Annotated in this window: 103 protein-coding genes, 1 tRNA gene and 2 pseudogenes (2 of these 106 running past the window's edge); 47 read left to right on the plus strand and 59 right to left on the minus strand. The window is 33.8% G+C overall.

What is annotated here, in order from left to right:
• The 5 genes from ABZP37_RS01785 to ABZP37_RS01805 form a co-directional block, all read right to left on the minus strand.
• A protein-coding gene (locus tag ABZP37_RS01785; RefSeq protein ID WP_366185118.1) for a polysaccharide lyase family 7 protein crosses the window boundary here: on the minus strand, nucleotides 1-318 show its start. 444 nt of this gene lie to the left of the window's left edge; 318 of the gene's 762 nt are visible here — the first part of the coding sequence; the start codon lies at nucleotides 316-318; its stop codon lies beyond the left edge, outside the window.
• Nucleotides 319-524: 206 nt separating this feature from the next.
• Nucleotides 525-3,005, minus strand: a complete 2,481-nt coding sequence (locus ABZP37_RS01790; RefSeq protein WP_366185120.1) for a sodium-translocating pyrophosphatase — start codon at nucleotides 3,003-3,005, stop codon at nucleotides 525-527.
• Nucleotides 3,006-3,115: 110 nt separating this feature from the next.
• On the minus strand, nucleotides 3,116-3,649 hold the full coding sequence (locus ABZP37_RS01795; RefSeq protein WP_366185121.1) for an inorganic diphosphatase: 534 nt from the start codon (nucleotides 3,647-3,649) through the stop codon (nucleotides 3,116-3,118).
• A 155-nt stretch (nucleotides 3,650-3,804) separates the two neighbouring features.
• Nucleotides 3,805-6,291 (minus strand): DUF5686 family protein, encoded by a 2,487-nt coding sequence (locus ABZP37_RS01800; protein ID WP_366185123.1) that lies wholly within the window; start codon nucleotides 6,289-6,291, stop codon nucleotides 3,805-3,807.
• A 70-nt stretch (nucleotides 6,292-6,361) separates the two neighbouring features.
• Complete coding sequence (locus ABZP37_RS01805) at nucleotides 6,362-7,339, minus strand: pyruvate dehydrogenase complex E1 component subunit beta (RefSeq protein WP_366185125.1); 978 nt, start codon at nucleotides 7,337-7,339, stop codon at nucleotides 6,362-6,364.
• Nucleotides 7,340-7,681: 342 nt separating this feature from the next.
• Between ABZP37_RS01805 and ABZP37_RS01810 the strand changes: the two genes are divergently transcribed.
• The 4 genes from ABZP37_RS01810 (at nucleotide 7,682) to ABZP37_RS01825 (ending at nucleotide 11,221) form a co-directional block, all read left to right on the plus strand.
• Nucleotides 7,682-8,428 (plus strand): electron transfer flavoprotein subunit beta/FixA family protein, encoded by a 747-nt coding sequence (locus ABZP37_RS01810; protein WP_366185127.1) that lies wholly within the window; start codon nucleotides 7,682-7,684, stop codon nucleotides 8,426-8,428.
• Nucleotides 8,429-8,504: 76 nt separating this feature from the next.
• The gene (locus ABZP37_RS01815) at nucleotides 8,505-9,467 is read left to right on the plus strand and encodes an electron transfer flavoprotein subunit alpha/FixB family protein (RefSeq protein ID WP_366185129.1); all 963 of its coding nucleotides are present in this window, start codon (nucleotides 8,505-8,507) and stop codon (nucleotides 9,465-9,467) included.
• Nucleotides 9,468-9,711: 244 nt separating this feature from the next.
• Nucleotides 9,712-10,341 carry a bifunctional nuclease family protein gene (locus ABZP37_RS01820; RefSeq protein ID WP_366185131.1) on the plus strand — a complete coding sequence of 210 codons (630 nt, stop codon included), beginning with the start codon at nucleotides 9,712-9,714 and terminating at the stop codon, nucleotides 10,339-10,341.
• A 55-nt stretch (nucleotides 10,342-10,396) separates the two neighbouring features.
• Entirely contained in the window at nucleotides 10,397-11,221 is an 825-nt protein-coding gene (locus tag ABZP37_RS01825; protein WP_366185132.1) for a thymidylate synthase, read from the plus strand.
• Between the two features lies 1 nt (nucleotide 11,222).
• Here the strand turns inward: ABZP37_RS01825 and ABZP37_RS01830 are convergent, their stop codons facing one another.
• Nucleotides 11,223-11,519: an isoamylase early set domain-containing protein gene (locus ABZP37_RS01830; protein ID WP_366185134.1), complete on the minus strand. Its 297-nt coding sequence runs from the start codon at nucleotides 11,517-11,519 to the stop codon at nucleotides 11,223-11,225.
• A 236-nt stretch (nucleotides 11,520-11,755) separates the two neighbouring features.
• On the opposite strand from ABZP37_RS01830, the gene ABZP37_RS01835 reads away from it, so the two are divergent.
• Both ABZP37_RS01835 and ABZP37_RS01840 read left to right on the plus strand, forming a co-directional pair.
• Entirely contained in the window at nucleotides 11,756-12,094 is a 339-nt protein-coding gene (locus tag ABZP37_RS01835; protein WP_366185136.1) for a 2TM domain-containing protein, read from the plus strand.
• Between the two features lie 6 nt (nucleotides 12,095-12,100).
• Nucleotides 12,101-12,583, plus strand: coding sequence for a dihydrofolate reductase (locus ABZP37_RS01840; RefSeq protein WP_366185138.1), 483 nt, complete (start codon nucleotides 12,101-12,103; stop codon nucleotides 12,581-12,583).
• Between the two features lie 55 nt (nucleotides 12,584-12,638).
• On the opposite strand, the gene ABZP37_RS01845 is transcribed toward ABZP37_RS01840, so the two are convergent.
• Nucleotides 12,639-12,956: a hypothetical protein gene (locus ABZP37_RS01845; protein WP_366185140.1), complete on the minus strand. Its 318-nt coding sequence runs from the start codon at nucleotides 12,954-12,956 to the stop codon at nucleotides 12,639-12,641.
• A 358-nt stretch (nucleotides 12,957-13,314) separates the two neighbouring features.
• Between ABZP37_RS01845 and ubiE the strand changes: the two genes are divergently transcribed.
• Nucleotides 13,315-14,046 carry a bifunctional demethylmenaquinone methyltransferase/2-methoxy-6-polyprenyl-1,4-benzoquinol methylase UbiE gene (ubiE, locus tag ABZP37_RS01850; RefSeq protein ID WP_366185142.1) on the plus strand — a complete coding sequence of 244 codons (732 nt, stop codon included), beginning with the start codon at nucleotides 13,315-13,317 and terminating at the stop codon, nucleotides 14,044-14,046.
• Between the two features lie 25 nt (nucleotides 14,047-14,071).
• A complete protein-coding gene (locus ABZP37_RS01855) occupies nucleotides 14,072-14,782 on the plus strand; it encodes a porin family protein (RefSeq protein WP_366185144.1) in 711 nt (236 codons plus the stop codon).
• Nucleotides 14,783-14,788: 6 nt separating this feature from the next.
• Here the strand turns inward: ABZP37_RS01855 and ABZP37_RS01860 are convergent, their stop codons facing one another.
• The gene (locus ABZP37_RS01860) at nucleotides 14,789-15,511 is read right to left on the minus strand and encodes an RNA methyltransferase (RefSeq protein ID WP_366185145.1); all 723 of its coding nucleotides are present in this window, start codon (nucleotides 15,509-15,511) and stop codon (nucleotides 14,789-14,791) included.
• A 38-nt stretch (nucleotides 15,512-15,549) separates the two neighbouring features.
• On the opposite strand from ABZP37_RS01860, the gene ABZP37_RS01865 reads away from it, so the two are divergent.
• The 3 genes from ABZP37_RS01865 (at nucleotide 15,550) to accD (ending at nucleotide 20,177) form a co-directional block, all read left to right on the plus strand.
• A complete protein-coding gene (locus tag ABZP37_RS01865; protein WP_366185147.1) occupies nucleotides 15,550-18,102 on the plus strand; it encodes a BamA/TamA family outer membrane protein in 2,553 nt (850 codons plus the stop codon).
• A 64-nt stretch (nucleotides 18,103-18,166) separates the two neighbouring features.
• A complete protein-coding gene (gene fbaA / locus ABZP37_RS01870; RefSeq protein WP_366185149.1) occupies nucleotides 18,167-19,234 on the plus strand; it encodes a class II fructose-bisphosphate aldolase in 1,068 nt (355 codons plus the stop codon).
• An 88-nt stretch (nucleotides 19,235-19,322) separates the two neighbouring features.
• Nucleotides 19,323-20,177 (plus strand): acetyl-CoA carboxylase, carboxyltransferase subunit beta, encoded by an 855-nt coding sequence (gene accD, locus ABZP37_RS01875; RefSeq protein ID WP_366185151.1) that lies wholly within the window; start codon nucleotides 19,323-19,325, stop codon nucleotides 20,175-20,177.
• A gap of 305 nt (nucleotides 20,178-20,482) precedes the next feature.
• Here the strand turns inward: accD and ABZP37_RS01880 are convergent, their stop codons facing one another.
• Nucleotides 20,483-21,733 carry an ABC transporter permease gene (locus ABZP37_RS01880; RefSeq protein ID WP_366185152.1) on the minus strand — a complete coding sequence of 417 codons (1,251 nt, stop codon included), beginning with the start codon at nucleotides 21,731-21,733 and terminating at the stop codon, nucleotides 20,483-20,485.
• Nucleotides 21,734-21,931: 198 nt separating this feature from the next.
• On the opposite strand from ABZP37_RS01880, the gene purH reads away from it, so the two are divergent.
• From purH to rodA, 6 genes are all read left to right on the plus strand, one after another.
• Complete coding sequence (gene purH, locus ABZP37_RS01885) at nucleotides 21,932-23,458, plus strand: bifunctional phosphoribosylaminoimidazolecarboxamide formyltransferase/IMP cyclohydrolase (RefSeq protein WP_366185153.1); 1,527 nt, start codon at nucleotides 21,932-21,934, stop codon at nucleotides 23,456-23,458.
• A gap of 53 nt (nucleotides 23,459-23,511) precedes the next feature.
• Nucleotides 23,512-24,540, plus strand: a complete 1,029-nt coding sequence (locus ABZP37_RS01890; RefSeq protein WP_366185154.1) for a rod shape-determining protein — start codon at nucleotides 23,512-23,514, stop codon at nucleotides 24,538-24,540.
• A gap of 98 nt (nucleotides 24,541-24,638) precedes the next feature.
• The gene (gene mreC / locus ABZP37_RS01895) at nucleotides 24,639-25,466 is read left to right on the plus strand and encodes a rod shape-determining protein MreC (RefSeq protein WP_366185155.1); all 828 of its coding nucleotides are present in this window, start codon (nucleotides 24,639-24,641) and stop codon (nucleotides 25,464-25,466) included.
• Nucleotides 25,459-25,965, plus strand: a complete 507-nt coding sequence (locus tag ABZP37_RS01900) for a rod shape-determining protein MreD (protein WP_366185156.1) — start codon at nucleotides 25,459-25,461, stop codon at nucleotides 25,963-25,965. Before mreC ends, ABZP37_RS01900 begins: the two co-directional genes overlap by 8 nt.
• The gene (mrdA, locus tag ABZP37_RS01905; RefSeq protein ID WP_366185157.1) at nucleotides 25,962-27,887 is read left to right on the plus strand and encodes a penicillin-binding protein 2; all 1,926 of its coding nucleotides are present in this window, start codon (nucleotides 25,962-25,964) and stop codon (nucleotides 27,885-27,887) included. Before ABZP37_RS01900 ends, mrdA begins: the two co-directional genes overlap by 4 nt.
• Before the next feature lie 15 nt (nucleotides 27,888-27,902).
• Nucleotides 27,903-29,138, plus strand: a complete 1,236-nt coding sequence (rodA, locus tag ABZP37_RS01910; RefSeq protein WP_366185158.1) for a rod shape-determining protein RodA — start codon at nucleotides 27,903-27,905, stop codon at nucleotides 29,136-29,138.
• Between the two features lie 4 nt (nucleotides 29,139-29,142).
• Here the strand turns inward: rodA and ABZP37_RS01915 are convergent, their stop codons facing one another.
• Both ABZP37_RS01915 and ABZP37_RS01920 read right to left on the minus strand, forming a co-directional pair.
• A complete protein-coding gene (locus ABZP37_RS01915; protein WP_366187457.1) occupies nucleotides 29,143-29,838 on the minus strand; it encodes a DNA/RNA non-specific endonuclease in 696 nt (231 codons plus the stop codon).
• A gap of 202 nt (nucleotides 29,839-30,040) precedes the next feature.
• On the minus strand, nucleotides 30,041-32,302 hold the full coding sequence (locus ABZP37_RS01920) for a carboxy terminal-processing peptidase (protein ID WP_366185160.1): 2,262 nt from the start codon (nucleotides 32,300-32,302) through the stop codon (nucleotides 30,041-30,043).
• A 204-nt stretch (nucleotides 32,303-32,506) separates the two neighbouring features.
• Between ABZP37_RS01920 and surE the strand changes: the two genes are divergently transcribed.
• The 5 genes from surE to ABZP37_RS01945 all read left to right on the plus strand — a co-directional run bounded on the left by surE (nucleotide 32,507) and on the right by ABZP37_RS01945 (nucleotide 37,304).
• Nucleotides 32,507-33,286: a 5'/3'-nucleotidase SurE gene (gene surE / locus ABZP37_RS01925; protein WP_366185161.1), complete on the plus strand. Its 780-nt coding sequence runs from the start codon at nucleotides 32,507-32,509 to the stop codon at nucleotides 33,284-33,286.
• Nucleotides 33,279-33,551 carry a hypothetical protein gene (locus tag ABZP37_RS01930; protein ID WP_366185162.1) on the plus strand — a complete coding sequence of 91 codons (273 nt, stop codon included), beginning with the start codon at nucleotides 33,279-33,281 and terminating at the stop codon, nucleotides 33,549-33,551. The genes surE and ABZP37_RS01930 overlap by 8 nt, the downstream gene beginning before the upstream one ends.
• Before the next feature lie 84 nt (nucleotides 33,552-33,635).
• Complete coding sequence (lpxB, locus tag ABZP37_RS01935; RefSeq protein ID WP_366185163.1) at nucleotides 33,636-34,754, plus strand: lipid-A-disaccharide synthase; 1,119 nt, start codon at nucleotides 33,636-33,638, stop codon at nucleotides 34,752-34,754.
• A gap of 9 nt (nucleotides 34,755-34,763) precedes the next feature.
• Nucleotides 34,764-35,243: a C40 family peptidase gene (locus ABZP37_RS01940; RefSeq protein ID WP_366185164.1), complete on the plus strand. Its 480-nt coding sequence runs from the start codon at nucleotides 34,764-34,766 to the stop codon at nucleotides 35,241-35,243.
• A gap of 39 nt (nucleotides 35,244-35,282) precedes the next feature.
• Nucleotides 35,283-37,304, plus strand: coding sequence for a ComEC/Rec2 family competence protein (locus ABZP37_RS01945; RefSeq protein ID WP_366185165.1), 2,022 nt, complete (start codon nucleotides 35,283-35,285; stop codon nucleotides 37,302-37,304).
• Nucleotides 37,305-37,311: 7 nt separating this feature from the next.
• Here ABZP37_RS01945 and ABZP37_RS01950 read toward each other — a convergent pair whose 3' ends face one another.
• From ABZP37_RS01950 to ABZP37_RS01960, 3 genes are all read right to left on the minus strand, one after another.
• A complete protein-coding gene (locus ABZP37_RS01950) occupies nucleotides 37,312-37,773 on the minus strand; it encodes a thioredoxin family protein (RefSeq protein WP_366185166.1) in 462 nt (153 codons plus the stop codon).
• Between the two features lie 48 nt (nucleotides 37,774-37,821).
• On the minus strand, nucleotides 37,822-39,366 hold the full coding sequence (locus tag ABZP37_RS01955) for a peptide MFS transporter (protein ID WP_366185167.1): 1,545 nt from the start codon (nucleotides 39,364-39,366) through the stop codon (nucleotides 37,822-37,824).
• Nucleotides 39,367-39,436: 70 nt separating this feature from the next.
• Entirely contained in the window at nucleotides 39,437-41,611 is a 2,175-nt protein-coding gene (locus tag ABZP37_RS01960) for a S9 family peptidase (RefSeq protein ID WP_366187459.1), read from the minus strand.
• A gap of 183 nt (nucleotides 41,612-41,794) precedes the next feature.
• Between ABZP37_RS01960 and ABZP37_RS01965 the strand changes: the two genes are divergently transcribed.
• Both ABZP37_RS01965 and ABZP37_RS01970 read left to right on the plus strand, forming a co-directional pair.
• Nucleotides 41,795-43,111 (plus strand): hydroxymethylglutaryl-CoA reductase, degradative, encoded by a 1,317-nt coding sequence (locus ABZP37_RS01965; protein WP_366185168.1) that lies wholly within the window; start codon nucleotides 41,795-41,797, stop codon nucleotides 43,109-43,111.
• 15 nt (nucleotides 43,112-43,126) lie between these two features.
• Nucleotides 43,127-44,044: a GYDIA family GHMP kinase gene (locus ABZP37_RS01970; RefSeq protein ID WP_366185169.1), complete on the plus strand. Its 918-nt coding sequence runs from the start codon at nucleotides 43,127-43,129 to the stop codon at nucleotides 44,042-44,044.
• A 67-nt stretch (nucleotides 44,045-44,111) separates the two neighbouring features.
• Here the strand turns inward: ABZP37_RS01970 and ABZP37_RS01975 are convergent, their stop codons facing one another.
• The 9 genes from ABZP37_RS01975 to ABZP37_RS02015 all read right to left on the minus strand — a co-directional run bounded on the left by ABZP37_RS01975 (nucleotide 44,112) and on the right by ABZP37_RS02015 (nucleotide 53,358).
• Nucleotides 44,112-44,651: a hypothetical protein gene (locus tag ABZP37_RS01975; protein WP_366185170.1), complete on the minus strand. Its 540-nt coding sequence runs from the start codon at nucleotides 44,649-44,651 to the stop codon at nucleotides 44,112-44,114.
• 18 nt (nucleotides 44,652-44,669) lie between these two features.
• Nucleotides 44,670-45,227, minus strand: coding sequence for a hypothetical protein (locus ABZP37_RS01980; RefSeq protein ID WP_366185172.1), 558 nt, complete (start codon nucleotides 45,225-45,227; stop codon nucleotides 44,670-44,672).
• Nucleotides 45,228-45,238: 11 nt separating this feature from the next.
• The gene (locus tag ABZP37_RS01985) at nucleotides 45,239-46,978 is read right to left on the minus strand and encodes a hypothetical protein (RefSeq protein ID WP_366185174.1); all 1,740 of its coding nucleotides are present in this window, start codon (nucleotides 46,976-46,978) and stop codon (nucleotides 45,239-45,241) included.
• 136 nt (nucleotides 46,979-47,114) lie between these two features.
• Nucleotides 47,115-49,211, minus strand: a complete 2,097-nt coding sequence (locus ABZP37_RS01990; RefSeq protein WP_366185175.1) for a peptidylprolyl isomerase — start codon at nucleotides 49,209-49,211, stop codon at nucleotides 47,115-47,117.
• A 108-nt stretch (nucleotides 49,212-49,319) separates the two neighbouring features.
• Nucleotides 49,320-50,579, minus strand: a complete 1,260-nt coding sequence (locus ABZP37_RS01995) for a hemolysin family protein (protein ID WP_366185176.1) — start codon at nucleotides 50,577-50,579, stop codon at nucleotides 49,320-49,322.
• Between the two features lie 3 nt (nucleotides 50,580-50,582).
• Nucleotides 50,583-50,777, minus strand: a complete 195-nt coding sequence (locus tag ABZP37_RS02000) for a hypothetical protein (protein ID WP_366185178.1) — start codon at nucleotides 50,775-50,777, stop codon at nucleotides 50,583-50,585.
• Between the two features lie 43 nt (nucleotides 50,778-50,820).
• On the minus strand, nucleotides 50,821-51,375 hold the full coding sequence (gene lptC, locus ABZP37_RS02005) for an LPS export ABC transporter periplasmic protein LptC (RefSeq protein WP_366185180.1): 555 nt from the start codon (nucleotides 51,373-51,375) through the stop codon (nucleotides 50,821-50,823).
• A 35-nt stretch (nucleotides 51,376-51,410) separates the two neighbouring features.
• Nucleotides 51,411-52,631, minus strand: coding sequence for a hypothetical protein (locus ABZP37_RS02010; protein WP_366185181.1), 1,221 nt, complete (start codon nucleotides 52,629-52,631; stop codon nucleotides 51,411-51,413).
• Nucleotides 52,624-53,358 (minus strand): type III pantothenate kinase, encoded by a 735-nt coding sequence (locus ABZP37_RS02015; RefSeq protein WP_366185182.1) that lies wholly within the window; start codon nucleotides 53,356-53,358, stop codon nucleotides 52,624-52,626. The genes ABZP37_RS02010 and ABZP37_RS02015 overlap by 8 nt, the downstream gene beginning before the upstream one ends.
• 99 nt (nucleotides 53,359-53,457) lie before the next feature.
• Here ABZP37_RS02015 and ABZP37_RS02020 point away from each other — a divergent pair.
• Both ABZP37_RS02020 and ABZP37_RS02025 read left to right on the plus strand, forming a co-directional pair.
• Nucleotides 53,458-53,530, plus strand: a tRNA-Phe gene (locus ABZP37_RS02020).
• A 91-nt stretch (nucleotides 53,531-53,621) separates the two neighbouring features.
• Nucleotides 53,622-53,861, plus strand: coding sequence for a GIY-YIG nuclease family protein (locus ABZP37_RS02025; RefSeq protein ID WP_366185184.1), 240 nt, complete (start codon nucleotides 53,622-53,624; stop codon nucleotides 53,859-53,861).
• A 389-nt stretch (nucleotides 53,862-54,250) separates the two neighbouring features.
• Here the strand turns inward: ABZP37_RS02025 and ABZP37_RS02030 are convergent, their stop codons facing one another.
• Both ABZP37_RS02030 and ABZP37_RS02035 read right to left on the minus strand, forming a co-directional pair.
• On the minus strand, nucleotides 54,251-56,158 hold the full coding sequence (locus ABZP37_RS02030; protein ID WP_366185185.1) for a T9SS type A sorting domain-containing protein: 1,908 nt from the start codon (nucleotides 56,156-56,158) through the stop codon (nucleotides 54,251-54,253).
• 326 nt (nucleotides 56,159-56,484) lie between these two features.
• On the minus strand, nucleotides 56,485-57,393 hold the full coding sequence (locus tag ABZP37_RS02035; protein WP_366185186.1) for a pseudouridine synthase: 909 nt from the start codon (nucleotides 57,391-57,393) through the stop codon (nucleotides 56,485-56,487).
• Nucleotides 57,394-57,719: 326 nt separating this feature from the next.
• On the opposite strand from ABZP37_RS02035, the gene ABZP37_RS02040 reads away from it, so the two are divergent.
• Entirely contained in the window at nucleotides 57,720-59,381 is a 1,662-nt protein-coding gene (locus tag ABZP37_RS02040) for a LamG-like jellyroll fold domain-containing protein (protein WP_366185188.1), read from the plus strand.
• A 267-nt stretch (nucleotides 59,382-59,648) separates the two neighbouring features.
• On the opposite strand, the gene ABZP37_RS02045 is transcribed toward ABZP37_RS02040, so the two are convergent.
• The 7 genes from ABZP37_RS02045 to ABZP37_RS02075 all read right to left on the minus strand — a co-directional run bounded on the left by ABZP37_RS02045 (nucleotide 59,649) and on the right by ABZP37_RS02075 (nucleotide 66,667).
• Nucleotides 59,649-61,940: an FdhF/YdeP family oxidoreductase gene (locus ABZP37_RS02045; RefSeq protein WP_366185190.1), complete on the minus strand. Its 2,292-nt coding sequence runs from the start codon at nucleotides 61,938-61,940 to the stop codon at nucleotides 59,649-59,651.
• 44 nt (nucleotides 61,941-61,984) lie between these two features.
• Nucleotides 61,985-62,764, minus strand: a complete 780-nt coding sequence (fdhD, locus tag ABZP37_RS02050; RefSeq protein WP_366185191.1) for a formate dehydrogenase accessory sulfurtransferase FdhD — start codon at nucleotides 62,762-62,764, stop codon at nucleotides 61,985-61,987.
• Nucleotides 62,765-62,901: 137 nt separating this feature from the next.
• Nucleotides 62,902-63,858 carry a geranylgeranylglycerol-phosphate geranylgeranyltransferase gene (locus ABZP37_RS02055; protein ID WP_366185193.1) on the minus strand — a complete coding sequence of 319 codons (957 nt, stop codon included), beginning with the start codon at nucleotides 63,856-63,858 and terminating at the stop codon, nucleotides 62,902-62,904.
• 76 nt (nucleotides 63,859-63,934) lie between these two features.
• Nucleotides 63,935-64,873: a mevalonate kinase gene (locus ABZP37_RS02060; RefSeq protein ID WP_366185195.1), complete on the minus strand. Its 939-nt coding sequence runs from the start codon at nucleotides 64,871-64,873 to the stop codon at nucleotides 63,935-63,937.
• Between the two features lie 33 nt (nucleotides 64,874-64,906).
• Complete coding sequence (locus ABZP37_RS02065) at nucleotides 64,907-65,194, minus strand: type II toxin-antitoxin system RelE/ParE family toxin (protein WP_366187461.1); 288 nt, start codon at nucleotides 65,192-65,194, stop codon at nucleotides 64,907-64,909.
• Nucleotides 65,195-65,309: 115 nt separating this feature from the next.
• Nucleotides 65,310-65,531 (minus strand): hypothetical protein, encoded by a 222-nt coding sequence (locus ABZP37_RS02070; RefSeq protein ID WP_366185197.1) that lies wholly within the window; start codon nucleotides 65,529-65,531, stop codon nucleotides 65,310-65,312.
• A gap of 32 nt (nucleotides 65,532-65,563) precedes the next feature.
• The gene (locus tag ABZP37_RS02075; RefSeq protein ID WP_366185198.1) at nucleotides 65,564-66,667 is read right to left on the minus strand and encodes a diphosphomevalonate decarboxylase; all 1,104 of its coding nucleotides are present in this window, start codon (nucleotides 66,665-66,667) and stop codon (nucleotides 65,564-65,566) included.
• Nucleotides 66,668-66,779: 112 nt separating this feature from the next.
• Here ABZP37_RS02075 and ABZP37_RS02080 point away from each other — a divergent pair, with 112 nt between their 5' ends.
• Nucleotides 66,780-67,256 (plus strand): TspO/MBR family protein, encoded by a 477-nt coding sequence (locus ABZP37_RS02080; protein ID WP_366185199.1) that lies wholly within the window; start codon nucleotides 66,780-66,782, stop codon nucleotides 67,254-67,256.
• A gap of 251 nt (nucleotides 67,257-67,507) precedes the next feature.
• On the opposite strand, the gene ABZP37_RS02085 is transcribed toward ABZP37_RS02080, so the two are convergent.
• On the minus strand, nucleotides 67,508-68,767 hold the full coding sequence (locus tag ABZP37_RS02085; protein WP_366185200.1) for an outer membrane protein assembly factor: 1,260 nt from the start codon (nucleotides 68,765-68,767) through the stop codon (nucleotides 67,508-67,510).
• A 206-nt stretch (nucleotides 68,768-68,973) separates the two neighbouring features.
• Here ABZP37_RS02085 and ABZP37_RS02090 point away from each other — a divergent pair, with 206 nt between their 5' ends.
• Nucleotides 68,974-69,879: a hypothetical protein gene (locus ABZP37_RS02090; RefSeq protein ID WP_366185202.1), complete on the plus strand. Its 906-nt coding sequence runs from the start codon at nucleotides 68,974-68,976 to the stop codon at nucleotides 69,877-69,879.
• A gap of 7 nt (nucleotides 69,880-69,886) precedes the next feature.
• On the opposite strand, the gene ABZP37_RS02095 is transcribed toward ABZP37_RS02090, so the two are convergent.
• From ABZP37_RS02095 to ABZP37_RS02110, 4 genes are all read right to left on the minus strand, one after another.
• On the minus strand, nucleotides 69,887-71,095 hold the full coding sequence (locus tag ABZP37_RS02095) for an NAD(P)/FAD-dependent oxidoreductase (RefSeq protein WP_366185203.1): 1,209 nt from the start codon (nucleotides 71,093-71,095) through the stop codon (nucleotides 69,887-69,889).
• Nucleotides 71,096-71,098: 3 nt separating this feature from the next.
• Nucleotides 71,099-71,779, minus strand: a complete 681-nt coding sequence (locus tag ABZP37_RS02100) for a glycerophosphodiester phosphodiesterase family protein (protein ID WP_366185205.1) — start codon at nucleotides 71,777-71,779, stop codon at nucleotides 71,099-71,101.
• 217 nt (nucleotides 71,780-71,996) lie between these two features.
• Nucleotides 71,997-73,817, minus strand: a complete 1,821-nt coding sequence (locus tag ABZP37_RS02105) for a glycoside hydrolase family 13 protein (RefSeq protein ID WP_366185207.1) — start codon at nucleotides 73,815-73,817, stop codon at nucleotides 71,997-71,999.
• A 204-nt stretch (nucleotides 73,818-74,021) separates the two neighbouring features.
• Nucleotides 74,022-74,849, minus strand: coding sequence for a helix-turn-helix domain-containing protein (locus ABZP37_RS02110; protein WP_366185209.1), 828 nt, complete (start codon nucleotides 74,847-74,849; stop codon nucleotides 74,022-74,024).
• Between the two features lie 134 nt (nucleotides 74,850-74,983).
• On the opposite strand from ABZP37_RS02110, the gene ABZP37_RS02115 reads away from it, so the two are divergent.
• A complete protein-coding gene (locus ABZP37_RS02115) occupies nucleotides 74,984-76,330 on the plus strand; it encodes a deoxyguanosinetriphosphate triphosphohydrolase (protein ID WP_366185211.1) in 1,347 nt (448 codons plus the stop codon).
• 159 nt (nucleotides 76,331-76,489) lie between these two features.
• On the opposite strand, the gene ABZP37_RS02120 is transcribed toward ABZP37_RS02115, so the two are convergent.
• Nucleotides 76,490-77,449, minus strand: coding sequence for a DUF3078 domain-containing protein (locus ABZP37_RS02120; RefSeq protein WP_366185213.1), 960 nt, complete (start codon nucleotides 77,447-77,449; stop codon nucleotides 76,490-76,492).
• 31 nt (nucleotides 77,450-77,480) lie between these two features.
• Nucleotides 77,481-79,268 (minus strand): 1-deoxy-D-xylulose-5-phosphate synthase, encoded by a 1,788-nt coding sequence (locus ABZP37_RS02125; RefSeq protein ID WP_366185214.1) that lies wholly within the window; start codon nucleotides 79,266-79,268, stop codon nucleotides 77,481-77,483.
• A gap of 135 nt (nucleotides 79,269-79,403) precedes the next feature.
• On the opposite strand from ABZP37_RS02125, the gene ABZP37_RS02130 reads away from it, so the two are divergent.
• The 8 genes from ABZP37_RS02130 (at nucleotide 79,404) to ABZP37_RS02165 (ending at nucleotide 83,695) form a co-directional block, all read left to right on the plus strand.
• Entirely contained in the window at nucleotides 79,404-79,700 is a 297-nt protein-coding gene (locus tag ABZP37_RS02130; protein WP_366185216.1) for a hypothetical protein, read from the plus strand.
• A 161-nt stretch (nucleotides 79,701-79,861) separates the two neighbouring features.
• Entirely contained in the window at nucleotides 79,862-80,308 is a 447-nt protein-coding gene (locus ABZP37_RS02135; RefSeq protein WP_366185218.1) for a nucleoside deaminase, read from the plus strand.
• Between the two features lie 487 nt (nucleotides 80,309-80,795).
• Nucleotides 80,796-80,954 (plus strand): hypothetical protein, encoded by a 159-nt coding sequence (locus tag ABZP37_RS02140; protein WP_366185219.1) that lies wholly within the window; start codon nucleotides 80,796-80,798, stop codon nucleotides 80,952-80,954.
• A 28-nt stretch (nucleotides 80,955-80,982) separates the two neighbouring features.
• Nucleotides 80,983-81,516 carry a carboxymuconolactone decarboxylase family protein gene (locus ABZP37_RS02145; protein WP_366185221.1) on the plus strand — a complete coding sequence of 178 codons (534 nt, stop codon included), beginning with the start codon at nucleotides 80,983-80,985 and terminating at the stop codon, nucleotides 81,514-81,516.
• A 31-nt stretch (nucleotides 81,517-81,547) separates the two neighbouring features.
• Entirely contained in the window at nucleotides 81,548-81,868 is a 321-nt protein-coding gene (trxA, locus tag ABZP37_RS02150; RefSeq protein ID WP_366185222.1) for a thioredoxin, read from the plus strand.
• 4 nt (nucleotides 81,869-81,872) lie between these two features.
• Nucleotides 81,873-82,301: an OsmC family protein gene (locus ABZP37_RS02155; protein WP_366185224.1), complete on the plus strand. Its 429-nt coding sequence runs from the start codon at nucleotides 81,873-81,875 to the stop codon at nucleotides 82,299-82,301.
• Between the two features lie 50 nt (nucleotides 82,302-82,351).
• The gene (locus ABZP37_RS02160; protein WP_366185226.1) at nucleotides 82,352-82,813 is read left to right on the plus strand and encodes a YHS domain-containing (seleno)protein; all 462 of its coding nucleotides are present in this window, start codon (nucleotides 82,352-82,354) and stop codon (nucleotides 82,811-82,813) included.
• A gap of 147 nt (nucleotides 82,814-82,960) precedes the next feature.
• Nucleotides 82,961-83,695, plus strand: coding sequence for a hypothetical protein (locus ABZP37_RS02165; RefSeq protein WP_366185228.1), 735 nt, complete (start codon nucleotides 82,961-82,963; stop codon nucleotides 83,693-83,695).
• A gap of 135 nt (nucleotides 83,696-83,830) precedes the next feature.
• On the opposite strand, the gene ABZP37_RS02170 is transcribed toward ABZP37_RS02165, so the two are convergent.
• The gene (locus ABZP37_RS02170) at nucleotides 83,831-84,094 is read right to left on the minus strand and encodes an Lrp/AsnC family transcriptional regulator (RefSeq protein ID WP_366185229.1); all 264 of its coding nucleotides are present in this window, start codon (nucleotides 84,092-84,094) and stop codon (nucleotides 83,831-83,833) included.
• A 14-nt stretch (nucleotides 84,095-84,108) separates the two neighbouring features.
• On the opposite strand from ABZP37_RS02170, the pseudogene ABZP37_RS02175 reads away from it, so the two are divergent.
• Nucleotides 84,109-84,820 (plus strand): annotated as a pseudogene (locus ABZP37_RS02175) (5-methyltetrahydropteroyltriglutamate--homocysteine S-methyltransferase); the annotation flags it as partial.
• Nucleotides 84,821-84,852: 32 nt separating this feature from the next.
• Here the strand turns inward: ABZP37_RS02175 and ABZP37_RS02180 are convergent.
• The 3 genes and pseudogenes from ABZP37_RS02180 to ABZP37_RS02190 all read right to left on the minus strand — a co-directional run.
• Nucleotides 84,853-85,251: a hypothetical protein gene (locus ABZP37_RS02180; RefSeq protein WP_366185231.1), complete on the minus strand. Its 399-nt coding sequence runs from the start codon at nucleotides 85,249-85,251 to the stop codon at nucleotides 84,853-84,855.
• A 284-nt stretch (nucleotides 85,252-85,535) separates the two neighbouring features.
• Nucleotides 85,536-86,888 carry a hypothetical protein gene (locus tag ABZP37_RS02185; RefSeq protein ID WP_366185233.1) on the minus strand — a complete coding sequence of 451 codons (1,353 nt, stop codon included), beginning with the start codon at nucleotides 86,886-86,888 and terminating at the stop codon, nucleotides 85,536-85,538.
• A gap of 219 nt (nucleotides 86,889-87,107) precedes the next feature.
• Nucleotides 87,108-87,289 (minus strand): annotated as a pseudogene (locus ABZP37_RS02190) (IS1595 family transposase); the annotation flags it as partial.
• 296 nt (nucleotides 87,290-87,585) lie between these two features.
• On the opposite strand from ABZP37_RS02190, the gene ABZP37_RS02195 reads away from it, so the two are divergent.
• Complete coding sequence (locus ABZP37_RS02195) at nucleotides 87,586-88,074, plus strand: PAS domain-containing protein (RefSeq protein WP_366185234.1); 489 nt, start codon at nucleotides 87,586-87,588, stop codon at nucleotides 88,072-88,074.
• Nucleotides 88,075-88,272: 198 nt separating this feature from the next.
• Here the strand turns inward: ABZP37_RS02195 and ABZP37_RS02200 are convergent, their stop codons facing one another.
• The 3 genes from ABZP37_RS02200 to ABZP37_RS02210 all read right to left on the minus strand — a co-directional run bounded on the left by ABZP37_RS02200 (nucleotide 88,273) and on the right by ABZP37_RS02210 (nucleotide 92,725).
• Nucleotides 88,273-90,660 (minus strand): ribonucleoside-diphosphate reductase subunit alpha, encoded by a 2,388-nt coding sequence (locus ABZP37_RS02200; RefSeq protein WP_366185236.1) that lies wholly within the window; start codon nucleotides 90,658-90,660, stop codon nucleotides 88,273-88,275.
• Nucleotides 90,661-90,925: 265 nt separating this feature from the next.
• A complete protein-coding gene (locus ABZP37_RS02205) occupies nucleotides 90,926-91,903 on the minus strand; it encodes a ribonucleotide-diphosphate reductase subunit beta (RefSeq protein ID WP_366185238.1) in 978 nt (325 codons plus the stop codon).
• Between the two features lie 237 nt (nucleotides 91,904-92,140).
• Nucleotides 92,141-92,725 (minus strand): DUF3109 family protein, encoded by a 585-nt coding sequence (locus ABZP37_RS02210; RefSeq protein ID WP_366185240.1) that lies wholly within the window; start codon nucleotides 92,723-92,725, stop codon nucleotides 92,141-92,143.
• Between the two features lie 566 nt (nucleotides 92,726-93,291).
• Between ABZP37_RS02210 and ABZP37_RS02215 the strand changes: the two genes are divergently transcribed.
• On the plus strand, nucleotides 93,292-93,495 hold the full coding sequence (locus ABZP37_RS02215; protein ID WP_366185242.1) for a hypothetical protein: 204 nt from the start codon (nucleotides 93,292-93,294) through the stop codon (nucleotides 93,493-93,495).
• Nucleotides 93,495-94,109 (plus strand): FAD-dependent oxidoreductase, encoded by a 615-nt coding sequence (locus tag ABZP37_RS02220; RefSeq protein WP_366185243.1) that lies wholly within the window; start codon nucleotides 93,495-93,497, stop codon nucleotides 94,107-94,109. The genes ABZP37_RS02215 and ABZP37_RS02220 overlap by 1 nt, the downstream gene beginning before the upstream one ends.
• Before the next feature lie 4 nt (nucleotides 94,110-94,113).
• Here ABZP37_RS02220 and ABZP37_RS02225 read toward each other — a convergent pair whose 3' ends face one another.
• Genes ABZP37_RS02225 through ABZP37_RS02235 form a run of 3 tightly spaced genes read right to left on the minus strand, consistent with a single transcriptional unit; the run spans nucleotide 94,114 to nucleotide 96,710 of the window.
• Nucleotides 94,114-95,682, minus strand: a complete 1,569-nt coding sequence (locus ABZP37_RS02225) for a S41 family peptidase (RefSeq protein ID WP_366185245.1) — start codon at nucleotides 95,680-95,682, stop codon at nucleotides 94,114-94,116.
• Entirely contained in the window at nucleotides 95,683-96,114 is a 432-nt protein-coding gene (locus ABZP37_RS02230; RefSeq protein WP_366185247.1) for a dCMP deaminase family protein, read from the minus strand.
• 2 nt (nucleotides 96,115-96,116) lie between these two features.
• A complete protein-coding gene (locus ABZP37_RS02235; RefSeq protein WP_366185249.1) occupies nucleotides 96,117-96,710 on the minus strand; it encodes a HupE/UreJ family protein in 594 nt (197 codons plus the stop codon).
• A gap of 765 nt (nucleotides 96,711-97,475) precedes the next feature.
• On the opposite strand from ABZP37_RS02235, the gene ABZP37_RS02240 reads away from it, so the two are divergent.
• Complete coding sequence (locus ABZP37_RS02240) at nucleotides 97,476-97,907, plus strand: TerB family tellurite resistance protein (protein ID WP_366185251.1); 432 nt, start codon at nucleotides 97,476-97,478, stop codon at nucleotides 97,905-97,907.
• A 69-nt stretch (nucleotides 97,908-97,976) separates the two neighbouring features.
• On the opposite strand, the gene fbp is transcribed toward ABZP37_RS02240, so the two are convergent.
• Nucleotides 97,977-98,990, minus strand: coding sequence for a class 1 fructose-bisphosphatase (fbp, locus tag ABZP37_RS02245; RefSeq protein ID WP_366185252.1), 1,014 nt, complete (start codon nucleotides 98,988-98,990; stop codon nucleotides 97,977-97,979).
• Between the two features lie 148 nt (nucleotides 98,991-99,138).
• Here fbp and ABZP37_RS02250 point away from each other — a divergent pair, with 148 nt between their 5' ends.
• The 4 genes from ABZP37_RS02250 (at nucleotide 99,139) to ABZP37_RS02265 (ending at nucleotide 105,642) form a co-directional block, all read left to right on the plus strand.
• Nucleotides 99,139-99,612 carry a GNAT family N-acetyltransferase gene (locus ABZP37_RS02250; protein WP_366185253.1) on the plus strand — a complete coding sequence of 158 codons (474 nt, stop codon included), beginning with the start codon at nucleotides 99,139-99,141 and terminating at the stop codon, nucleotides 99,610-99,612.
• A gap of 27 nt (nucleotides 99,613-99,639) precedes the next feature.
• Entirely contained in the window at nucleotides 99,640-100,899 is a 1,260-nt protein-coding gene (locus ABZP37_RS02255; protein ID WP_366185255.1) for an aspartate kinase, read from the plus strand.
• 150 nt (nucleotides 100,900-101,049) lie between these two features.
• On the plus strand, nucleotides 101,050-104,484 hold the full coding sequence (locus ABZP37_RS02260; protein WP_366185256.1) for a hypothetical protein: 3,435 nt from the start codon (nucleotides 101,050-101,052) through the stop codon (nucleotides 104,482-104,484).
• 60 nt (nucleotides 104,485-104,544) lie between these two features.
• Nucleotides 104,545-105,642: a glycosyltransferase gene (locus ABZP37_RS02265; protein ID WP_366185258.1), complete on the plus strand. Its 1,098-nt coding sequence runs from the start codon at nucleotides 104,545-104,547 to the stop codon at nucleotides 105,640-105,642.
• Nucleotides 105,643-105,678: 36 nt separating this feature from the next.
• Here ABZP37_RS02265 and phoU read toward each other — a convergent pair whose 3' ends face one another.
• The 9 genes from phoU to ABZP37_RS02310 all read right to left on the minus strand — a co-directional run.
• A complete protein-coding gene (phoU, locus tag ABZP37_RS02270) occupies nucleotides 105,679-106,347 on the minus strand; it encodes a phosphate signaling complex protein PhoU (RefSeq protein WP_366185260.1) in 669 nt (222 codons plus the stop codon).
• An 89-nt stretch (nucleotides 106,348-106,436) separates the two neighbouring features.
• On the minus strand, nucleotides 106,437-107,189 hold the full coding sequence (gene pstB, locus ABZP37_RS02275) for a phosphate ABC transporter ATP-binding protein PstB (RefSeq protein ID WP_366185262.1): 753 nt from the start codon (nucleotides 107,187-107,189) through the stop codon (nucleotides 106,437-106,439).
• 99 nt (nucleotides 107,190-107,288) lie between these two features.
• A complete protein-coding gene (gene pstA / locus ABZP37_RS02280; RefSeq protein ID WP_366185264.1) occupies nucleotides 107,289-108,167 on the minus strand; it encodes a phosphate ABC transporter permease PstA in 879 nt (292 codons plus the stop codon).
• Nucleotide 108,168: 1 nt separating this feature from the next.
• On the minus strand, nucleotides 108,169-109,377 hold the full coding sequence (gene pstC / locus ABZP37_RS02285) for a phosphate ABC transporter permease subunit PstC (protein WP_366185266.1): 1,209 nt from the start codon (nucleotides 109,375-109,377) through the stop codon (nucleotides 108,169-108,171).
• Nucleotides 109,378-109,559: 182 nt separating this feature from the next.
• Entirely contained in the window at nucleotides 109,560-110,414 is an 855-nt protein-coding gene (locus tag ABZP37_RS02290; protein ID WP_366185267.1) for a phosphate ABC transporter substrate-binding protein, read from the minus strand.
• A gap of 109 nt (nucleotides 110,415-110,523) precedes the next feature.
• The gene (locus ABZP37_RS02295; RefSeq protein ID WP_366185269.1) at nucleotides 110,524-111,732 is read right to left on the minus strand and encodes a porin; all 1,209 of its coding nucleotides are present in this window, start codon (nucleotides 111,730-111,732) and stop codon (nucleotides 110,524-110,526) included.
• Nucleotides 111,733-112,111: 379 nt separating this feature from the next.
• On the minus strand, nucleotides 112,112-113,329 hold the full coding sequence (locus ABZP37_RS02300; RefSeq protein WP_366185271.1) for a porin: 1,218 nt from the start codon (nucleotides 113,327-113,329) through the stop codon (nucleotides 112,112-112,114).
• 200 nt (nucleotides 113,330-113,529) lie between these two features.
• Nucleotides 113,530-114,603, minus strand: a complete 1,074-nt coding sequence (locus ABZP37_RS02305; protein WP_366185273.1) for an ATP-binding protein — start codon at nucleotides 114,601-114,603, stop codon at nucleotides 113,530-113,532.
• Nucleotides 114,604-114,693: 90 nt separating this feature from the next.
• Nucleotides 114,694-115,343, minus strand: the 3' portion of a protein-coding gene (locus ABZP37_RS02310; protein WP_366185275.1) for a response regulator transcription factor. Its footprint extends 34 nt past the window's final position; only the last 650 of its 684 coding nucleotides appear in the window; its start codon lies beyond the right edge, outside the window; it ends in the stop codon at nucleotides 114,694-114,696.

Here is a 115,343-nt window from a genome sequence, read left to right on the forward strand (position 1 = left end):
TCGTGTTGAAGAGCCACCGTTATTATAAAGAGTCATTTTATCACTACTTAAATAAAAAAAGTACGAGGAATAAGTAGATAAATTGGTAACATCAGCACTTAGGTAATCGCTTTGTAATTTGCATTTTGCCAAAGCACTTTTAAATAAGCTACTAGAACTTGGAGCACTATAGATGATACCACCGTCATCAATTTTAACTCCAGCACTTGATATCACTGTGTCTTTTTCGTTATCATTCGTACATGAAAAAGCACAAAACAACATAGAAAAATTCAAGACTACTGATGCTATTTTTAAAATTCGAAAGTATTTAATCATTTTTAAGTTATGGGTTGGTTGGCTTTATTGTCGGTTTTTTGGTTAACCAATTTACAATACAAACATAAATATAATTTCAAAACTACTAGCATTAAAACATAACAAACACACTATTAACCCACTAAAACAATAGATCACTTACAAAAAAGGAAGGTCTCGAATTATCAAGACCTTCCTTTTTAAAAATTAAAATATTATTTACTTTATTATTTTGTAGAGGAACAGCAGGACTTTTTACCATCCATTGCCATGAACTTCCCTTCGGCATCATAATGTGACATGCACATATCTTTTCCTTCTTTGGAACATCCTAAAGAATCGCACATTTGCGCACATTCCTCTTTAGTCATTTTTGCACATTTACTCATATCACATTTTCCTGTCATAGCAACGACCTTATCTTTAGCGCAGCATTTCATGGTACAGCCTTTTTCGGCACATTCGTGTTTAGACATCGATATACATTTGCCCGAAGCATCACAACAAGAAGCGATATCAGATGAAATGGTATGGGAACCATTACCTAAAATTGGTGCCATTACCAGTCCAATCAAGCAAGTCAGTTTAATCAAAATATTCATCGAAGGTCCAGAAGTATCTTTAAAAGGATCCCCAACAGTATCACCAGTAACAGCCGCTTTGTGCGCATCGGAACCTTTATAGGTCATTTCGCCATTAATCATTACTCCAGCTTCAAAAGATTTTTTGGCGTTGTCCCAAGCACCTCCAGCATTATTTTGAAACACCGCCCATAGCACACCCGAAACGGTTACTCCAGCCATATAACCACCAAGCATTTCGGCAATTAATTGATTATTATCTCCATAAATTATTTTCCCTAAAAGTAAAATAGCTATTGGAAAACCAATCGTTAATGCACCCGGCAACATCATTTCTTTCAATGCGGCTTTAGTCGAAATATCCACGCATTTTGCATATTCAGGTTTTCCAGTTCCTTCCATAATACCTGGAATTTCTTTAAACTGGCGACGTACTTCATACACCATTTCCATTGCTGCCTTTCCAACAGAGTTCATCGCCAATGCCGAAAACACCACCGGAATCATTCCTCCCACAAACAACATGGCTAAAACAGGTGCTTTAAAAATATTAATTCCATCAATTCCTGTAAAAGTTACGTAAGCAGCAAACAACGCCAAGGAAGTTAAAGCAGCCGAAGCAATAGCAAAACCTTTTCCAGTCGCTGCTGTTGTATTCCCAACTGAGTCTAATATATCAGTTCTAGTACGCACTTCTTTAGGTAATTCACTCATTTCTGCAATTCCACCTGCATTATCAGAGATTGGACCAAAAGCATCAATAGCTAATTGCATGGCTGTAGTCGCCATCATTGCAGATGCTGCCAAAGCAACACCGTAAAATCCTGCTAAGGCATAAGTAGACCAAATAGCAGCAGCAAAAAGTAAAATAGTTGGAAAAGTCGAAATCATTCCCGTAGCCAAACCTGCAATTACATTAGTTCCAGCCCCTGTACTTGATTTTTGTACAATAGCCATAACGGGTTTAGTCCCTAAACCAGTATAATATTCAGTAACCGAAGAAATTGCACCACCGACAAAAAGACCTATCAAAGTAGCATAAAATACTCTCATTGAAGAAATATCTTGAATACCCTCACCAAAAAACTCCATTTTCATCGTTGTTGGCAACATATATTGAACTAAGAAATAACAAGAAATAGCCGTTAATAAAATTGAAACCCAATTCCCAATGTTTAATGCTTTTTGTACTTGTGCTTCTTTAGCATTATCATCTGTTATTTTAACTAACAACGTTCCAATGATCGAAAACAGTATTCCAAAACCTGCAATTGACATTGGTAATAATACTGGACCAATACCTCCAAAGGCATCTTGAATAGCACCTCCCATATCTTTGATAACATAGTTACCTAATACCATTGCCGCCAAAACAGTCGCCACATACGAGCCAAATAAATCAGCTCCCATTCCTGCTACATCACCCACATTATCGCCTACATTATCTGCAATAGTAGCAGGATTACGAGGGTCATCCTCAGGAATACCTGCTTCAATTTTACCTACTAAATCAGCTCCTACATCAGCAGCTTTAGTATAAATACCCCCACCGACACGAGCAAATAAAGCGATTGACTCAGCTCCTAAAGAAAAGCCCGCTAAAGTTTCTAAAACAATAGTCATGTCTTCTGTTGAAGTCCAAGTCCCATTCATAAAATAGTGGAAGAAGAAAATAAAGAATCCTGTTAATCCTAAAACTGCAAGTCCTGCGACACCCAATCCCATCACAGTACCACCACTAAAAGAAACTTTTAAAGCTTGAGGTAAACTAGTACGTGCCGCTTGAGTAGTTCTTACATTTGTTTTGGTGGCAATTTTCATTCCCATGTTCCCTGCAAGTGCAGAAAAGAAAGCTCCAAAAATAAAGGCAACCACAATTAAAATATGAGTGGTTGGTATAAAAAAAGAAATTCCAGCCAAAACAAGACTGGCTCCAATTACAAAAAAAGTTAACAACCTATATTCAGCTTTAAGAAAAGCTAATGCCCCTTCATATATATAATCCGAAATGGCAACCATTTTTCCATCACCAGCATCTTGTTTTAATACCCACGCTCTTTTGACTCCCATAAACAGAAGTCCTATTATTGCCATTACTATTGGCAAATAAATCATAAATGCATTCATAAATCGGTTCGGTTATTTGTTAATACTAAATTGTGTTCCGAACGAATTTAACGAAAAAAGCAATACTCTATTAAGAATATTGCTTTTTTATTTATTGTTTAAAGAGAAATTTACAATTTTATAGTAAATAGCCCTTCTGGTTTGTTTGGTATATCGTTGAAACGATCTTGACATTCCTTGATGATTGCAAATGCTTCTGTTACATCTCCCCATCCACCAACATCAACTTTTTTGTTTTCTAAATCTTTATACACTTGAAAGAAATGCTCAATTTCTTTTACTAAGTGTGGATTCATATCAGATAGGTTTTCAAGTGAATTCCAAATTGGATCTGAAACGGGTACACAGATTACTTTTTCATCTGGTCCTTTATCATCTGCCATATGGAAAACTCCAATTGGCTTAACTTCCATTACACATCCAGGGAATGTAGGCTCGTTTACCAAAACCAATACATCTAATGGATCTCCATCAAGTGCTAAAGTTTGAGGAATAAAACCATAATCTGCTGGATACATCATTGAAGAAAAAAGCATTCTATCAAAACGCATTCTTTTCAACTCGAAATCATATTCGTACTTATTTCTACTTCCTCTTGGAATTTCGATTAATACATCGAAAGTGGTTATTTTGTCTTGAGTCATTTTTTATTTATTTCTAAGGTTTTTTTATGCTGTTGCAAAAGTAATTAAAAACATTTTTAATCCAAGAATTATCGCATTTTAAAACACTCAATCCTATAGAGTTTAGCTACATAGTTAAAACGACGAGTAGTTACAGTAGAAAAAAATCATTTTTATTAGAAATAAAACCCTAATGATCCTTTTACAGAGAATTTCTGAGCATCTGGCGTATTTAGATAATTCCCTCTCCAAGCAAAATCAATTCGAAACACTTTAAAAATATTTCCAATACCAGCGCTATATTCCCAGTACCCATTTTCAGGAGCTACATATACTAACCCCGAAGCATTGATTGCCTTGTTTTCATCTGTAATAGAACCATATACTGTTTTGACGCCTATTATTTCACGCCAATTTAATTTTCTCATAAACGGAATTCGACCAAATAATCGTCCGCCAAAATTATGATTCCACTGAATGGTTGCGTATTGATCCGTTACGAATTCGTAAAAATTCAAGTTACTAAAGGTGTTTTCAATTGTAAAATAACTTTGATTTCCGGGAATAACATTCATTAATCCAAGTGGAATTTGTCCAAAAGTCTTCCCTAATTCAACTATAATATTACTTCGTCCTAAAGGCCCTATAATAATTGGTTGCTTGTAATATAGTTGCACCTTATCATAATCAAAATCACTGTTCAGCATTCCTTTTAAACCATGATTATAATTAACATAAAAACGACTATACGGACTGTCAACCTGACTCCTTTCAACACCATAACCAATTGATTTTCTATTAGGTGCAAATTCAACTTGCAAACTAACTTCAGATTGTCTCACCTCACTTTTTGTAGTGGTATGACTAGCATCTATATAATAATCTAAACTAAATGTATTGGAAGCCGATTCTAAAGTACGGTAGGAGAATCCTGTTTGAAAAGTCAAATTCTTAATAGGTTCAATCTCAACTGCAACATTAGTCAAATTGATATTCGTTAACTTACCATTTGAGCTTGTATTAAATAAAGATGAAGAAGCAAAACTCCTACCTAAAACATCACTTGTACTGGTCAAACTCGCGCCAATTTGCTCTACATCGCGCCTGTTCCCTCCTGATATAATAATTCTTTTTTTCTTATCTACCATCCATTTTCCCGAAACACCATATTTGAACTTATCATCACCCAGTCCATAGGCAGTATAACCTTGTAACCTCCAGGCATCATTACGCCCAAAATAAGTTCGCCCACCTACTCGTAAACGAACACCTTCAACTGAATTATATCCAAAAGTAGAAAATATAGGGCCGTAGTCTATATTCCCAAACCGAATATAACCACTTCCTAAAATAGTAACTAAGTCATAAATTCGCTGAAACTTCTTTACGGTTTGCAAGGTATCTAGCATTTTATAAATCCCTTTTTCGTCTTTGTTTAAGTTTTCAAATCGATTTTCTTTCCAGTAGGTTTCGGATTTATTATAGACCTCATTATCAATATAATTAACCTCTTCTTTATATAAACTATTTGGTTTTTCAATATTAAATTGATGGTTTTGATACAAAGTCGTACGCTTTCCATACATTCCTTTAGATTCTTCTTTTTTATTTAAAGCAAAATCAGACATCATATAGTCACGCGTCAATAAAAAGACAGAATCATTTTGAACCTCAAATTCTTGTTCTATATAAATATCTTTTATCCAGTTAATATTAGCACTTTTAGTAACTGCCATACTAATTTTATTTATGGCAAAAGTGGTATCACTCACCCAAAAATCTCCTTTAAAAGTCAATTCATTCTTTCGACGTGGATAAAACAATACATTATAACACCATTTTTTATTTATAAAAGCACTATCTCGAAGCACGTAATTGTAAACATCAATACCTGTCTTTGATAATGGACTAGTAAAACTTTTATCAAAAAAAGTTAAATGATTACTGTAAATATCATAATCTGAATACAAATCATTTACAAATGATAAAATTTGTTGGTTATCATTAAATCCAGAACTTTTATTCCCTTTTAGTTTTTCCTTTACTTTACCAATTTTGTTATTTCCATAAACATCATAAAGTGATTCATTTATAAAAATAGGCAAATAGGTTTTACCTGTGACTCTTGAAGTATCAACATGATTAAAGATAAATTCCATTCCCTTGAAGAATTTTCTTTTCATAAAAGCGCTATCAATGGTATTCATGTCAAACTCTATTTTCTCATATTTTTCCATTTGATAATAATCAAATTGAGCCAGTCCATTTTTGCGCTTTCTTTCCCAAATTTTTCTAAGAATATCTAGTGCTGGATTGTTCTTTTTAGAAGTTTTCCCAGCATATATCAGCACTTCTTTGAGGTTTTCAGCCGATTTAACAATTACTTTAAAATTATAATTAATAGCCTTAGGAAGCACAACAACTCTATCTGAGTACCCTACAGAAGTTATAATAATCGCATTATAAACATTTGCAGATTCAATATAAAATCGGCCGTCTTCATTAGACATAGTTCCTACATTGGAATTTTTGAAAACAATATTTGCAAAAGGAACAGGTTGATTGGAATCATCATATACCACTCCACTTACTTTTGTTTGGGATAAAATAAAATTAGTAATCCCAAAGAAAACTAATAAAGTAACCCATATCTTATTTCTCATAATTTTCATTTAAAAAAAAAACTTCACCATACAAACGCATGATGAAGCCTTAATAGTATTTGTATTAAAATTATTTATTCAATACTTTCTTAACCGCTTTTACAACATCACCTGCATTTGGCAACCATTCTGCCAACAAAACTGGAGAATATGGCGCTGGTGTATCAGCTGTAGTAATTCTTTGGATTGGAGCATCTAAATGATCAAATGCACGCTCTTGAACTAAATAAGTAATTTCAGAAGAAACACTTGCAAAAGGCCAAGCTTCTTCAAGAATCACTAATCTATTTGTTTTTTTAACCGAAGCTAAAATAGCATCAATATCTAATGGACGAACAGTTCTTAAATCAATAATTTCACAAGAAATACCTGCTGCAGCTAATTCATCAGCTGCAATAAAAGCTTCTTTGATGATTTTTCCAAAAGAAACGATAGTTACATCTGTTCCTTCACGTTTGATATCAGCAACTCCAATTGGAATTACATACTCTCCCTCAGGAACCTCACCTTTATCACCATACATTTGCTCAGATTCCATGAAAATAACTGGATCATTATCACGAATAGCTGCTTTCAACAAACCTTTTGCATCATAAGGCGTAGATGGAACTACCACCTTTAGACCTGGAGTATTAGCAAACCAGTTTTCTAAAGCTTGTGAGTGAGTTGCTCCTAATTGCCCTGCAGAAGCAGTTGGGCCACGAAAAACGATTGGCACATTGAATTGCCCACCTGTCATTTGACGCATTTTAGCAGCATTATTTATAATTTGGTCAATACCTACTAAACAAAAGTTGAAAGTCATATACTCTACAATTGGACGACATCCGTTCATTGCTGAACCTACTGCAATACCTGTAAAACCTAACTCTGCAATTGGAGTATCAATTACTCTTTTTTCTCCAAATTCTGCAAGCATACCTTTAGAAGCTTTGTAAGCACCATTGTATTCGGCAACTTCCTCTCCCATTAAGTACACAGACTCATCATGACGCATTTCTTCACTCATTGCTTCACAAATAGCCTCTCTAAATTGTATCGTTCTCATATTATATCTTGTATATGTATATTTTCGAAAAGCAAAAATAAATATTTAAAATCACTTAACACATCATTTCCATTAAAATAATGATGCATAAATTCTAGTTATTTGTTATATCTTGATATAATTCTTTCCCAGGAATTAACTTTGCTTCATTTTTTCAATCACATTTCGAAAAAATTTATTATGCATGCATAACAAATTATTTCATTTTTTATTCTAAATTTGTATTTAAGAACAAGAAATACAAACAGCCGTCAATACAAATAAACAAGTCTAAAATTCAAATTAAACACGAATTAAACCTTGAAAATGACGCACCGCCATAAAAACAATAAATATCAACATATGAAAATATTAGTTTGCATCAGTCACGTTCCTGATACTACCTCAAAGATTAACTTCACCAATAATGATTCAGAATTTGACACTAATGGAGTACAATTTGTTATCAATCCAAATGACGAGTTCGGACTTACTCGTGCTATTTGGTTCCAAGAGAAGCAAGGAGCAACCGTTACTGTCGTAAGTGTTGGTGGCCCTGAAACAGAACCAACACTTAGAAAAGCATTAGCAATAGGTGCAAATGATGCTATTCGTGTTAACGCAACACCTACTGACGGCTTTTTTGTGGCTAAACAATTGACTGAGATAGTAAAAAACGGAGGCTACGACTTGGTTATTGCTGGAAAAGAATCTTTAGATTATAACGGCGGGATGGTTCCTGGAATGATTGCCGCACTAACCAATTCAAACTTCATCAATTCCTGTACTGAAATCAACATTGAAGGAACAAACGTAAAAGCAGTTCGCGAAATCGACGGCGGAAAAGAAACCGTTTCTACTACTTTACCATTAATAATTGGTGGTCAAAAAGGACTAGTAGAAGAAAAAGATTTACGCATCCCAAACATGAGAGGGATTATGACCGCAAGATCTAAACCACTTACTATTGTAGAGCCTACTGATGCTCCTACGAATACAAAGGCCGTTAAATTTGAAAAACCAGCTCCAAAATCAGCAGTAAGACTAGTTGCAGCAGACAACCTAGACGAATTAATCAATTTACTACACAACGAAGCAAAGGTAATCTAGTCGTCAGTATACAATCGCAGTTTTCGATTTTAAAAATCTGAGATCTGAATTCGTTAATCTAAAATCTAAAATCATCATGTCAATATTAATATACGCAGAATCAGCAGAAGGTAAATTCAAAAAAGTAGCTTTTGAATTAGCTTCATACGCAAAAAAAATAGCCGAATCATTAGGAACAACAGTTACTGCTTTAGCTTTTAACACAACTGACGCCTCTGAACTATCTAAATACGGAGTGGATAAAGTATTAAAAGTAAACGACAGCAAACTAGCCAACTTTACAGCTAAAGCTTATGCAGATGTAATACAACAAGCTGCCAAAAAAGAAAACACGAAAGTAGTTTTGCTTTCTTCAAGCACCAACAGCACTTACCTTGCCTCACTTGTAACCGTTTCACTGGAAGCAGGATACGCATCTAACGTAGTTGGACTCCCCTTGAGTACATCACCTTTCCAAGTAAAAAGAAACGCTTTTTCAAACAAAGCATTCAATATTACAGAAATTAGTACTGAAGTAAAAGTACTTGGATTAGCCAAAAATTCCTTTGGAATCATAGAATCTAGCTCTTCACTAACGGAAGAAGATTTTACTCCTACGCTTTCTGATAATGATTTCAATATCAAAATTGAATCTACAGAAAAAGTATCTGGAAAAGTATCTATTGCTGATGCTGATATTGTAGTTTCTGGAGGAAGAGGATTAAAAGGACCTGAAAATTGGGGATTAATAGAAGATTTGGCTACAGTTCTAGGGGCAGCAACTGCTTGTTCAAAACCCGTTTCCGACTTAGGATGGAGACCTCATGGAGAACATGTAGGCCAAACAGGAAAACCAGTTGCGGCAAATTTATACATTGCTATTGGAATCTCTGGAGCAATACAACATATTGCAGGGATCAACTCATCTAAAGTAAAAGTAGTTATCAATACAGATCCTGAAGCACCTTTCTTCAAAGTTGCAGATTATGGTGTAGTAGGAGATGCATTTGAAGTAGTCCCTCAATTAATTGAAAAACTTAAAGCATTTAAAGGTCAATAAACCTATAAATCTTTAGCAAACACAACAATAAAGAGCTATTATAATTCAATTTATAGTAGCTCTTTATTTATTTTACATTCCTATTATTTTTAATTTAATACGCTAGTTTACTTTTGAAGCTAACAAAAGATTTTGTTTCTTTGTAAGCTAATCATTCCCTTTATTTGTACTTTGCAAATAAGGGAAACTGGTTCCAAAATAATTCTTTGATTTTAGCATCTAAAATCTAAAACCTAAAATTAACATGAGTTTAGTTAAACTATCCATAAAAGGAATTTCATACAGCCAAACTCAAAACGGAGCATATGCTTTGATTTTGAATGAAGTTGACGGAGAGAGAAAACTACCTATTGTCATAGGTGCGTTTGAAGCACAATCTATTGCCATTGCTTTAGAAAAAGAAATCAAACCTCCACGCCCATTAACACACGACTTATTTAAAAATTTTGCAGAACGTTTTGATATTACAGTAAAACAGGTCATCATACATAAATTAGTCGATGGCGTATTTTACTCAAGTATCATTTGTGAAAGAGATAAAATTGAAGAAATTATTGACGCTAGAACATCTGATGCTATAGCGCTTGCACTGCGTTTCAACGCACCTATTTTTACTTACAAAAATATTCTTGACAAGGCTGGTATTTATTTAAAAGCCAACCCACAGGACACTGATAAAGACTCACAAGAAATTGACGATATTCTTTCTAATCCTGAAACTTTTGGAAACATAGACGAAAGTGAAACCTCAGGACGCCCTTATATCAAGCATAGTCTTCAAGAATTAACAGAACTTCTTGAGCAAGCCGTTAGTCATGAAGATTATGAAAAGGCAGCAAAAATCAGAGACGAAATTTCAAAAAGAGAGTCCTAAAAACAAACTTGTTTTTAACGTTATTTGAAAATTAATTCACAAATTACCATTCCAGATGAAACAATATTTAGATTTAGTACAACACGTAATGGAAAACGGTTGCCAGAAAGGAGACCGAACAGGAACAGGAACCAAGAGTGTATTTGGCCACCAAATGCGTTTTGATTTGAACGAAGGTTTTCCGATGGTTACCACCAAGAAATTACACCTTAAATCTATAATTTATGAATTATTATGGTTTTTAAAAGGGGACACAAATATTGAATACCTTCAAAAAAATGGAGTAAAAATATGGGATGCTTGGGCAGATGAAAATGGAGATTTAGGCCCAGTTTACGGCCATCAATGGCGCAATTGGAACAGCGAAGAAATAGATCAAATAAAAGATCTAATCAACGAGTTAAAAACAAATCCAAATAGCCGAAGAATGATCGTTTCAGCATGGAATCCATCCGTACTTCCTGACACTAGTAAATCGTTTTCAGAAAATGTAGCAAATAACAAAGCAGCTTTACCTCCTTGTCACGCTTTTTTCCAGTTTTATGTAGCTGACGGAAAATTATCTTGTCAATTATACCAACGTAGTGCTGATATTTTCTTGGGAGTACCCTTTAACATTGCGTCATACGCATTATTAACCATGATGATTGCACAAGTATGTAACCTAGGCTTAGGCGAGTTCATACATACGTTTGGAGATGCACACATCTACAACAACCATTTTGAACAGCTTGAATTACAATTATCACGGGAACCAAGAGCATTACCTAAAATGATATTGAATCCCGAGATAAAGGATATTTTTGATTTCGATTATGAAGACTTCACCTTAGTAGACTATGAACCACACGCTGGAATCAAAGGAAATGTAGCGGTATAAATTAAACTGCTACAACTCCGTTTTGCGTTCCTGAAAATTCATTCCATTTGAAAGAATCAGCTTCAGTATCGTTTACATACTCACCATCAATCACATATTTGAACTCATAAGAAGCATCCTTTGCTAATTCAACAACCCCTTTAAAAGTTCCGTTTTTTAACTTATTCAAAACTCCCTCTTCGATACTCCAATTGTTAAAATCACCCACTACAGACGCATTAACTGCATCTTTAGCCTCGATAGAAAAAGTAACTTTACAAACTGGTTTTGACTTTATAAATTGTTTCTTAATTGACATAACTATTTCATTTTTAATATTATGTGACAAAGAAAATAAAATATATTGAACTTTAAACAAAAAAAAAAAGTTTTACCATAATAGCACTTAACTTGTTAATTTTTAACAAATTCAACAATATTAACAGCATTAAATTTAACATGTAAAAAAAGAAAACGTTTTCTAATTAATTATTAAACACTCAAAACAATAATTTTACAAATTAAATTTTATCTTTATCTTTTAAATTTTAACTTATGGAAAGAGAACAACACGAATTATATGAATATGCACGAAGAAGAATCAAACAAAAAAAAAGACTCTACTTTCATTTTGTCCTACTAATTTCCATAACTCTTTTTATCTTTTTGTCAACCAAAATAATGACGCTTGACATTAATCCAAACTGGCTCATTTTAGGGGTTACAATTTGGGCATTTATTTTCATCCTTCACTTTATAAAAGTTTACATAACAGACCGTTTTATGAATAAAGATTGGGAAAGAGAACAAATTAATCGATTAGTTTCTTTGCAAGAAAAAAAAATAGCCGAATTAAAAACTAAAACAAGCGAAGATCCTACTTCAATAAAATAAAAACAAATGATTATAATGATTGCTGCCACCGCAGAAAACAACGAGTTAGGAAAAAACAATGAACTGATATGGCATTTACCAGATGACTTTAAGAGATTTAAGGCTATCACAACAGGTCATCATATCATCATGGGACGAAAAACATTTGAAAGTTTTCCTAAACCACTACCTAATAGAACACATATTGTAATAAGTCGCCAAAAAGATTATGCTTCCCAAGGATGTACGGTAGTCAATAGCTTAGAAGAAGCATTATCTGCTTGTCCAAAAGACGAAGATGTATTTATAATAGGAGGTGGAGAAATATACCAATTAGCTCTTCCACATTCAGATAAGATAGAATTAACCAGGGTACACCATACCTTTGAAGCTGATGCTTTCTTCCCAGAAATCAAACCAGAAGAATGGGAGCTTACAGAATCCGAATTTCACTCAAAAGATGAAAAACACCTTTTTGATTACTCCTTTCTAACTTATTCTAAAAAATAAAAACACCTCAGTAAACCTGAGGTGTTCTTTTTTACAATGATTAGGAAAAAACCGCCTATTCCTGAAGTAGAATTTGACAACTTAATATAAAAATTACAAACGTCAACATAGCTCCAGTAATGAAGATAATGACATTTGATGTCTTTTGAGAATACATCTCAAAATAGCCTTTAATACCAAATACCACGAAGGCACTAAAGACATAGAAAATTAAAATTTCCAAAAACAAATTTAATCCTAAGAACGTATTTTGCGTTAATAACAAACTACTGTTTAATAAAACAGCACCGTCAAAACTAACAACAAGTACAAACGATATAATTAGCGCAAAAATTAACCATTTGAATTGGCTTGTTAATTCCTTTATAATCATTGACGATAAATATTTAATATTTATAATGTAAATTTCGACATTATATCCAGAACATACAATACCCACTTTTAGTGATATTTCAATTTTAACACAAACCGCTAAACACTTGATTGACAATACACTAATAGAAACTCCCGTTTCGATAAAGAAAACTCAACTACATTTCAAAAGCAATAGTTACCCTATTTTAAAAAACCTTGCATCAAACCTAAGCGTCTAAAAATAATCGCTCGTGAAATTGTAATTGCCTTTTTAAACCAAAGTATTCCAAACAAAATCAACTATTTTATTTCAATTTACTATTCTGGATTAAAGTTCGAATGAGATTGTATTATATTTGTGCAAAATTAAAAACAAAATGTCAAAAAACATCACCCCATATAAAGACTCCACATTAAGTAAAAAAGAACAGGTAGCAAAAATGTTCGATACCATATCAGGAAATTATGATAATTTGAATCGTGTTATTTCCTTTGGAATCGATGTAAAATGGCGTAAGAAAGTTTTAGACATCGTTAAAAAATCAAATCCTACTAACATTCTTGATATCGCTACCGGTACAGGAGACTTAGCAATCTTATTAGCACAAACGAAAGCTGAAAAAATAATAGGTCTAGATATTTCAGCTGGGATGCTTGAAGTAGGCAAAACTAAAATTGCCGCCAAGAACCTTTCAAAAACCATCGAAATGGTTTTAGCCGACTCAGAAAACATGCCATTTGAAGATAATTTCTTTGACGCAATAACTGTCGCTTTTGGAGTACGTAATTTTGAACATCTGGAGAAAGGGTTATCCGAAATTTTAAGAGTACTAAAGCCCAACGGTATATTTGTAATTTTAGAAACATCAATCCCTGAAAAAACTCCATATAAACAAGGATACAACTTTTACAGCAAAAATATTTTACCCATAATTGGGAAATTATTTTCAAAAGATGATGCCGCCTACGGATACTTATCTGAATCGGCTTCACAATTCCCTTATGGTGAAGCGCTAAACAATATTTTAAGAAAAATTGGGTTTATAGAGGTAAAGGCAATGCCGCAAACATTTGGAGTAGCAACTATTTATTCAGCTTCTAAAAAATAACATTGAACACTCACTAAGCATTCTTATGAAAAAAATTGCTCCATTTCTGATTTTACTCATGCTATCGTTTACGGGAATGGCTCAATCTGGAACAAATATATTTGGAAAAGATCCTATTATTCATTTGGAAAATTTCCAAAAACAGAGAGTTCATTTTGGCTATTATTTAGGCTTCAATAGTTTTGATTTCAAAATTGACTACAAAGATTTACAAGCTACTGATATTGTAGTTAAAAAAACAACTGGTTTTAATGTGGGTATCGTTGCCGATTTAAAACTGCAAGAACACATTGATTTACGTTTTGAACCAGGCTTGTATTATGCAAAAAGGGATTTATCTTTTCCTGGCTTTACCAATCAAGTAGATATCCTTAGAGAAGTTAGCAGTACTTATATTCATTTTCCTTTACTTTTAAAATTCTCATCTCTTAGAACTGGAAATATTCGTCCTTATTTAGTGGGTGGTATTTCTTCGACATTGAATTTATCAGGAAATTCAAAGACAAAAGATGATAATTATGAACAAAAATTCAGAGTTAAGCCTTGGTCTTCGAGTTATGAGATTGGATTTGGAATTGACATATTCTCTGAATATTTTATTTTTTCCCCTTCTATAAGAGGTCTTTTTGGAATAACGGACGAATTAATAAGAGACAATAACCCTAATAGCCCATGGACAGGAAATATTGATTCCATGAAAAGTAGAGCCATTTTAATCAACTTTACTTTTCATTAAAACAAATCACCTCCTGAATTCACTCAAAATAATCGCTGTAGCCGTTGCTACATTTAAACTTTCAGTAATTTGTAAAGCTCCAAAACGAGGAATTGAAAGCCTTTGAGTAATTATTTTTTCTAAATCTTCAGAAATTCCGTTAGCTTCATTACCCATGATGATAATTCCTTCTTGAGGTAAAGAATACTTATAAATATTTTCCCCATCCATAAAAGTCCCAAAAATAGTTTTATTAGTTTGACTCAAGTAAGTATTCAAACTCACATAATTCACATTCACTCTCGCAATTGAACCCATAGTAGCTTGAACTACTTTTGAATTGTAAATATCTACCGTCTCATTGCTACACAACAACTGCTTTATACCAAACCAATCACACAAACGGAGAATTGTCCCCATATTTCCTGGATCTCGAATAGAATCCAATGCTAAGATTAATCCTGAATCAATAATAGGTTTTTCTTCTGGAATTTTAAAAACCGCCAAACAACTATTAGGAGTCGCGAGAGCTGTTATTTTTTTTAAATCAGCTTCTTGCGTAATCGTTTTGCTTGCTACAGCAACGTCTGGAAAATCATTTTTTGTAGTAAACAAATGAACCAATTCAAAATTAGAGTTTAGCAATTCTTGAATACCTTTTACGCCTTCGGCAAAAAACATTTGATGCGCAACCCTATACTTTTTTTGCTGTAAACTAGTTATAAGTTTTATTTGGTTTTTACTAACCATAAAAATATGTACTTTTGAATTAAATATTATTAGAACACTTGAAAAAAATTTCTACAAAAATATCAATTATTATTCTAATAGGAATAATTATATCTGCTTGTAACGCTGAAAAAAGAGTTCCAGAGGGGAAACACCTACTTACAAAGAACAAAATCACAGTAAACGGAAAACGCACTAATGAAGAAAATGTAACCAATCAACTGTACCAAAAACCAAATAGTACCTTACTAGGATTCCGATTACGTTTGAATTTATACAATTTAGCCAACCTAAATCCTGACTCGACTTATCAAGCAAAATTCATTGCTGACCCGAAAAAATACGAACGTAAATCAAAATGGCTATCCGCAAAACAAGTAAACCGATTAGGTAAATCTTTTTGGTACCATGGCATTCATGATTTTTTAAAAAAAACAGGCGAACCACCGGTTATTATTGACACTTCTAAATCAAAAAAATCTGTTTCAAGACTCAAATCCTATTATTTTAACGACGGATATTTTAATATAAAAGCAGACTATCAATTTGACACCCTTAAAAAGAAAAGAGCACAAATTCGTTACAAAATAGTCACAGGAAAACCATATTTACTAGACACCATAAGAACTACTATTGCTACACCTGTACTCGATTCGCTGTATGAAGCAACTAAAAACCTAAGTGTTTTAAAATCGGGCAAGCAATTTAAAACTGAAAATTTTGAAGAAGAGAAAAACCGTATCAACACAAATTTCAGAAATAATGGTATTTACCATTTTCAACCTACATACATCAACTTTGACATCGATACCATTCAAAAAGTAAACAAGGCTAATGTAAATCTTATTATCAATAATTATTCGTATCAAGACAAAGATTCTACCAGAACAAAACCGTTTAAAAGATTTACAATCAGCGAAGTAAACGTCTATACTGATTACACAGCAACCAATAGTAACACTCCTATAAAAGACAGCACGACCTATAAAAACTTTAATCTATACAGCCACGAAAAATTAAAATATAAACCATACGCTATCACAGATGCTATCTTTATTAATAAAGGCGGTTATTTTGCAGACAATAAAACGGTATTAACAACACGTTATTTAAGTAACTTAAAAGTTTTCAACTACCCTATTATTCAATACGAAATAGATAAAAGAGACACTACCTATAGTTCATTGATCACTAAAATATATTTAACTCCACGAAAAAAATATAGTTTTGGAGCATCATTTGACGTCACACATTCTAACATCCAAGACATTGGTATCGCTTTTAGCCCAGCAATAACGATACGAAATATATTTAAAGGGGCTGAGACGCTTGAAATTTCAGCGAGAGGAAATATTGGGTCTTCTAAAGATTTAGCCAATCCTAACAATCAGTTTTTCAATGTATCTGAATACGGTTTAGATTTAAAATTAAATTTCCCGAGAATATCTTTCCCCTTTGATACTGAAAAAATCATTCCTAAAAGCATGATTCCATCCACATTGATCACCACTGGTTTTTCGAGACAAACCAATATTGGTCTTGACAAAGAGAATTTCACAGGGGCATTCTCCTATAATTGGACCCCAAAGAAAAATAACAGTGTAAAATTTGACTTACTCAACGCTCAATTTATCAGGAATTTGAATATTGAAAATTATTTTAATGTTTACAGCTCTTCCTACGATGCTTTGAATAAAATTGGACAAACATATAGCACTAATTCATCTTATTTTAATTCTGGCGATCTGAAAATTGAAGAAGGCACTAAAGGGTTTACCTCTGATGTACTTTCAGGAAACACTGCATTAATCGAAACTGACACGGATTACAAATCCGTAAAGAGCATCGAGGAAAGAAGGGTAAGGCTCACGGAAAATGATTTCATACTGTCTACCAGTTTTACTTTTTCAAAAACAACAAAAACTGACCTTCAAGACAATACTTTTTACCTTTTTAAAACAAAATTAGAATCGGCAGGTTCTTTATTATCATTGTTTTCAAGAGCTACGAAATTACCAACCAATTCAAATGGAAACTACGAATTATTCAACCTAGAATATTCTGAATATGTAAAAACTGAATTTGACTATATTAAACATTGGGATTTAACCAAGGAAAAAGTATTAGCCGTACGTTCCTTTTTTGGCATAGCCTTACCATTTGGCAATGCAGATTATATTCCGTTTTCTCGAAGTTATTTTGCTGGAGGTTCCAATGACAACAGAGCATGGCAAGCCTATAGTTTAGGACCTGGAAGCAGTGACTCGACCAATGACTTTAATGAAGCGAATATGAAAATTGCCTTGAGTGCCGAATTTCGATTCAAAATTCTTGGAGATCTAAAAGGAGCTTTATTTGCTGATGCTGGAAATATTTGGAATGTCTTAGACAGAGAAACAGACGATAAATATATTTTCAAAAACTTCAATAGTTTACAAGACATGGCTTTGGGAACTGGATTTGGATTAAGATACGATTTAAGCTTCTTTATTGTTCGATTTGATTTTGGGTTCAAAACCTACAATCCTGCCAATGAAATAGGCGAAAAATGGTTTAAAGAACTTAATATTTCCAAGTCTGTATTAAATTTTGGTATAAATTACCCTTTCTAATCCTATTTAATTCTTATTTTTGCAATCTTAAACTAAGAACTAAGAATAACTAAAAACAATTAAAATGGCACACAACATCAAACCGGGCGTAGCTACAGGAGATCAAGTTCAAGAAATTTTCAACTATGCAAAAGAAAAAGGATTTGCTCTTCCCGCAGTAAACGTAACGGGTTCAAGTACTATCAACGGAGTTCTTGAAACTGCAGCTAAATTAAACGCTCCAGTAATTATTCAGTTCTCAAACGGTGGAGCTCAATTCAACGCTGGTAAAGGATTATCTAATGCAGGTGAAAAATCAGCTATCGCAGGTGGTATCGCAGGTGCAAAACATGTTCATGCTCTTGCAGCAGCTTACGGAGCAACTGTAATTTTACATACTGACCACTGTGCAAAAAAATTATTGCCTTGGATTGACGGTTTATTAGATGCATCAGAAGAACATTTTGCTGCAACTGGAAAACCATTATTTAGTTCTCATATGATTGATTTATCTGAAGAACCAATCGAAGAAAACATCGAAATCTGTAAAGGATACCTAGCTCGTATGAGTAAAATGGGAATGACTTTAGAGATTGAATTAGGAATCACTGGTGGTGAAGAAGATGGTGTTGACAACTCTGACGTTGATAGCTCTAAATTATACACACAACCAGAAGAAGTAGCTTTTGCTTACGAAGAATTATCTAAAGTAAGTCCTAAGTTCACTATTGCTGCAGCTTTTGGAAACGTTCACGGTGTTTACAAGCCAGGGAACGTAAAATTAACTCCAAAAATTCTTAAAAATTCTCAAGAATTTGTACAAAAGAAATTCAACACGGGAGACAATCCAGTTGATTTCGTTTTCCACGGTGGATCTGGATCTACAGTTGAAGAAATCAGAGAAGGAATTAGCTACGGTGTTATCAAAATGAATATTGATACTGACTTACAATTTGCTTACACAGAAGGTATCCGTGACTATATGGTTAAAAACATCGACTATTTGAAAACTCAAATTGGAAACCCAGAAGGTGGAGATGTTCCTAACAAAAAATACTACGACCCAAGAAAATGGATTCGTGAAAGTGAAGTAACATTCAACACAAGATTAGAGCAAGCATTTGCTGACTTGAACAACGTGAACACACTATAAAAATTATGAATTATGAGTTGTGAATAATTAGTTTACTCACTAATTTCACAACTCATAACTTATAACTCATAACTCATAACTTATAGATATGGCTTGGTTTAAACGACAAGAAAAGGGAATCACTACTGCTACCGAAGACAAAATGGATGTCCCAAAAGGACTTTGGTACAAATCTCCTACTGGAAAAATCATTGATGCTGAAGAATTAGAACGCAATCTTTTCGTAAGCCCTGAAGATGGTTTCCACGTAAGAATTGGTAGTGCAACGTATTTTGAAATTTTGTTTGACAACAATGAATTTGTTGAATTGGACAAAAACTTAACTTCTAAAGACCCTTTGAACTTTGTTGACACAAAGAAATATTCAGACCGTCTGAAACAAGTTATGGAAAAAACTCAACTAAAAGACGCAGTACGTACTGGTGTTGGAAAATCAAAAGGTAAAGAATTAGTCATTTGTTGCATGGATTTTGCCTTTATCGGTGGATCTATGGGAGCTGTTGTGGGCGAAAAAATCTCTAGAGGAATTGACCACGCTATCAAAAACAAATTACCATTCGTGATGATATCCAAATCAGGAGGTGCTCGTATGATGGAAGCCGCTTATTCTTTAATGCAATTAGCTAAAACATCAGTAAAGTTAGCGCAATTAGCAGAAGCCAAATTGCCTTACATCTCTTTATGTACAGATCCTACAACCGGAGGAACCACTGCTTCATACGCCATGCTAGGAGATATCAATATCGGTGAGCCTGGTGCATTAATTGGTTTCGCAGGACCTCGTGTGGTGCGTGACACCACTGGTAAAGACTTACCAGAAGGTTTCCAAACAGCAGAGTTTCTATTAGAACACGGTTTCTTAGACTTTATAACCGCCAGAAAAGATTTAAAAGACAAGATTAACTTGTACATCGATTTAATTCAAAACATCGATATTAGATAAATGAAAATCCCGAGCAATCGGGATTTTTTTTGCATTATACTCTCCCACAAACAGCATCTATTTATTTTTCATTAGGAGCAGAACGATTCCGTTTTTCAAGAACACCCCTCCTGCTCTACGCTATCTCTCTTGCATTGGCTATCGCCATACAAGAGGATGCCGCTACGATCAGGGCTATTAATTACATCCATTTTCCAGAAGATATTTTGTAAAAATATCTTATTATATATGAGTAACTCTGAAATAAACATTCGTAAACACACCCAATCTCACGGATGTTGTCACGTCCCAAAATAGATTTACAATTACATTCCCGTTCTAATCGCTTCTACAGGGTCTAATCTGGAAGCGGTTATTGCTGGGACAATTCCAGCAATTAAACCAATGATCGCTGCTAAAAATGTCCCCAGAAAAACATTCCCATAACTCAATACAAATTCAAAATCGGCCATATTGGTCGCTACGATAGACATTATAAAAACCAATACTAAACCAATAATTCCCCCAATCACAGAAAGAATCACGGATTCAAACAAAAACTGAAATAAAATAAACCGATTTTTTGCGCCCAGTGATTTTTGAATTCCAATTAAATTGGTTCTTTCTTTTACAGAAACAAACATGATATTGGCAATTCCAAAACCACCCACTAGCAATGAAAACCCACTGATAATCCAACCCATCACATTCATTTGACTAATAATCCCATCAATAAGATTGGTGAATCCTGAGAAAATATTGATAAAAAAATTATCAATTTGCCCATCTTTCATCCCTCTAAAATCTCTTAATTTCCCTTTGAGTTCGGCTTGGTAAGCATCCATATCTACTCCGTTTTTAGGTTTTAGAATAATTACAGGAGTCATGGCATCATTATTATCGCCGTACATTCTTCGTAAAAAATTAACTGGCAAAAAAACCGAAGTATCATTACTGTCCCCGAACAAACCTGCTCCTTTTTTTTTCAAAACACCAATCACGGTAAATCGTTGACCATATAACCGAATGTTTTCACCTATTGGATCTTGGCTATCAAAAAGAGTGTTTGCTATTTCATAACCCAAAACAATTACCGCTTTACCTGAATTGGATTCGGACTCATTATAAAAACGTCCTTTTTCAAACTCTAATCCTTGGATATTGATAAACTCACCTGAAACAGGTACAATATTCACATCACTAACCGTCTTATCTTCATGTTTGAGCATTTCTCTATTGACAAACAATTGATACCCTACTTCTTCCGTATTGTTTAAGGAACTTTTTAAATAAATATACTCATCATATTTCACATTAGGAAACTGCTCTCTTTTCCATTGTGGAATTTCCGACGGACCAAAAGAAAATCGCATCAAATAAATAGTGTTTTTATCTAAATTACTCAAATCACTGGTGATTTTTCGATCCAAAGAATCCACAGCAGCCAAAACTGCAATAATAGAAAAAATACCAATAGTCACGCCCAACAATGACAACAAAGTTCGCAACTTATTATTGGTCAACGCATGTAAGGCAAAAGCAAAGCTCTCTTTTAATAATCTGAGATATAAACGCATTATTTCATGAATTTTGAATCAAGTAAAATTCCTAAATTTATTTTCAAAAACCTAACAATTTTAAACAACTGCTTCATTCTGAAAGGCTTTTTTAATAAAATAACGTCAAATATTGCCTATTTCCAAATTATCTCTTTTTGAAATAGCTTAATTTTCAGTTTAAAAAACTATTTTTGCACTTTCAAATTATAACACAAGATGAGCACAACAAAAACAATACAATCGGCATTAATTTCAGTTTTTTCTAAAGAAGGTCTAGAGCCTATCGTAAGACAACTACACAGTCAAAACGTAACCTTATATTCTACAGGAGGCACAGAAGACTTTATTAAAAACTTAGGGATTCCTGTTGTACCAGTTGAAGATGTGACTTCTTATCCATCTATTTTAGGAGGAAGAGTAAAAACATTACACCCTAAAGTTTTTGGAGGTATTTTGAACCGTCAAGACCATGAAGGAGACGTTCAACAAATGGTAGAATACAATATCCCGCAACTTGACTTGGTAATTGTAGACTTATATCCTTTTGAAAAAACTGTAGCCTCAGGAGCTAGTGAAGCAGATATCATTGAGAAAATTGATATTGGTGGAATCTCATTGATTCGTGCCGCTGCAAAAAACTTCAAAGACACTGTAATCGTTGCTTCTGTTGATGATTATAGTTCGTTTTTAGATTTAATCACTAAACAAGACGGAGCGACAACTATTGAAGATAGAAAATTATTGGCTTCAAAAGCATTTCACGTATCTTCTCACTATGATGGCGCCATCTTTAACTATTTCAACACTGACGAAACTTTCTACAAAGAAAGCATTTCAAATGGTCAAATATTGCGTTATGGAGAAAACCCACACCAAAAAGGATTCTTTTTTGGAGATTTCGAAGCAATGTTTACCAAATTACACGGTAAAGAATTATCATACAACAACTTATTAGACGTAGATGCTGCAGTGAATTTGATTACCGAATTCAAAAATGATGGACCTACATTTGCAATATTAAAACACAATAACGCTTGTGGCCTAGCTTCGAGAGATACTATTGAAGAAGCATACAATGCGGCTTTAGCATGTGACCCAACTTCAGCATTTGGTGGTGTATTAATTGCCAACAAAACAATTGACGTGGCTACCGCTATTGAAATCAACAAATTATTCTGTGAAGTAGTAATAGCTCCATTATATGATTATGAAGCTTTAGCCATTTTACAAGAAAAGAAAAACAGAATTATCTTAATCCAAAACGAGGTAGAATTACCAAACCGTCAAGTAAGAACTTGCTTAAACGGATTATTAATTCAAGATAGAAACGACATCACAGACAATAAAGAAGACTTAAAGACCGTTACTGTTACAGCCCCAACAGAAAAAGAGGTTGAAGATTTAATCTTTGCTTCTAAGATTTGTAAAAACACTAAGTCGAATACGATTGTTTTTGCTAAAAACGGTACATTGATTTCATCAGGAACAGGTCAAACTTCAAGAGTCGATGCTCTGCTTCAAGCAATTGAAAAAGCAAAACATTTTGGATTTGATTTGACAGGAGCTTCAATGGCTAGTGATGCCTTTTTTCCATTCCCTGACTGTGTAGCTCTTGCAAAAGAGGTTGGAATTACAGCCGTTATTCAGCCTGGAGGATCCATAAAAGACGGATTGAGTATCAACTATTGCAATGAAAATAATTTGGCAATGGTATTTACAGGAACACGTCATTTCAAACATTAATTTGTTTAACTTTGTGCGCAATTATATTTATAACTTTTAACCCAAAATAATTTATGGGATTTTTTGATTTCATGACTGAGGATATCGCGATAGACCTTGGTACCGCTAATACCTTAATTATTCATAATGACAAAGTCGTTATTGATAGCCCATCCATAGTTGCTCGCGATAGAATTTCAGGCAAAATTATTGCTGTTGGGAAAGAAGCCAACTTGATGCAAGGTAAGACGCATGAAAACATTAAAACAATTAGACCTCTAAAAGACGGTGTAATTGCTGATTTTGATGCTTCAGAAAAAATGATCAGTATGTTCATCAGAAGCATTCCCGCTTTAAAGAAGAGAATGTTTACTCCTGCCTTACGTATGGTAGTATGTATTCCATCTGGAATTACTGAGGTGGAAATGAGAGCTGTAAAAGAATCTTGCGAAAGAGTAAACGGAAAAGAAGTTTACTTAATCCACGAACCTATGGCCGCTGCAATTGGTATTGGAATTGATATTATGCAACCAAAAGGAAATATGATTGTTGATATCGGTGGAGGAACTACTGAAATTGCAGTTATTGCTTTAGGAGGAATTGTATGTGATAAATCTGTAAAAATTGCAGGTGACGTTTTTACAAACGATATCGTTTATTATATGCGCACCCAACATAATCTATTTGTAGGTGAAAGCACTGCTGAAAAAATAAAAATTCAAATAGGAGCTGCTATCGAAGACTTAGAAACTCCTCCTGAAGATATGTCTGTTCAAGGTAGAGATTTACTTACCGGAAAACCTAAGCAAGTAGAAGTATCTTATAGAGAAATTGCTAAAGCACTAGACAAATCAATCCAACGTATAGAGGATGCTGTAATGGAAACATTATCTCAAACACCTCCAGAATTAGCAGCAGATATCTATAATACTGGCATCTACTTAGCAGGTGGGGGATCTATGTTGAGAGGATTAGACAAAAGAATCTCTCAAAAAACAGATTTACCTGTTTATATTGCTGAAGATCCATTAAGAGCTGTTGTTCGTGGAACTGGAATGGCACTTAAAAATTTAGCTAGATTTAAAAGCATCTTAATCAAATAAGATTTCCTTATATGTATCTGAATTTTTATTTAACTTATCTAAGCTATCAATAATTCAGATACTTACGCCAATTTTGAAACACATAATCAAATAAGAGAATGCAGCAAATATTTAATTTTATATTCAAAAACAGTAATCGACTACTGTTTTTGCTGTTATTATGCATTTCGTTATTGCTTACAATACAATCGCATTCATTCCACAAGAGCAGAATCATTAGCTCCGCTAATTACGTAAGTGGTGGTGTGTATGAAAAAATAAATAATATAAGTGAATATTTGAATTTAAAAACTCAAAATGAAGCTTTGGCACTTGAAAATGCTCGACTGAAAAGCATTTTATTTAAAACCAAAGACACTTCTGAAATTAGAAAGATAGAAAGTCTTAAAGGGGTTGCTCCTGATGACATTCTTGTTTCAAAAGTGATTCACAACTCGTACAACGCTCATGAAAACTTCATCACTTTAAATTCAGGCTCCCTAGAAGGAATTGAATCTGATATGGGAGTAATCAACAATTTAGGAATTATTGGAATCGTTGACAAAACTTCACCTAACTACGCAACTGTTGTTAGTCTTTTAAATATCAAATCTCAAATTAATGCTAAGATTAAGAAGTCTAACCATTTTGGCTCACTAGTTTGGAATGGGAAAAGCACTGGATTCGTTCAACTTATTGACGTACCTAGATTGGCATCAGTTAGAAAAGGAGACACTATCGTAACAGGTGGACAATCTGTAATCTTTCCAGAAAACATTAATATTGGTACTATTGACAAAATCTACATTGACAATAAAACCAATTATTACACTTTGAATATCAAACTTTTTAATGATATGACTAATTTAGGTCATGTATATATTATAAAAAGCAAGTATAGAGACGAATTGAATAATCTAGAAAAACAAAATAAAAAAGATGAATAGCACTTTGTTAGTCAATGTTTTTCGGTTTATACTATTATTAACCGTTCAAATAGTCATTTTCAATAATATGACTTTTTTGGGGTTCATTTTGCCACTTCCATATATATTGTTTATATTACTATATCCAGTAAATGGAAATAAATCAGGTCTATTAATTTCTAGTTTCCTATTAGGATTAACCATGGATTTTTTCTCAAACTCTGGCGGAATACACGCTACAGCTTGTTTAGTTTTAGCCAATTTTAGACCATCAATTTTTAAATTCTCATTTGGTATCAGTTATGAATATCAAACTATTAAAATAAATGACTCCTTAACGCCTGAAAGATTTTCATTTATATTGCTTGCTGTATTAATACATCATATAACAATGTTTATACTAGAAGCTTTTCAGGTAAATTTTTTCTGGGATATCTTGATTCGAACACTGTTAAGTTCTGTATTCACTGTACTCAGTTGTATTATTATAATCTATCTTATTAAGCCAAACAAAAGATGAGAAAACTCCTGCTGCCTACTTTAATTATCATTGCAGCATCATTGCTACTAATTCGAATATTTTATTTGCAAGTCATCAACGATACTTTCAAATTAAAATCAGACAATAACGCAATAAAAATTAAATACGACTACCCAGAACGAGGATATATTTTTGATCGAAATGGTAAATTACTAGTTGCGAACCAAGCTTCTTATGATATCATGGTAATTCCTAGAGAATTAAAAAACATTGATACCTTAGAATTCTGTCAACTTCTTAATATTACAAAAGAAGATTATATAAAGAAAATTGAAAAAGCTAAAGTCTATAGCCCAAGGCTTCCGTCTGTTTTTTTACCACAGTTAAACAAAAGTGAATTTGCCGCCTTTCAGGAAAAAATACGAAAATTTGAAGGTTTCTATTTTCAAAAACGATCTTTACGCGACTATGAAGTCGATTTTGGAGCCAACATTTTTGGCTTTATCACACAAGTAAACGAAAGACTTATTGAAAAAAATCCTTATTACAACAGTGGAGATTTAATAGGTCGACAAGGGGTTGAAGAAAGTTATGAAGAAATTTTACGAGGAATTAAAGGTATAAAATACATTCAAAAAGACAAATACAACCGAGAAATTGGATCATATAAAGAAGGCAAATACGATACTATTGCAGTTCAAGGCGAAGATATTAACCTAACAATTGATGCCGAGATCCAAAGGTACGGCGAACAATTAATGGCCAATAAACGAGGGGGAATCGTAGCTATAGAACCTAAAACGGGTGAAATTTTGGCATTGGTTACCGCGCCATCCTACGACCCATCCATTCTAGTAGGAAGACAACGTTCTAAAAACTACACTTTACTGTATCATGATTCGATAGCAAAACCACTATACGACAGAGGATTACTAGCAGAATATCCTCCTGGCTCTCCTTTTAAAATTTTAACAGGACTAGTTGCACTGCAAGAAGAAGTTATTGACGAGCAAACTACATTTGTTTGCCACCATGGATTTAGTTATGCCCCTGGAAGATTTATGAAATGTCATGGATCAGGACCACACCAACTGAATAATGGGATATATAATTCATGTAATACTTATTTTGCGAATGTTTATTTACGCATAATCGGAAAATACAAAAGTACACCTTATGCTGTAGATGCTTGGAGTAATCACCTTAAAAGTTTTGGACTTGGACAATTTATGGGCTATGATTTACCTACTGGTAAAAGAGGAAAAATCCCAGACTCTAAAACGTACAAGAAAATTTACCCTGATTGGAACTATAGTGGAAAAACTATTATTTCTAACTCTATAGGACAAGGTGAAGTTCTAATGACTCCAATACAGTTAGCTAATATGATTGCAACAGTAGCTAATGAAGGTTATTATTACACACCTCATATTATAAAAAAAATAAAGGGATCGTCAATTGACAAAAAATTCACTACTAAGCATGTTACAACAGTTGATAAAAAATACTTCAAGCCTATGATTCAAGGATTATTTGATGTTTACAACTTTGGAACTGCAAGCTCTTTAAGAGTAGAAGGAATAGATATATGTGGAAAAACCGGAACTGCGGAAAACTTTGCTAAGATTGGCGGAAAAAGAGTTCAGTTAAAAGATCACTCTATATTTGTTGCGTTTGCTCCAAAAGACAATCCAAAAATTGCTATCGCTATTCTGGTAGAAAATGGTGGATTCGGATCAACTATTGCAGGGCCAATTGCCAGTTTAATGATTGAAAAATACCTTAGAAAAAAAATTACTAGGGTCGATCTAGAGAAAAGAGTTCTTGGAATTAGCTTAAAAGATCAATATGCCAAGTTAGGCGGAATGAAGGAATCCGAGGCTATTGAATCTTCCCCAAGTGATTCTATAGCCAAAAAAGAGACAATAAAAGTAAAAGTCGATTCGACTAAAGAAAATTAACTAGAGATTATTACAATGAAAAATCAAAGTATAAAGAAAAATCTCGATTGGAGCTGTGTTATCATTTATGGTGCTTTAGTAATACTAGGATGGCTAAATATCTATTCATCATCACTTTCATCTCCCGACAACACTTATCAAAAACAATTGATATTCATCATACTGACTATTCCATTGATTTTCATCATACTTGCCATAGACGGAAAGATGTATGAAAAATATGCGAGTATTATCTTTATGATTTCCTTATTGTCACTTGCCGGATTATTTGTCGCAGGTAAAACCATTGCAGGACAGCGCTGCTGGTATGCGATTGGAAGTTTCACACTACAACCTTCAGAGTTTGCCAAAGCAGCAACCTCATTAGCCATCGCAAAATATTTGAGCGATTCACAAATTAACCTGAAAGAAATCAATAGACAAATACAAGTATTGGCAATTGTCTTCTTACCCGTACTTCTTATCTTACCACAACCTGACCCAGGAAGTGCACTTATTTATAGTATTTTCTTTATTGTATTATACAGAGAAGGATTGCCTGCTTGGTATGTTTGGACAGGGTTTATTACAATTGTATTATTCGTTTTAACTTTGGTTATCGAACCACAATATGTCATTTTAGGAGCATTAGCTACTCTAATTTTAATCTATTTTAAATCGCGACTAGGAGACAGAAACATTATCGTAAGCAGCTTATTATTTGTAGCCATGTCTGGGTTTGTTCTATCGGTTAACTATGTTTTTAACAATGTTTTCAAACAGCATCACCGCGATCGATTTAATATCTTATTAGGAAAAACTGTCGATTTAAAAGGCGTCGGATATAACACCAATCAATCTGAAATTGCGATAGGTTCTGGCGGATGGTTTGGAAAAGGTTTTTTGGAAGGTACGCAAACTAAAGGTGGATTTGTACCGGAACAACATACTGATTACATTTTCACTACTGTTGGAGAGGAATGGGGGTTTCTAGGCTCTCTTACTGTGATTGCTTTATTCGTTGGCTTATTCCTTAGAGTTATTTATTTGGCCGAAAGGCAAAAAACTAAATTCAGTAGGGTTTACGGCTATTGTGTTGCGGGTATATTATTCATTCACTTCTTTGTGAATCTTGCGATGGTCATTGGTATATTCCCAACCATCGGAGTTCCTTTGCCCTTCTTTTCATATGGAGGTTCTGGACTTTGGGGATTCACTATTTTACTTTTTATTTTCTTAAAAATGGATGCCAATAAAGTTAATGAATGGTAGGCTTTTAATTAGAAATCCAAAACTTATAATCTGTATTTTTTTCTAAAGTATTTTCGAGTTTATCTTCAAGTTTTGGGAAAAAGTCAATTCCAGTAATCTTTTCTATAGAATCAACCGAAACAACGTATTCGTACAGCGCTTTGTTACTTTTTTCATTAGGTAATAGAAAAGCAATCATTTTAGGTTGACTATTTTTATCACTTTTAAAGATGATTTTATAGAAATAATTAGGAACGACTACCTTTTCACTACCAATTGTTCGGTTACTATTATCCAACACTCCTCCAGTAATTATGATAATCCTATTGTATCTACTAGCCCAATAGCGTACTTTTTGTTCTAATCTATTCCAAATCCCTCCGTTAAACTCATGCAATTGTGGTGATATATTCGAGGTATAAAAAGTATCATTATAAGCATCTTGATTAAAATCCATATCACCAGCAGGACACAAATGACCTTTATCATAGCCCGATTTTTTATAATTCCTCCAACTAGCAGAACCAGTTATAACCAATGGATCTTCAATGAAATAAGGTCTTTTAAAGTCATTGTTTTTTAAATATTCTTTCTTTAATTGATAAGCTAACCATTCCGCTTGCTCTGCTTTTTCATCGTAAGACAATGTATAATACTCATGCTTAACGATTTGGTTTTTAGAAGGTTTTGGAAGATAATAATTCCATCCTTCTTTATCGATGGAGTTAGCTGAAACATCCTGCTCTAACCCCGTATTATCCAAAGTTGTTTCCTCGATATTCAAAACTGTATTTCCGTTCGATTTTGAATCAATTTTACAAGAGTAACTTATTAAACAAATAAAAACGCTCCAAAAAAACAAGAAGAGTTTTTGGAGCGTTTTAAAAATTATAGACTTATTGGTATTCTGCATTCAAATTGAATTACGATTTTACTAATTTATCTTTTTTTTGAGATGTATTTTGTTTTGAAACAGGCTTTGTTTGTAAATCATCCAACACATTTAATGCTTCTTCCACATAAATGTCCTTAGACAATGATTCATGCCATCTGTCTCTTTTCTCTTTTAATATATTATCCTTCTTGGTTTCATCCAACTCATAAGGCAAAGAGGTAAATTGTAAATTATTTTTATACTGAGAAATCGGTTTGTATTTTTTAGCCTTCTCCTCAATATCTTTCTGGGCTAGTCTGAATTTATCTAGATTCAAACTATACGTATTCTCTACGCTTCTACTATCTATCCATTTAGCATTTTCATCAATTAATTTAAATTGCTCACTAGAATCAATACGTTTTTTACTATTTAAGATTGCTTTATTGAAATTCTCGTTTTTGTTCCAAACGGTGTATTCAGCAGCATCAATTTTATCCCATGGCATTGCATTTTCTACATCACGCTCCCCCATTTTCAAATAAGAATATCGATCTGGCATTACAACATCGCTACTAACTCCTTCCAATTGTGTAGAACCTCCATTGATTCTATAAAACTTTTGAGTAGTCGTCTTAAGCGCTCCTAAATCCCCAACAGCACTATTGCGTACAAATTGGTTTAAGTCAATCACATTTTGAACAGTTCCTTTACCATAGGTTTGTTTACTACCAATGATAACTCCTCTTTTATAGTCTTGAATGGCTGCAGCCAAAATTTCAGATGCCGAAGCCGAAAAGCTATTAACCATAATAACTAATGGTCCATCCCATTCTATTTTTTTATCACGATCAAACAGCACTTCTTTTTTCCTACCAGCAGATTTAATTTGGACAATTGGGCCTTCATTAATAAATAAACCCGCAATATCCACTACCGTTGACAATGACCCACCACCATCATCACGAACATCAAGAACAATTCCATCGACTCCAACTTTCTTTAAACGTTCAACCTCTAGTGCAATATCTTTTCCAGCGTCTCTTCCGTTTTTATCTTCAAAGTCAATATAGAATTTAGGTAAATAAATAACTCCGTAATTCAGACCATTTTTATTTACAATGCTTGATTTCACATAGGTCTCTTCAATTTCAACAATATCTCTAATAATTGAAATTACAGTAATTGTTCCGTCAACTTTTTTTACCGTTAAACGTACCTCAGTGCCTTTAGGACCTTTAATTTTCTTCACCACATCATCTAGACGCATCCCTACCACATCTACAGGATCAGCAGTTCCTTGTGCCACTTTCATCACTACATCACCGGCTTCTAACTGTTTACCTCTCCATGCTGGCCCACCTGATATCAATTCAGAAATTTCAGTGAAATCATTTTTCTTTTGAAGACGAGCACCTATCCCTTCTAACTTTCCACTCATACTAACGTCAAAACGTTCTTTTTCATCAGGAGCAAAATAATTAGTATGGGGATCAAAACGAGCAGTAATCGAATTAATATAAACTGAAAACCAGTCATTTCTATTCAAATCTCCCATAAAACTAAAGTACTCATCTAGTGATTTTTTAGAACTTTCTCTTGTTTCTTTTTCTAGTTCTTGAACTGATTTAGGTTCATCATTGTCTTTAACTTCTGTTTTTTTGATTTTTGGAGTTACTTCAATAGTAACAGGATTCCCTTCTTCAATATCATCAGTAGAAGAAACATCTTCTACAATTCCTTTGGCTTTGTTTTCTTGTACCTTCAGTCGATCTGTCAATGAAGAAAGCGCTGACAACTTAATTTGTTTGCGCCATTTTTCATTTAATTCTGCACTATTTTTTGCGTATGGAGCTTTTTCATAATCTGTATTAAAGCTTTCGTCAATAGTAAAATCGAATGGTTTTGCTAAAATCGATTTGTAGATATCTTTACTTTCACCCATTCTTTTCATCAATCTTTCATAGGTCAATGTAAAAAACGTCAAATCTTTGTTTAAAATTTGATTGTCAATTTCAGTCTCATATTTTGAAAATTCATCAATATCAGATTGCAAGAAAAAACGCTTAGAAGGGTCTAGCGCCTGAACATAATCCTTATAAACACCTTTTGAAAAAGTATCATCAATAGCGGCTGGACTATAATGTCCTTTTTCTATTACAAATGTTAATAATTCCAAAAGAAGCTTGTCCTTATCAGGGTCTGATTCGTTTTTATAGTTGCTATTAAAGGCAAACAATGTTATTGAAAGAACAACAATTGTAAGAAGTATTTTATAATGTCTTTTCATAAAGTTAATTATAGCATTCATTCAAATTTTTAAACTAAGTTAAATTAAAAACCATGCCATCACCTGTAAAGCTTGCATAATTTTTTGTTAAAGATATAAAAATATTTTTTTTATTTCTCCCTTAATCCTTGAAGTTAATATTTTTTGTTTCCTTTGTTCTCTATTAAATTTCAACGTCTTAAAATCTATTTTTAGACAAAAATAATTATTAAAAAAAAAACAATCATGGATACCCCAAGACCTCTAATCTTAATTACTAATGATGACGGTGTATCTGCACCAGGGATTCGCGCTTTAATTGCTGTAATGGCAGAAATAGGCGAAGTAGTTGTAGTAGCTCCAGACAAACCACAGAGTGCAATGGGGCACGCTATAACCATTAATAACACTTTATTTATAGATAAAATATCAAAAGAAAATGCAGCCATTTTGGAATACAGCTGTTCAGGGACACCTGTTGACTGCGTTAAACTAGGGGTAAATGAAATTTTGAAAAGAAAACCAGACTTATGCGTTTCTGGAATTAATCATGGCTCTAATTCTTCCATAAATGTCATTTATTCTGGAACAATGAGTGCCGCTGTTGAAGCAGGAATCGAAGGCATTCCAGCTATTGGTTTTTCATTATTGGATTACAATTGGGATGCTAATTTTGAAGAAATCAAACCTTATATCAAAAAAATAACTTTGGAAGTTTTAGAAAAAAAACTACCTAAAGATGTGGTATTAAATGTCAATTTACCAAAATTGAAAAAAGAAGAAATCAAAGGAATTAAAATTTGTCGTCAAGCTAAAGCGCTTTGGGTAGAGAAATTCGACAAAAGAACTTCTCCTTTTGGTAAAGAATATTATTGGCTTACGGGCGATTTTGTAAATCAAGACAAAGGCGAAGACACTGATGAATGGGCTTTAGCCAATGGTTACATTTCTATCGTGCCTGTTCAATTTGATTTAACGGCACATCACGCTACACAACAACTCAATACTTGGAATTGGAATGAATAAAATAGATTTACTCTACGGTTTTTTAATTGGCTTTATCACTACCGCGATTGGTTGCTTTGTTTTTATTCAACTTTTTACAGAATGGAATTTTGCAGTTGGGATACAAATCATGCGTTCACAAGGTTATCTTGGAAAAATAATCACCTTGGGCTCCATACTAAATCTAATTGCATTCACTATTTTATTGAAATTCAACAGAGATTTAATAGCAAAAGGAGTTATTTTAGCTGTAATCCTAATGACAATTTTGACTTTATTCCTGTAAAAAAAACAATCTTATTGTTTGATTGCCAATTCAGCAATGACTAATTTTGATTATTGAAATTTCTAAACTTTTCATACTCTACCGATGAAATATTATATTATAGCAGGAGAAGCTTCTGGGGACTTGCACGGTTCTAACTTAATGAAAGCTTTGTACCAAGAAGATGTCCATGCTGACATTCGTTTTTGGGGAGGAGATTTGATGGAGCAAGTAGGTGGGACACTGGTCAAACATTACCGTGAATTGGCTTTCATGGGATTTGCAGAAGTTATCTTTAACCTAAAAACAATTTTAGGCAATATCAAAATATGCAAAAAAGATATTTTAGAATTCAAACCTGATGTTATTATTTTTATTGACTATCCCGGATTCAATATGAGAATCGCTCAATGGGCAAAGGAATTAGGAATCAAAACTCACTATTATATTTCGCCTCAAATTTGGGCTTGGAAAGAAAGCCGCATCAAAGCCATCAAGCGCGATGTAGATAAGATGTATGTGATTTTACCTTTCGAAAAAACATTTTACGAAGACAAACATCAATTTCCAGTTAAATTTGTGGGACATCCTTTGATTGATGCTATTCATAGCCAAAAAGATAATTCTGCAACAAATTTCAGAACTGAAAATCAATTATCAGACAAACCGATTATTGCCTTATTACCAGGAAGTAGAAAACAAGAAATCACCAAAATGCTTTCGGGCATGTTGAGTATTGTTGATGATTTTCCAGACTATCAATTTGTAATTGCTGGAGCTCCAAGCCAAGATTTCTCTTTTTATGAACCTTTTATTACCAAGAAAAACATTCAATTTGTCTCCAATAAAACCTATGTTTTGTTGCAAAATGCCACAGCCGCATTGGTAACTTCGGGAACAGCCACTTTAGAAACTGCACTTTTTAAAGTTCCAGAAGTAGTTTGCTACAAAGGAAATTGGGCTTCGTACCAAATTGCTAAACGAATCATTACTCTAAAATATATCTCACTTGTCAATTTGATAATGGATGAAGAAGTCGTTACCGAATTGATTCAAGATGATTTTAATACAAAAAATATTAAACGAGAATTAACTAAAATTCTGGAACCAAATCACCGCAAGATAGTACTTGAAAAATATGAGGAATTAGAGCAAAAACTAGGCGGAATAGGAGCTAGTGAAAAAACGGCACGTTTAATTGTATCTGATTTAAAACATTCTTAATTTTTTACTTTGAAATATTTTTTACCCCTTTTAGCCTTCATTGTATTATTTACATCTTGTAAATCAACTTCAACTATTTCTAATAAAACTAGTACCAATACAATAGCCGATAAAATTGTAAATAGTGCTGTGCAACATATTGGCACACCCTATAAAATGGCTGGTAAAACGCCTTCTGGCTATGATTGTTCAGGATTAGTTTACAGCACTTTTGGTGAATTTGAAATTAAACTCCCTAGAACTTCTTACGACCAAGCTACCGCAGGTAAATCACTAGGTCAAAACACCAAGAAAGCAGAGAAAGGTGATCTTATTTTCTTTAAAACCAATAACAGTTCCCGTATCAATCATGTAGGTATCGTTACTGAAGTAAGTGAAGAAGAAGTAAAATTCATCCATTCTTCAACTTCTAGAGGCGTTATCATTTCTTCTACCAAAGAATCTTACTACGAAAAAAGTTTTTCACAACTCAATAGAATTTTAGAATAAATACAATTCTTGTTTTAAGAAAATTAGTACTTTAGAGTCATGAAAGTACTTTATTTCCCTCTTTCCAGAATTACGATTGGATTCCTAATAGGTATCCTATTTTCCTATTACGCAAAATTTTCTCTCACGGAAAGCATTCTAACCTTGTGTATCAGTTTGATCCTATTTATCATTAGTTATTTTTATCAAAAAAAAGATACCCAATCCATCTTTTATTTTGGAATATCAACTCTTTTAATCAGCTTTTCAATAGGTGCTACTACTTTAATTTTGAACACTGACTCCAGTCAGACACAACATTACACACACCAAGAATCTTTTTTTGAAAGCGACAACCTCATTGTTGTCCACATCCAAGAAAAAATAAAAAGCACCCTCACCAATGAACGTTATATTGCAAATATTACCGAAATTAACGGAAAAAAAACAACAGGAAAAACACTTTTGAATATTAAAAAAGATTCTTTAAAATCTAAAATAACCAGTGGAAACCAATTAATCATCAAGGGACAACTTTATAAAAACAAAGCAGCATACAACCCAAATGCATTTGATTACGGCAAGTATCTGGAAAACAAACAAATCTACAGCCAACTCTATACCACCCATGAAGGATATCTTATAAGTCCTGAAATAAAAAAAGAAATCTTTTATTATGCTTCAAGACTAAGAACTACTATAATATCTAATTTAGAAAAAGCACATTTTAAGCCCAAAGCACTACATGTTGCTGTAGCCTTAATACTAGGTCAAAAACAAGATGTTTCTCCTGAAGTTATGCAAGACTATCAATTTGCGGGAGCAATACATATTTTATCAGTTTCTGGACTTCATATTGGTTTTATCTTGATATTCTTGAATTTCATTTTAAAACCTATTCCCAATACTCCAAAAGGCTCGTTTATTAAATTAGTAATCAGCCTTGGATTACTTTCTTCGTTCGCAATAATTGCTGGTTTAGCTCCGTCCGTAGTTCGGTCCGTAACTATGTTTTCATTTGTCGCAATTGGATATTATCTCAGAAGAAGCACCAATATTTACCACACTATTATTGTGTCCATCTTATTGATATTACTTGTTCAACCTTATTTTCTATTTGATGTTGGATTCCAATTAAGTTATATCGCTTTATTTTTTATTATCTGGGCTCAACCTTTAATTTCGAGTGTTTGGAATCCAAAGAATAAAATACTGAAATCGATTTGGAAAATTCTCTCAGTTTCTATTGCTGCTCAAATAGGAACTTTACCCATAAGCTTATTTTACTTTCATCAATTTCCTGGTTTATTTTTCCTGACGAATCTAATTATCATTCCTTGTTTGAGCTTTATCATGATTTTAGGGATTGTAGTGATGCTCCTGGCTTCAATAAATTGTACGCCACTATTTTTAATCAAACCTTTTGAATGGAGTATTTATGGGATGAACCAAATTATTAGTTGGATTGCCTCCTTTCGTTCCTTTATCATTCAAGATATCCCTTTCAATAGCTATTTATTAATCAGTTCCTATTTATGCATTATTACCCTAATTATTTGGTTTCAAAAACCAAAATTCTACAAATTACTTGGTGTATTAATTGCCCTGATTTGCTTGCAACTATCCTATATAAAAACGCAATATGAAAGTACTAATGGAAACGAATGGATTATTTTTCATCAAAAAAATAACAGTCTAATCACTGAAAGAAAAGGAGAAGCAGTTTTAGTTTACACCAATGAACCAACAGTTAAAAACAGCAACCTAAATGCTTATCTCACCGGGAACTTCTGTACTTTAAAAAACACTTCCAAGCTTAAAAACCTGTACTTTTTTAACAACCAAAAAATTCTGATTGTAGACAGCTCCGGAGTTTATCCTAAAAACAGTTCGCCAGATATATTGTTACTAACACAATCCCCACGCATAAATTTAGACCGAATATTAAAAACCATCCATCCTAAAATGATAATTGCCGATGGATCAAATTACAAGAACGTGCAAAAAGCTTGGAAAGAAAGTTGCGAAAAACAAAAAATCCCTTTTCACGCTACTGCCGAAAAGGGATTCTATAAATTATAATATTATTTTATTTTTGTTGCAAAAAACCATTAGCTTCAGCTAACCAAGCTTGTGGTCCTCCAGCAACATAACCTGTTTTTCCTAAAGCTTTGAAATTTAATCTACCGTCTTTTTCTTTGACTACATTCGTAAAAAAGACTGTTGGATATCCTTGAATTCCAAAAACTTGTTGCAATTCGGCGTTTTGTTGTTTTATTTCTGGCAACTGTTCCGTTCTTCTTGGATAATCTAATTCCACTAAAACCACATTACTTTTGGCCCATTTTTTAAATTCAGGAGTTAGTAATACTTCTTTTTGCAAACGAATACACCATCCACACCAATCACTTCCCGTAAAAAACAACATCAAAGGTTTATTTTCTTTACTACTTACAGTAATAGCTTCTTTGATATTGGTATGCCATTTCAAGTCTTGTGCCTGACTACTCACTGAAACAATGATCAGTAATACTAGTATTAATTTCTTCATCTTCTTTGGTTTTCTTTTTTATAGTCTAACAAATATAATGCCTTAATTTTATTTCACACCATGCATTAACTTTTTCATAAGAGGTGACAAAACAATCATTATCAGCCCCAAACCTATTGGAATGATGGTAAATATCAAGAAAAAAGTGGATAAACTATATTGTTCGCTTATCGTTTCTATCAATCCCCCCATAGAACCTGCTAATTTATTTCCTGCTCCAAGGAATAGATAAAAGACTCCAAACATAATACCAATATAACTTGCTGGCACCAACTTACTAATATACGACAAACTTACAGGAGAAATACACAACTCCCCTAACGTATGAAATAAATAGGCCATAATAAGCCAAATCATACTCACACGTACCACTGAATTAGCCGTGATTCCCATACTCCCATAAGCTAAAAAACCAAAACCTAATCCTAATAAAGCTAGTCCTAATCCAAATTTCATAGGTCCTGAAATGTTGTAGCTGCTCTCCCACCACTTTGAGAAAAACGGAGCAAAACATATAATAAATAATGAATTTAAAATCCCAAACCAAGATGCAGGAACTTCCGTTTCAGTTGTTGAGAAATCTCTATTAATTTTCCAAATTACTATTCCCCAAATAATGACAAAACTAAGGGCCAATATACTATTTCCTAATGCATAGTCTTTTATCGTTTTTGAAAATAATTTTACCAAAACATAGGTAATTACAATCAAAGGAATAATAGTCAATAAAGCATCTGTAATTTTAAAAATCCAAGCGGTGTTCCCAAACAACTCTCTTTGAGTGAATTTTTCAGCAAAAATAGTCATAGAACCTCCTGCTTGCTCGAAAGCTGCCCAGAAGAAAACAGAAAAAATAGAAAAAATCACCACTGCAATAATTCGGTCACGAATAATATGTGGAGCTGTATTTTCTTTTGCTTCTTTTTCTTTGATTGCTAATTTGGATGCAGCTGTAGGGGGTAATCCTAGGTCCCCAAAAATATTTTGAGTAAAATAAAATTGTAACATCCCAAAGAACATAAAGACACCTGCCAACCCAAAACCTAAACTCCATGAAACTTTTTCTCCAATATAACCACAAAGCATAATCCCTAAAAAAGCACCTGCATTCACTCCCATATAAAATAAGGAATAAGCTCCGTCTTTCTTTTCAGGATGTTTTTCATAAGCATTTGAAATAATTGATGTCATATTAGGTTTAAACAAACCATTTCCTATCATCAAACAACCAATTCCTATATACAAAAACAAGGGGGTTTCCACTGCCATCGATGCGTGTCCTAAAGTCATAATGAAGGCACCAATAACCACGGCCCAGCGATAACCTATATACCTATCGGCTAAGAAACCACCTATAATAGGAGTAAAATAAACTACCATTGTATACGTTCCATATAATGCCATTGCATCTTCTATATTCCATTCCCAGCCTCCTTTTGCAATTGAGGTGGTCAAGAATAAAACTAATAAAGCTCGCATCCCATAGTATGAAAAACGCTCCCACATTTCAGTAAAAAACAAAACGAATAATCCTGCTGGGTGCCCTAAAACAGGGTTTTTAAAAAAATTGTCGTCTGATATATTTTGGTTCATAGGTAGATTTTATGTGCTAATTTAAAATAAATAGTTACTGTTCATTTGTAAAAATAATCTAAAAAACAGATTACAGACTCTCTTTGATAAAATTTGTCATCTTATGATACAATTGAATTCTGGTCATTCCTCCAAAAATACCGTGATTTTTGTCTGGATAAATCTGTGAATCAAATTGTTTATTTGCTTGAATTAATGCTTCCATCATTAGCATTGAATTTTGTACATGTACGTTATCATCAGCGCTACCATGGATCAACAAAAACTTTCCTTTTAATTGACTCGCAAAATTAATTGGAGAATTATCATCATACCCACTTGGATTTTCCTGTGGCGTTTGCATATATCTTTCTGTATAAACCGAATCATAAAAACGCCAATTGGTCACCGGAGCTACTGCAATTGCCATTTTAAAAACATCACCTCCCTTTAAAATACAATTGGCAGCCATAAACCCTCCAAAGGACCAACCAAAAATCCCAATTCTACTTGCATCAACATAATTATAAGACCCGAATATTTTAGCGGCTTCGATTTGATCTTCAAGCTCATATTTACCTAATTGTTTATAGGTTACTTTTTTGAATGATTCTCCTTTATATCCCGTTCCTCTACCGTCAACACAGGCTACAATATAACCTTGTTGTGCCAACATCATAAACCAATAATCATCATAACTATTCCAATCATTTTTAACTTTTTGATAACCTGGTCCAGAATATTGATACATAAAAACTGGATATTTCTTAGAAGCATTAAAATTTTTAGGCTTAATCATCCACGCATTTAATTCATTTCCACCTTTAGTTTTTAGAGTAAAAAACTCCTTTACCGGTAAATCATACCCCCTTAAACGGACTACTAAATCCTCGTTATTTTCTATAAGTTGTAATTCTCTACCAGTTTTAGAATCATTTAAGGTGTAAATAGTAGGTTGAGTAGCTGATGAAAAAATATTGACATAATATCTATAATCAGGACTAAAAGTAGCGGTATTTGTCCCTGACCTTTTGGATAACCGCGTATTATTTGTTCCGTCCAAACCAATACTATATACATCTCGATTAGTCGAACCGTTTTCAACTGATTCGTAGTAAACTTTCTTGTTTTTTTCATCCAAACCGTAAAGACTCGTCACCTCCCAATTCCCTCTGGTAATCTGGCTGATCAACTTCCCTGTTTTGTCATACAAATAAATATGGTTAAAACCGTCTTTTTCAGTTGTCCAAATAAAGCGATTATCGGATAAAAAATAAAGGTTATCTGTATCAACAAAGTCTATATATTTTTTGTTCTTCTCATTCAAAACAACTTTTGTCGTTCCTGTCGTAACATCTACAAATAGTAAATCTAAATTATTTTGATGACGGTTCAGAATCTTAACTGACAACAGCTTTGCGTCATTCGTCCATTTAATTCTTGGAATATAAAAATCATTATAGTTCTCTAAGTTTACTTTTTGTGTTTCTTTAGAAACTACATCATAAATATGTAAAGAAACCATTGAATTATGCTCACCTGCTTTTGGATACTTTATCGTTTCAATAGATGGATATAAATTCGCACCATAAACAGTCATTGAAAATTCAGGCACTTGGTTTTCGTCAAAACGAATATAGGCTAGTTTTTTACTATCCGCACTCCAGTCGAAAGCTCTAACAAATGAAAATTCTTCTTCATACACCCAATCACAAATTCCGTTTATGATTTCATTTTTCTTTCCATCCGTTGTTATGGTAGTTATTGTTTTAGTGCCCAGATCATATACATAAAGATTATTGTCTTTTGCAAATGCAATTTTCTTTCCGTCTGGAGAAAAAGTAGGTTCTTGAACAGGTGAATTAAACACTTTTGTCAATTCCTTTTTATCAATATCATATAAAAAATAATCCGCTGTAAAAGAGTGTCGATAAATGGAATTTTCATTACATGCCAATAAAATCAGACGCTCCGAAGGATCAAAAGAATATCTTTCCACGCGGGGCAACCTGCTGTAATTTTTAGTATCAAATAAAGTCGCTACTTTTTTTAAACTAGCAAAATCATACAAATCAATCTGAATTTTGGAACTGGAATTATCGTGATTTAAGACCGTATATTGGCTAGTTTTCTTCAAAGATTGGAATTCCTCCATTCCTTGCTGCTGAAAAGCACCACTATAAATATCTTCGATAGTTATCTTTTGTTGGGCAAAAAAAGTCCCACTCAATAGTAGAAACAGAAGCGAAAAACAACGAATATTCATGTATGGTAATTTAATGTAAATATGAAACATCAATTTTAGTAAAAATTTTACACTTATTTCCTATTGAATACGTTAAATCCCTTAAAATAATTCTCTAACCTTAGCCTTAGCTTTTTAAATTGTACCGAATAAAAGTCCTAAAAATGTATCTTTGCAGCTAATTATGTTTTAATCTATCATAGAATGAATCAACCCTTTTCCGGATTTTCAAAATTATCCAAAGAAGAAAAAATAAACTGGATTGCCGAAGCGTATTTTTCTACACCTGAGCAAGCTGTTTCCCTCCTAAAAAAATACTGGAACTCAGACCCTAAAATTCAGAAACTCCATGATGAATTCATTGAAAATACGATTACTAACTTCTACATTCCACTAGGTGTAGCGCCTAATTTTTTAATCAACGGAAAGTACAGTACCATTCCTATGGCGATCGAAGAGAGCTCAGTTGTTGCCGCTGCATCCAAAGCTGCTAAATTCTGGTCCACTCGTGGCGGATTTAAAACAACTGTAATTAACACCGAGAAAATTGGACAAGTCCATTTTATATACCAAGGAGATGTTTCAAAATTAGAATTATTTTTTGCTCAAACTAAATCCAAGTTTTTTGCCGATACCGAAAACATTACTACCAATATGCAAAAACGTGGTGGTGGAATTCTAGATATCGAATTGAGAGACAAAACTAATTTGATTGACAATTATTACCAACTACATGCAACTTTTGAAACCAAAGACAGCATGGGTGCTAATTTCATCAATTCTTGTTTGGAACAATTTGCAAACACTTTAAAAAGGGAATCTCAAAACTTTGAATTGTTCTCAGAAACAGAAAAAGACATCCAAGTAATCATGAGCATTCTTTCCAATTATGTGCCTAATTGTATCGTAAGAGCGGAAGTTTCCTGCCCAGTCGACGAATTAGAGGAAAAACACATTCAAAATCCTCATGATTTTGCGGAACGGTTTGTACAAGCTGTTCAAATTGCTGAAGTAGAACCTTATCGTGCGGTAACACACAACAAAGGAATCATGAACGGAATTGACGCAGTTATTATCGCTACTGGAAATGATTTCCGCGCTGTTGAAGCAGGCGTACATGCTTATGCGGCAAGGTCTGGACAATATTCCAGTTTATCGCATGCTAAAATAGAAAACGGAATTTTTTCATTTTGGTTAGAAGTACCATTGGCGTTAGGAACCGTTGGCGGATTGACTAGTTTGCATCCTTTAGTTAAACTATCGTTAGAAATGCTTGAAAACCCTTCAGCGGGAGAATTAATGCAATTTGTAGCCGTAGCAGGTCTAGCCCAAAACTTTGCCGCATTGCGCTCTTTAACGACTTCTGGCATTCAAGAAGGACATATGAAAATGCACTTGAACAATATGCTCAATCAATTGGAAGCAACAGATGATGAAAGCCTTCAAGTTCGAAAACATTTTAAACATCATGTGGTTTCTCATAGTGGCGTTGTCAATTTTGTTGAAAACCTTAGAAAATAATTAGACAAAATTTACATGAAAAAAACATTTTACAGCAACGGTAAACTTTTAATTACAGGTGAATATCTAGTTTTAGATGGCGCTAAAGCCTTTGCTCTTCCAACACAATTAGGTCAAAATTTGATTATTGAAGATGGCGAAAACCAAAAAATTCAATGGAAAAGTTATGATTCCGATGGAAGTGTATGGTTTGAAGATACCATTTTATTTACAGACATTACCAATTATATTCCCACAGAAACAGAAACTGTAAAAAACACTTTGACGACAATATTGTATCAAGCCTATTTACAGAATCCGGAATTCATAAATTTGAACCAAGGATATAACATTCAAACAGAACTTACTTTTTCCAGAAAATGGGGACTAGGTACATCATCAACTTTAATCAATAATATTGCGCAATGGCTTAGTATCGACGCATTCGAACTATTAAATACAAGTTTTGGGGGTAGTGGTTACGATATTGCTTGTGCTCAAAATGATAGTCCTATTCTCTATCAACTAGAGAATGGAAAGCCAATTGTCGAAAAAATTACATTTGATCCAGAATATACTAACGAAATCTACTTTGTTTACTTAAACAGAAAACAAAGTAGTAAAACAGCGATTGCTAACTATAACGTCAATAAAAATCAAAACTTAGATAGTAGTATCGCCAAAAACAACTTAATTACTCAAGAGGTAATTCATGCCAGCACAGTAGAATCTTTTCGTCATGCCATTGAAAGACACGAAGCTAAAATGAGCCATCTACTAGAAACCTGTACCGTAAAAGAATTACTTTTTCCTGATTTCAAAGGAACGATAAAAAGTCTTGGTGCTTGGGGAGGAGATTTCGTTATGGTAATTTCTCCTAAAAATCCAGCAGATTACTTTTTTGAAAAAGGGTTTTCTATTATGTTTACTTTCGACCAGTTGATATTAGAGTAAACAAAAACTTTAATCCACAAAAAAAATCCGATGTTCTCACATCGGATTTTATGAAACATCATTTTTATTATAATGTATATCCTATTCTTAAATGTAAATCTCCTGTTGAATCCCAAGATTTATTGTCAAAAAAATATCTTCTCCCGATGCCTATCCCAACTTCATAATTAAAATTACTTTTTGAAATCGTTCTTCGAATCCCCCACTTTGGAATTATAGTTACTTGGTTAGCTGCGGTTACATTCTTTTGATTTGCAATTGCAAACCAATCTGAAATATAGCTAACTCCTACCGTAATAAAGTTAGCACTATTGTTATTTGTAAACTTACCATTAGTTATTCTTTTATCCATGTTATAATACCATCTTGGTTCTATCGCTATTTTTGGAGCTAAACCATAAATAGTTTTGTTTCCAACAGAAATTCCTCCATCTAAACCAATTTCTGTACGCAAACTAATCTCGTTAGTGATTTTACATTCATGATTCAACCAAATTCCTAGAACACCAGTTTGTATTGTGTACATAGACTTTTCTACACCTTCATTTTGAGCATTTACAGAAATGTAAATACCTATTAAAAAAATCATCTTAATTATTGATTTCATTTATCTTGTTTCAAATTGTTAAAAAATTACCCCCATAGAAAGTCCAAAACCATTTATTCTATAAGTACCTTTGTTTTCAAATTCGTCAGTCTCAATTTGCTTTGATTTTTTAAACAAATCTAAGTAAATACTGCTTTTGTCACTTTGCCTAACGATTATGCCTATTCCTAATTTAGATGTACCTCCATTTTCATCAAACGAACTTGACCATTTAATATTTTTTCCAGTTTGTAAATAAGCAAAAAATCCATCTTCCATACTTCGATTTGAAAAAACACGAAAGTCTATAATATAAGGTGTAGATAAAAAAGTTCGGTTTATATTCCAATCTAAAGAAAGACCAGCAGATACTGACATTCGCTCAAAAAATTTTATTCCATGAATAGTATTTAAATCAAATCCAAAACTATTACCATTACTTTTATCTTTATCTGTTTTAAAGTAATAATTTTCAAAGTTTTTTGAAATAGAAAAAGAAGTCATATTTAAATATTCGGTAACATGTCTTTTATCCCTATTTTGTGAAAGAATAAAAATTGAGTTCATTAAAACTACAAGTACTATTAATAGCTTCATAAAATCATTATCTAATCAATTCCATCAGTGAATTTACTACCATGCCATTGTGATCCGTTTCGAACAGCACCAATTATTTTAACTCTAAAATTGGTAGGCTTAACTAAAATATTACACCCTAAATTAGGCTTAATATTCCAACCATCCGAACCACTTCCAGAAAAACAAATATTAGCACCCCAATCAAAAGTTTTCTCCCTTACTCCAATGTTGAAACCTTGATCCAAAACAGATTTCTGTATAATCATTTTTCCGTTTTCTGGGAACTTAGCAACAAATGTTCTATTTGAAGGTACTACTGCATTATTACCAATTGCACTTTTAATTTGTGAAGTAACTGTAGAATACAATCCATTATAAAACCACTCATTAAATTTACTTGCTTTTGTATTACTATCAATTCCGTTTTTCACTGCACCATCTAACCAATCCCAACCAGTACTAAAGAATTCGATGGTTAAGTTATCTTGAAATAGTTGAGGTAAACTTGTTAAATTTGTATAACTAACAATAGGCACTCCCCATTCGTTTAAAAAATTAATATTGTTGGGGCCAGAATAAAATATTTTTTGATTGTTCATAAAATAACTACGTTCCTTTGTTTGATTATTTATAATTGTATTACCTGAAAGCACATCTAAATCATATTGAAATTGAGCTGCTTCGACTATTAGTTTAATCTCATCTGTTGCTTCAACTCTCCAAAGACCTGTCCAACCTCTATACTGATGAACACACTTTACTCCCAAATGATAAACTAATAAATAATTATAATTGAAAGCTTTAGTTTTTACTCTCCTTCTAGATTCATATTTATCTATACAAACATCATTATCACCAAACAAATTCCCAAAAATACCACTATGAGGATCACAAGAACTTAAATTAGACAAAAAAGAATTATAACCAGGGTCAACTTCAGTTCTTGCTGTAACTGATGTATTCTTTCCTATTCTAGTGGTGTTGCCAGTGGTGGGAATCTCCTCCTTAATTTTAAAATAAGATATATCACTGTCTATAGCAGAAACTCCCTCATTTGGAAACAAATTATTGATTCTTAATTTATTAACATCCGAAGTTGGAAATATTAAATCTGTTGAAATATTTTGAGAATTCAAATAGTCAATTAAAACCTGATATTTTGTCTCATTAACAATAAACAACCCCACATCAGTATATTTATAGATTTCGCTAGAAACTTGAATCTCTCCATCTGCATTTAAAAATGCGGCAAATGTATCATCACCAACAACTTCTTCAATATAATCTAAATAATCCAAGGGATCAGCGTCATTACCAACTTTAAGATTTGCTTTTTTTAATTGGGTAGAATCAAATTTATTTTTATAAAATAAATAAACAAGTGACTCATTACTTTCATTAACAATTGGTCGTAAAGAACGAAAATCATTTCTATAATAGCCGTTAAGAAATCCTACAATGCTGTCTTCGGAAGCATTTACATATTTTTGAAAAACCTTCGATATAGACTCTTTACTACTAAATGACAATCTACCATTTTTCAAAACAACATCATCGTTATAACTTTCGATATTTTTTTCTGCTTTTAACGAATTTTCTTTTTCTAAATTTACATTTTCACAAGAAAATGTAAAAAAACATAGCAAGATTAGAGCTATAAAAATTTTGTTTTGTTTTGTTTTGTTTTGTTTTGTTTTGTTTTGTTTTGTTTTGTTTTGTTTTGTTTTGTTTTCATATTTCTTTTTAAGATTAAACTGATTATTTTTCATTTCAAATGTAGATAAAAAATCAATGCAAAAATAAATCAACAAAAATAAAATAAGATTTAACATATTATTAAACTCACAAAAAAATCCGATGCTCTCGCATCGGATTTTTTTTGAATATAATAATTATTAGGTAAGATTAGAAATTAAATTGTCTTCTATTATCTTCTATTTTAGCTTTATCTTTCAATACAGGCAAAATTCTATTTGCATCACCTGCAGACTGTGCTTTTAACTTAGCTACATAAGGAGTGTAATCTTGAATCGCTGGTGCTTTTACAGTATTTGTGTTTTTTACAACATAAACTCCAGTAGTACCTTCAATTGGAGCTGAAAGTTTATTTGCTGCTAAAGCAAATGCATTACCAACTACTTTAGGTTCTTGACCAACATTCTCTAACATTGGATTATCCAAAGTAACCTCTGTAGCTTGTTGAACAGTTGCTCCAACAGCTTTAGCGATAGTCTCTATAGAGTTACCAGCCATTTTAGCTTTGATCAATTCCGCTTTTTTCTTATTTTTCAAGATAGATTCAACGTAAGGTCTTACTTGACTTAATGGAGCTAATCCTGAATCGTCAACTGATTTTAATCTTGCAATTACGTGTCCTACATTAGCCACTTCAAAACGTTTTATTGAACCTACTTCAGTATCACCATCAAATCCCCATCTTACGATTGCTCTTTGATTGCCTAAAGAACTAAAATTCTCATCCATTGCCGATACAGATACTGCAGGACTAACAGTCAAGCCCATTGTTTTGGCAACTTGATTAAAATCTTTGTCAGCAGCTCCCATTTCAAATTGAGTAGCTTGTGTAAATATTCTATCAGAAGTAGCTTCTGATGGTTGGATTTTTTGTGCTACAGTAGCCAAACGAACTCCGTCTTGTTTATCAGTAATTTTGATGATATGGTATCCAAAATCAGTTTCAACTAAACCGATTTTCCCAATTGGGTTATTAAATACAAAATCATTAAATGGTTTAACCATTTGACCAGGTCCAAAGTTTCCTAAATCTCCACCTTGTTGCGCTGAAGAATCATCTGAACTTGTGTAAGCCAACATTAAGAAGCTTTCTGGATTAGCATTTACTTGAGCAAACAATCCTTCTGCTTTAGCACGAGCTTGATCCTTACTTCTTTTTTCTTTTTGGTTGGGAACTTGAGTTCCTTCATAACTAATTAAGATATGACTAGCTTTTGCATTTACACCACTCTTTTTACCTAATGATTTAGAAATGCAATAGTAACCTCCATTTACATAAGGTCCATAAATCTCACCTGGAGCTAAATTGTATAATTTATCTGCATCTACAGCAGGCAAACGGTTTTTAGCAATATAAGTAGAATCGTAAGGGATATCAGAATTTGAATTTACAAACTCAGCAATATTCTTAGCAGATCTAAACCCTGACAAAGTATCGTTTTTACCAGTAGCTTGGTTGTATACTACACTTCCAGCTAATAATCCTGTTACTTTTGCTTTTACATCAGCTACATCTTCAGCAGACGGCTTATCTTCAACTAATACATATTCAATCTCACGAGATTCTTCAGATTTGAATTTTTTCTCGTTTTTCTTCATGTAGTCCAAGATGTCACTATCAGATACTTTTACATCACTATCTTTAATAGTCGAATACAAACCTGCAACGTAAGCAAAACTCACTTTGTTAGCTTCCATTTCATATTTCAATTTTCCTTCACTTTTAGTAGTATAGCTACCTGCTTTTACTAAAGTATTATAGATTTGAAATTTCGCATTCAATTCTGCACTAACTTCTCTTTCTTTTAAGCTTGCCGCTAAATCAGGATTAGATTTGAAAAAATCTTTAAATTTAGCTAAATCAAAAATTCCAGCACCGTTTAAAAACTGTGGATTTTGACCAATGTTTGGATCTGCTTTCAAAACTTCGATTAAGTGTTTTTCTCCAACTCTTAAACCAAGTTTGTCAAATTCAGAAGTCAATAGAGCTACTGAAACTTCTTCGTCCCAAACTCTATTAGCCGCAGCAGTACCAGTAATACCTTGACCACTTTTTTCGACATTACTTACTTTTACTCTAAAATCTTCAAATGAAATATCTTTTCCATTCACACTTCCTACATCTTTAGAGGTACTGCTAAAGCTACCGCTTTTGAACAAATCACCAATGATAAATGCAAATAAAGCCAATGCGATAACTGCAATCATTAAAGCGGAACGTTGTCTAATTTTTGATAAAACTGCCATTTTATATTGTTGTTTATTTTATATTCAGTTTGCGAAAATACAATTATATGATTAATATTTACAATTGTACCCTTTTATTTTGCAAAAAAATTGCTAGAATAAAAAAAATTACTCTTTTAAGGTCATTTTGACCAATTCTATTTTTTTATTTGTGGCCTCTTCTATAACAAAATGATACTCTCCAATAATGATTACTTCTCCAATTTGAGGGATATCTTTTGTGAAATCTACAATAAAACCTCCCAATGTTCCATAAGAACCACTCTCCGGAATATTTAATTTATACGTTTGATTCAAATACTCCACATCAAAACGAGCAGAAAATAAATATGTGTTTTCATCAATCTCTTTTTCAATCAATTCTTCATCTGAATCGTGTTCATCTTCAATTTCACCAAAAAGCTCCTCTACAATATCTTCGATTGTAATAATCCCAGAAGTCCCACCGTATTCATCAAGTACAACGGCTACACTTTTTCTTTTTTTGGTCAACAAATTCATTACATCTTTAATGAAAATAGTTTCAGGAACAAATTCAACTGGAATAACAACAGATTTTATATTCTTAGGTTTCTTGAATAAATCGAATGAATGCACATAACCAACAATATCATCCAGTGAATTTTGATAAACTAGAATTTTGGAATAACCTGTTTCAATAAATAAATCCTTCAATTCTTTGACTGAATCAAACAAATCTATCGCTTCAATCTCTGTACGCGGACTCATAATATCCCGGGCCTTAACACTCGAAAAATCCAAAGCATTTTGAAACATTTGAATTTCAGAATCCATCTCTTGATCATCTTCTACCGTGCTCATTTGTTCCGTAATATAATCTCCTAATTCAACCTTACTAAAATACATTTGAACTTGATCTCCTTCGGTTCTGAAAAATTTTTTCAGGATAAAATCTGATACCCAAATAAAAAACGAAGACAAATAATAAAAAAGTCTGTAAAAAAAATAGGCCGGAATAGCAAAAACTTTAATTAATGAGTTGGCATAAATTTGAAAAAAAACTTTTGGGAAAAACTCCGCAGTAATCAACACAATCAAAGTTGATAAAACAGTCTGCAAAAACAGATTCGAAACATTAGATAATTCAAAAGACAAAGAATCTATCCACCGCATCAACAAATCTCCCATAAAAAAACCATAAACAACTAAGGCTATATTGTTACCAATAAGCATTGCTGCAATAAACTTAGAAGGTTTCTCCGTGAGTTTGGTTAAAATCTTAGAAAGAAAATTGTTTTGTTTTTTTTCAATTTCTAGATATATTTTATTGGATGAAATAAATGCAATTTCCATCCCTGAAAAAAAAGCACTTAGTATTAAACACAATATTATAATACTAATTTCCATGTATTATGATTTTTTATTTTGATCATTAATCTTCTTGGCGAATTTTCTACGGAAGAAAAACATGAATATAGCCATTCCTGCAATCACAAAATGCAACCAAGGCTTATTTTCAGATTCATTCCATTTCATCACCCCCTCATAAATAAAGTAGATAGCAAAAACAAGATAAATGTATGGGGTATATTTTAAGTAATTCATTCGACTGCAATTTCAATTATAAGTTATATACATTAAGTACAATTTATTCTTCGGATTCTAATTCTCCAGTAATTTTTTGTGAATTGATGATTTTAAAATCTTTACTAAAATCAATTCCTTGACCATTTGAAGTCCCTTTGAGGTCTGTAAATTTAAACTTTTTTTCAGTAAAAAACCATTCATTCTTTTGATCATAGAACAATTGTTCTGTTTCAAGAGTTTGCCCTTGTTGCGAAACGATCTTGACTTTCCCTTGCAAATCTATTATATTTGTCAAACCATAGGAAACGGCATATTTAGCAGTGATGCGAGTTGTTTTTGCTTGCGCGTCATATAAAGTCAAATCAATCCCTTTAGGAAATTCTGTAAAAGGAAAATTTACATTTGAATAATCTAGCATTTTAGGGCTCAACAAAATCATTTTGATCAAGCCTGAATCTGTATATTTCAAATTCACATTATCCGCATCACCTCCTGGGGTAAACTCTGAATAATTTATCTTTTGAATCTCCTTAAAATTGCTTTCACACCCAAAAAAGAGAATCACAGCAAAAGCTGTGACTATATAAACCATCTTGTTTTCTTTTCTAAAATTCATTGATTAAATATACTAGATGAAAGCTTAAACCGTTTTTAATTAAATTTACGCTTTTCAAACCATTTATCATTTAGCGACAACCCAACACTAATATTAGCATAGTTTTCTTGAATCAGCCCAGACGAAGTTGTCCCTCTTTTACCCATTTCAAATCCGATATTAATATTCGAAAAAGATCCCGTAATTGGCAAACCTAAACCTAATGTAAACCCAACATTATCTATGGATTCTGAATTAATCACTAAACCAGTTTTTTCATATTTAAGACCTCCACGATATACAATACGTTTTGGATAACTAGTAAATGAGCTGTAATCTGGGATAAAGTAACCTCCTAGACTTGCACTTCCAGACGTTCCATAAGTCACATTAGAAGTCCTATTGTAACCATTAGACAAATCAGAAGCATCTTGATAAACTAACCTTCCTCCTATTAACCATTTTTTCACTTGACCTATACCAGCACTTACACTAATTTTAGACGAAAATGAAATGGCCTCATTAGGCTGCACTACATTATTAGTTTCAGAGCTTGTTTCAATCACTCTAGTGTTTTTTGAATTCAAATCATTCGCTATTGTATAATTCAAACTACTATATATACTTAATGTTTTATTTAACTTAGTTTGATACATTGTCCCAAGATTAAAATTCACGCCAGACAATTTAGCGGTATTTGTTTCACGTGTTCCTGATTCTACATCACTATTGGTTTCAGAATTTATGACTTTTATAGTTCCAAAATTATAATTAAAATCAGCACCCACACTTAACTTAGGCGTGATTTTATACCCCACTCCAAGAAAAGCTTTACTCACTCCTCCTGTACTACTCAATGTTTTACTATTGGTTGAGCTGTCATCAGCAATAGTTTTTACTTTATAGCCCACAGAAGAATATGGAATTAAACCAAAACCAACTCCAAATTTACCTAACGGCAATCCTACCGCCATATAATCCAATGTAGATCTTCTTGCTTTTTCAGATACTGAATCCGTTTTTAAAGTCGTTGTATTAGAACTTCCACCCACTGCAAATGAAGTCAATTTCAAATTCGAAAAACTAGCTGGATTCTCTAAGTTAATATGAATACTATCTTGCTCAACTGCAACACCACCCATAGAACGAACATCAGCAGTCCCTTTAAATCGAACTTCTCCAATACCATAAAAAGAATAAGGCGAAGACGAACCTTCTTGAGCAAAAGTCAGTAGCCCTACGAGCAAACAAAGACTTAGTATAATTTTTTTAATCATATTTGATTTTATATTGAAAAGTTTGACTCAAACTCTCTAAAAGGAAATTTGAATTGGCAAATATGGTATTTTTTAATCGTTTAGCCAAAAAATCTGTATCACCACCCGTTAAAATTATGATAAAGTTTGAGGCAATCCCTTGATATTCCTCTACAAAACCATTTATTTCATAGACCAATCCATTTACAACTCCAGAGTGAATTGAATCCTTTGTTGAGCCACCAATAAACGATTGAGGACAATAAGCATCAAGTAAAGGCAATTTAGCCGTATAATCATGTAATGCTTTATATCGCAATTGTATCCCCGGACTTATAGCACCTCCCAAATAATTATCCTGCTCATCGATAAAGTCGTAGGTCACACAAGTCCCTGCATCAATTACCAATCGATTTTGTTTGGGGTATTTCAAAACCGCTCCTGCAGCAAGTACGATGCGGTCAATTCCTAAAGTTTTAGGTGTTTCGTATTTATTGACAAATGGAAAAATGTCATTATGAGACATAAAATACACTTTTAGATCTTTTTCGAAAGTTAGAAAAGCTTGTTTTTCTACATCTCCTACCGAAGCAACGACCAAATAAGTACAATTTTCATATTTTTTTAAAATATTTTCAATTTTTTTTTCAAGTTCATTTTTATCAAAAATAAACTGCTCCAAAAGAGTATCTCCTTCAAAAACAGCACCTTTAATCCGAGTATTACCAACATCAATCGTTAGAATCATAATTCAAAATTTGATGATGCGAAGATACGAATACATTTTTTTAAAAAAATGTTTTGGAGAAACCAAAAAACATCCTATATTTGCACTCGCAATAAGCACGGTACCTTAGCTCAGTTGGTAGAGCAATGGACTGAAAATCCATGTGTCCCTGGTTCGAACCCTGGAGGTACCACAAAACCCACTAAGAAATTAGTGGGTTTTTTGTTTGTAAATATGTCCCGTCCTGAAATAGCGATACACAAAAAGTATCCTTATGGAAAAACATGAAGAAACACGCTATGTTAAGCGAACGTATAGAAAAACATAATCATCACAGCTATGATAACTCCTATACAAAAATAGCTTCTGACTGGAATTTAGTTCTTGAATTTAATTGTACGAATAGACACGAGGCTCTCTTCTTAGAAAGATTCATTAAAAAAATGAAAAGTAAAAAATTCATTGAAAAAATTATTCTTAACCCCAATATATTAGCAGCTATTTTAAATAAAGAAAACCAATAAAAAATCCATGTACACCTGGTTCTCCCGAAGCATCGGGACTGGAGGTACCACAAAATCCACTAAGAAATTAGTGGATTTTGTGTTTTACGACCTAATTGGATTGAATAAATCTCACCCCTTAACTAAAAGCAAACCCCTGATTATCGAGATAATCAGGGGTTTTTTATTTTATAGTCTTCTTCCATTAATAACTGTCACACTAAGGACAATTATACCAAATTATTAATTAATTCAAGACAGTGTACTATAATACCGTTTTTGACAGCAACAAAGCGTTGCTAACGAACTTCGTTTGCATTTCTTTATAGTATTTCAACCTTTTCAATTAAGAACCAAAAAAAGGCCATCTTTTCAGACAGCCTCTAGAGTAAGATTTAAAATAATTTAAATTATTTTTTCAATATTTTAGAAGTAGACACTCCTTTTGCAGAAGTCAATCGTAACATGTAAATTCCTTTGCTCAATGAAGCTACATTAATAGCATCTGAAGGATTGTTTTGAGACAAAACTACTTTACCAGAAGCATCAATAATTTGCGCTTTTGTCAAAGACTCTTGCGTTTGAATATTCAACGTTTCTCTTACTGGGTTAGGATAAACTGCAAAATCGAAAGCGTTTTGTTTTTTAACTCCTAGTGATGGATCAGTATATACCAACTTAACCACACCTGAAGTAGCATAATTCAAAGCCCAATTTGTAGGTAATGCTGGAACAGCTGTAAAAGTACCTGTAATCGTACCAGTACCATTAGCTTTTACAATATCAATTGAAGTACTTGCTCCTGGAGTGTAAATACCAGTAAAATCTAATTTAGCTCCAGAAATATTAAATCCAGCATCTGTTGTACTGGCATTGATTTGGTCATAATCTGTACCTGCAGTTGCACCTCCAGACACATTCATTCTTAATGTAGTAGTACCTAAGACCACAGTAGCACCTGAAATATTCATAACTGATTTCCCTGCATTACCACCTGGAGATAAAGTTCCAGATGTAAACGTATTACTACCAGCTAACAAATCTGTTAAGAAACCTGATCCAGTATTTGTTTCTATTGTACCAGTATTTACAAATTTAGAAAGAGTACTACCAATTGCATTAGAGTTAGGACTAGCATTAGCTGATGTTGTAACTGGGAATCTTAAAATTCCATTATTAGTCACCTCTGCAGAACCTCCAGAGCTAACAGAACCAATTACTCCAGCACTAGCACCTAAATCACCGTTCATGATAATTGTCCCATTATTTACCAACGATGCAGCTGAAGTAGCAGAAGTTACAGAGATAGGAGAAGTACCATCTGTTAGAGAATTCATAGTAATTACAGTACCGGAAAGAACTTCTATCGAAGATGTCCCACCTGTACCAGCACTAATGTTAAAAAGTCTATTACCAGTTGAAGAAGCAGTAAAAGTAACTCCAGTACCTCCTATTTTTCCATTACCAGCTGCAGTATTACCAGATGTATTGAAAACATTTCCATTTCCTAAAATAGTTATTGTTGTAGTTGTAGCATTTAAATTAATTACAGGTAATTTTGAAGCACCAAGATTATTAAAAGTTACAAATCCTCCTGTTCCAGAAGTAGTTGCTGTTAAAATCCCAGTTCCATCATATCCATAATCTGGAGTAGTGGTATTATTAACTGGAAGCTGACAGTTTATAGCTGCATTATTTGACTGTGGTGCTAAATTCAAGGTACCATTATTGGTTAATTTACCACCTCTTATAAATAATGCGGAAGAGTTATTTGCTATATTCAATGTTCTTCCAGAAGGAATTGTCAAAACTCCCTGAGCTGGAGTAGCGGCTGTATTCAAACTTAATTGTGAAATTGAAATATCAGCATCCAAAGTAACAGATCCAGCAGCAATTATAGCTGAATCTGGATTACCACCATCACCAGGATAGGATACAGTTGCTCTTGTAAACCTAACATTATTAGTAGCTCCTGTTAATGCTGCAGTTGTAGCTAGACTAAGTGTAACTGTATTTGTAGCTTCATTAACTGCATTTACTACTGTACCTGCCGCAATTTGACCAGCTGTAGTACCAGTAACCAAATCTCCAATCTTAATTTGGTTTGTATTATTTACAACAATATCCGTAACACCACTACTAGCTGTAACAGTTTTTCCCGCATTTGCATTTGTCCAGTTTCCCGAATTTGCCCAATTATTATCTACACCACCAGTTGCTTTCCAAGTGTACGTTTGAGCAAATGCTGACCCACAAACCAAAACCATAAGAACTAGAAACCCGTTTCTAGTTGCATTAAAAAAGTAATTTTTTTTCATAATTTTTTAAAATTTTAAGTTTAATAACTCTCCGTCAATTCTCGCTTCCTTTCTAGAATAGAAGCTTAAAAAAACAACGATTTATTTCAACCAAAATTCAGTAAAAAACCAACACACAAGTACAACATAAGTGTTTTAAGATAAAACATATGAGTTATTTTCAACACCAAAAACAGCCGCAAATCCCAACAAAACAGTGAGTTAAATTAAAAAAATGAGCAAATCAGCCAAAAAAATAAAACAAAGCACACTTAAATGCTGTCCAAAAAAAAATCCCTTCTGTTCTCACAAAAGGGATTCTCTAATTTTATTTTAAAACTAAAAAACTACACGTTCTTTAAGTTAATAATTTCTTGATCTGTCAACAACCTCCAGTTTCCTCTTGGTAAATTTTTCTTGGTCAAACCTGCAAAAGATACACGGTCTACACGCAACACATCATATTTGAAGTTTTCGAATATAGCACGAACTACTTTGATATTAGAAGAACGTAGTTTTAATCCGATTTCACTTTTTGCTTCTCCTTCAATATAACTAATATCCTCTACAAAAACACGGTGACCTTCAAGAGTCAATCCTTTATTTATTTTTTCTAAATCTTCAAATTTTAAGTTTTTATCTAAGGATACTTGGTAGATTTTTGATGATTTTTGACTCGGTAAACTAAATTTACGAATCATATCAGTATCATTGGTAAACAACAATAATCCTGTAGTATTCTTGTCCATACGTCCTACTGATGCAATTTTTGCAGTTGTAGAACCTTTTACTAATTCTAATACATTACGAAATTCTTGCCCTTCGTCAAATGCTGTTGTAAAGTTTTTAGGCTTATTCAACAAGATGTATACCTTTTTCTCTGGCGTCAAAGTCATTCCGTCAAAATTCACAGTATCCCCTGGTTTTACCATGTACCCCATTTCGGTAACTGGAATTCCATTTACTTTCACATTCCCAGACTGGATGTAAATATCTGCATCACGACGAGAACACGCTCCCGAATTAGAGATGTATTTATTCAAACGGATTTCGTCTTTAACTTTAGGTCTTTTTGGCGCTTGATTCGGTTTTTTCTCCACTTTATTTGGATCCACCTCGGCTACCTTGGTATTTACTTTAGCTTTTTTAGGTCCTTGCGCCCTTTTTTGCATAGCGGGTTTTGGCTTGTTCGAATTTGTTCTTGAACCTCCTGGTCTAGAACCTCCTCCTCTATTACTGCCTTGCTTGTCATTCATAATAAACTGTAATTTTTGCAAAGATAGTATTTATATTTTTGCAAATGGCTACTTCCAAGTCATTAAGTCACAACTATTAAAGAGCAATAATGAAGGAGTTAGCTAATAATTCCTACCAACATCATTTTTAAGGAGCTATTCCTGCCTTCCATTTCAAGCATTTAGCACAAAAAGCTTTTGTTACTGCAAGGCTTTCCATTTCAGTCAGGGCTAGGAGTTCTGTACATTTTTACAAATTCTAAAATTTTTCTAATTTTTTCGCATTTACAACTCAATTGATACCTTTTTTTACATACTTTGGTTATCGAATAAAAAACATATTAAATATGACAACTGTATTTTCAAGAATCAACCTAATACTTCTTGTGTTTTTAATAGCGAACAATTCCATTGGCATCGCTAAAACAAACTCAACATCATTTTCAGACAAAATACATGAATATAAAATAAACCCAAGTGATCCTGAAGTTGTGTTTACAGAACACAATTCCCCTTACGATTTTGTTTATGCAGATGGAGTTTACGACAATGGAAAAGCCATAAACAAATACGAACAGACTAATTACAACCGCTTTGATTGGGAGAGTTTTTCTTTAGATTTTGATTTTTATACTTCCGAAACAAGAGAACAGTGGCCTTTAATCATGGGGACTTCTACTAGATCTTTAGGTTTTTTACTTAAAGAAAATAGGACAATAGAGATAACAGTAAATAACCAAAAACAAATTTATCTTACACAAGGAATATATGAATCTAACAAATGGTATCATGCCAAAATAATAAAAAATGGAAGTAAAACGGAAATATACCTCAACGATATCAAAATAGGGGAATTACAGGTCTTTTTCGATATTGACACAAAGAACTACAACCAAAAATGCCTCTCCACTATTAACAGTTCTAACGGAATTGCTTTTGATGGTCTACTAAGAAATATAATTTACACCAAAAAAGGAGACCTAGAATTTTCTAAAAAAATGTATGAAAAATACGCGTCAAAATACAGTAACGAAAATCTAATACTTGATATACCTGAAAATGCATTTCAAAGAAGCTACAAGTACAATTTATACAGTTTAAACTGGAAATCATTCACAATTCAATTTGACTATACACATAGCAATGATGAAACACAATTAGTACTAGGTAGTAAATGGAAAGTTATTGATTTCCATACTATAAACGACACCGCATCTATTTCAATCAACAATAACAGAATCAATTTTTTGAGTGGTTTAAAATTAGAACCAAATCAGGAATACAAAGTTGAAATTATAATCAACAACAATGTATTGCAAATGCTGATTGACAACACCATCGTTTTACATACATCATTTGAATATTACAACAAAAATATTTTAGAATACGAAAAAGAAATTTTGGTGTTTTCTAAAAAGGAAATGCCACCAACTCTTTTTAAGAACTTAACAATTGAAAACAATGTCCCGATAAAAAACATTGAAAAACCCATCTTGTTAGCCACAAAACACAACAAATTAATAGACACCAAAAACGAAGGAGTAATAATGACTCTCTTCACCCCTCCTTTTGAATTAAGCATTAAAGAGAATAATTCTGAGAATGAATTTGCATTCACAAAAATGATTACAGGCTTTAATGCTAGTTCATTTGAAATGAACTTTGATTTTACAACTAATAAAAAAGGAGAACTAGATCTTGTAGAGTTGGGCGTTTACACTAAATATGCCGAAATTGGCTTATCTATTAACAACAATAATCTTGTCTTTAAAACTAAAAACAAAACTATAATCATTCCACCTATCAATACTACTGCGTTAAAAGAAGACTGGAATAATTGTAAAATAGTATCTAATAATGGCTTGATTAAAATATATCTCAACAACATCAAAACCTATGAGATGAAGTTCAGGTTTTCGAATCAATATTACAAATCTAAATTACTCATGATAAGAAATAATTTCATAGGTAGTTATAGAAATCTTTACATATACGAATCGCCGAAATAAATAGGAAATTGGATTGCTGATACATTCTATCCATCCGAAATCCCACCCCAGATTACTTCACTTTACTTTTATTTTAATAGGAGTTCAGTGAATTTCATTTGCAGCGGCAGCCCCGACTGAAAAACGCCTTTTTTTACGGGTGCAGCAGAGCGACTGTCCCGAAGTTTCGGGATAAACTCCTGCTGTGACCTAGTAAAAAAAGCGTTTTGAAAGAGGGCGATAGCGTCCCGAAGCGTCGGGAGCCGGATTAGGCGCATAAAAATAACGTTACTCCCTTTTATGAATCGTAATAATAACGGTTTTGGACGTTGGCGTATTACTGATTCGGGCTTTACTGTGCAACGGTACCAGAACGTTGGTTTCTGGAAAATAAGTCGCCGTACATTTCCTTGGAATGCTATAGGGAATGACCATGAATTTTTCGGCTAAACGCTCTTGTCCTTCAAAATGACTTACTAAATCGACTAAATCACCCTTCTCTAAGCCAGCTTCGGATACATCTTGTTGGTTCATAAATACCACTCGACGTTCATTTAAAATCCCACGATACCGATCGTCTAATCCATAAATAGTGGTATTGTATTGGTCGTGCGTGCGTATGGTCATCATCAAATATTGTTCTTTTTCTAGTACAATATCGGAAGGTTCATTTATCGTAAAATTGGCTTTTCCTGTGTAAGTAACACTAAAATCATTTTCCCGAGCATTGTTTGGCAAATAAAATCCGCCTGGAATACGAACGCGCTCGTTAAAATCATCAAAGCCAGGAATCGTCGCTTCAATCGCGTCGCGAATCAAATCGTAATTGCCTGCCATAGCTTCCCAATTCACCTTGGAATTGGATAAAGTAGCGGTTGCGATTCCAGCTACGATAGCTGTTTCGCTTTTCAAAAATTCTGATAAAGGATCTAAGTGTCCAACCGATTTAGAAACAACTCCCATCGAGTTTTCAACCGAAACAAATTGTTCGCCACTGGACTGTAAATCTTTCTCTGTACGTCCAAGGCAAGGCAAAATCAAAGCCTCTTTCCCATGAATTAAATGCGAACGGTTGATTTTTGTCGAAATATGCACAGTCAAATCACAATTACGCAAAGCTTCGGCAGTAATCTCGGTATCTGGAGTGGCTGAGATGAAATTTCCACCCATACCTAGAAAGAATTTAGCCTTTTTTTCGTGCATGGCTTGAATGGCATCAATAACATCGTGACCGTGCTCTCGAGGAGATTTAAAATCAAAATGAGCATCCAAAGCATCTAAAAATTGTTCGGACGGTTTTTCATAAATACCCATCGTACGATCACCCTGTACATTGGAGTGCCCACGTACAGGACAAGTTCCAGCGCCTTGTTTACCAATACTACCTTTGAGTAGCAATAAATTCACTACTTCGCGAATGTTATCGACTCCGTTTTTATGCTGTGTCAATCCCATCGCCCAACAGACTATGATTTTTTTGTTATCGGCAACCATTTCGGCAGCTTCAATAACTTCTTTTTGGGTTAATCCAGTTTGAGCTATCAGCTCTGCTAGTTTATATTTTTCTAAATCGGCTATCAAAGCTTCGTATCCCAGAGTTTGTTTTGCAATAAATTCTTGATCGAATACTGTCCCTGGATTGGCTTTTTCTTTTTCGAGAAGCAATAACAAAATCGCTTTCAATAGTGCAACGTCTCCGTTGATTTGTACTTGTAAAAACAAATCAGATAAATCCATACCGCTTCCTAACCATTTCAGGGGATTTTGTGGATCGATGAAGTTTTTCAATCCAACTTCTGGCAACGGATTCACACTTATTATTTTTCCGCCATGCTGTTTGGTTTCGCCTAAAGCAGTTAACATTCTCGGATGATTGGTTCCTGGATTTTGCCCCATGACAATCACCAGATCAGCATGTTTAAAATCATCCAAAGTCACAGAACCTTTTCCGATTCCCAAGGTTTCACCTAAAGCTGAACCACTGGATTCGTGGCACATATTAGAACAATCCGGTAAGTTATTCGTCCCATATTGGCGTACAAACAATTGGTACAAATAGGCAGCCTCATTACTAGTTCTTCCAGAAGTGTAAAAGACAGCTTCGTCAGGTGAACGCAAACCCTTGAGCGTTTTTCCAATTAGATTAAAAGCATCATTCCAACTAATTTCTTCATAATGCGTAGCGCCTTCTCGCAGATACATTGGATTGGTCACACGTCCTTTTTTACCCAATTCATAATCCGATAATTTACCCAATTCATCAATACTATGAACCGAAAAAAACACTGGAGATACACGGTTTTTGGTTGCTTCTTCGGCCACTGCCTTTGCTCCATTTTCACAATATTCAGCTAGAAAAGCCCGTTTTTCATCAGGATCCGGCCATGCACAACCGGGACAGTCAAAACCGTCTTTTTGGTTTAGTTTTGCCAGCAAACCAATTCCTTTCATGATCCCAACCTCATCCTTAATGTGTGTCAATGCAGATAACACAGCTTTAAAACCCACAGCAGAATGTGGGATTTCAGTTTCTTTAATTCCGGTGAGATTTTCTGGTGGTTGTGCGATTGTTTTTTTCATCATCAGATGTTTTAATTGTATTTTAAAATTGATTCGGACTATCGCTATGGGTTAGAATATATGGTTGCTTTGTTTTCTCTAGAGAACCCAATTAAGCAAATCCCGAATTCCTTTGCATAATCTACTGCTAGTGATGAACAGGCAGAAACCGCGACAATTGTTCCAATTTTGGCAAAAAAAGCCTTTGTTATAATTTCATAAGAAACCCTACCACTTACTAAGAGGAAAGCTCCATTTTTTAATTGTTGGGATCGAATCAAAGCTCCTACGCATTTATCTACTGCGTTGTGACGCCCAATATCTTCTTTGAGAGTCATCATTTGATAATTAGCATCGAATACCGTGGCTGCATGAGAACCACCAGTCAAACTAAATGTTTTTTGGTTGGCAGTCATCAATGCAAACATTTCGGGTAATTTGTCTAAATGGAGTGCTGGTTGTTTTGTGAGTTTGGTTTTTGGACTATCAAAATCTTCTAGTTGTTGTTTGCCGCAAATTCCACAAGATGAAACAGATAACAAAGACCGTTTGTTAAGATAGCCTTTCCCTAGCTGATTTTCGGGAATGGAAACTTCTATTTTAGTGAATCCGTTTGGAGTTTCAGAGACAACTTCCATTACTAGTTCATCGGTTGTTCTGTAGATGTCTTCGACATAAAGCAAACCTCGAATCAATTCAAAATCACTCCCTGGCGTGCGCATGACAACGGTAAACGGACTTTGGTTTATACTAATTTCCAAAGGCGCTTCTACCACTAAAAAATCAGTAATCAATTCGGTCGAATCGGCACTTTTTTTAATCCCTTCATAAGTGAGGGTTTGCATTTCATTCCTTATCATATTGTAAAAGTACAGAAAATGACAATCAATGCATTCACTTATAAAGTTAAAACAATAACCGATTATGTCAAGTCTAGTTTTACAGCTGTATAATAGAAGAAACTACCTTTTTTGAAGAAGAATTAATTAGATAAAATCCATCTTTTACCATTATACAAAACTGAAGGATCTATCAATACTATGCAAAAAACACCTGAAACAATCAAGAACTTCAATACATTATGCAGTTTTACATACTGCTCTTTGGTACTGGATTTCCATAAATAAACCAAGAAAAACAGCAACACCAAAAAGGATAAATAAAAGTAAATATCCATATATCCTACATCGTAAACATCAATCAAAAGGTAAACAGGTAGCACCGTCAAAATGGTTAAAATCGTAATAATTTGTTTTGAAACAGACTCTCCAAAACGAACAGGGATCGTTCTATAATCATTGACTAAATCTCCTTTTATATTTTCCAAATCTTTGATCATTTCCCGAATTAACAGCAACAATGATAAAAAAGCAGCATGGGCAAAAATTACAGCAAAATGAGATTTATAACTTATAAGTTCTTCAAAAGTCAAGCTATAGTAAAAATGTAATGTAATAGCAAAAAAAGGAATTACAGCCATTAAAGTAGCGGTAAGATTTCCAAGAACGGCGTATTTTTTTATTTTATGCGAATAAAACCAAATCAAAAAGATATAAGTCGAAAAAAACAAAAAAACTTTCCACGATACCATTAAAGCCATGGCAGCGGCAAGAAAATTGAGTACAAAATACACTTTCAATTTAGTAGCTTGACTCACCAAACGATCTAACATTGATTTATGAGGGCGATTGATCAAATCTTTCTGACTATCGTAAAAATTATTAATGATGTATCCTGATGCAATCGTAATGGCAGAAGCAAAAACAAGTAGAAACAAATTAATATCAAACAAGATATCTAAGGCTCGTTTCTCAGGAGCCAAAATAAAAATTGCCGAAAGGTATTGTGCTAAAATGATAATCGGGATGTTATATCCCCTGACTACAGAGAACAAACTCACGATTTTCTTCAATAAAAGCCTTTGTTTTCTACTTAGCATTTTTTAAACAGGCATATCATTTGTATTCAGAACAATACAAAAAACGGAATTACATAAATTTATTTAAAATACAATCTTAAAACTGATAAACTACTTCTAGTTTGTAGTCTTTCAAGGAAGCTTTGGCGCGTTCTAAATCCTCAGTAAAACCAAGAATATAACCACCTCCTCCAGAACCACACAATTTCAAGTAATAATCATTGGTATCAATTCCTTGTTGCCAAAGGGCATGAAATTGCTCTGGAATCATTGGTTTGAAATGATTCAATACTACTTTTGAAAGTTTTTTGGTGTTGGCAAACAAAGATTTCATATCGCCACCAAGGAAATTTTCTACACAAGCATCAGTGTGTTTGACAAACTGGTTTTTCAACATCGCACGAAATCCTTTGTCTTTTAGGTTTTCCATAAAAATATTGACCATAGGAGCCGTTTCACCCACAATACCTGAATCTAACAAAAACACAGCCCCTTTCCCATCAAAACTTTGAGTAGGAATTCCGGTTGCTTCGATATTGTCTTTGGAATTAATAAGAATTGGAATACTCAAATAACTATTTAAAGGATCCAATCCAGAACTCTTACCATGGAAAAAGCTTTCCATTTGAGAGAATATATTTTTTAATTGCAATAATTTTTCACGGGTCAAGTTTTCTAAAACCGTGATTTTATCTTGCGCATATTTATCATAAATAGCGGCTACCAAAGCTCCACTACTTCCTACTCCATATCCTTGCGGAATACTAGAATCGAAATACATTCCTGTAGCTACATCATTTTGCAAAGTTTCCAAGTCGAAAGTCACCAATTCAGGTTGCTCTACATTTAATTTTTCTAGATAAGTTGCAAAACGCAACAAACTCTGATTTGAAGCAATAGCTTCTGCAGAGGGATTTTCATCTCTCTTCAAAGCACCATTGTAAAAGTTATAAGGAATTGAAAGCCCTTTTGAGTCGCGAATGATTCCGTATTCTCCAAAGAGTAATATTTTTGAGTAAAATAAAGGTCCTTTCATATATGTCTTAAATTAACAATCTGGGGTTGGTAATTATTTTATTTTATTAATTTTATTTGGGTCTTGTCTGGTGTTAAAAAGAGCTAATATTATAATTTTATCGTTCGAAAAATTATAAAACAAAGTACTTTGTTTCGACAAAACACATCTCCTTATTTTTTTATTAAATGCTGAAACAGGAAACAAATCCGGATTAACAGCAATCAATTTGATTGTTTCATTTAATTTTGTTGCGAACTTCACCCGAATATTCTTGTTCCAAATCCCTTCAATATATTCCAAAGTCGCTGCAATATTTCTTTTTGCTCTATATACATCTATTTTATCCCCTTATTAAAGCAAGCATAAGCGTATATTCCAAATACTATTAAATATAAAATAATTCCTCCCATTTAATTTACTTTTTTAGCCAATCAGTAATTACAACTTTTCTCATTTACTTAATAAAAGGCGTAATGAATTCATTAAAATCAGAATACTTACCTTCCTCTGCCTCTTGTAAAGAAAATTGAATCTCTTCTTTTTGATTTTCATTTAATTCCTCCCAAAAGTCTTTCTTTTCTCTTTTAAAGACTTTCTTGATAGATTCAATAATTGTTTCATCATTGGTCTCCAATAACTGCTTAATTATTTCTAATTTTTCTAATTGAATATCCATAACACAAAGCTTTATTGATAAAGATACAAAAATTATACTTGGATTGCTCCATTTCCAATTTGGTCGCAAAGGTACTGTGCATTTTGACAATAGCCAACTAATTCGTCCTTAATAAATTGCAACACATTCTCTTTCACAACATTTGGATACAAAACATGGACATTTGCCCCTGCATCCAGCGTGAAACAAACGGGTATTTTAGTCGCTTCTCTAAATTTCCAAATGGCATTAATGATTTGCAACGTATTTGGTTTCATCAATATAAAATAAGGCATGGAAGTCATCATCATAGCATGTAAAGTCAAAGCTTCGCTCTCCACTACTTTGATGAATTCTTCTAAATCTCCATTTTCGAAAATAGAAATTAATTTATCTAAATTTTCATGTGCTTGCGCAAAACGTCTTTCGGCATAGGGATGATCGTGCATTAAGTCATGACCCAAAGTGCTCGAAACTTGTTTTTCGCCTTTATCTACTAATAAAATCGTGTCCTGAAAATCTTTGAAAGTATCATGAATCACATACGGATATTCGACTCCGTATAAATCGGAGCTTCCTTTTATATTGGCTTGACTTCCCCAAACTACTACTTGACCTTTCACACTTCTACAAGCACTACCCGAGCCCAAACGAGCCAATAAGGATGCTTTTTGATAAAAATAATCATCCGTCATAGATGGATTCAACGCTTTTTCCAAACTCATTAAATTCATCGCCAAAGCTGCCATACCCGAAGCCGAAGAAGCAATTCCAGAACTGTGCGGAAAAGTATTCTCTGTATCAATGGTAAAATGGTAATCCTTTAAAAACGGCAAATAAACAGCAATTCTCTCGAAGAATTTATTGATTTTTGGTTTAAAATCTTCTTTAGGTTTTCCTTCGAAAAGTAAATCGAACGAGAATTCACTCCCTGTCTCATTGAGCTGAGTCGAAATGTTTTTCTTTTCGAAAGCCAGTTTGGTAATCGTTTTACAATTATTCAATGTAAAACTTACTGAAGGATTGGCTGGAATCTGGTTTTCTTTTTTACCCCAATATTTCACTAAGGCAATATTGCTTGGAGCTGTCCACAGGAAATTTCCATTTTCAACAGTTTGTGTATATTTCGACGGAATAAAATCAGTATCTAAAAACATGGAAGTCAATTTTTTGGCAAAGATACTTTTTTTGAGGCATCTCTATATTACAAGGATAGATTTTCTAGTACAATAAATTTGAGTAAATTTGGCTTTCGAAAAATAAAATCACATGAATAAAATCACTAAAATCCTTTGCATCGTTGTTACTTGTTTGGCAGTAGGATATTTTTCTGGAATTGTAACCCAATCTGCCATTACTACTTGGTACCCAACATTGATTAAACCAAGCTTCAATCCTCCCAATTGGATATTTGCTCCAGTTTGGAGTATGCTGTACGTTATGATGGGTATTGCAGCTGGATTGGTCTGGGATCGAATTGAGTTTGAACAAGAAATAGTTAAAAAAGCATTAGTGGTTTTCGCCATCCAATTAGGATTAAATGCACTTTGGTCGTATTTGTTCTTCGGGCTTCACAATCCGTTATTGGCAGGAGTTGAAATTATCATCTTGTGGTTATTCATTTATGAAACCTATATGCAATTTGCCAAAATCAATAAAATTGCTGGTTACTTATTCTTACCGTATTTGACTTGGGTGAGTTTCGCTATGGTACTAAACGGTAGTATTTGGTGGCTGAATAGATAATTATTTACTCGAACTACGGTAAAACTAGACTAAATAAAACACAACCATTCCAACTATCAAGCTAAAAGTAAACAGTATTTGAAGATGACTCATAATCTAGTACTCCTCTTGCAAAATAAAGATTTTGATTTTGGCTTATATATTTCTAATTAGTAAAAGACACAAAAGGGTAAGTTGTATGTTTTTTTTGACACAGTAACGCTAGAACATATTTTGCAGTTTTATCACATGCATTACAGTTCAAGCGGCCTTTAAAAATATTGACCAACACCAAAAACAATTCCATTATTAGCATTTTTGGTAATTCCATAACCGTAATCAATCCTAAAAACTGCATTAAAAATAGCTTTATGAATTATCCGTAAACCAACTCCTGGATACACTTTGATGTTTTCGTTAGTAATAAAGTCGGTAAAACTCCCTCCTGGATTTCGCCAAGTACCGCTATCTATAAAAGCATTTCCTTGCAAGACAAACCATTTTTTTTCGTATAGTGTTTTACGATACTCTGTGTTGATTACGATCACGCCTGTCCCTCGATCTACAATATTCCCCACTCCTCTTATATTCATATTATTATCCAAAGCAAATGGAGCAAATGGACTATTACTATTGGTAGACAAACCAAGCTGTAGTCGAGTTCCCCAGTTACCATTTTTGCCTATTCGACTGAAAAATAAGAGGTCATTTCTAAAAACCACGAACTTGTCTTGGAGCTTATTGTCATTGATTACAACTTGACTAAAAAGCTGATTTTTGAACCCTTTCACCAAGTAAAAATCATATTTCAAATTATTAAAGTCATAGGTTGATTTGACCGAAGCTTTATCAATCTCAAAAAACTGCGGAACCTCTGGTGATTGTTCTCCACTTATATACTCATACTTCTCATTAAATACTGTGAATCCAAGCTTAAAAGAATTTCTAAAATTCAGTCGGTACACTACTGAAAAATCAATCCCTTTATTTGAATACTGATACTGAGAAGGTATTTTATTAATAAAAATTGGTTCTATACTCGATATTTTACGAAAATTAGTCTCAATCCCCAAATTCGAGCTAAACAAAAAAGGAGCCGAAAAACTAATCCCATAAGAAGAAACACCATTATATTGATAGAAACCACCAATAGAATTGTTTTTACCTAAAAAATTATAATCGTAAAGCCCTAAACGATAAGCCGCAGCCGCAGCATCAGTGGTCCACAGTTCTACATTGGGAAGAATACTATAATTTTCTATAACCTTAAAAGTAACGGCACATTCCTCTTGGTCGATTGGGCTAATTGCAAAGGTGACATTAGAAATTCCGTTTAACCTTGTGAGCGCAGCAACATCATTTTCGACTTTCAAACTATCCAAAGGTAAACCTACCTTAGTCTCTATAAAAGCAGCTAAGAATTTCAAATTCATTCTCTTATTCCCTTGCCAATTAACAGAGGTAACCATCCTATTTTGAGAAAAAACAGTAACAGTCAATAATAAAATAAGATAGTAGCTTTTGAGCATCATTTTTTTTACAAATATCATCAAAATAAAAAAGATATAAAAAATCTGACTCCTATTAATAACCAAATCAACACTGATTATAGATGATAATCAACAAACCAATTTTTTATTTTATTCAGTCAAAATTTTTTCGTACTTACTTTTTTTATTAAATTACTGTCAGTAATCCAGTATTTTTCGACTACTTCTAAAACTAAACTTAGTTAATCATGACAAAAACAGTACTTTATTTATTATGCCTATTTGTTTGTACAGCTACCTTCGCGCAAGAAGAAACAGTAGTAGAAACTTCCAACATTCAAAAATACACTCCTTCCAAACTACTTGAAAAAGGGAAATGGGATATTAAATGGTTCAACAATCTTTACACCCAAACCAAAGCGGAGGACCAAGGAGAAACAGTAGATGTAGCTCGTTCTAATTTTTTCACAAGTTCATTGGCTGTATTCACAGGAGTTTCGAATAACAAAAAACTTAACGCAGGGATTATCCTCGAATTTAGATCTAATAGTTTTAATGATCAAAACACCACAAGTGTCTTTTCATTTAACAATGAAACTGGAACCGCTAGAACTGGATTATCACATATTGCACCTGCAATCAAATTAGCTCCTTTTAGTTCCTTGCCACGCTTTTCTATCCAAAGCGCTATCTTCATTCCACTGTTAGCAGAAGAAAGCAACAGTAATGGCTATCTAGCCAACAAGAGTTATATAGTACAAAATCAGTTTTTTTATGACTATAGTTTTCCTGGCGGAAAATTTCAATTATTCACAGAGTTAGGGACACGCTTGTTTCTAGGTGAGAAAAAAACAAACTCAAATGGCACTACAAATCCAAAAGGAGGTTTTGCCAACACTAGTTTCGAACTAGCCCCTGGTGTGTTTTTAAGTTACTTTCCAAGTTCAAAATTCACAACACTCGTTTTTGTACAACATGCTCAATTAATAGAAATTACCAATGAATTTTCACAAAACTATAGTGCCGTTGGACTTGGTGCAAAGTACCAATTGTCCTCTACTTTAAATATCGAAACACTATACAGTAAATTTGTACGAGGCAATGATACAGGATTAGGACAATCCTTTAACTTGGGACTTAGAGCCATATTCTAAAGTAAATCTAAATCCCGTTAGCCAAAATAAACCCACTAGTCCAAGCATTTTGAAAATTAAAACCACCAGTAATCGCATCAATATTCACGATTTCACCAGCAAAATAGAGATTGGAGTGTAATTTACTTTCCATCGTTTTGAAGTTGATTTCTTTGAGATTGATTCCGCCTGCTGTAACAAATTCTTCTTTGAAGGTGCTTTTTCCGTTTACTTGGAAAGTTCCTTTGGTCAATTGACTGATGAGTTGTTGCATTTGAATTTTGGACAAATCAGCCCATTTGGTTTCGGGCTGAATTCCAGAAGCCAGCACCAAGCTTTCCCACAAACGATTGGTGAGTTCAAAAGGCGACTTTTTGGATACCATTTTCTTGGCGTTTTCTAGCTTGAGGCCTTTTAGTATTTTCTCGACATCATCAGAATCCAAATCATTTAACCAATTGACAAAAATGGTAAACTGATAGTTTTTATCATACAAAATACGAGCTCCCCAAGCAGAAAGCTTCAAAATCGCTGGTCCGCTCATTCCCCAATGTGTAATCAATAATGGACCTGTAGAAGTCAATTTGGTATCTTTGACAGTTACCGTAGCTAGAGCTGAAACTCCCGGTAAATCCTTGATGCGAGCATCTTTGATATTAAAGGTAAATAACGACGGAACTGGCGCAACAATGACGTGACCAAAATTCTGGAGCATTTCCCAGACTTTGGGGTTACTACCCGTTGCTAAGATTAGTTTTTCTGTTAAATATTTTTCGCTTTGGGTTTCTATTTGCCAAAAGCCTTCTTTTTTATAAATGGATTGTACACTTTGACCGGTAAGCACACTAATTCCAAGTTTTTGAGTGGCTTGCAGGAAACAATCAATAATGGTTTGAGACGAATTGGAAACGGGAAACATTCTGCCATCATCTTCAATTTTCAATTCCACTCCGTGTTTTTCAAACCATTCAATAGTATCTCCAGAACAAAACTGATGGAACGGACCACGCAATTCTTTTTCACCACGAGGGTAAAACTTAACTAATTCATTGGGTTCAAAACAAGCGTGAGTAACATTACAACGACCACCACCCGAAACACGCACTTTGGACAAGACTTCCTTACCTCGTTCTAAAATGGCGATTTTCAATTTTTTATTTTTCTCGGCGATATTAATAGCGGTAAAAAAACCCGCTGCTCCACCACCTACTATTATAATGTCAAAATTCTGGTTCATAGTTTATTGTATTCGGTCTGGGAAATCAGAAATGATTCCGTCCACACCGTAATTTTGTATTGTTTTTATGTCTTCAACTTCATTTACTGTCCAAGGAAAAACTTGAAAACCTGCTTTTTGCAATTTACTGGTTGTATCCGTTTTCAGTAATTGAAAATCAGGATTTATTGCCTTAGCTTTTATCTTTTTGGCGAAAGCCAAAGCATCCTCAATAGTGGTTTCGGTCAAAACAGCGATAGGAATTTTCGGATTTAATTCTGCCGTTTCCGATAGCATTTCCCATCCAAAACTAGAAACGATAAAATCAGAATAACTCCAGTTTTTATTTGTAATATAATCCTGAATCATTTCGACTGCAGGTTTTGTAGTGCCTTTTCCTTTGAGTTCGATATTAACAAAACACCGTCTATTAACTAAATCCAAAACTTCTTTTAAATTTGGAATAATTTGGTTTTTATTAGTTCGAAAATGTTGTAATTGTTCTAGAGTCAAATCGGCAACCAAACCTTTACCATCTGTAGTTCTATCCACGGTTTCGTCATGAATCACTACCAAAACTCCGTCCGCTGATAAATGCACATCGAGTTCGATGCCATCAACACCCAAATCGAGGGCTTTTTGAAAACTCAGCAACGTATTTTCGGGTTCGTATCCACGAGCTCCTCTGTGACCTATTTTTAACATAAGGTTGGTTTTGCGACAAAGGTAAGGAAACTATATTGAGAATTTCTATTTCGCAGAGACACACTCAAGGCAAACGCACCAGTTAATTTTGGACACGAATTTCACGAATTTGCACAAATTACTGAGACTTTAAAAAATTAATTACACTAATTTTTCAGTAACTTGGTGATTATGGTAATTACACAAAATCCAAATTGGTGTAATTGTTTCGCCTGTTTTATTTTAAAATACCATCCTTTAACTCCAAAATCAAAAACGATTTTCCATCAACCGACAAATCATCTTTCAGTTCGATTGATTGATCTGTAAAAACACATGAACCTGTTTTGTACAATTCTAAATTTTCATTAAAACGAGCGGTTGGAAAAGTTCTTGGCTCTGTATTGTTGTTAATAACAATCATTATAGATTCATTTTCATTGTACCTAAAGTAGACATAAATATTATCTTCTGGAATATAATGAGTCGTTTTACCGTAATGAATAACGGATTTGGTTTTGCGCCATTGGAACAATTTGGAAGTGAAATCAAAATAGGCTTTTTGGCTTTCATCACGGCCTTCGTCTGTAAATGCATTATTAACATCTTCTTTCCAACCGCCAGGAAAATCTTGACGAATATCGGCATCGCCTAAGTATTGATCACCTGCCATGCCAATTTCTGATCCGTAGTACAATTGTGGAATTCCACGCACGGTGGCTAAAATGACCATCGCCATTTTGTACTTTTGTAAATCTTGGTCGTAGCAATAATTTAATCTTTTAGAATCGTGATTTTCTGCAAAAATCATGAGATTGTTTGCATTAGGATACAAAAAATCAAACGTCAAAGAATCATAAATCCGCGTCACTCCTCTATCCCAACTACCGTCATCTTCATTGAAAACCATTTGCAAAATATCACAAAGCGAGAAGTCCATAACAGAGGGCAAATTGGAGTTGAAATTATGAATTTCTCCTGTCTTACTGTCCTTTTGCCAATAGGCGAGAATCCCATGATTGCGTTGTGTAATTTCACCTACTATATTAAGGTTCGGGTATTCATCCATTATTGATTTTGTCCATTGTGCCATTTGTAGTGGCTCGGCATAATTAAAAGTATCGACCCTTAACCCATCTAAATCTGCATATTCAATCCACCAAATGGCATTTTGACATAGATAACTCAACACCAATGGATTGGTAATATTCAAATCGGGCATTGTAGGAACAAACCAGCCTTCAATACATTGCTGACGGTCAATTTTGGCGGCATTAACATCAATAACCGTAGTTCGTTTGTGATTTGTTTGTGTATAGGTTTCGAAAGTGTTAATCCAGTTTTTGGTTGGAGCATCTTGCACCATCCAGTGTTGCAACCCCCAGTGATTGGTCACATAATCATGAATTAATTTCATGCCTCGTTTGTGCAATTCGGATGCCAAACGTACATACTCTTTATTGGTTCCAAAACGAGGGTCGACCTTATACACGTCTGATTGGGCATAAGTATGATACGAAAACTCTTCTTCGTCATCTTCGCAAACTGGTGTGTTCCATAAAGTAGTTACCCCAATGGACTCTATGTAATCCAGATGCTGAATAATTCCGTTGATGTCACCACCATGACGGCCTCCTGGTAATTCTCGATTGTATTTTTCAGTGGTGGTTTTATCGTTGTCATTTACTCCATTTCCGTTGGCAAAACGATCGGGCATTACTAAATAAATAACATCCGAAGAATCAAAACCTTTTCGATTAGCCGAATTTTCTCTTCGTTGTTTGATCCTGTATTTTTGAGTAAAAACTGTTTTGTTATTTCGTTTAAAGACAAAAACGATTTCTTTGGCATGATCCCATTTCACATTAATAGTGACAAACAAATAATTGGGGTTTTCTGTCTTAGTAACTTTTGTAATGATTCCCTTTTCTGTCGTTTCTACAAAATTCTGAGCAATATTTTCTCCGTAAAATAGAATTTGCAATTCTTTGTTATACATACCAGCATACCAAAACGGTGGCTCAATTCTTTGGATGGGTAATTGCTTTTTTGACTTCATGGTTATGACTGCTGTTGATTGGGATACAAAATCAAAAATACAATATTAAAAAAGAAGTAGAACTGCTAAAGAATATTTTTCTTACTAAGTGAAAAATCTCTATTGCTAATTCAATTGTTAATTTCTCACCAAATCGCGTGTGTGTATGTGTGTTGCGCGAAGGATAGTCCCGATAGCTATCGGGAGCCCAAAATAAGTACATTTTTAAGTGAGCAACGACTTCTTGAAATCGGAGGGCGAAACTCCTTCAGTCTTTTTAAAAAACTTACTAAAAGCCTGAATATCCTCATAACCTATCTCATAAGCGATTTCCTTGATACTTAGGTCTGAATAATGTAAAAGTCGACGCGCTTCAAGCACAATTCGGGCCTGAATAATTTGCAACGGTGACTTTTCATTGTATTTCTTAAATAGATTCGAAAGCGTTTTGGGGCTTTTATGCAGCATCTCGGCGTAGTCTGCTACTTGATGCTTGGTTTTGAAATGGCTTTCGACCAAGTAATTATATTCTCTAACGATATCCAATTGGTTTTTATCGAAAGTTGTAAGCTCGGTTTGTTCCTTATAAATTCTTGTGCTCAAAATCAGTAAACGTTTGAGCATCATTTGCAGCATATCATTTTGCAAATTGTCCTTGGATTCCATTTCGATGGTAAACATTTTCCAAAGGACTTCAAATTTTTCCATATCAATTTCGGGTATTACTATTTTTGGAAATTGCGAAGCACCAAAAAATAAAATCCCTTTACAACCTACCTCACCGTCATTATGGGATATACAGTAAAAAGCACGATTAAAGCGTACCAAACGTGCCTTAGTAACCGAAATAATATCGACCTTATGATACTCCGTCAGGAACAAAACTGTGTCTTTTGCAAAAACATAATCGCTGCCATCAACGTTTACTTTCATATCCTCTTGACACCAAATCACGCTCAAACTTTCGCTGACTTTTTCTTTGAGCAATTCGCAATTGGCGGCGTCAATTTCGGCTAATCGTACAAATTCATTAAGCTGACCTGTGTAAAGCATTTTTTTGAGAATTTATGAATCCAATTTAGTTCAAATTTTCCAAATAGACGTCGCTTTTAGAAATCCTTACAAAATTATTGGTATTAACCGCTTTTAAGTATCTTTGAAAACAAACCAAATTTATCAATACAACCATGAACTGGGAACAACTTTTATCATTGAGACGTCAGGGCGACAAAGGAAAACGACTGCGCATAGAACAAGACGACACTAGATTGGGATTTGAAGTCGATTATGACCGTATCATTTTCTCGGCGGCTTTCCGTAGTTTACAGGATAAAACCCAGGTGATTCCGCTTTCTAAAACTGATTTTGTGCACACAAGGTTGACCCATAGTTTGGAAGTTTCAGTTGTGGGACGTTCTTTGGGGCGATTGGTTGGTAAAAAAGTAATTGAAAAACACCCGCATCTCAAAGAAGTTCACGGGTATCACATGAATGATTTTGGTGCTATTGTCGCTGCGGCTTCGTTGGCGCATGACATTGGGAATCCTCCTTTTGGACATTCGGGAGAAAAAGCTATTGGAGAATATTTTTCTATTGGAAATGGTCAACAATATAAAGAACAATTGAATCCAAAACAATGGCAAGATTTAATTGATTTTGAAGGGAATGCCAATGGATTTTCGGTACTTACGGCCAGCCGTCCTGGTATTGAAGGCGGTCTTCGTATTTCGTTTGCTACTCTTGGTGCTTTTACCAAATACCCAAAAGAAAGTTTACCAAAAAAACCAACTCAGAATATCGCCGACAAAAAATATGGTTTCTTTCAAACCGACAAAGCTTTCTTCAATGAAGTAGCGACCGATTTGGGTATGATTCCCAATAAATCTGGTGATGATTTGGGATTTGAAAGACATCCGCTCGCCTACTTGGTAGAAGCCGCAGATGATATTTGCTACACCATAATTGACTTTGAAGACGGAATTAATTTAGGTCTTGTTTCAGAAGATTTCGCCTTAGAATACCTTATCAAATTGGTCAAAGACAGTATTGACAGCTCAAAATATAAGACACTGGAGACCAAAGAAGACCGCATCAGTTATTTGCGCGCTTTGGCCATTGGTAGTTTGATTAATGACGCTGTGAAAGTTTTTATCGAAAACGAAGAAGCAATTCTTGCTGGGCAATTCCCCTATTCTATCATGGATAAAAGCAAGTACAAAGCCCAGATGAAAGACATCATCAATTTGAGTATCGACAAGATTTACCAAAGCCGCGAAGTAATCGAAAAAGAAATCGTAGGATATCAAATTATCCAGACTTTATTGGATAAATTCATCACTGCATTCAACAACCATTTCAATGGAAACGCATCCAATTATGATGCTTTGCTCCTGAAATTACTACCCGAAAAACACCATCTAGACAAAGACAATCTCTACGAACGTCTCTTACACATTTGCCATTATATTTCGATGCTAACCGACGGTAATGCACTAGAATTATTCAACACCATCAACGGTAAAAAAGGAATTTAATTCATTTTTAGGAGCAGAAAAATAGCGTTTCAATTCAAGAGTTGTCCCGCTCTGCGCAGTATCTTTTTTCTTGTGGTTCCCTTCGTCACCACAAGAAAAAAGGATACTTTGCTGCGATCGGGGCTCACTAAGGACGTTTTTGGGTTATAAAAAAATCCTCTAAAAAGTATACGTCATCCCTACTCCCAAAACTTGTTTCAATTGCATTTTTGGACCAACCGTAACTTGACTTCCGTTGATATCTTCTTTGGCTTTGATATCATCATCATATACAATATGTACTCCAATATTGGTACGTACATATTGATTTACCACTAAGTCCAAAACCAAATCGTAGTCAATATCTACATTTCCATACTTATTGATGTAATCTGAATACAAACTCAAGCGGTTTTCAAACATGATGTTTTTGGCAATTTGTTTTTTATAATAGGCCGTAATCAAAGTCCCTAACTCTGATTTCAACTTTTTTCCATGACTTACTACATTCCCATCTGCATCATAAGTCGCTTTTGGCACACCAAAAGCACCATTATCAGCCAATCGTTGATTGCCAACATAAGTAAGCTTGGAAGTAAAAGGTGAAAAGTAAAACAAACGGTCTTTTTTCTCAGAAGCATATTCAGCACCTACACCTAAAAAAGAATAGGCAGGAGCAAAAGGCCCCGAAACAGCAATTTCTTTATTAGGATATTTATAACCCTCGGTAAATTGTGTATTCAAATTAAATTTTGCACTGTGATACCAATTGGACTTTTCGTTTTCACGATAGCCAAAAGTAGAACTAAACTGAAAAGCATCTTCTGTTTTACGAAGCTCAATTCCGTCTTGTTTGTTCAACCCATAGCGCATAATAAGCTCATTTGCCCATCGGGTATTTTCATTGGAATAATTCCTATTGAACTGTGTTTTCATTAATCCCGAAATAGAACTGACCCCACCTGCGTTCCAATTGACAAATAAAATTTCTGAAATAGCGAACCCTATTTTATTTTTGTTTTCCCAATGAGAAATACTGTCATTAACTCCTGGAGGTGGCTGTAAAGTAGTGATGATTTTCTGTGAAAAACTAGCAGTGCTTATAATTAAACATAGAAAGGTAAAATGGAATAATTTCATTAACGAGCTTTATAATTTTTTAATTTATTTACTATTTTGAAAGTATCGAAAGACGATTAGTCAAACTTATAACGTCAATTTTACACATTTGTTGTAATTCATCAACTGTACCTTGTTCTACAAATACATCTGGAATTCCTAATTTTTCAATCGGAACTACATACTGATTTCGTGATCCAAAGTCTAAAATAGCCGCTCCAAAACCACCAATTATTGTGCCATCTTCTATGGTTATTATATTTTTAAAGGTTTTAAAAATATAATGTAAGGCTTTTTCATCCAAAGGCTTTACAAAAGAAAAATCATAATGTGCTATTGTATCTGGATTCTCTAAATTATCCAAAGCTGCCGAAACATTCTTTCCAATTGTTCCATTTGACAATACCGCAATTGTAGTTCCTTCCTGTAAACAACTAGCTTTCCCAATTTCGATAATTGAATATTTTCCGAAATAATCTGCTTTCCAATTTGGAGTCACTCCACGACCACGTGGATACCGAATTGCAATAGGAAAATCGATTCCTAATTGAACGGTATATAAAATGTTTTGCAAATCAATTTCATTCAAGGGTGAAAAAATCACCATATTAGGAATACATATCAAATACGCCAAATCAAATACACCATGATGCGTTGCTCCATCTTCGCCCACTAGTCCAGCTCTGTCCAAACAGAAGATAACGGGTAAATTCTGCAAAGCTACATCATGAATCAATTGGTCGTAAGCCCGTTGTAAAAAAGTGGAGTAAATATTGCAATACACAATCATTCCTTGCGTCGCCATTCCAGCAGCAAGCGTGACAGCGTGTTGTTCTGCAATCCCCACATCAAAGGCACGTTCAGGCAAAGCTTCCATCATGAATTTCAACGAACTTCCTGATGGCATTGCTGGTGTGATTCCGATAATATTTTTATTTTTTAGTGCTAAATCCAAAACCGTTAATCCAAAAACATCTTGGTACTTGTGTGGTAAATTTTCTTCCGATTTCAAATGAATTTCACCTGACGAAGCATCAAACTTACCTGGCGCATGATATTTCACTTGGTCTTCCTCAGCTTGTTTAAGTCCTTTACCTTTGGTGGTGATAATATGTAGAAATTTAGGTCCCTTTATTTTTTGTAAACGCTTCAATTCTTTGACGACAGCAAAAATATCATTTCCATCAATGGGTCCCGAATAATCAAAATTTAAAGATTTGATCATGTTATTCTGACGGTGATTTTTTCCTGTTTTTACGGCAGTCAAATAATTTTTCAACGCTCCTACGCTTGGATCAATTCCGATAGCATTGTCGTTAAGAATAACTAACAAATTGGCATCGGTAACTCCTGCATGATTCAGCCCTTCAAACGCCATTCCTGATGCGATAGACGCATCACCAATAACGGCTATGTGTTGTTTTTCGAACTCGCCTTTAATATTGGAGGCAATCGCCATTCCCAACGCTGCCGAAATGGAAGTTGAAGAATGCCCTACTCCAAAGGCATCGTATATGCTTTCGCTTCGTTTGGGAAAGCCCGAGATTCCGCCCAATTGTCGGTTGGTATCGAATAACTCTCTTCTTTCAGTTAGGATTTTATGACCGTAAGCTTGGTGACCAACATCCCAAATCAATAAATCTTCGGGTGTATTGAAAACGTAATGCAAAGCCACCGTTAATTCTACCACTCCCAAACTCGCTCCCAAATGCCCTTCTTTGACAGCAACGACACCTATAATAAAATCACGGACTTCCTGTGCCAATTGCGGCAATTGTGATTCGTCAAGAAGACGTAAATCGGTTGGGTTGTGGATATGTTGGAGGAGATTCTTGATCATTCCACAAATGTACAAATTGAATTCCTATTTTTCGAACATTGAAAAATCCTTTCCTTACCGAAAATTTCATAACTTTGAAATAATAGAATTTGGGTAAAAACAGAACAAAGCTGAACCGAATTTGCTATCGAAAAAATGCACTTAAATCAGATTTTCAATTGTAATCTAATCGTTATGAACATAGAAGAAAAACGTAAAAACATCGTCCATAGAATATTAAATACCAAAAATGAAACTTTGCTTAATCAAATAGAGGTATTACTAAATAATGACGTCTTAACTTATACTACAGATGGAAAACCATTGACCGTGAAAGAATACAAAGACCATTTACAAGAGATAATAAATGTTTCATATGCAGGAGAACCTGGCAATACTACTGATGAGGCTAGAAAAAAAATCATAAAAACTCTCGACTTCGCAAAATCATAAAAATTTTAAATTATAGCTTTTCATTCGAATAGAGTCTAAAACAAACTAAGATCTGAATCAAATGAGGCGATTAAGTATTTCTTTTTTTCTACTATGTCTTTTACTGCAATTTGAATCTATTTGAAGTATCAAAAATAATTTCAAAACCCTACTTTTGCATTATGATAAACCCTTTCACCGACGAATACTTTATGAAACGTGCTTTGCAAGAAGCAGAAGCCGCTTTTGAAAAAGGTGAAATCCCTGTAGGTGCTATCATTGTTGTGGACAATCGCATTATTGCCCGTTCGCACAACCTTACCGAATTACTACACGATGTTACAGCCCATGCCGAAATGCAAGCCATTACTGCTGCTGCCAATTTCTTGGGTGGCAAATACTTAAAAGATTGTACCTTATATGTAACACTCGAGCCTTGCCAAATGTGCGCAGGGGCTTTGTATTGGAGTCAGATTTCGAAAATTGTTTTTGGCGCTAGTGATGCGCACCGTGGTTTTGAAAAAATGGGCGGACAATTGCATCCTAAAACGACCGTGGTTCGAGGCGTTCTTGCCGATGAAGCTGCCGACTTAATGAAACGCTTCTTTGCTGACAGACGCAAAAAATAATTCACTTTGTCTAAAGGGACACGGATGAAACGGATTCGCTATCGCGAAGGCGCAGATAAAAACGGATTTTTCACTCTTCCTTATTATTAAATACAGAAACAACTTCTTTTACCTCAAATTACTCGCTCTAGTTTGTCTCGCTGAAAGCGTCTCAACAAAGTTACTCACCTACCCTTACGCAAATATAGTGCCCAAATCTAGCCATCAGTTGGGACGCAGATTTTAAAAGATTTACGCAGATTTTCTTTTCTTGCCTTTCTACTTCCTCTATTACTACACATCTATATCGTTTACGGGTTTTGCGTGAAGGATAGCCCCGAAGCTTCGGGATTACGAAGTTCCGATAGCTATCGAGAGCCCAAATAATGACAAAAACACCTCAAAAAAACCCCAAAAGGAAGAATGGGCAACTCGTCGGGAAATGTGACCTAACTTCTAGGTCTACTTTCGTCGCACCTTTGTACCAACAAATTGAAACACATAAAATATGAAAACAATAACGCAACTTTTGGCTTTCCTAAAAAATAATTTTGGAGCTAAAAACACAGAAGTTCAACCGCAATTGATTACTGTAAATCAAGCTCATTTTTGTGACACGATGGGACTGTCTGATTATTACTGCGACGAAAACAATCTATTTATATAATTATTAATTCAATAAAAAATAAAACATTATGTCAACATTTAACGTACCTACAAGAGAAGAAGTATCTGCAAACAACCAAGCAATTTTTGACAACCTACAAAAAGGACTAGGATTTGTTCCTAATTTATACGCTTACTACGCCAAAAGCGAAACGGCATTGGGAGATTACCTGACTTTGCAGAATAGAAAAAGTAGCCTTAAAGCTAAAGAAAGAGAAGTTGTAAACTTAATTACTAGCCAAATAAATGGTTGTGAGTATTGCCAATCGGCACACACGGTACTAGGAAAAATGAATGGTTTCACAGACGAACAAGTTCTGGATTTGAGAAGAGGTTCGGCAGCATTTGATACAAAATTAGATGCCTTGGTAAAATTTACAGCATCGGTTGTTGAAAACAGAGGAAAAGCAACCGCTGATGTAAAAATAGCCTTTTTTGAAGCGGGTTATACAGAAGAAAACATGATCGATGTAGTGATCGTAGTCGGCGACAAAGTGATTAGCAATTACATTCACAACCTTGCTGGTTTTGCAATTGATTTTCCAATCGCACCAGAACTGTAATTTACACTTTCAATTTTAAAATTAAAAAAAAATGATACAACATTTAGATAAAACCAATTTCGAAAAAACGATTACTGAAAACCAAGTCGTACTCGTTGACTTTTTTGCAGACTGGTGTGGGCCTTGTAAAGCGTTACACCCTGCACTAGAGGAATTGGCTGCCGATTTTGATGGCAAAGCTATAATCTCCAAAATCAACGTAGATACCAATCCAGAACTAGCAGCACAATTTAAAGTACGTAGTATTCCTGCTTTATTTTACTTTAAAAATGGTGAAATCGTAGGAACTCAAAACGGACTGCACAGCAAATCGGTACTGGCCAGTCATTTGAATAACTTATTAAAAAACTAACAACATGGGCAAGAAAATAAACATCAAGAATTTACCAACGGGCTACCAATCTTTTATTACAAACGGAAGACATTCAATCACTGGTGACGAGCCATTGACGAGCAAAGGAACCGATTTGGGTTTCTCTCCAGAAGACCTCATCTTGTCGAGTTTGGCAATGTGCAAAGTAGCAACCGTACGCTACATTGCTCGAAAAAACAATTGGACTATTGACGATGTGGATGGTGAATTTGAACTCAACGTAAAACGCGGCCCTGACGGATCCTTGTCTACAACCATTACCGGAAAAATCAAAATCGAAGGTGACCTGACCGAGGAACAAAAAGCTGAATTGATCAAGCAAGCCGATGCTTGTTATGTTCACCGCATGATCGAAGGCGAATGGAATATTCAACCCATTCAAGCAACAAATGAGTTAGCTGTTTCAGCTTAAAAAAAATCAAATTTCAAATTTCAACTTCAAAAATCAATCAAAAAATCAATATGAAAAATTTAAAAATCACAATCGTAGTCGCTATTCTCTCTTTCTTTTCTAATACATTAATAGCTCAGGTAGATCCAATTGATAAAAACGGTTTAGGCCTTGGTGGGTATGATGTAGTGGCTTATCACACGGCAAACAAAGCAGTAAAAGGAAGTGCAACTATTACTGAAAAAATAGGCAAAACAGAATATCGTTTTGAGTCGAAAGCAAATGCCAAAGCGTTTAAAGCAAATCCTAAAAAATATTTACCCGAATGTGCTGGATACTGCGCTTGGGGTGTCGCGGAAAAAGATGCCAAATTTTCAATCAATCCAGAGACCTTTAAAATCGTAGACAACAAATTATATCTATTTTTTAATGGCGATTTCAATGGAAGCCAAGTAAACACCTTGGACATCTGGAACAAAGACGAATCCAAATATTTGAAAACCATTGACACCAAATGGTCTAAAATTCAATAATAAATACCACGATTACTTTTATATTTAATTTGATTCTGAAAGGGTTTTGTCGTAAAAAGCAAAACCCTTTCTTGTATAAAAACTACCTATTACTGCTCGTATTTACTTAAATTTGTACTGCATTTGAATATTCTAAAAATTTAAATAATGAAAAAAGTTAGTAAGATAGTTGGCTTAGTTCTATTGGTTCTTATTCTCTGTACTATTGGATATGGCTACTTTATTTCGAAACCGCTACCGGTAGGAGTTGCTGGTCAGGAAGCAGAACTTTTTACTGATAAAATACAAACAGCCATTAACCAAAAAGCTTGGGACAGCACCGCTGCGGTATCTTTTGAATTTGCAGGAGATCACAAATACCTTTGGGACAAGAAAAACGACTTGATACAAGTAAAATGGAGTAAAAACAAAGTCCTCTTTAACACCAAAACCCTTGAAGGAATTGCATTTGAAAATGATATAAAAATATTAGGGAACGAAAAAGCCGAACTGATCAGTAAAGCAAATAATTATTTCAATAACGATTCTTTTTGGCTTATTGCGCCTTTCAAGTTAAGAGACCCTGGCACCACACGAAGCATTGTAGTTCAAGACAATCAAAAAGCCTTGATGGTTACTTATGCCTCTGGCGGTAGTACTCCTGGTGATTCATACGTTTGGTTGGTCGATGCAAATTTTGTGCCTACCGCATGGCGCATGTGGGTGAGCATCATCCCTGTGGGCGGAATCGAAACCTCATGGGAAGATTGGAATACCTATAACAATACGATTAAAATTGCCTCCACCCACAAAGGACTAATTAATTTGACTTTAAAAAATATTAAAACGGGCCAAAGCATTGAAGAAATAAATAATGGCCAAAATCCTTTTTCGGCTCTGTAGTATTATTTTATTCGAAAATGAATCTGTCCTGTATTTTATGAAATATTCCCATTTAACAATGGACTTTGTAAAATACGTAGCCTTTTTTTCGAAAAAATTAAAAATGTAAAGCGGTGCTATTTTTAATTCCACCCATCACAAAAATGGTTTGCTCATTCCCAATTGTAGAGAGTTTGTCATAACAACGTTTTGATAGCTCGCCACATCTTCAACCAGGATTTTGAGCATAAAATCATAATCACCTGCAATTTTGCAGCATTCGATAATCTCTGGTAAGGCTACAATATCTTTCACAAAATTGGCTCCTACATTCTTGGCGTGTTCCTTAAAGCGGACTTTACAAAAAACGGTCATCCCAAGTTTTAGTGTCTTTTTATCCAATAAAGCAACATATTTCATAATTGTGTGAAACCCCACCCGTTATCTACGGTGATGTTTCGCATCCTAATCCAATGACTATAAAATGGGCAAAATATGCACAATCGCTTACACCAAAATGGGTAAAAGGAAGGCTAACTGGACCCGTTACTATCTTACAATGGTCATTTGTACATGACGATCAACCGCGCTCGACTACCTGTACACAAATTGCACTTGCGATACGTGATGAAGTGGTGGATTTGGAAAAAGCAGGAATCAAAATCATTCAAATTGATGAACCCGCTATTCGTGAAGGATTGCCATTGCGAAAAGAAGAATGGGCAAATTATTTGGATTGGGCGATTAAAGCGTTTAGAATTTCGGCTAGCGGTGTGCAGGATGATACTCAAATACACACGCATATGTGCTACAGTGAGTTTAACGATATCATTCAAAATATCGCCGACATGGATCCAGATGTCATCACAATTGAATGTTCTAGATCGCAAATGGAATTGCTAGATACTTTTGCTGATTTTAAATATCCAAACGAAATTGGACTTGGAGTATATGATATTTACTCGCCCTGTGTGCCTGCCAACGAAGAAATGGTTCATTTGTTAGAAAAAGCTGCCGCTGTAATTCCAGTAAAGCAATTATGGTTTGAAAACCCGTCATTGGGAGGAAGCTAAAAAGGCTTTGATCGAAATGGTGAAAGCTGCTCAAAAAATGAGAGTTGCAGTTGAGAATACTGTTGTACTTTAATACTATTTATTCAGAGCTTAGCGTATTATGCGCTAGGCTTTGTAATTGTATTCATTTACCAAAAACCTAGAGAAGGAATAATTTACCTTATTCTCTAATTCAAACATTTTATTGCAGTTTACACTTCCATAAATGTTGTTATAAGACATAAACTGGTTTTCTTCAGCTATTTTTTCTATCAAAATTGAATTGTAAACATTTCGCTTGGCATTTACAAATAATTTATATTTATCCAAAATCTGTTTTTGTATTGCGTTTACCAACATGCTGTCCGCAATAAAAAGTCGATGATATTCAACAAAAAAGGCCAAGATAAAAATCTCAATATTGCTCGCTTGTTTAGAATTTACGATCATATCATTGGTACAAATGGAATACGTTAATCGTAAAATGTTTCCAATTATTTTCTCTATAAGTTCAATCGCTACCATAACTGTTTCATTTTAATAATTCAAAGATAAACCGTAAGTACCTGATAAAGATTACACTATTTTAAGATAGTTTTATGAAATTCTAATACACAGTAAAATACTAGTACGCAGATGAAGTTGATGTTAGCGCATAAAAACATAATTGGTAAGACTAAAAAAAGCCCCTTTCAAAATGAATTGAGAGGGGCGTTTACAATTGTTTAGTTTTTAAAAAGGCTAATATAGTAGCTACAAAAAGCTAATGGAAACGAAATGGCTAACGTACTATCCGCATGAAAATTATGTTAATAAGCCTTATCTCCGCATTGTTTATCGGCATCATTTCCGCGATACGCATCTTTGGTGACAATTAGCGCTCTTGCTGCAACCGTATTATCTGGAGCTGTATTTTTAGGCACCGAAGCCGAAACGGTTGTTTTATCAATTTTTATTTGCCCAACATAATCGCCAATAACAGCTATTGACGGCCCTTGACGAACTCCTTTGTTATCTGCATCGGCCATTATATCTTCTTTAAAATACGTCAGTAAACATTTTGGAATACTACTTCTTCCCGAAAAATGTACTGGCGCATCTAGTGTATAAACCGCCGTTACATTTTTAATCCAAGAATCAACTCCAAAGCGTCCGCCTTCTCTTCCATCTCTAATTTCGATGGTTAGTTGCGACCCTATCGAATGAGCGCCATCAACGGTAACATTACCACTCACTAAATTATGAGGTTTGAAATAAACCGCACATTTCCCTTTAATGCTCGTTACATTTTCGATTCGGATATTATCCACACCTACTTTAATTTGCTCTTCGCGACCACGATTGTCAGTTTCAATTCGGGCGGCTACCCCTCCACTGCAAACCAAATTACACAATAACATATTGGCTCCTGTATTGGCTTGAATCAAGCCATAACCGTAAGAGGCGTTGTTTTGTTGTACATTATCAACTGTTACATCAATGGCTCTTCCATTGGCACTTTCATCTCCTTTTTGAAACGCAAATGCGACACCCGAAAAGCGAGTTTGATCGTCCTCAATCACAAGGTTTTGTATAAATAAATTGGATACTCTCCCGATAGAAAAAGCTCGAGAACCTCCTTTTTTTGGTGCACTATTTTCACGTACATATTTGATCGATGGTCTGTTTTCATCTTTCCCTTCTCCAATGATCGAAACATTCTCAACGGCACTTTCAGAACCAATAGAAAAAACTATTTTGGTTTGATTCACTCGTTTTGGATCTGTTTGATCGGCTACCAAACGTACTCCTGCTCTCAATACAATATGCACATTGGATTGCAAGGTGATTTCGTCCACCAAATACGTTCCTGCACTGATGATTACCTTACCGCCGTTTTTGCTATGACTAGCGTCTTTAATAGCTTTATTGATTTCTTTGGTGGAATTGGAACTTGGATTGACCGTAAAGACAGGTAATGTATCAATTTCTTTTTGACTCGGACCTTGGTAACCCACACCAACAACTTTGAAAACTCCTGGGGTAAGGTTCTTTTGAATTCCAATACTATTTTCAGTAGTCGATTTTCCTGTATTTTTAAGCGATTGACAACTAACTGGTGTTATCACAAAAGAAGCTCCTATTAATAATAGAGCAGCAATAGGTTTTATTTTAAATATCATAATTAAAAGTTCAGCTAATGAACTTCAATTTTACACCAAAATTCAATTATGCACTACTCTAAAATTACCTAGAAATAGATGGAGATTATCTTTTTTTTAGTTTCTACTTGCAACAAAACATCTAAATTAACTTACACATGATTGTTTTATAAATTTCTATCACATAAACCTAATTGTAAAACCCAAATCCTTTAATCCTGACAGTCCTCAAGATAAACCATAATGACATAAGTTACAATCTCTAGCAAAATTTAATTTTCGAATAGTAAACTTGTTATGATTACATTTTGAAAATTTAAAAGTTCCACTGCATCTTATAGTTGCTAAATATTCTAAACAATCTAAATCAGTTTTGAATGTATCGAAAAATCAACAATACTTTTTCCTTTAAATGATTCCATAAATATTTTTGTTTTAAGAAAGATAAGAAAAACATCTTTACAACTCTATAATCATAAACCCTTTGTAAAACTTCTGTTTATCAAAGGGTTTTTCTATTTGTATATAATTGTAAAATTGCTTAATTTGAAGTCCGTTTGAAATTTTAAAAAACGGGCTACCTTTTATTTCTATTAAACACTTAAATTAGCAATTCAATATTAGATTCCTTTTCAAATAAGAAAAATATTTGAATTCATTTTCTAAAATCGTGAGATTGCAATCAAAGCATACTAATTTAATTTTAAAATGTTTGACCATGACACCCGAATATGATAAAGCTTTAGTCAAATATAGCAACACTTTACGAATCGTTTCCTTACCTCTACTTTCTTGGGATTTTTTTGCTAGTCATACATTTGAGATCAACAAATTTGTTGCTATTCAAAAACACTGGAAGTCCAAAGTTGATTTCAGTGCAATCAATTCTAATGCGAAAACACAAATTTTAATTACCAATTCAAAACAAGAAATTGTTTTTGCCAGTCAGGGTATTCATCAAATGAATGGTTATCAAGCGCGTGAAATTATAGGCAAAACACCCAAAATATTCCAAGGCGAATTGACTTCGTCAGCCAGTAGAGAAAAAATTAAGGTAGCTATTCAAAACAACCTTCCTTTTAAAGAAGTACTCATCAATTACAAAAAAGACGGAAGCACTTACTTATGTGAGATAGAAGCGTTTCCAAAATTTAACAAAAAAGGAGAACTCGTCAATTACATCGCTTTTGAGAGAATTGCATCTTAATTATACTGTTTTTTATATTTGAAAATATGCAGCTAGAGCAGGAATGCATTCTACCCTATTTATAAAAATTAATTACTAAAAGTAACTTGCTTTTTTCCTTAAATATTCCTGAAGGTTGGGAGCAGGATTAGCTCCAAAAAAAACAGCTACCCAAAATTGGATAGCTGTCTCTCTACTCTTTATTCTATTTCCTAAAAATTAAGACCCACACATTTCACAATCTTCTGGTCCACCTGCTTGGGCTTGTAGAATCATCTTTTTGTATTCGTCAATATTAATTGGTTCTGTGCTTACTTCTTCAGCAACTGGTTGTTCTTTTTTGTCGTTGTTCAATGTAAACTTGATCGCATCTACTGCTGCTTTTGTTCTCAAATAGTACATTCCTGTTTTCAATCCTGATTGCCAAGCATAAAAGTGCATTGACGTCAATTTTGAATAGTTGGCGTTTTGCATAAACAAGTTCAATGACTGCGATTGATCTACAAAATAACCACGTTGACGTGACATATCTATGATATCTTTCATAGACATTTCCCATACTGTTTTGTACAATTCTTTCAAGTCTTGCGGAATATCCAAATCTTGAACTGATCCGTTGTTACGCATCAATTCTTGTTTTAATGTCTCGTTCCACAATCCACGATCAACTAAATCATGCAATAAATGTTTGTTTACCACGATGAATTCTCCAGACAATACACGTCGTGTGTAAATATTAGAAGTATAAGGTTCGAATGCTTCGTTGTTTCCTAAAATTTGAGAAGTAGAAGCGGTAGGCATAGGCGCAACTAATAATGAGTTACGAACTCCGTGCTCCATTACTTCTTTCCTTAAAGCTGCCCAATCCCAACGACCAGACAATTCTTCGTCTTTTATCCCCCATAAGTTGTGTTGGAAATCTCCTTGTGAAATTGGAGAACCTTGGAACGTTGAATAAGGTCCTTCCTCTTTTGCTTCCTCCATCGAAGCAGTTACTGCAGCGAAGTATAAAGTTTCGAAAATTTCTTGATTCAATTTTTTAGCTTCATCCGATGTAAAAGGCAAACGCAACATGATAAAGGCATCAGCCAAACCTTGAACACCAAGACCAATCGGACGGTGGCGTAAGTTGGAATTCTCTGCTTCTTTTACAGGATAGTAATTTCTATCAATTACTTTATTTAAGTTTCTTGTTACTCGTTTCGTTACATTGTACAATGCTTCGTGGTCAAACTTACCGTTTTCTACAAACATTGGTAATGATAATGAGGCCAAGTTACATACCGCTACCTCATCAGCAGACGTATATTCCATAATCTCCGTACACAAGTTAGACGAACGAATCGTACCTAAATTCTTTTGGTTTGATTTACGGTTGGCTGCATCTTTGTACAACATATAAGGCGTTCCAGTTTCGATTTGCGATTCTAGAATTTTCTCCCACAATTCATGTGCTTTGATGGTTTTTCTACCTTTACCTGCTTTTTCGTAATCAGTGTACATTTTTTCAAATTCTTCACCGTATACGTCGTACAATCCAGGGCATTCATTAGGACACATCAAAGTCCAAATTCCATCTTCTTGAACCCGTTTCATGAATAAATCAGAAGTCCACATGGCAAAGAACAAATCTCTAGCACGCATTTCTTCTTTTCCGGTATTCTTTTTAAGGTCTAGGAAATCAAAGATATCCGCATGCCAAGTTTCGATGTAAATCGCAAAGCTCCCTTTACGTTTTCCACCACCTTGATCTACGTAACGAGCCGTATCATTAAAGACACGCAACATAGGAACAATTCCGTTTGAAGTTCCGTTAGTTCCACGAATGTACGAACCTGTAGCACGCACATTGTGAATAGAAAGTCCTACTCCACCAGCAGATTGCGAGATTTTTGCCGTTTGTTTCAACGTGTCATAAATTCCGTCAATACTATCGTCTTTCATTGCCAAAAGGAAACAAGACGACATTTGAGGTTTTGGAGTTCCAGAGTTAAACAATGTAGGCGTTGCATGGGTAAAGAATTTTTTAGACATTAAGTCATACGTTTCTAAAACTGAATCCATATCACCTAAGTGAATTCCAACCGACACACGCATCAACATATGTTGTGGACGTTCAACGATTTTACCGTTTATTTTCAATAAATACGAACGCTCTAGTGTTTTGAAACCAAAGTAATCGTAGTTAAAATCTCTATTATATATGATATGAGAATTCAAAAATTCTGCATTTTCTTGTATTACTGCATGTACTTCATCAGATAACAAAGGCGCTTTTTGTCCATTTCTTGGATTTACGTAGTGATACATTTCGTCCATCGTTTCAGAAAACGATTTGTTGGTATTCGAGTGTAAATTCGAAATAGCAATTCGAGCCGCTAGTTGCGCATAATCGGGGTGCGAAATAGTCATTGACGCCGCCGTTTCTGCCGCTAAATTATCCAATTCTGATGTTGAAACTCCATCGTAAAGTCCTTCAATAACACGCATTGCCACTTTCACAGCATCTACCAAATCATTCAAACCATAGCATAGTTTTTTAATCCTATCTGTGATTTTGTCGAACATTACAGGTTCTTTCCTACCATCTCTTTTAATTACATACATAAGCTCAATTGTTTTTTAAAAAATAAAAAATCCCTTTTTTATTTTTTTGGGTATTTGTTAATTGGTGTTTGGGAAACTAATCCCGGGCATTCTATAATTAATCAATGATATCAAAAAAAAATTAACGATTGATGATTAACGATTTTTGATTTCAGAGGTAACCGTAATCATTAAACATCTTTTGTAATTTCCTAAAAACTACATCAAATCACTATTTTATTATTAAAACCTTTCCTTTGTGACTTAGCGCCTTTCCGGCAAATTTCTAAAAATCAGCGTCAAATGAAATTTTCTGAGCATCACCATCTGTGTTCATCACACCTGATTTTTGATATTCGGCAACTTTCTTTTCAAAGAAGTTTGTTTTTCCTTGCAACGAAATCATGTCCATAAAATCGAATGGGTTCGTTGTATTGTATTCTCTTTCGCATCCTAATTCAACCAAAAGTCTATCCGCTACAAACTCTAAATATTGTGTCATCAAAGTCGCATTCATACCAATCAAACTTACTGGTAATGACTCAGTGATAAATTCTCTTTCGATATTCAAAGCATCAACGATAATCGTTCTAATTCTTTCTTTTGGTACTGGGTTGATCAAGTGATTGTTGTGCAAATGCACTGCAAAATCACAATGAACTCCTTCGTCACGAGAAATCAATTCGTTAGAAAAAGTCAAACCTGGCATCAATCCACGTTTTTTCAACCAGTATATAGAACAAAAAGCTCCTGAAAAGAAAATCCCTTCTACTGCTGCAAAAGCAATTAAACGTTCCGCGAAGGAATCAGAGTCAATCCATTGCAATGCCCAATCTGCTTTTTTCTTGATTGCTGGAAAAACTTCTAATGCATTGAACAAATCATCTTTTTCTGCTTCATCTTTCACATAAGTATCAATCAATAATGAATAGGTTTCACTATGAATGTTCTCCATCATGATTTGGAAACCATAAAAGAATTTAGCTTCAGCGTACTGCACTTCATTAACAAAGTTCTCTGCTAGATTTTCGTTCACAATTCCATCCGAAGCTGCAAAAAAAGCTAAAATATGTTTAATGAAATATCTTTCATCATTATTCAACTTGTTATTCCAGTCGTTTAAATCTTGTGACAAATCGATTTCTTCAGCCGTCCAAAAACTAGCCTCCATTGATTTATAAAACTCCCAAATATCATGGTGTTTGATAGGAAAAATTACGAAACGATTTTTATTCTCTTGTAAAATTGGTTCTACTTGCGACATGGCTATTGTTTATTTTATTGTATTTTTCTTAGAAAGAATTTTAAATTCTGCGGATTACAAAGATGGCAAAATATTGCGTCTTTTAAAAGTCAAACTTATCCACAATTAGACTTAGTTTTTAACAACGTAAACTATTACGAGATCTTTTAACACAAAATGCAAATCACTTTGTATCAATTATTTAAAACCAAAAAAACCCATATACTATAGGGCTTTAAAGATAAAAAACAAAGGGTTTTATTGTTTTTTCGAACCTTGTTTTTTCCATTCCTGAGCGATTAAATCAAGCTCAGCATACCAATCTTCTCCAAACCTTCTTACCAAAGCTTCTTTGACAAATTTATACACAGGAACTTCTAACTCTTTACCTAAAGAACAGGCGTCGTCACAAATATCCCATTTATCATAATTCACCGCAGCAAACTCTGTAAAATCTTTAATTCGGATGGGATACAAATGACAGGAAACTGGTTTTTTCCAATCTACCTCTCCTTGATTATAGGCTTGTTCTATTCCGCATAAAGCGGTTTTACCGTCAAAAATCACATACGCACAATCTTTTTCATCAATAAGAGGTGTTTCTAAATCCCCATCGGTTCCTTTTCTCCAAACTCCTTGCGCCTCAATAGCAGCAATTCCTTCTTTACGTAGAAATGGTTTTACTTTAGGATAAATAGCTTCTAGAATTTTAGTCTCTTCTTCGCTCAATGGCGCTCCAGCATCTCCGTCAACGCAACAAGCTCCTTTACAAGCTGATAAATTACAAACAAATTCTTTCCCTAAAATATCTTCTGAAACGATGGTTTTTCCTAATTGAAACATGGATTGTATTAACTGTGATTATAAAGTGCAAAGGTAGTCAATCAAATGCGAATCGGAAGACCAAAACTGAGCTATTAACATATTGTAAAGGCAAATTAATCATTTTATAAGTCATGGATGACAAGCCTTACTTTCAAGTTGAATAATGAGTTTTTGCACAAAATCGGCTAGCACTACATCTATTGTCTTCCCTATCATGGTAGACACCGGCTATTATAACTATTTTATCGCCCCTAGCATTCACCATTAAAAACTATTAACAGTGTAATCACTATTATCTTAAACATCACCTTTGTTAATTTTGTAATGAAATCACTTCCAAAAATCAAAATCAAAAAAAACACTAAGCCAAAATGGATTAGCCGTTATTTAGTAAACATCTGGAATAGTACTCTTAGCTATTGCTGTTAAATTATTTATAACTAATGTTAAAGGACTATTCGTTTAAACATTTTTTTTATATTTTTATCCCCTAATATCGTATGTAAAGGCATTTACTACCCATTAAAACAGACTCAAAACCTCAATAAAAACAAGCCTTTACCTTAAATCAAAAATTAACTTTTATGAAAATGTTTATCAACATATTAGTGTTTTTAGCTGTAGCACTAATCATCTTCAACATTACCATGCTAGATTTTAAAGATCCTTTTCAAGGTGATAGCGCTGTAGCGTTCATCGGAATTGGAGCTTCGTTTTGTGCCGTTTTAATTCTTCTAATTTTCAAGATGTCAAAAAAAATTGAAGAGAAAATGGATGACAAATTATAATGAAATTTAATACTCTAATCATAGGTGGCGGTGTTTCTGGAATATCTTGTGCACTCGTTTTAGGTTCCGCCCAAAACAAAGTATTCGCCAAAGACAAGACAATTGGAATTTTCACACACCAAAAGTCTTCCGCACTTCAAGATGCTATTTTTAATAATGCTTATGGAATTACTCCAGGAACACTTGGATCTGAATTACTTCCTAATTCAACCACGCATTTAGCCGATATATACCCCCATATTACTCAAATTCCAAACGAAAAAATAATCAAAATAGAAGGCGAATATCCTGATTTCAAAATCGTTACTAATAAAAACAGTTACACGACAGAAATAGTGGTTATAGGCATTGGCTCTGCCAATACTTTTGACATCGAAGGTTTGATGGAATATGTAGAAACACATAAAAAAGCTTTATCCATAAAAAACCGCATTCAATTGCGAAATATAGATCATAAAGTAACTGAAGGAATTTACACCATTGGAACTTTAGCTGGATGGAGAAGTCAACTTGCTATTGCGGCTGGAAGTGGCGCAGCAGTTGCTACTGATATTCTTACGCTATGGAATGCCGGAGAACAAACCCATTCACACGACAGTATTCGAGAGAAATAATTTTTTATTTGGCTTTCATCACTTTTTGAATCATTTTATCTTCTTTCAAAAGCAATTCATAATATTGATTATCACCGTATAATTGTCGAGCAAACTCAGCACTCAAATACCGTTTCACTACTTCTTTATTTTTAGCAAGATCAAGAGCTAACCTGTTCTTATAAACAAAACGCTGAAACACATCATAATACTTATCAGTAAGACTCATTCTAGACATAAACTCTTTGAAAGATTCCTGTTTAAAATCCTTGCGGTGCAGGTCCAATTGTTCGAAAACAAAATTACTCACCAATCCAGATTGCATTAAATAATTGACATTAGCGTCTTCAATTTCAATAGGCACAAAAACATCAGGAACAATTCCACCGCCACCATAAACAATTCGACCTTTAGGTGTTTTAAATTTCAAACTGTCAGCGATTTTTATACTGTCTTTAGCATACAATTCTCCCGTCAAAAAGCGAGATTCAGATTCTTTAAAATAGGATTCATTTCCTTTACTATATGATTTTTGAATGGAACGTCCTGTAGGTGTATAATACCTCGCCACGGTTAACCTTACTGCAGAACCATCTTCAAAATTCATTTCACGCTGCACTAATCCTTTTCCGAACGAACGTCTTCCTACTATTGTCCCACGATCATTATCTTGAATAGCACCTGCTAAAATCTCACTAGCTGACGCACTGTTTTCGTTAATTAAAATAATTACTTTTCCATTTTCAAAAGCCCCATTTTCAGTTGCATATGTATTTTCAATGACTCCTTTCCTATTTTTCGTAAACACAATTAGTTGTTTATTTTTCAAAAAATCATCAGCAATAGCAATCGCTTGCTCCATATAACCACCACCATTGTTTCTGAGATCAAGAATTAAGCAATTCATTCCTGTCTTTTTTAATTGTAGCAAACCTTTTTTAAATTCGGTATAAGTAGTTTCAGAAAAACGATTGATCTTAACATAACCCGTTTTAGAATCTAGTAGCAATGCGACATCTACACTTTTTAATGGAATCACATCCCTTTTTAAGCTGATATTTATCTTTTTTTGCTCAGATTTTCTATAAACAACCAACTGAATGGTAGAACCACGTTCTCCTTTTAATTTAGAGAACAAACTATCAGATGGTAGTTTTCGGCCAAAAAGCTTGGTTTTATCTGCATAAAGGATTCGGTCACCAGATTTAATTCCTGCTTTGGCGGAAGGACCGTTATCTACTGGACGAATCACGGCCAAAGTATCTTTAAACATATAAAAACTAACCCCAATCCCTACAAAATCCCCACGCATATTTTCCTCAACACGAACTTGCTCACGTGGTGGAACATAAATAGAATGTGGATCTAATTGCTTCATGATTTTATCTACCGTAAGATTCACTATCGAATCTGTATTGACATCATCTACATAGTCATTTTCGATAAAATCAATTAATCTGTTGAGTTTGTTTTTGGAACTATTTTTAGTTAAAAAGGGATTCTCGTTTGAAGTCTGCATCCATTCTCCCAATACCAAACCAAGAGCCAGAGTAGCTCCTAATAATAAAGGCAGGTATTTAGAATTAAATCCCATTTACCCTTCTAAATCGACAATTTGATCGACCACTACTCCAGCTTTCTTTAAAAATTGAATTCCAGAATCATCACGGTATCCGTTATGATACACCACTCTCTTAATACCGGATTGGTGAATTAATTTACTACACTCTTTACAAGGCGAAAGTGTAATATACAAAGTAGCTCCCTCACAAGATTGTGTAGATCGCGCTACTTTCAAGATGGCATTTGCTTCAGCATGTAAAACATCCCAACGCGTTAAACCCGTCTCGTCCTCGCAACAATTATCAAACCCCCCAGGCGTACCATTATAGCCATCAGAGATAATCATTCGGTCTTTGACTATGATCGCGCCTACTTTTTTACGTTTACAATAAGACAATTGCCCCCATTCGGTTGCTATTCTAAGGTATGCTTTATCGTATTTATTTAATTTCGTTTTTTCCATAATTATCTAAGCCAAATTTTGTTTGCCAATATCAAAGGCAAAACTACTCCAATTATAAATGCGGACATGACCAAAGTCCAGTCTCTTTTTGAAAATCTAAAGAATGTTTGTACAATATAAGATAAAATAAGAGTCACAAAAACAACTACTAGTTGCCCTACTTCTATCCCTAATGAAAATTCGCAAAGTGGTAATAATTTAGATGAGGTACTCCCTCCTAAAATGGCCTTAAAATAGCTTGAAAACCCAAGTCCATGTATTATTCCAAAAAACAAGGTAACAAAGAAAATCAAATTGACACTTTCTTTTTTATTGGTTTTTCCTGCGGTAAATAGATTGAATAGTGCCGTAATTAATATTGTTATAGGAATCAGCATCTCAACTACACTGACTTTTATGGCTACAATTCCAAAAATTACCAATAGTAATGACATCGAATGCCCCAACGTAAACAAAGTCACTAATAACAAAATACGTTGCCAGTCTTTAAAACTAAAGGGAACCGACAAGGCTATTAGAAATAAAACATGATCATAGGAATAGACATCCAAGATGTGCTTTAATCCCAATTGAAAATAAATTAAAAATTCAGACATAAGTTTTGTACTTTAAAATAGATATGGGACTGTAAACTTACGATTATTTTTGAAAATGGTGGATTCGAAACCCAAATAGTCCGCATCTCTTCTTAAGTGTTATTTTTTTATAAACCTCAACGACATGAATAAAGCTATTGCTTCCGTAAATGCAAAAATCCACTCCTAATTATAGAGTGGCATTTGTTCTTGTTCAGTTCTTACCTATCATTGTAAGCAATGTAAAAGTAAAAGAGAGTAACCCTTCGTGAATTACTTTTTAGTGACCACCACCTTCGCTGACAACGTGAATTATACCTTGTTTTTTTTTTAAAATAAACGATTAAAAGAAAAACACCTAACTGTTACTCCACGTGAATTAGATTTAGCATCTATTTATTACTGAATATGTGAACAAAGGAAATAGCAGAAATCATGAATATATCTACTGGAGGAGGATGTTTATCAAGACATCGACTTTGCGAAAAATTTGATTTAACAAAAAAACTAATAGATTTTCTATTGAACATTTAATTCACACGAATAAACTAATCTGTTTTTGGTAAGATGTACAGCTATTGTTTGCAAATCACTTCACATAAAAACTATAGTATAATCGAATAAATAAACATTCAAATAATAATGCGACACTTAGTGTTGCTTTATCTTCAATATACCTTGAATTTCATATTTTAAACAGAAATTTTTTATATCATAAAAAATTAACAAATTGAATTTAAAGAAATAAAAATTAAATTATCTTTGCATTATATAAAAACAATAATTATGTCATTTTCAGATTTATTTGATAGCGAATTCAAGCAAAGAAACAAAGGTCACTTTTCTGCAATTGTTCGTATTGCTTTAGCTGACGGTGCAGTAGCGCCTGAGGAAAAAAACTTTTTGGACAAATTAGCTACGAAACTTGAAATTTCAGCTTCTGAATACGAAGAAATTTTAGAAAACCCAGCGATTTACCCAATCAACCCTCCTTATTTATACACTCAAAGATTAGAGCGTTTGTATGATTTAGTGAGAATGGTTCATATTGATCATCATTTAGGAGACAAACAAGAACTTGTATTGAAAAAAATAGCTGTAGGTTTAGGTTTTACACCTAGCAATGTGAATTACATTGTTACTAAAGCTTTATCTTTAGTAGATAAAAAAGTGGATTACGAAACTTTTGCATACGAAATGCAAAACATGTACAAGTAACACTTAGTTCATATAAATGCAAAAGCTCTTGAAAATTCAAGAGCTTTTTTTTATGCTTTATCAGGTAGGTTATTCCTTGCTAGCTTTTAACATGAAATCCTCTGCTTTTTCCACCATATTATAACTTCCACAGAAAAAAGGCACTCTTTCGTGTAGTTCAGTTGGTTTAATTTCCATAATCCTATTAAATCCGTCCGAGGCTTTTCCCCCTGCTTGCTCCGCTATAAAAGCCATTGGATTGCATTCGTATAACAAACGTAACTTTCCTTTAGGAGCCTTAGAACTTGTTGGATAAATATATATCCCTCCTTTAATCATGTTTCTGTGGATGTCTGAAACCAAACTTCCAATATAACGTGACGTATAAGGACGATCTCCTTCTTCAGATTGACAATATTTGAGATAATCTTTTACTCCTTGTGGAAACTGAACGTAATTCCCTTCATTGATAGAATAAATATTTCCATCTTTTGAAAATTGCATATTAGGATGTGATAAGTAAAACGTTCCAATAGCTGGATTCAATGTAAATCCATTAACACCATGACCAGTTGTGTAAACTAACATAGTTGATGTCCCATAAATCACATAACCCGCAGCCACTTGACATGTGCCCGGCTGTAAAAAATCATCCAGAGTTACAGGAGTTCCTATTGGAGTTATCCTTCTATAAACTGAAAACACGGTCCCCACTGATACATTCACATCAATATTTGACGAACCGTCTAGAGGATCCATCAATACAATGTACTTATTAGCATGTTTATTGTCATTACCTCTTACAGTGATGAAATCATCATTTTCCTCCGATGCGATTCCACATACAATCTCACGATTGATTAAGGTTTGAATAAAAACTTCATTGGCGTAGACATCTAATTTTTGCTGATCTTCACCTTGAATATTCTGCTCCCCTGCAGCTCCAGTGATATCAACTAAACCAGCTTTATTCACTTTATAGCTGACCACTTTGGCCGCCAAGCGAATGGAATTTATGATTCGGGATAATTCTCCAGACGAATATTGAAAAGCATTTTGGTTCTCAATAATAAATTCTCCGAGTGTTGTGTTGCGTTCTTCCATTTAAGAAATCGTTGTAGTTAGTTTGAAGTCACAAATATCGTTTTTTTTGTGAAAAGGAAAATAATAAAACAAACCTAATTTGTTAGTATTGTATATTTGCTAAATAATAATTTAACAGATTGTTATAAAAATACAAAACAAACCCAAAATGATCATTAGAAAAGGAACATCTACAGACATGAAAACCGTCTTGGAACTGATTCAAGAATTAGCCCTTTTTGAAAAAGAACCTGAGGCAGTAGAAATTACTGTTGCCAATTTAGTTCAAGATGCTTTTGGTGACAATCCGTTATTTGAAGTCTTTGTCGCAGAAATCGACAATAAAATCATAGGTATGGCTTTGTATTATTACAAATATTCTACTTGGAAAGGCAAAAGTATCCACTTAGAAGATTTGATTGTTACAGCATCTGAACGAGGGAAAGGTATTGGTCAAAAACTACTAGACAAAATGGTGACATTAGCCCAAGAAGAAAAAGTAAAACGTTTAGAATGGAATGTTTTGGATTGGAACAAATCTGCTATTGAGTTTTACGAACAATCAGGGGCCGAAATTCTAAAAGAATGGCAACTGGTTCGATTTGATGAAACTAGAATTATTAATTTTGCCAAAAAAAAATAAATTAAAAATAAAATTACAATTAAGAACATGAGAGTATTTAAGTTTGGAGGTGCCTCTGTCAAAGACGCAGCAGGAATCAAGAATGTTTACGATGTTTTACAAAAAGTAGGTTATGAAGATGTGTTACTTGTGGTTTCGGCTATGGGAAAAACAACCAATGCATTGGAATTAGTGATCAAAGACTATTTTGACAAATCACCTTCTTTGCAATCATCTGTTCAAGAAGTAAAAAAATACCATAACCAAATCCTTTTGGATTTATTTGAAGATGAAAATCATGAAGTTTTTCAAGCGGTAAAAACTCAGTTTTCTGATTTAGAATACTTTTTATCACATAACAAATCTCCTAATTACAACTTTGTTTACGACCAAGTAGTCAGTTTTGGAGAGTTGATTTCGACTACAGTTTTAAGTCACTATATGTCATTCATGGGAATTAAAACTCAGTGGATTGACGTACGTAATTTTGTAAAAACTGATGCGAACTACAGAGATGCTGAAGTGGATTGGGAGTTAACGCAAAAGAACATTTCTAAAAACGTAAAAAGAAAAATCTTGAATATTACTCAAGGTTTCTTAGGCTCTGATGAAAACAACTTCACTACTACATTAGGACGTGAAGGTTCTGACTATACTGCTGCAATATTTGCTTATTGCTTAAATGCGGAAAGTGTTACCATCTGGAAAGACGTTCCTGGAGTGATGAATGCTGACCCTAGGTATTTTGAAAATGCAAGTTTATTGAATCAAATATCGTACAGAGAAGCTATCGAATTAGCATTTTACGGAGCAACTGTAATTCACCCAAAAACGTTACAACCTCTACAAAAAAAGGAAATCCCTTTATACGTAAAATCATTTATAAACCCATTACTTAAAGGAACTGTAGTTTCTAAAGGAATGTCATTAGAACCTTATTTACCTTGTTATATTGTAAAAAGAGACCAACTTTTGATTTCTCTTTCGTCGATTGATTTCTCTTTCATCATGGAAGAGCATATTAGTGAGATTTTTGCTTTGTTTCATGAATTTAAAATCAAAGTTAACTTAATTCAAAACTCAGCGATTAGTTTCTCTGTTTGTGTGGAAGATAAATTTGGTAATTTCAAAGATTTAAATGCTGTTTTATCTAAAAAGTTCAAAGTAGATTTTAGCGAACACGTGACTTTATACACCATCAGACACTTTAACGACCTAGCAGCAGAAATGGTTGAGAAAGATAAAAACGTCATCTTGAAACAAGTAAGTACGGAGACCATGCAGATTATCACTAGCGAAAAAAAATAAATTATTGCATCAATAACACCCCAAATTTAATTCTTTGGGTGTGCCAAACAAACAAAAGGGGCTATTTATCTTTACTGGTATTTAGCCCTTTTCCATTCATATTAATCCTTAAGAATATACTACTTTTGACTTATTGACGTTATATACGCTATGTTAAAAAAGTTTCTTTTTTTTATACTACTAATTTCATTCTCTTGGATTTATGCACAAGAAAACAATTCATTGTATAAAACCAAGAAAGTTCCTGTTACTAGTGACACCATAAAAATCGAAGCTTTTAGCATCAATCCTACTCATTTCAAATTGATAGGTAGTCAAAATAAATTAATGGATGGTACAAACTATACAGTTGATTTTGAAAAAGGGATACTCATTCTCAAAGAAAGTTTTTTCACTTTTCAACTAGATTCGATAACCATTCAGTATTTAAATTATCCTGAATTTTTAACCAAAAAATATCGAATTTACGATCCAAGCAGTGTTGTTGAAACGGATATATCTAATCAACCTTTGTATAAGATTGATAATGGACTCGCAAATAAAAACGTCCCTTTTGATGGACTAAACACTTCCGGGAGCATCACCAGAGGCGTTACGATTGGGAGCAATCAAAATGCTGTTCTAAATTCTAATTTAGATCTTCAAATCACGGGAAAGATATCTGACAAAGTAAGTTTGAGGGCATCCCTCCAAGACAGTAATATTCCGATACAAAATGGCGGTTATTCACAAAAACTAGATCAGTTTGATAATATTTTCATGGAACTTTTCAGTGACAAATGGAACATACGAGCGGGAGATATTTTTCTCGAAAATCATAAAACACAGTTCCTGAATTTCAATAAAAAAGTGCAGGGATTGGCTGCCAATTTTGACTTTGGAACAGATGAAAACAAAACCAATGTTTTTGCTTCGGCAGCACTGGTTCGTGGACAATATGCCAAAAGTAATTTAAAAGGAATTGAAGGCAATCAAGGCCCCTATAAATTGAAAGGGCAAAATGGAGAACTGTATGTACTAGTCATATCAGGATCAGAGAGAGTGTATGTTAATGGACGACAACTGAAAAGAGGTGAAAACAACGATTATACTATCGATTACAATGCAGGAGAAATCACCTTCACACCGCTCTTCACCATTACGTCTGAGATGCGAATTGCGATAGAATACCAATATACCGATAGAAACTACACTCGATTTGTCACCTATGCTGGCGCATCACATGAAAATAAAAAATGGAGTCTTGCTGGTTATTTGTATTCGGAAAATGATGTGAAAAATCAGCCGGTACAGCAGAATCTTTCTACAGAGCAAGTCCAAATTTTAGCTCAATCAGGAGATAATTCTTTATTGATGACAGCACCTTCCGCTTATTCAGACACCTATTCGGAAAACAAGATTTTGTATGCTCAAAAAACAGCAAACAACCTTACCTATTATGAATATTCAAACAATCCTGACGACGAACTTTTCAATGTCCGATTCAGCCTAGTAGGAAATAATAACGGGAACTATATTTTACAAAACAGTTCTAGCATTACAAAGATATACACTTTTATTGCACCTATAAACAACATACCACAAGGAAATTACGGCGCCATCACCCAACTTGTCCCTCCAACCAAGGTACAAGTGGCTACTTTTTTAGGTAAATACAATCCATCTGAAAAAACAGCAGTTAATTTTGAAATTGGACTAAGTAATAATGACAAAAATCTTTTCTCTACGCTTGATGACACCAACAATCAAGGTTTGAGTGGGAAAATAAATGCGAAGCAACGTTTGTTATCTAAACAATGGAACGTTGATGCGTTTGGAAAATATCAGTTAATTCAAAAAGATTTTAGTTCCGTAGAACGGCTTTATACTATCGAATTTGACAGAGATTGGAATATTGAAACGACACTTTTGGGTAACCAAAGTCTACTGACTTCTGGCTTAAATTTTAATTTGAATCCGAAAGCAAATTCTAAAAATAGCGGTGCTTTGACCTATCAATTTGAAAAGTTAGATTTTTCAGGGAATTTTTCTGGAAACAGACACCTTATCAATGGTTTGTTCCAAGTTAACAATTGGAATTTTAGCACACAAGGAAGTTACTTAAAAAGTGATGCTACAGCCAGTAAATCAACCTTCATTAGAAACCAAGCTCAGGTACGTTATCATTTTGACAAGAACTGGGTGGGTGCCAGTAACAGAATCGAAGACAATCAATCAAGAAACAAAACCACCAATGCTTTTACTACATTAAGTCAACGCTATAACGAATATGGTGTATTTATAGGAAGAGGAGACAGCACAAAAGTCTTTGTCGAATTAGGGCTTTTAAAGAGAAGTAATGATAGTATCCAAAACGGTATTTTACAAAGAGTAAACAACTCCAACTCTTACTTTTTGAAATCAAAATTAATTCAAACCAATACTAGCGACTTAACGGTTTATGCTAATTATAGAGTTTTGGATTATGAAAATTCAAATAAAAAGAAAGAATCTACATTAAATTCGAGAGTAGTTTTTAACGACCGCTTTTTCAATCAATTGTTACAAACAACAACTGCGTATGAAACCAATTCGGGATCATTACCACAACAAGAATATACTTTTCTAGAAGTCGATTCTGGACAAGGGGTATATATGTGGAATGATTATAATAATAACGGCATTCAAGAGCTACAGGAGTTTGAAATCGCTCCTTTTATTGACCAAGCAAAATACATTCAAGTGTTTTTGCCAAACTTAGTTTATATCAAAACGCATCAAACTAAGTTTTCACAATCTTTGATTATCAATCCCAGTCAGTGGCAAAACAAAACAGGTTTTCCAAAATTGGCTTCCTATTTATACAATCAAACTACTTTTTTAATTGATAGAAAAACAAAAAATAATGGTGATAATTTTGAGCTAAATCCGTTTGCTACAACATCTGAAAATGTTTTGGGTTTGAGTTCTAGTTTTAGGAACAGTTTGTTTTACAACCGAGGCAAACAAAACCATTCCGTGACCTATACGTATTTGGACAACAAAGCCAAAAATCTGCTTTCTAATGGAACTCAAGAAACGGCTAACAGTTCCCATCAATTACAGTATGCACATTTGTATAGAAAAAGTTGGTTGTTTGGCTTTTTTACCAAAACTATTGCAACGAGCGTTACCTCCGAAAATTATCCTCTTAAAAACTATACCGTTTCAGGATATCAATTGGCTCCAAAAATCAGTTATTTATTTTCCAAGAATACGAGTTGGGACCTTTTCTATGAATTGCAAAACAAGAAAAATCAAATTGGCGATTTGGAGACTCTTTTACAAAATAGATTTGGGACCTCCATTTCCTATTCAGGCACAAAAAACATTACTTTAAATGGTGAGGTTTCTTTTTATCAAAATAAATATGATGGTAACGAATTCTCTTCTGTAGGTTTCCAAATGCTTGAGGGCTTACAAACGGGTCAGAACTTGGTTTGGAAGCTACTTTTACAGAAAAATATCACTCAGTTTTTAGACATTAACTTTAATTACCTGGGTCGAAAAAGTGAAACTAGCAAAACCGTTCATACTGGTAATATTCAATTGAGGGCTTATTTTTAATAATTAATATTTCGCTCTAAAACCATACAATTAGTACCTTTCCAAAAAGTTTATCAAAAAATGAAAACTGAGCATACCAAAGGAACAATCTTAATCGCCGTTTTAAATTGGGGCTTGGGTCATGCTACTCGTTGTATTCCCATCATTCAGAAACTACAAGAATCTAATTTCACTCCTATTATTGCTTCTAATGGCATGGCATTGGCATTATTAAAAAAAGAATTCCCCCAAATAAAACATCTGGAATTACCTTCGTACCAAATAGAATATCCTAAACGAAAGATATTATTTAAATGGAAATTAATTCAAAGTTTGCCCAAGATAGCTAAGGCAGTTTTAGACGAAAATAAAATAGTTCAGGAATGGATCAATCAATATGATATTGACGGCATCATTTCAGATAATAGACTAGGTTGTTATTCTACAAAAATCCCTTCAGTTTACATTACACACCAAATTAATGTAATGACTGGAAGTACTACTTGGTTCAGTAGTATATTACATCAATATTTTATCAAAAAATTTAATACTTGTTGGGTTCCTGATCTGCAGCAGTCTATCAACTTGGCGGGAAAACTTAGCCATACTCAAAAAGGGAAACTAAATTTAACATACATTGGTCCTATCAGTCGGTTTCAAAAAAAAGAACGTCCCATTCAATATCAACTAATGATTATTTTGTCTGGTCCAGAACCTCAACGGAGCCTATTAGAAACTAAATTAATCACTGAAATTGTAACGTTTAATGGTTCGGTACTTTTCGTAAAAGGGATAGTTACGAAGGACCAAATTATTGAAAGAGTCAGAAATACAACTTACTATAATTACATGAACAGTGAGCAGCTGGAAGAAGCACTGAATGAAAGCGAACTCATTCTTTGCCGCTCTGGTTATAGTTCCATTATGGACTTAGCTCAGCTTGAAAAGAAAGTGTTCTTCATCCCTACTCCTGGACAGTTTGAACAAGAATATTTGGCAGAAAAACTAGAAGCTGATGGAATCGCTCCATATATGAGTCAAGATTATTTTTCAATTGAAGCACTTAACAAAACAACTTTATATAGTGGCTTTGTAAATCTAGAAACTACTGTAGAGTGGACTGCTCTATTAAATATTTTCAATAAAAAAACCGATAGTCAATTTCATAAAGAAACATAACTATCGGTTTTTGAAAATTTGTTGTCTTAGAAAAGACTATTTTTTTTCAGTGAACTTTTCGTGTTTGATCATTTTAGCATTAATCATAAAATAAACTGATTCTGCTACATTTGAATTATGGTCTGCAATTCGCTCCATATGCTTTAAGGCAATGATAAGTTTTGTTCCAGAAACTACTGTTTTAGAATTGCTTTTCATCTCCCCAATTATATTTTCAATAGCATCTATACTATTACTTTTAATGCTATTATTCAAAGCAAAAATCCTTTCAATTTTTGACTCATCTAAATCTTTAAAACATTCATTAGTTTCAGATGTAATCAACACAACCTCTTTAGTAATATCTATAATATTAAATTTAGAAATCAACTCATGCTTTTCTTTGATGCTTTTAGATAATTTGATGATACTCATTGACAAATCACCAATTCTTTCAATCTCATTACTAATTTGCATAGCCGACATGATAAACCTCAAATCTGAAGCAACTGGTTGTTGTAGTGCAAAAACTGTTTGACAAATATCATCAATCTTTAAATCAAGTTTGTCAATTTTATTTTCTGTCTTTTTTACTTCTTTAACTTCTGCAAAAGGTTCTGAAAGAATAGATTTTACCGCTTCAGAAATTTGACTTTCGGCCAAACCTCCAATTTTTATTATAATACTTCTAAGTTTCCCTAGTTCTGTTTCTAAATATGATGCCATTGTGAATGGGTTATTTGTTTAAATGTTTAAATGTTTTATGGATTAAACGGTTAAACGGTTAAACGTTTAAACGGTTAAATCTAAAAAAATTATCCAAATCTTCCTGTTATATAATCTTCAGTTTGTTTCTTAGATGGTTTAGTGAAAATCGTTTTGGTTTTGTCATACTCAATCAATTCTCCCATATAGAAAAAAGCAGTATTATCACTAATACGTCCTGCTTGTTGCATATTATGTGTTACAATTACAATAGTATATTTTTCTTTTAATTCATAAATAAGCTCTTCCACTTTAGAAGTAGAAATAGGATCTAGTGCAGAAGTAGGCTCATCCATCAATAAAATAGAAGGTTGTATTGCCAATGCACGTGCAATACACAAACGTTGTTGTTGACCACCTGAAAGTTCAAACGCTGATTTATGTAATTTATCTTTCACCTCATCCCAAAGGGCAACTTGCTCAATGGTGGTAATAACACGCTCCTCAATTATTTTTTTATCCGTAATCCCGTTTACTCTAAGTCCGTAGGCTACGTTTTCATAAATTGATTTTGGAAATGGATTCGGTTTTTGAAAAACCATCCCTACATTTTTCCTTAAGTCATCAACATTGGTTTGTTTATCATAAATATCATTGCCATCAATAGTAATAGACCCCGTCATCTGAGTATTATCTATTAGGTCATTCATACGATTCAACAAACGTAAATAAGTTGATTTGCCACAACCAGAAGGACCTATCAATGCTGTTACTGTATTTTCTTTCATCGACAATGAAATATCGTGTAAGGCTTGAGATTCTCCGTAATAAAAATTTACGTTCTGTGATACTATTTTATGCATGTTATATTATTATTTAATCCTAAAATTAAGAAATCTAATCCTTTTGTGAAATAAAGCAAACCTTAATTATTCAAGGCCGTACTTATTTCCAATTCGGAATTAATTCATTTTTACTTTTTTACCAAAATATTTACGAAGCTTATTTGCTAACAAATTTGAAATCAAAACTATGACTATCAAAACAAGTGCTGTCCCGTATGCCATTGCTCTAGAAGCTTCAATATTCGTTCCGCTAGTAGAAATTACATATAAATGATACGGCAATGCCATGGCTTGATCAAAAATAGAGGTAGGCAATTTAGGCAAAAAATACGCAGCAACGGTAAATAAAATGGGGGCCGTTTCACCAGAAACACGTCCTATGGACAAAATTAAACCTGTAATAATATTTGGAAAAGCGATCGGAAAAACTACGTTACTTGTTGTTTGCCATTTACTAGCACCTAAGCCTAAACTGGCTTGTCTAAAGGTGTCGTCAACTGCTTTTAAAGACTCTTCCGTAGTTCGGATAACAACTGGCAACACTAATAATCCTAGTGTTAATCCCCCTGCCAATATTGAATCTCCAAAACCTAATTTATTTACAAATAAAGACATTCCGAAAAGTCCAAATACAATCGAAGGTACTCCTGCAAGGTTGTTGGTCATTTGTTTGATGATCTTTTTTACCCAACCATCTTTTACATATTCATTCATATATAAGGCAGCCAAAACTCCTACTGGAAAAGCAAAAACCATACTTACAATGACCAAACATAGTGTTCCAACAATTGCCGGAAAAATCCCTCCACTGGTCATCCCATCTTTAGGCATCTCTGAGATAAATTCCCAACTGATCACTCCTATTCCTTTGACTACTATAAAAGCTAAAATCACAAATAAGAGTGCTACAATAGCGTAGCTTATTCCAGTGAATATTCCAAAAGCAATATTTTGATTACGTCTTTTTCTCTTAACTAATTTATTTTTACTGCTCATACTAGTGTTTTTTATGAGATTTACTATTGGTCACTAATTCAACCAACATATTAATCCCAAATGTAATGATAAACAAAATACACCCCAAAGCAAACAATGCCTCATAATGCAATCCCCCATTTGGAGCTTCCCCTAATTCAGCCGCAATAGTTGCAGGAATCGTTCTAACAGGTGCTAAAAAAGTATGTGGAATTACAGCCGCATTACCTGTTACCATCAAAACTGCCATTGTTTCTCCTATCGCTCTACCGATTCCTAAAATTGCACCAGCCGTTATTCCTGAAGCAGAATGAGGTATAACAACTTTATATATGGTTTGCCAATGACTTGCTCCAAGAGCTAAACTAGCTTCCTTCATTGCTCTAGGCGTATTGCGCATAGCGTCTTCAGAAATAGTAATAATTGTTGGCAATGCCATAATGGCTAAAACAATACTTCCCGCCAAAGCAGTTTCACCCACAGGTAAATTAAATGTACTTTGAATCAAGGGAACTATAATCACTAAACCAAAAAAACCATATACCACAGAAGGAATCCCTGCCAGTAGTTCGATTAAGGGCTTCAATAAATTACGTGTTTTTTTCTTGGCAATTTCACTCAAAAAGATGGCAGCTGCTAAACCTATTGGTAATGCAATAAGAATTGCCCCAAAACTTACCCAAAGTGTACCGTAAATTAAGGGTTTCACACCCATTTGTGCTATAGGCTGCGCAGTTGGAAACCATTCTTCTCCAGATAAAAATTTAGAGATTGTTATTTTATCAATATCTAGTTCTCTACCAGCAAAATCCTTGGCTTTATAAGTATCCGCGAAGAAAGCAATTATACCAGGAGTTTTATTAATAAGCTCATTAATTTTCTCAGGGAAATATTCAAAATTTTCTCCTAATTCTTCGTCTGTATAATAATCCGAAATATCGGAAGTTCTAAATAAAACAATTGGCAAATCGGCCCCTCCTATTTCATTCCAATTCTTAATCTTTTGATCATAAACATCTTTGACTTGAGCTGGTGAAAGTTTTTGTACAGGGTTAGTTGTTGCTACTGCCAATAAAAAACCATCATCAATGGGCTTCCTACTAAATACTCCTGCCCCTTCAATAAATAAAAAAAAGACAATCAAAATCACCGTAACACTGGTAGTTACACTACTCAGCATCAATATAGACTCAATTATCTTCTCTTTGATCTGTTTTAAATTTGTTTTCAAATCAGTATATTTAATTTTTCAACAAAATTACGCTAGACACGCGCCTTTAATGTTTGTAGATTATTAACCTTATGTTAACTTAACGTTAAGAAGTGTTCTTTTGTAAAATAAATAATGCAATAACAAAAAAAGGCCGTCTATTAAGACAGCCTTTACATTTTTATATAAATAACCTATTGAATTTAGTCTAAAGGAACATATCCAATTTCAGAAACATTCTTTTGTCCAGCAGCAGATAATGCATAATCAACAACTGATTTTACTTTAGCTGCATTTGTTTTGTTATACATATAAAACAAAGGTCTTGAAATTGGGTAGGTTTTATCTTTTGCACTTGCTACAGATGGAGCAACATAGTTTTTACCTTGATCGTAAGAAACAGCTAATTGCTTTACTTCTTTAGTCTCATAAGCTAAACCTACATATCCAATAGCTCCTTTAGTTTGCCCTACCGCTTGTACAATTGCACCTGTTGCTGGTAAACTCAAAATATCAGTAGCATAATTTTTCTTATCCATTACTTCTTCTTTGAAAAACTCATACGTTCCAGAAGAAGACTCTCTTGAGTAAGCAACGATTTTCGCGTCTGCTCCACCAACTTCTTTCCAGTTTTTGATTTCACCAATGTAAATTTTTTCCAATTGCTCACGAGTCAACTGTGAAACTTTATTATCTGGATTTACAATTACAGCCAATGCATCATAAGCAATAATTACTTTTTCAATTTCAGTTTTAGTTTCAACAAATTTTAATTTTTCTTCTGTTTTCAAATCTCTTGAAGCCATTGCAATATCAGTAGTCCCGTCAATTAAAGCAGTTAATCCAACTCCTGAACCTCCACCTACAACAGTAATACTCACATTTGCATCATTCTTCATTAATTCCTCAGCTTCTTTTTGAGCTAATGGCAATACTGTATCACTCCCTTTGATGGTTACAGATACTTCAGCATTACCCTCTTTATTTTCAGTTTTAGCCTTACCACAACTTAACATACCAATCAATGGTAATATTAATAATAATTTAAATTTATTCATTTTTTAATTTTTTGTTTAATTTTCTACAAAAATAACCTCCCAATATTAACTCTATGTTAAGGCAATATTATTCAATCTTTATACTTTATAATAAAAGCTCAGTTGATTATTACAAACCAATTTCAACTTGAAAACGTGCAAACCAATTATTTGAAACTGATGAACCATATTTCTGTACATTATCATATGATAATTCGGTTTGAACCTTCATTTTATGACCAAAAAGATATCTTGACAATCCAACAGTGTATTCATCAACATTAGGACTTTTTGTTTTTATATCATCATGTACTTTTTGGGTAGAAAAACGACCGATAAGTTGGTACTCCGAAGGAAAAACATAACTCAATTGAGTATCTACACCGTGTCCAACAAATACAGCCTGGCTTTTAGTAATATCCAATGCATCAACAGTAATTGGATTATTAGCGTCTCTAGACATATAAGCACCTGTAGCTGACCAACCGTTGTATTTAAAAACAGCATCTATAAAAACCGACTTCAAAGTCCTTGCTTCATACAAGCTACTTCCTAATTGACCTTGAGACCTAAGAGCATTGTTATTCTGACTAAAACCACCCGACAACATCAATTTAGGTGTTTTCTCTCTCATTAAATCTGCTTCAAAATTAGAACCGTTTTTCGTAAAAGCACCTAAAGGAAACAATTCTAATTTACCCGTTAAAGCAATCCCATCATCAGATGTTTTTACCCAGTTACGACCTTCTCCTTTAGATATAGCTCCTTTCAACCCATAGTAAAATTTATCTTTTTTCTCTTTAGCATATTCTACAAATACACCAAAATCACGGTCGATATTAAACTTAGAGTTATTAATACTACGATCTGTAAGTTCTAATGAACCAGACGAAATCACCCGTTGGTTATTTCCTGGTAATTTGGTTTGCCCAAAAGCTAACTTCAAATCAGAATTTGGCTGATAAAAGAAAACTCCATCTAATATTACGTTTCCACTATTTCCAACCGCAACGGTTCCTATATCCCTAGCCGAAAATCCAAGCTCTACTTTATAACCAAACTTTGGGTTTACAACAAAACCATCAAGTTTTAATCTCATTCTTCTGATTTCACCTTCAACTACTCCAGACTTACCTTCTTCTTTACCGTAACCTATTCTACTTTGAACTCTAAAGCCGATATTCATTTGAAACAAACTATCTACAGCTGTAAAGCCTACTTTTTTTCCTGAGGTATAATATCCTTCCAAAGCCGATTTGGCAACCGTTGGTTTTTTAACATCTTGTGCCGTTATTATCATTGAAAACAAAAGCGAAATACTTAATAAAAATTTTTTCATTTTAACAATTAGTTATCATTGTGTTATTACGGTGCAAAACTAATGTTAATAAAAAAGGACAGTATTAACTTAATGTTATGATAACCTCAACAAACGGTAATCAAAAACAATAAAACACACAAAAAAACACCTTAAACACTTGATATACAAAGTATTAGATAAAACAAAACAGGAAAAATCAGCACGAAAAAAGAAGACGTAATTTACTATTTTTAGAGGTTTTTCCTTATCGAAAATAAAAAAAAACAGTTTTTTCTTTCACTGGTTTTTAAAAAACTAACTCGAAAAATTTAGGAAAAATAGTAAAATCATAAAAAGAGCCTCTTAAACTGAAACGTTTAAGAGGCTCTCTAAAATCAAAAAGAAATACTATTGAAACCTAGAAATTAATCTGAAGTTGTAAGCGCAACAAATTACCTGTTTGTGCATTTATTGGCTTTGCAGCATCTTCGTACCTTCTACTTGAAATAGTATAATCTGCTACTACTTCAACATTTTTAAATGGTTGCCATTCAACACCAATTTCCAAATCATTAACAGAATAACTTCTTGCATCCAATTCTTGTTTCTTACCACCACGATACATTTGATACTTTACAAACGGCAACACCACTTGTTGATCTATTTTTAAGTTATAAAATGCTTGCATATAACCACCGTGAAGTCTTTTTTGGTCGATCGTATTGGTTGCAGTATTATACTCTGGCCCCGTACCTATATTATATTCCGCTTGTAGACCGAAAGGTTTTGGATAAAGAATCATGCTTCCAGCAACTCGTTGGTCTAAATATTCTCCGTTTGCATTGTATATCACATTCTTTGCTGTACTGATACTTTGCACTACATATTTACCAGTATACCCTTGAATACCAGCTTCAAAAACTTGTCCGTTTTTGAACTCAAACGGGTAAGATACACGAGCTGCTATGTGTTGATTATTATTAGCCTCTGCTCTATTTGCTGTTTGTCCATTATAAATAGCAAGACCTACAACACCATAATCACCAGATCCTTTTAAACCATCAGACACCAATTTGGCAAACAATTCTCTTTTCTCTTTTGGAGCCCAATAAAACATCACTCCCAAATCACGCTCATTGGCCACAGCACTATTTAAGGCATCATTACGATCCAAAGTTAACCTGTTTTGACTTGATTGCATGTTTTCAAATCCATAAGGAACCTTACTTTGACCGACTCTAAAACGGAACTCTTTTTTGGAATCTAATGAAATATCTGCATAAGCATCTCTTATTTGTAAAAAATTATTAGATGTAGAAGAAGCAGAAGAAGCAAAATCTGGCTGAATGTAAATGTAAACACGATCGTGAACATTTCCGGAAAAAACCAAACGACCACGTCTAATAAAGAAACTATTGTCTCCTCCCCATGATTTATCACACTGTTCGCAACCTAAATCAGAATTAGTTTCTAACAACTTATTATACCTCACTTGCATATACCCTCTTAGACTAATAGTCTCAAACCATTTTTTAACTGGTAAAACTGTTGTTTTTGGCGCTTCAGTCACAGCTTGTCCTTGGGCCATCATTGTCATAAAGACTAAGGCAATTATTGAAAAAATAATTTTTTTCATAACGATTAAATTTTTGTTAATTTTTCGACAAATCTATAACAAGAGAAGGTTCTCAATGTTAAGGAATCTTTAATAAAATGCAAATAAAAAAACATCCGAAAAACCATCAAAAACTACATCAAAAAATTTAATATTTAGTCCAAAAAAAAGGAACCGCTTTCACGATTCCTTATAATATATAGTAGTTTAACAAACTTTATTTAACCCAATTTCTTTTTAAAGTTTGGTCTCTCAAGCGTAAACGAGAACTCAGAACCTACTCCAAAATCACTTTCCACATAAATTTTCTCTTTATGAGCTTCAATAATATGCTTAACAATAGCTAATCCCAAACCAGAACCACCTTCTTCTCGTGATCCACTCTTATTAACTCTATAAAAACGCTCAAAAAGTCGCGGTAAATGCTGTTTTTCAATTCCACCGCCATTATCACTAACACGAACTAATACTTTTTTCTTTGTCAAATTCACAACCGAAACCTCAGTTGCGCCATTCTCCTTACCATACTTTATAGAATTGACAATTAAGTTTTCAATTACTTGTTGGATCCTATCACGATCTCCTCTTACATAATTAGGCAAAGCACTACTGTTATCAAAAGTCAATGAAATATTCTTCTTCTCCGCTTTCATTTCCAAAAGATCAAATACATTTTGAATCAATTCATAAATATCAAATTCAGAATATTCCAAATTCAAATCTCCTGCTTCTAATTTAGTAATCATATCCAGGTCTTCAACAATATAAATCAAACGTTCCACCCCTTTTTCAGCACGTCTTAAATATTTTTTACGAATTAGTTTATCTTCCATAGCGCCATCCAGCAACGTGGAAATATATCCTTGAACGGTAAACAAAGGCGTTTTAAGTTCATGAGAAACATTCCCTAAAAAATCTCTACGGTATTCTTCACGTACTTGAAGCAATTCAATTTCTAACTTTTTATCGGTTGCAAATTTCTTGACTTCTCTTGTCAAGGTTTCCATATCAGTGGTAATAGGCTGATTAATCAATGTACTTGACTCCAACAAAGAAACATCGTCATATATTTTTTTGACACGTCTATAAATAAAACGCTCTACACGATATTGCAATACTAAAAAAGAAAAAAGAAAAAGAATTACACTAAAAATAATCCCAAACCACCATAGTTGCTCATAGGAAGATGCAAACATTATTGCAACCAATAAAACAACAAAACCAGTCGAAAAAAGGCTGATATAAAAAGCTGATTTTATAGCAAATTTGTATGTTTTTTTAAAACTAATTTTCATGTAATACTTTAATGTATATTTAAAATGGGCTAAAAGCCCATTTCTATTTTAATCTGCAAAGTTAAATAATATGATAATCACTTAATCATTCTATACTTCAAATTTATAACCTACTCCTTTTATAGTTTTGAATAATTCCTCCCCAATTTTTTCACGTAATTTACGAATATGAACATCAATCGTTCTTCCGCCCACTACTACTTCATTACCCCAAACTTTATCTAGAATTTCATCTCTTTTAAAAACTTTCCCAGGTTTTGATGCTAATAAATAAAACAATTCAAATTCTTTTCTTGGCAAAGAAATCTCTTGACCGTCCATTACAATTTTATATTCTTCTCGGTTTATTTCGATACCACCTACATTTAAGGTTTCACTATCTTGATCCGACTCTACCAACCTTCTCAACAAAGCTTTTACTTTACTTACTAATAATTTAGGTTTAATAGGCTTCGTAATATAATCGTCAGCTCCTACATCAAAACCAGCAACTTGAGAATAATCCTCACTTCTAGCAGTTAAGAATGTAATAATAACTTTACTCAATTCAGGAATTTTTCTAATATTCTCACAAGCTTCCATTCCGTCCATCTCTGGCATCATCACATCCATGATAATTAAGTCTGGAATTTCTTTTTTAGCTTTTACAATAGCCTCTTTACCATTTGATGCTGTAAAAATTTGATAGCCCTCTTGTGCAAGGTTATACCCTACAATTTCCAAGATATCCGGCTCGTCAT

It is taken from the genome of Flavobacterium ovatum, assembly GCF_040703125.1.
Classification (GTDB): domain Bacteria; phylum Bacteroidota; class Bacteroidia; order Flavobacteriales; family Flavobacteriaceae; genus Flavobacterium; species Flavobacterium ovatum.

Bases quoted from the DNA above. Each gene is read 5' to 3' on its own strand.
- ABZP37_RS01790 (WP_366185120.1), bottom strand. From the start codon at position 3,005: ATGAATGCATTTATGATTTATTTGCCAATAGTAATGGCAATAATAGGA.
- ABZP37_RS01795 (WP_366185121.1), bottom strand. From the start codon at position 3,649: ATGACTCAAGACAAAATAACCACTTTCGATGTATTAATCGAAATTCCA.
- ABZP37_RS01800 (WP_366185123.1), bottom strand. From the start codon at position 6,291: ATGAGAAATAAGATATGGGTTACTTTATTAGTTTTCTTTGGGATTACT.
- ABZP37_RS01805 (WP_366185125.1), bottom strand. From the start codon at position 7,339: ATGAGAACGATACAATTTAGAGAGGCTATTTGTGAAGCAATGAGTGAA.
- ABZP37_RS01810 (WP_366185127.1), top strand. From the start codon at position 7,682: ATGAAAATATTAGTTTGCATCAGTCACGTTCCTGATACTACCTCAAAG.
- ABZP37_RS01815 (WP_366185129.1), top strand. From the start codon at position 8,505: ATGTCAATATTAATATACGCAGAATCAGCAGAAGGTAAATTCAAAAAA.
- ABZP37_RS01820 (WP_366185131.1), top strand. From the start codon at position 9,712: ATGAGTTTAGTTAAACTATCCATAAAAGGAATTTCATACAGCCAAACT.
- ABZP37_RS01825 (WP_366185132.1), top strand. From the start codon at position 10,397: ATGAAACAATATTTAGATTTAGTACAACACGTAATGGAAAACGGTTGC.
- ABZP37_RS01830 (WP_366185134.1), bottom strand. From the start codon at position 11,519: ATGTCAATTAAGAAACAATTTATAAAGTCAAAACCAGTTTGTAAAGTT.
- ABZP37_RS01835 (WP_366185136.1), top strand. From the start codon at position 11,756: ATGGAAAGAGAACAACACGAATTATATGAATATGCACGAAGAAGAATC.
- ABZP37_RS01840 (WP_366185138.1), top strand. From the start codon at position 12,101: ATGATTATAATGATTGCTGCCACCGCAGAAAACAACGAGTTAGGAAAA.
- ABZP37_RS01845 (WP_366185140.1), bottom strand. From the start codon at position 12,956: ATGATTATAAAGGAATTAACAAGCCAATTCAAATGGTTAATTTTTGCG.
- ubiE (WP_366185142.1), top strand. From the start codon at position 13,315: ATGTCAAAAAACATCACCCCATATAAAGACTCCACATTAAGTAAAAAA.
- ABZP37_RS01855 (WP_366185144.1), top strand. From the start codon at position 14,072: ATGAAAAAAATTGCTCCATTTCTGATTTTACTCATGCTATCGTTTACG.
- ABZP37_RS01860 (WP_366185145.1), bottom strand. From the start codon at position 15,511: ATGGTTAGTAAAAACCAAATAAAACTTATAACTAGTTTACAGCAAAAA.
- fbaA (WP_366185149.1), top strand. From the start codon at position 18,167: ATGGCACACAACATCAAACCGGGCGTAGCTACAGGAGATCAAGTTCAA.
- accD (WP_366185151.1), top strand. From the start codon at position 19,323: ATGGCTTGGTTTAAACGACAAGAAAAGGGAATCACTACTGCTACCGAA.
- ABZP37_RS01880 (WP_366185152.1), bottom strand. From the start codon at position 21,733: ATGCGTTTATATCTCAGATTATTAAAAGAGAGCTTTGCTTTTGCCTTA.
- purH (WP_366185153.1), top strand. From the start codon at position 21,932: ATGAGCACAACAAAAACAATACAATCGGCATTAATTTCAGTTTTTTCT.
- ABZP37_RS01890 (WP_366185154.1), top strand. From the start codon at position 23,512: ATGGGATTTTTTGATTTCATGACTGAGGATATCGCGATAGACCTTGGT.
- mreC (WP_366185155.1), top strand. From the start codon at position 24,639: ATGCAGCAAATATTTAATTTTATATTCAAAAACAGTAATCGACTACTG.
- ABZP37_RS01900 (WP_366185156.1), top strand. From the start codon at position 25,459: ATGAATAGCACTTTGTTAGTCAATGTTTTTCGGTTTATACTATTATTA.
- mrdA (WP_366185157.1), top strand. From the start codon at position 25,962: ATGAGAAAACTCCTGCTGCCTACTTTAATTATCATTGCAGCATCATTG.
- rodA (WP_366185158.1), top strand. From the start codon at position 27,903: ATGAAAAATCAAAGTATAAAGAAAAATCTCGATTGGAGCTGTGTTATC.
- ABZP37_RS01920 (WP_366185160.1), bottom strand. From the start codon at position 32,302: ATGAATGCTATAATTAACTTTATGAAAAGACATTATAAAATACTTCTT.
- surE (WP_366185161.1), top strand. From the start codon at position 32,507: ATGGATACCCCAAGACCTCTAATCTTAATTACTAATGATGACGGTGTA.
- ABZP37_RS01930 (WP_366185162.1), top strand. From the start codon at position 33,279: ATGAATAAAATAGATTTACTCTACGGTTTTTTAATTGGCTTTATCACT.
- lpxB (WP_366185163.1), top strand. From the start codon at position 33,636: ATGAAATATTATATTATAGCAGGAGAAGCTTCTGGGGACTTGCACGGT.
- ABZP37_RS01945 (WP_366185165.1), top strand. From the start codon at position 35,283: ATGAAAGTACTTTATTTCCCTCTTTCCAGAATTACGATTGGATTCCTA.
- ABZP37_RS01950 (WP_366185166.1), bottom strand. From the start codon at position 37,773: ATGAAGAAATTAATACTAGTATTACTGATCATTGTTTCAGTGAGTAGT.
- ABZP37_RS01955 (WP_366185167.1), bottom strand. From the start codon at position 39,366: ATGAACCAAAATATATCAGACGACAATTTTTTTAAAAACCCTGTTTTA.
- ABZP37_RS01960 (WP_366187459.1), bottom strand. From the start codon at position 41,611: ATGAATATTCGTTGTTTTTCGCTTCTGTTTCTACTATTGAGTGGGACT.
- ABZP37_RS01965 (WP_366185168.1), top strand. From the start codon at position 41,795: ATGAATCAACCCTTTTCCGGATTTTCAAAATTATCCAAAGAAGAAAAA.
- ABZP37_RS01970 (WP_366185169.1), top strand. From the start codon at position 43,127: ATGAAAAAAACATTTTACAGCAACGGTAAACTTTTAATTACAGGTGAA.
- ABZP37_RS01975 (WP_366185170.1), bottom strand. From the start codon at position 44,651: ATGAAATCAATAATTAAGATGATTTTTTTAATAGGTATTTACATTTCT.
- ABZP37_RS01980 (WP_366185172.1), bottom strand. From the start codon at position 45,227: ATGAAGCTATTAATAGTACTTGTAGTTTTAATGAACTCAATTTTTATT.
- ABZP37_RS01985 (WP_366185174.1), bottom strand. From the start codon at position 46,978: ATGAAAAATAATCAGTTTAATCTTAAAAAGAAATATGAAAACAAAACA.
- ABZP37_RS01990 (WP_366185175.1), bottom strand. From the start codon at position 49,211: ATGGCAGTTTTATCAAAAATTAGACAACGTTCCGCTTTAATGATTGCA.
- ABZP37_RS01995 (WP_366185176.1), bottom strand. From the start codon at position 50,579: ATGGAAATTAGTATTATAATATTGTGTTTAATACTAAGTGCTTTTTTT.
- ABZP37_RS02000 (WP_366185178.1), bottom strand. From the start codon at position 50,777: ATGAATTACTTAAAATATACCCCATACATTTATCTTGTTTTTGCTATC.
- lptC (WP_366185180.1), bottom strand. From the start codon at position 51,375: ATGAATTTTAGAAAAGAAAACAAGATGGTTTATATAGTCACAGCTTTT.
- ABZP37_RS02010 (WP_366185181.1), bottom strand. From the start codon at position 52,631: ATGATTAAAAAAATTATACTAAGTCTTTGTTTGCTCGTAGGGCTACTG.
- ABZP37_RS02015 (WP_366185182.1), bottom strand. From the start codon at position 53,358: ATGATTCTAACGATTGATGTTGGTAATACTCGGATTAAAGGTGCTGTT.
- ABZP37_RS02025 (WP_366185184.1), top strand. From the start codon at position 53,622: ATGAAGAAACACGCTATGTTAAGCGAACGTATAGAAAAACATAATCAT.
- ABZP37_RS02030 (WP_366185185.1), bottom strand. From the start codon at position 56,158: ATGAAAAAAAATTACTTTTTTAATGCAACTAGAAACGGGTTTCTAGTT.
- ABZP37_RS02035 (WP_366185186.1), bottom strand. From the start codon at position 57,393: ATGAATGACAAGCAAGGCAGTAATAGAGGAGGAGGTTCTAGACCAGGA.
- ABZP37_RS02040 (WP_366185188.1), top strand. From the start codon at position 57,720: ATGACAACTGTATTTTCAAGAATCAACCTAATACTTCTTGTGTTTTTA.
- ABZP37_RS02045 (WP_366185190.1), bottom strand. From the start codon at position 61,940: ATGAAAAAAACAATCGCACAACCACCAGAAAATCTCACCGGAATTAAA.
- fdhD (WP_366185191.1), bottom strand. From the start codon at position 62,764: ATGCAAACCCTCACTTATGAAGGGATTAAAAAAAGTGCCGATTCGACC.
- ABZP37_RS02055 (WP_366185193.1), bottom strand. From the start codon at position 63,858: ATGCTAAGTAGAAAACAAAGGCTTTTATTGAAGAAAATCGTGAGTTTG.
- ABZP37_RS02060 (WP_366185195.1), bottom strand. From the start codon at position 64,873: ATGAAAGGACCTTTATTTTACTCAAAAATATTACTCTTTGGAGAATAC.
- ABZP37_RS02070 (WP_366185197.1), bottom strand. From the start codon at position 65,531: ATGGATATTCAATTAGAAAAATTAGAAATAATTAAGCAGTTATTGGAG.
- ABZP37_RS02075 (WP_366185198.1), bottom strand. From the start codon at position 66,667: ATGTTTTTAGATACTGATTTTATTCCGTCGAAATATACACAAACTGTT.
- ABZP37_RS02080 (WP_366185199.1), top strand. From the start codon at position 66,780: ATGAATAAAATCACTAAAATCCTTTGCATCGTTGTTACTTGTTTGGCA.
- ABZP37_RS02085 (WP_366185200.1), bottom strand. From the start codon at position 68,767: ATGATGCTCAAAAGCTACTATCTTATTTTATTATTGACTGTTACTGTT.
- ABZP37_RS02090 (WP_366185202.1), top strand. From the start codon at position 68,974: ATGACAAAAACAGTACTTTATTTATTATGCCTATTTGTTTGTACAGCT.
- ABZP37_RS02095 (WP_366185203.1), bottom strand. From the start codon at position 71,095: ATGAACCAGAATTTTGACATTATAATAGTAGGTGGTGGAGCAGCGGGT.
- ABZP37_RS02100 (WP_366185205.1), bottom strand. From the start codon at position 71,779: ATGTTAAAAATAGGTCACAGAGGAGCTCGTGGATACGAACCCGAAAAT.
- ABZP37_RS02105 (WP_366185207.1), bottom strand. From the start codon at position 73,817: ATGAAGTCAAAAAAGCAATTACCCATCCAAAGAATTGAGCCACCGTTT.
- ABZP37_RS02110 (WP_366185209.1), bottom strand. From the start codon at position 74,849: ATGCTTTACACAGGTCAGCTTAATGAATTTGTACGATTAGCCGAAATT.
- ABZP37_RS02115 (WP_366185211.1), top strand. From the start codon at position 74,984: ATGAACTGGGAACAACTTTTATCATTGAGACGTCAGGGCGACAAAGGA.
- ABZP37_RS02120 (WP_366185213.1), bottom strand. From the start codon at position 77,449: ATGAAATTATTCCATTTTACCTTTCTATGTTTAATTATAAGCACTGCT.
- ABZP37_RS02125 (WP_366185214.1), bottom strand. From the start codon at position 79,268: ATGATCAAGAATCTCCTCCAACATATCCACAACCCAACCGATTTACGT.
- ABZP37_RS02130 (WP_366185216.1), top strand. From the start codon at position 79,404: ATGCACTTAAATCAGATTTTCAATTGTAATCTAATCGTTATGAACATA.
- ABZP37_RS02135 (WP_366185218.1), top strand. From the start codon at position 79,862: ATGATAAACCCTTTCACCGACGAATACTTTATGAAACGTGCTTTGCAA.
- ABZP37_RS02140 (WP_366185219.1), top strand. From the start codon at position 80,796: ATGAAAACAATAACGCAACTTTTGGCTTTCCTAAAAAATAATTTTGGA.
- ABZP37_RS02145 (WP_366185221.1), top strand. From the start codon at position 80,983: ATGTCAACATTTAACGTACCTACAAGAGAAGAAGTATCTGCAAACAAC.
- trxA (WP_366185222.1), top strand. From the start codon at position 81,548: ATGATACAACATTTAGATAAAACCAATTTCGAAAAAACGATTACTGAA.
- ABZP37_RS02155 (WP_366185224.1), top strand. From the start codon at position 81,873: ATGGGCAAGAAAATAAACATCAAGAATTTACCAACGGGCTACCAATCT.
- ABZP37_RS02160 (WP_366185226.1), top strand. From the start codon at position 82,352: ATGAAAAATTTAAAAATCACAATCGTAGTCGCTATTCTCTCTTTCTTT.
- ABZP37_RS02165 (WP_366185228.1), top strand. From the start codon at position 82,961: ATGAAAAAAGTTAGTAAGATAGTTGGCTTAGTTCTATTGGTTCTTATT.
- ABZP37_RS02170 (WP_366185229.1), bottom strand. From the start codon at position 84,094: ATGAAATATGTTGCTTTATTGGATAAAAAGACACTAAAACTTGGGATG.
- ABZP37_RS02180 (WP_366185231.1), bottom strand. From the start codon at position 85,251: ATGGTAGCGATTGAACTTATAGAGAAAATAATTGGAAACATTTTACGA.
- ABZP37_RS02185 (WP_366185233.1), bottom strand. From the start codon at position 86,888: ATGATATTTAAAATAAAACCTATTGCTGCTCTATTATTAATAGGAGCT.
- ABZP37_RS02195 (WP_366185234.1), top strand. From the start codon at position 87,586: ATGACACCCGAATATGATAAAGCTTTAGTCAAATATAGCAACACTTTA.
- ABZP37_RS02200 (WP_366185236.1), bottom strand. From the start codon at position 90,660: ATGTATGTAATTAAAAGAGATGGTAGGAAAGAACCTGTAATGTTCGAC.
- ABZP37_RS02205 (WP_366185238.1), bottom strand. From the start codon at position 91,903: ATGTCGCAAGTAGAACCAATTTTACAAGAGAATAAAAATCGTTTCGTA.
- ABZP37_RS02210 (WP_366185240.1), bottom strand. From the start codon at position 92,725: ATGTTTCAATTAGGAAAAACCATCGTTTCAGAAGATATTTTAGGGAAA.
- ABZP37_RS02215 (WP_366185242.1), top strand. From the start codon at position 93,292: ATGAAAATGTTTATCAACATATTAGTGTTTTTAGCTGTAGCACTAATC.
- ABZP37_RS02220 (WP_366185243.1), top strand. From the start codon at position 93,495: ATGAAATTTAATACTCTAATCATAGGTGGCGGTGTTTCTGGAATATCT.
- ABZP37_RS02225 (WP_366185245.1), bottom strand. From the start codon at position 95,682: ATGGGATTTAATTCTAAATACCTGCCTTTATTATTAGGAGCTACTCTG.
- ABZP37_RS02230 (WP_366185247.1), bottom strand. From the start codon at position 96,114: ATGGAAAAAACGAAATTAAATAAATACGATAAAGCATACCTTAGAATA.
- ABZP37_RS02235 (WP_366185249.1), bottom strand. From the start codon at position 96,710: ATGTCTGAATTTTTAATTTATTTTCAATTGGGATTAAAGCACATCTTG.
- ABZP37_RS02240 (WP_366185251.1), top strand. From the start codon at position 97,476: ATGTCATTTTCAGATTTATTTGATAGCGAATTCAAGCAAAGAAACAAA.
- fbp (WP_366185252.1), bottom strand. From the start codon at position 98,990: ATGGAAGAACGCAACACAACACTCGGAGAATTTATTATTGAGAACCAA.
- ABZP37_RS02250 (WP_366185253.1), top strand. From the start codon at position 99,139: ATGATCATTAGAAAAGGAACATCTACAGACATGAAAACCGTCTTGGAA.
- ABZP37_RS02255 (WP_366185255.1), top strand. From the start codon at position 99,640: ATGAGAGTATTTAAGTTTGGAGGTGCCTCTGTCAAAGACGCAGCAGGA.
- ABZP37_RS02260 (WP_366185256.1), top strand. From the start codon at position 101,050: ATGTTAAAAAAGTTTCTTTTTTTTATACTACTAATTTCATTCTCTTGG.
- ABZP37_RS02265 (WP_366185258.1), top strand. From the start codon at position 104,545: ATGAAAACTGAGCATACCAAAGGAACAATCTTAATCGCCGTTTTAAAT.
- phoU (WP_366185260.1), bottom strand. From the start codon at position 106,347: ATGGCATCATATTTAGAAACAGAACTAGGGAAACTTAGAAGTATTATA.
- pstB (WP_366185262.1), bottom strand. From the start codon at position 107,189: ATGCATAAAATAGTATCACAGAACGTAAATTTTTATTACGGAGAATCT.
- pstA (WP_366185264.1), bottom strand. From the start codon at position 108,167: ATGAGCAGTAAAAATAAATTAGTTAAGAGAAAAAGACGTAATCAAAAT.
- ABZP37_RS02290 (WP_366185267.1), bottom strand. From the start codon at position 110,414: ATGAATAAATTTAAATTATTATTAATATTACCATTGATTGGTATGTTA.
- ABZP37_RS02295 (WP_366185269.1), bottom strand. From the start codon at position 111,732: ATGAAAAAATTTTTATTAAGTATTTCGCTTTTGTTTTCAATGATAATA.
- ABZP37_RS02300 (WP_366185271.1), bottom strand. From the start codon at position 113,329: ATGAAAAAAATTATTTTTTCAATAATTGCCTTAGTCTTTATGACAATG.
- ABZP37_RS02305 (WP_366185273.1), bottom strand. From the start codon at position 114,603: ATGAAAATTAGTTTTAAAAAAACATACAAATTTGCTATAAAATCAGCT.